Below are 115,343 nucleotides of genomic sequence, written 5' to 3'. Positions count from 1 at the left end.
CGTAAGATGGCTGTAAAGCAGTCACCTTGGGTTCAGGATTTTGCAGTGATTTTAATTTAATTACAAAAGAACATACTAGAATCAAAACCATATCAACCGCAGGTTACAGACCTATTCGTATTATGTTTTATTACCCCAATAGACAACAGGCTATAAGAGTTCAGCAAACTTTAGAAACCCTTTATAAGGGAATTGGTGGTGAATATCACTATGGAGAGAGTGCCTGGAATTATGTTAATGAAAGAACGGGTATAGATTTAAGGGCTATTTTCTAAAGATAGATTGAAAACCCCGATTAAGTCTGGGTCTTTGTTACTGAAAAAAGGTCGAAACGCTTACCTGAATCTTGATGAAGAAGTATTAAATATTATTTCAAGTTTAGATATTATTCCTGTCCAAAGAAATCAAGGAATAGATGCTATTTTAAAACAGAATTATCGAGGTAAACCTGTCCCAATTCGGGTACAGCGTCAGGGAGAAAGCTTACACAAAGCACTGAATTTATTGCATAAAGCATCTCAAGCTAAAGGAGCTTTGAAATCGATTTTAGTTAAAACCTCTGATGATCTTTTTGAGCTTGAAGTAACAGATATTCCCAATCATGTCATGATTAGAGAAGCTCCTGCTTATACGGTTCACAAGGTACTATCTTAGATGAATTAAATTAATTCTTGGGTTTAAAACTCAACTTTATCATAAATATCAGCTATAACTATTTCAAACGGAATCGAGTTAAGCACTAGGTTTTCATTGCTATTATTATACTCCACAAATATCCAGTGTTTATGATCGGTTTTATAATAATGTTCAATATGAATTGTATATTGATCTATGAGGAGATATTCTTGAAAAGTAGGAAGAGTACGATAGGCTGCAAATTTTTCGTCTTTGTCGTAGTTTCGGGTTGATGCTGATAATACTTCTGCAATGATTAACGGATTTGTAATCGTGTCTTTTCTGCCTTCTTGGAGTTGAATTTCACCCTGAATAACCATAATATCAGGATAGGTATAGAGGGGTTTTTCGGGAATCCAAAGCCGTTGATCGGTAACAAATACGCGATAGGGTTGACGCTTGAGGGAAAAATTTAGTGTTCCACTCAAATTAAGAGCAATTTGATTATGATTGGGAGTTCCACCGGTCATGGGTCTAATTTCACCGTTAATATATTCATGGCGTTCTGAGGAATTCACCTCAAAATCGAGATAGTCTTCAAGGGTATAGATTTGTTTGACTTCAACTTGTAAGATCATGATCCTTTCCTTACCCTAAAATAGAATTTTAACCTATTCATAGATTAGCAAAAATTTATCACTTATGTTTCAAGCAACCCGGCGACGGTTAGCAATTTGGTATACCGCAGTTACCGCTATTTTATTATTATTATTTGCGAGTGGGTTTTATTTCTATGTGCGAAATACCTTAATTGAACGCATTGATGATACTTTAAATCACGTTGTAGAAGTGGTTGAACGTTCCCTTGTTATTGAACCCGTTTCTACCCCTCCAGCAATGTCTCCTGCGGTTTTAGCAGGTCAATTTCAAGTTAATGTTGAAGCGAGTTTTAGAAATAATTCTAATACCGTTGAAGATGATCATATTGATCTTGAGTGGTTTAGTCCGACGGGGGAATTATTATGGTCTACCTTTTCTCAAGCTTTAGATATTCCCTTGCATCCTAATCGAAGTGGGGAAACCGTTCATATTTCAGAACAATTGAACCCTTCAGAAATGATTTTAAGACAAGTCACAGACCGGGTAGAAATTGGACGGCAAGTATTAGGCTATTTACGAGTCAGTCATCCTTGGTTTGAAGTTACAAAACCCATTCGTCAGTTAATATTGGATTTAACAATCGGAACAATTTCAATGGTGATTGGTGTGGCTGCAATTGGCTGGTTTTTATCCGGTTTAGCAATAGAACCTGTACGAGATTCTTATCAACGATTAAAACAATTTACCGCCGATGCGTCCCACGAATTAAGAAATCCAATTGCGATGATTCAAACCAATGTGCAGGCTGCTTTAGCCGAACCCAATTTATCCAGTTCTGAACAACAACAATTGCAAGTTATTGAACGAATTACTCGCCGTTTAGGTCGGTTAGTAGATGATTTATTATTTTTAGCTAGACAGGATAGCGGTATTGTTAAACCCCAATTTGTTTCCCTTCCTTTGGATGGGCTATTAATGGAGGTTATAGAGGAACAAAAAGCGATCGTAACACAACAAAAAATCCATCTTTCCTTAAATTTTATTGAAGATTCTGAGGATATTATTGCCAATTCCAATAGTCATCCTATCACCGAAACTGAACCCTTTACTTTACAAGGAGATTGGGATCAATTGGTGCGATTATTTACGAATTTAGTCAGTAATGCTGTCCAGTATACTCCGGCTGGTGGTGAAATTAAAATAGAATTAAAACAGATTCCTAAAATTAAACGACAACCTACATTAGGAAAAGTAACAGAATCTTGGGAAAAAAATCATTCTCTCTTGAAATTTGAAGCCTTACAAGTTATAATTAAAGATACAGGAATTGGAATTCCTCCTGAAGCCTTACCCCATCTTTTTGATCGGTTTTATCGCGTTGATCCCTCTCGGACTCATCGTAATAGTGGAGGGTCGGGTTTAGGTTTAGCGATCGCCCAAGCAATAGTAGAAAATCATCACGGTCAAATTTCTTTAGAAAGCCAAATTAATCAAGGAACAACCGTTACAGTTACTTTACCTCTACATCCGAGCGGGTTATAAGCGATTACAAATTTAATTTTCTATCCCCCCTTGACACTCCAGTAAAGAGGAGACTTTAGAATAACATCAACAACAGTGTAGGGTGTGTCAGCAAAGTCAACACACTCCCTGAACTCATAATGGAGTTTAAATCATGAAAACAAGCTATTTCCAATTAAAGGGAATGGGATGCGCCGCCTGCGCCAATACCATAGAAACAGCGATTCAAAATGTTGATGGGGTTGCGGTTTGTCACGTTAATTTTGGTGCTGAACAAGCCACCGTTGAATTTGATCCCAAGCAAACCAATATTGAGCAAATTCAACAGGCGGTTATCGATGCGGGATATAGTGCCAAACCGATAGAAGATACAACCTCCCATCTCCAAGATCGTGAAAAAGAAAACCGAGAAATTGAACAAAAATTAACCCGAAAAGTCGCAATTAGTGCCATTATCAGTGTGTTTTTAGTTATCGGAGGATTACCGATGATGACGGGTTTAAATTTACCTTGGATTCCCACCTGGATGCACAATCCTGGGTTACAATTAATCCTGACAACACCGATTTTATTTTGGTCAGGTCAAGCCTTTTTCTTAGGAGCTTGGAAAGGCTTAAAACGTCATCAAGCTGATATGAATACTTTAATAGCAGTGGGAACAGGGGCTGCTTATTTGTATTCTATTTTTGTCACTTTCTTCCCGCAATTATTTTTAAATCAAGGCTTATCGGCAGATGTTTATTATGAATCGGCTGCTGTGATTATTACCTTAATTTTACTCGGTCAATTACTTGAACATCGCGCCAGAGGAAAAACATCCGATGCAATTAAAAAATTAATGGGATTACAAGCAAAAACTGCTCGTGTGATTCGGTCTGGAGAAGAAATTGATATTCCCATTGAAGCGGTGAATGTTGGTGATATTATTCGAGTCCGTCCCGGTGAAAAAATTCCCGTTGATGGTGAATTAATTGAAGGGAATTCTACGGTTGATGAATCGATGGTAACGGGAGAAAGTATTCCCGTTGAAAAACATCCAGAGGATGAAGTGATTGGGGCTACGATTAATAAAACCGGAAGCTTTAAATTTCGAGCTTCACGGGTGGGAAAAGATACCGTATTAGCCCAAATTGTGCAGTTAGTTCAACAAGCGCAAGGGTCAAAAGCACCGATTCAAAAATTAGCAGATCAAGTAACGAGTTGGTTTGTTCCAGTTGTAATTGCCATTGCGATCGCTACTTTTATTCTCTGGTTTAATTTGACTGGAAATCTGACTCTCGCCATTACAACAACCGTCGGCGTTTTAATTATTGCTTGTCCCTGTGCATTGGGATTAGCAACACCCACTTCTGTAATGGTAGGAACTGGTTTAGGGGCTGAACATGGTATTTTAATTAAAGGTGCTAATAGTTTAGAATTAGCCCATAAAATCCAAACCATTGTATTAGATAAAACCGGAACCATTACCGCCGGAAAACCCACTGTTACCCAGTATGTAACCGTAGGTGGAATCAACAATGATCATGAATTAAAATTATTACGATTAGTCGCAGCGATTGAACAACAATCTGAACATCCGTTAGCAGAGGCGATTGTTCAATATGCTAAAACACAAGGGGTGACTTTTCCCTTACCTGAAATTCGCAATTTCCAAGCTTTAGCAGGAATGGGAGTCCAAGGGTATATTTCAGATCGATTTGTACAAATTGGAACGTCTCGCTGGATGGAAGAATTAGAAATTGAAACTGAACCTTTACAACAGTATCAAACAAGTTGGGAGTCTGAAGGAAAAACCACCGCTTGGATAGCCATTGATGGAGAAATAGAAGGATTAGTTGCGATTTCCGATGCGGTGAAACTAACCTCAAAAACGGCTATTCAAGCCTTACAAAAAATGGGTTTAGAGGTGGTGATGTTAACCGGAGATAATCAAAAAACCGCCGAAGTGATCGCTGCTGAAGTGGGAATTCAACGGGTGTTTGCAGAAGTTCGTCCTGACCAAAAAGCGAATATGATTAAATCCCTGCAAACTGAACGCAAAGGACGGAAAAAACAGCCTTCAATTGTAGCCATGGTGGGGGATGGAATTAATGATGCTCCGGCTTTAGCTCAAGCGGATGTAGGAATTGCCATTGGGACAGGAACAGATGTGGCGATCGCAGCTAGTGATATTACCTTAATTTCAGGGGATTTAATGGGTTTAGTCACCGCCATTAAATTAAGTAAAGCTACCTTGAATAATATTCGCCAAAATCTGTTTTTTGCCTTTATTTATAACTCAGCCGGAATTCCAATTGCAGCCGGAATTCTTTATCCCTTAACAGGTTGGTTATTAAATCCCATTATTGCAGGAGGAGCGATGGCAATGAGTTCAATTTCTGTTGTTACCAATGCTTTACGTTTACGTCAGTTTAAACTGAATTAAACTCGGTAACAATATGATTTTAATCATAAATAATTATGAATAAAAAACACAAAACAAGATTACAATTTAGCGGGATTTTGCTATCAATTTTAATAGCTAATTCTGCTCCCCTTCGAGCAATGGAATCCCATTCCGAACCCTCTAACAATCAATTTCGGACAATTGAACAGTCCTTATCAACAAAAATGGTAGTTACTGCGGGGGGGTTAGCCTTAATTGGGTTAGAATTGTGGTGGTTTTTATTGAGTAAACCCAAAGCCAAAAAAGCAACAATCAATCAGAATATTCAAGAATTAGAGATTAAGGAGAAATCTTGAAACCCGTTAAAACGTTAGAATTCCTGATCTGGCTAGTCTAAATGATTTGTGATTAAAACCTGTAGGGGTTGGGAGACCCAACCCAGACACCAAGAGGGTTGGGTCTCCTAACCCCTACGATAACCCTCTTCTGTCAGTCTCCGAGGAGTAAAATTAGAAAATAAACCAGATGGGTAGCTAGAAGGGGGATAGGGTAATGGATGTAGAATTACAGATGATCAAACATTTAGCCCGAGATGCACAACCAACAGTTTCAGTGATTGATGAATATTGTCAAGGTTATAAAGACCTATTCCCAGAAGTGAGAAGTTACGAATGTTTTAAATACTTACATCTAGGAATTATCTCACCAATTCCGAGAAAATCTTTACCGGAAATTGCTAAAATAGTAGGAATTAGGTCGCCACAATCACTGCATCATTTCTTAGCCAATTCGCCTTGGTCAGCAAGGGAATTAAAGGAAAGAAGATTAGCCCGAACTCTAAAAGCATTGAAAGGAGAGAAGATTATAGTAATAATTGATGAGACAGGAGATAGGAGAAAGGGAAAAAAAACCGACTATATAGCTAGACAATACTTGGGAAGTGTGGGCAAAACAGATCGGGGAATAGTATCAGTTAATGCTTACGGTGTTTATAAAAATATAACCTTTCCTTTAGTGTTTAGAGTATTTAAACCCAAAGGAACATTAAAAGAAGGAGATGTCTACAAAACTAAGATTGAAATCGCATCAGAAATTCTAACAGAATTGGTTGATTGGGGATTTCAGATTGAATTGGTATTAGCAGATAGCCTTTATGGTGAAAGTAGTTCGTTTATCAGTACATTAGATCAATTTCAAATTCCTTGGGTACTAGCAATAAGAAGTAATCATGGAGTCTGGATGTCAAGCGAGCAGAAAGTTAGAGCCAACAAATGGTGTAAATTTGAGAGGATTTTTAGCAATCAAGAATCAGAAACCAGATATATTAGAGAAATCATATTTGGGAAAAGAAGTACAAGAACCTATTGGGAAATTACCACAGATCCAGAAACGATGCCAGAAACATCAACTTCGTTTGTCATGACAAATTTAACAGAGAAGAGAAGCCAGATGAAAAAGACATTAGGTAATTTATACGGGTTAAGAACATGGGTGGAATATGGATTTCGACAATGTAAACAAGAACTGGGTTGGACTGATTATCGGTTGACGGATTTTCCCGATATAGAAAAATGGTGGGAAATCATTTTCTGTGTGTATTTAATGATTAGTTTCAACTCCGAAGTTTTCCGGTCTTTAAGTCAAGGCAGTCCCCGAGAATCTGAGAGCAAAAAAAACACCACCGATTGCTCAACTCATCAACAATGGAATCACAAAGAGGGATGGAAAAATGTTTTAAATAATCTGCGTTTAATAATTCAGCCTACTATTATATTGTGGTTGATTGTCCCGTGGCTAGATATTTTTCCCGACCGCCATTTATTAGTGGGTTTTCATAAATTAATTGAGAATATTAATCAATTTCAATCTTATTTTCCCAATGGATAACTCTACTTTTTATTACTTGTTGATTTCGGAGAGTGACAGAAGAGGGATAAAATATGATTTCAGCCGATGATTTTTCTGAGTCTTGCAAATGCCGCCTAGACATCCGATGCTGTATGGGTTTAAAATGGGAGGCTTCCCTACTCGCTAGGGGAATTATTGGAAACAGCCAACACAACTTAGTTTAAGTCTTCTATTAATGCAGTAATTGAAGGGAAACAATCAATAACTGTTGACAAAAAACTAGATTTATGATAATACAAACTGGGGGGGATGCCTCTACCGCATAGAAATAACGTCCCTAGCTTGACGCTCTAGTAGTGAAAGCACCTTAACCCGTAGCCGAAAGGTTACAAAATTGTGTAACGTAGCTACCTAGAAATAAGTAGCCAACACAAATTAGTCGAAGTCTTCTATTAATGCGGAATCGAAGGAGGCTTCGACTCCACCTCCCGCCGCAAACAGAAATTAAAAAATCAGAGCCTTCTGTAGTTGCTAAAAGCTCTAACTCTTTAACCTCTGGAAAACTCCAAAGAAAAACTTTTAAAACTTAAATTTCTGCAACAAAATCTAGTTACAAAAAGTTGCGATTAAAAAGCACAAAAAAAGCCCCATCGTTGGAGCTAAATATGAGGGTTTTTATCCCCTGCAAAAACTTTGACTCTGAAAAATTTTATTAGAATAAATTAGAATAAAAAAATACCCCTGCCATCTTCCACGAATTGCAGGGGTAAAAACGTTACTTATTTTTTGTGATTTGAGAGTAAATTTTTAGAGAATTAATTGCCTAAATTATTGCTGGCGTAAGCATCTAAACTATAGGCAGGAATGCGGACGCTGTAGTCGGTTTCTTGACCTGTAACGGACTGAGCGATTTGCTCAAAGGAGTTGGAATTCCAGTTCCGTTCGTGAATGGGTTTGGTTTGTTCACCCCGGAAGTAAGCTTGAGTCCCAATTACAACAGCCGCAACCCAACCCACAATGAATAAAGAAATTAAAACGGTAAACATAACTTTTCTCCTAACCTGCTTTAGCTTGCTTTCTATGTAAACGATTGTAACAGACAGTTAAAAAATATTGCAATAACTTGACAGATTTTTTTTGGTGTGTTTACCGTACCTGGTTAGGGGGGTGGGGAGGAGAAGGGGAGAAGGGGAGAAGGGGAGAAGGGGAGAAGGGGAGAAGGGGAGAAGGGGAGAAGGGGAGAAGGGGAGAAGGGGGAGTATCCTGGCTTCCTAGCAACAAACTGTCAACCATCAACCGCCAACTAAAACCAGAAATTAAGGAAGAATTAAGAAAATAGTGATAAGCATTTCTGCTAGATTTGATATACACCAGTGATGTCTTGTACAGGCAGAGTTGATTAGAAATTTCTAAGCCTGATCGAATAAAGGATATTTTTTGACAAGTTCCCTTTAGAATAATAAATAGGTAATTATGCAGAGATTGGAAGCTAATATGACGCAAAGCGATTCTCGCACTCCTGTTTCACTCTCAGAACGAGAACTGCAAGTTGTGGAGTTAGTTGCGAGTGGATTAACAAATCAAGAAATTGCGGAGAAACTAGAAATTAGTAAACGTACAGTTGATAATCATATCAGTAACATTCTCACAAAAACTGCAACGGATAACCGAGTGGCTTTAGTCCGTTGGGCGTTGCAATGGGGAAAGGTTTGTCTGGATCATATTAACTGCTGTCCTCTACCGCTAATTCCCACTGACGATGAAACGGAAGCTATCATTTCTTCTTCAGTAGAATAGCGAAACAATAGGTTAATGTTGAATGCAAACAGTTAAACAGAAACAACGGCTTCGCTATCAAGTTCGCTGTCGGACACTTCCTTTAACGGTGTATCGAGAAGTGGCTGCACATTTGCGTCAGGTCGAAGGAGTGAACACGGGGTTAATTCCGACAAGCATTAGTCCTGATGAAATACTGCCAGAATTTGATTACACTCAAAGTCAGGTTGGCAGTTTATGGATCGAATATGATGACACTCATGATTCGGCAACTCGTCAACAGATTGATCAAATTTTGGCGTATTATAACGATCGTTATGGAACCTGGGAGATAATCGATCCGCCACAGGAGTAACGATTAATTAAGAAACTAATGGAACTGATTAAAGCATTACGAGGAACACGAGATATCCTGCCTGATGAAATTGGATACTGGCAATGGCTGGAGTCTGTTGCCAGAGATATTTTATTGAAGGCAAATTATCAAGAAATTCGCACCCCAATTTTTGAACAAACGGCTTTATTTGAACGGGGTATTGGGGAAGCGACGGATGTGGTCGGCAAAGAAATGTATACGTTTGTTGACCGGGGTGAACGTTCAATTACTTTGCGTCCAGAGGGAACGGCGGGCGTGGTTCGCAGCTTTATTGAAAACAAACTCCACGCGACCGGAGGAGTGCAACGGTTATGGTATACCGGGCCGATGTTTCGCTATGAACGACCCCAAGCCGGACGTCAACGACAGTTTCATCAAATTGGGGTTGAAGTGTTAGGAAGTCGGGATGCGAGGGCTGATGTTGAAGTGATTGCGATCGCGACTAATATATTACAAAAGTTAGGATTAAAAAATTTAAACCTCAACTTAAATTCTGTCGGAAATTCAACGGATCGTCAAGTTTATCGTCAAGCTTTAGTGGATTATTTAACTCAATATAAAGATGAATTAGATCCAGATTCTCAAGATCGTTTATCTCGAAATCCCTTAAGAATTTTAGATAGTAAAGATCAACGGACGCAGGAAATTGTTCAAGATGCTCCGAGTATTTTAGAGTATTTAGGAGACGATTCTCGCGCTCATTTTGAACAGGTTCAACAGTTATTAACGGCGTTAGAAATTCCTTACAGTTTGAACCCTCGATTAGTGCGCGGTTTAGATTATTATACCCATACGGCGTTTGAGATTATTTCTGATGATTTAGGGGCTCAAGCAACGGTTTGTGGCGGCGGTCGTTATGATGGTTTAGTGCAAGAATTAGGGGGGCCAGAAACTCCGGCGGTGGGTTGGGCAATTGGGTTAGAACGGTTAGTGATTTTGTTACAACAGTTGAATTCTCTTTCGGGTTCTAGCTTAGATTTTTATATGGTTTCTAGGGGCAATTTAGCTGAATCTCAAGCGTTAATTTTAGCTCAAAAATTACGTCAAAATGGCTTCAGTGTGGAGTTAGATTTAAGTGGAAGTGCCTTTGGTAAACAATTTAAACGGGCAGATCGCAGTGGTGCTGTGGCTTGTTTAGTATTAGGAGATGCAGAAGCAGAACAGCAAACAATTAAGTTAAAATGGTTAAAAACAGGGGAAGAAATCACAATTAATCAATCAGATTTATTCGATAAAATTGATCAATTTCGGGAACACATTAAAACCCTAAAAACCCCTTAATCTCTCGTTCCAATGCTCTGCATTGGAATGCTATCAAGAGGCTCTGCCTCATTAATTCTAATAATTAGAAGTGATAGTGTGTGTTTAAGAGGTGTTTAACAGGCAAGATGCCTGTTCCACTTCCACATCCACTTCTAGCAGGATTTTAACCTCCAGCGGCAAAGGTTGCCATAATAATAATTGATAGAGCTAAACCGGGGAACAACAGAATCAATAACATAAAAAGATCGTGAGTATTCATAGTAATAAAGGGTCTAAATTAACTTGCCGATAGCATAACATAAATTTCCTAAAAAGTGGCTCGAATTTAAAAAATATTTTAAAATGATAGAGTTTAAAGCATTTATCCTCATCATTCTTACCATGACAATTGCTGTTGACCAAATTTTCAATGTTGCGAACCTGTTTGTGCTTCCCTTTTGGGCGTTAATGATTATTTTACCGAACTGGGGAGTGACCCGAAAAGTCATGGAGTCCTATCTTCCCTTTGTGTTGTTAGCGGGAGTTTATTTATATCTGTTTATTAGCAGTATTAACCCTGAGAATGCAGCAGCATTATCCAATCCAAAATTATCAGATATTGCCCATTTCTTCGCTGATGAAAATGCCGCAGCAACGGGATGGATTCACTTTTTAGTGATGGATTTATTTGTCGGACGTTGGATTTATTGGGATGGACAAAAAACGGGAATTTGGACAAGTCATTCCTTAGCGTTTTGTTTATTTGCGGGGCCGTTTGGATTATTATCTCATATTCTAACCAATTGGATTAGTAAGCTGTTTTTTTCTCAACCCCAGTCTGAAATTAATCCAGTATCAAATTCTTAGATACCGAGAAACCGGGTTTCTGCCTTAATCTTTGCTGCATAATAGAAAGATAGTAGAAGAAACCCGGTTTCTGAGTCCCTACTGTTCCTCGCCCAACCCCTACCTCAATACACCTAAAATTTTTGGATTAATTTACCAATTTTATCAAAGAACCACCGCAGAATTTATTAATCGGAGATTAACCCATGACACGCGGATTACCAGAAGATACAAAAATCGGTTTTTGGGGCAAAATTAAAAGAGGGTTAGAATCTATATTCCTACCTCATAAATACATAGCAGATACCCAAGAACTAAGTACAAGAATAATAGTAGATAATCAAGTTAAAATGGAGGAAAAACGACAACAAATTAAGTTAGCAGAGCTAAAATTACAATATATTCAAAATCAAGAAAATCGAGACTTTCAAGCCCAACAAGCGGAACTGAATCATCAACGACAAAAGGAACTCCAAGAATATATCCAAAGTGTTAACTTAGCCATTCACAAAAGCAATATTGAGTTTCAACGCTGGCGTTTTGAACAGGAAAAAAGCCTGGAAACTGAATTAGCTCAATATAACCGAGAAACTCAATTAGCCATCGCTGAATATCAACGGGAAACAGCGATAAAAGTTGCCCATAACCAAGCAGAAGTTCAGAAAAATTTTGCGAATTGGCCTTTGACTTTACCTCCTGCACAAATTTTAGAATCCTACAGTCATAATAGTTTAATTCCTTTGCGAGTTTTTATCGCGCCACCTAAAGTTAAATTTGAACATTTTGTTGAAAAAAATCAAAATTTCCCCGATATTGAATTAACCTTAAATCAACAATTGCGTGATTTTTTTGACTACTATTCTCAACAGGGAAGACCGATAGAATTTTTAGCAGGAGCTTGGGAAAGTAAACGCTTTCATAGTGAAGCGAGTATTAAAGCTTTATTTGGGATCTTAAAATCAGAACCGACCTTAATATTAGAGTCGGAATTTGATGGCGGTTATCTCAATTTTAGAACCGCCTATTGGACAATAGGACAACCTAAATATTCCTATCAAACCATTATTGCTCGTTTATCCTATCGGGAGATTTTGTATAATTCTGCTAAAACTCGCGCCTTGACTTGGAAGAATACAAAAGATAAACTGATTGCATTAGGAAAAACCCAAGCTGAGATTGAAAAACGGGGCGGGGATAATGAAATTAATCTCAAGATTTGGGAAGAAGAACAAAGTTTGCGAGAAGCGGGAATTGAGGATAATGAGTTAGAAATTCACTATAAAATTAATCGCAAACATTTTGAAGATTTGTATCAGTTTTTAATTACTTGTCATTGTTTAGTTGCAGGTTGGATAGCTGATACCCATCATCTATTTTTACATGATTTAACACCCTTATTGCCACAACTCCTCCCAGATTTAACTCAAAATATTCCTGAAGGAGAGGTTACAGATGAAGTGGTGGGGGTTGTGATTTCCGGTTATGAACAAATTTATCAAGCTTTAGCCGTTGAACGTTCCCACTGGGTTCCTGAATTAATATTAAAATTAGCCCAAGGTTTAGTCAATTTTCCGAATCAATCTTGGGCGAAAACACAATTGTTGAATTCTGTTGAATATTGGTTGAAGTTAAGAAACTCGGTTTCTCAAAGAAACCGGGTTTCTGAAGAATCTGAGTTATGGGATGCTGTTAATTCTGTTGTAACCGCTCAGGATTTAGATTATATTGAAAATGTGAATAACTTGTTAGCAATATTGGGAGAAACCCACCGGGTTAATATTGTTCAAACCTGTTATAAACGGGGACAAAACCATTGTCAAAAGGGAGAATATTCTACCGCAATTGATGATTTTACCCAAGTGTTGTTACTAGAAACTAATTCCCCCGATGCCAATTATAATCGCGGATTAGCGTATAGTAAATTAGGGCAATATCAATCGGCGATAGAAGATTATAACCAAAGCTTGCAATTGAATCCGAATTATGCTGAAGCTTACAATAATCGCGGTAATGCTTATTATAAATTAGGAGAATATGAAAAAGCGATCACAGATTATAATTCCTGTCTCGCCCTCAATCCTAATTTACCCGGAGTTGCCCATAATCGAGATGTTGTTCAAGGGGTTTGGGATGAAAAATGCCGTCAGGAACAGATGGAAACGGAAATAAAACGTCAGGAAGAAGAAGAAAAACACCTTCAAGAAAGAGAATTTAAATTTGATGTGATTACGGTTAACGTACTAGGAAAGGAAACCAAACTAGAACACTGTCGGGCTGAATTTTTCAAAGAAGATTTAGGCAATAATATCAGCTTAGAAATGGTATCCATTCCTGGGGGAACTTTTATGATGGGTTCACCAGAAGATGACACTGAAAAACCCATACATCCCGTTAATATTGCTGCCTTTTCTATGGCAAAATATCCCATTACTCAAGCTCAATGGCAAGCCATTATGGGGAATAATCCTTCTAGTTTTAAAGGCGCAAATCGACCTGTTGAATGTGTAACCTGGTACCAAGCGCAAGAATTTTGTCAGCGACTTTCCCAAAAAACAGGCAAAACCTATCGTTTACCGTCTGAGGCAGAATGGGAATATGCTTGTCGGGCGGGAACAACAACACCTTTCCATTTTGGCGAAACAATTACAGTCGATTTAGCGAATTACGACGCGAAATATAGGTACGCTTCTGCACCAACAGGAACCTATCGTCAACAAACCACCGATGTCGGTAGTTTTCCCCCGAATGCCTTTGGATTATACGATATGCACGGTAACGTTTGGGAATGGTGCGCTGACCCTTGGCATGAAAATTATAATGGCGCGCCCACTGATGGTAGCGTTTGGGAGTCGGGCGCAAATACTCAATACCGGGTATTACGCGGAGGTTCATGGTACACCCATCCCAGGGAGTGTCGCAGTGCCAATCGCTGTGGGAAGAAGCCGACTGAGCGGCTCAGGAACTTTGGTTTTCGCGTTGTTTCCCTTCCTCCTGCGTGGATTCTGTAACCCTTTGACCGAGAAACCGGGTTTCTGCCGTTATCTTTACTGCATCAAAAGATAGCTGAAGAAACCTGGTTTCTGAGCCGCCATAGTTGTATCGAGAAACCGGGTTTCTACCTTAATCTTTCCTGCATAATAGAAAGATAGCTGAAAAAATCCGGTTTCTGAATCTACAATTTTAAGGTCAAAATATGGCAGTTGAATATGATTTAGTAGTGATTGGTGGGGGTTCTGGGGGTTTAGTTGTTGCCAGTGCAGCAGCACAATTGAAAGCCAAAGTTGCCTTAGTCGAACGCGATCGCTTAGGGGGGGATTGTTTATGGTTTGGCTGTGTTCCCAGTAAGTCTTTAATTCACGCTTCACGGGTTGCTTATGAAGTTAAAAATGCAGCTAAATTTGGCATTTATACCGACAATTATAACATTAATTTTGCTCAAGCTGCAAGTCATGTTCAACAGGTTATTTCTACCATACAACCCCATGATTCTCCAGAACGATTTGAATCTTTAGGGGTTGAAGTCATTTTTGGAGGAGGTCAATTTTTAGACAAAAAAACCTTTAGTATTAATGGACGAAAACTAACCGCTAGAGCTTTTGTCATTGCAACGGGTTCGCGTCCAGCTATTCCTAATATTCCAGGGTTAACTGAAGCTGGTTTTCTGACGAATGAACAGGTATTTTCTGTGCAAAATTGTCCTGAATCTTTAGCCGTTATGGGAGGAGGGCCTATTGGTTGTGAACTCGGACAAGCTTTTTCTCGGTTAGGGTCAAAGGTGACAATTTTATCGAGTCGGAATCAAATTTTACCGAAAGAAGATCCTGAAGCAGCACAGGTGGTTCAAGAGCAATTGTTATCCGAAGATATTGTGATTTTAAATCATACCAAAGCAGAACGAGTTGAAATTGAAAATGGCAAAAAGAAAATTATTGCTGGAAACCATAACATTTTAGCTGATGAAATTTTAGTTTCGGTGGGGCGAGTTCCCAATATTGAATCCTTGAATTTAGAAGCAGCAGGTGTTACAATTAGTCAATCAGGAATTAAAGTTAATCATAAACTGCAAACAACCAATCCGTGTATTTACGCTTGCGGAGATGTGATTGGTGGGTATCAATTTACTCATGTTGCGAGTTATGAAGCAGTTGTGGTGTTAACAAATACCCTATTTTTTCCCATTAGTAAAGTAAACTATCGAGTTATACCTTGGGCTACTTTTACTGATCCTGAATTAGCAAGAGTGGGGTTAACAGAACAGCAAGCAAAAGAAGAATATGGAGAGAATGTTTATGTTTTAAAACAACCCTTTGTAAGTGTTGATCGCGCCCTAGCCGAAGCAAAACCCCAGGGATTTGCTAAAATTATTACTAAAGGCAATGGAGAAATTTTGGGTGCTCATCTCGTGGGTTCATCGGCTGGAGAGTTAATTCATGAAATTGTTTTAGCGATGTCCCATCGACTTAAGGTTTCTGCCTTGACAGGAATTCATATTTATCCTACCTTATCAGAAGTTAATAGTAAGGCTGCCTTATTATTGAAAAAACAACAATATGCGAATAATTCTTGGCAACAAACCTTTTTAGAGCGGTTTTTTAATTGGAGGCGATCGCTGTAATCAAAGCTTATGAAAATTCTCACTTTTAATATTCGTTATGATAAACCAGATCTGGGTAATAATGACTGGAAATTTCGTCGTTATGCGATCGCAAAATTGATTCAAAACCATGACCCAGATATCATTGCAACTCAGGAAGGAAAAGCGCATCAACTCCTAGATTTACATCGATAAATTTTAAGTAAAGGAATCTAACTCAACACCCAGAATAACTCATGAGCCAATATCTTCAGACTCGAAAACTTTCCCTAGTAGACTATGGGAGCCGTAAGGCGGTCAAAGTGGGTGCCTATCGTCCCAGTCCCCTAAATGATCAACAAAAGAAATATAGCACTCACCGTTTTGCTCAAAAAGAACTACCCATTCGGGTGGATTTACGACATTATTTAACGGATGTAGAAGATCAAGGAGAGGTAGGAAGTTGTACCGCTAATGCGATGGCGGGAGCTTATGAATATTTGGCGAAACGAACGTTAGGAGAAGCGGGAGATGTGAGCCGATTATTCATTTATTATAATGCGCGATCGCTTGATGATGAAGTGGATCAAGATGCTGGAACAACCATTTTAAATTGTATTAAAGTCTTACAGGAATGGGGTACTTGTCCTGAGCCTATTTGGCCCTATGATCCCGATGCTGTTTTCGATGAACCTCATCAAGAAGCTTATGATGCAGCTTACAATTTTCGGTTAATGGAAGCGGAAAGAATTCCGGTTGATTTATATGCGATGAAACATTGTTTAGCGGAGGGATATCCCTTTGCTTTTGGTTTGCCTTTATTTGCATCTTTTATGCGCGAAGGAAATAAGGGAATTCCGATGCCTAAACCGGAACAAGAAGATTATATTGGCGGTCATGCAATGTTATGTGTCGGCTATTCTGACCCCTATCAAGTCTTTGTAGTTCGCAATTCTTGGGGAACAGATTGGGGGGATAATGGTTATTGTTATATTCCCTATGAATATTTAGCAAATCCTGCATTTAATGATGGGGATTGTTGGACAGTAAAAAGCGTTACGGATCTCGATTTTAGTGAAGGAGTTTGGTTTGATGATGAAGGAGAAATTATAGAAGATTCGGAGGAATACGAAGAAGAAGAATATGATGAGGATGAGGAATATGATGAAGATGAGGAATATGATGAAGAAGAATAATGTCTTAGAATCAATCTATATATAGGTTGAATATCAAGATTAAAAAGGTTATTTTTTTGTTGATAAAGGGTTAGTGGTGCGTACTTTAGGCTTACGCACCCTAATTTTAATGTTTTATTCTTAATAATCCTTGGGTGGGACTGAATAAAAAGGCTAATACAAATAACCCAAATGTTACTAATACAATAGCAGGGCCGGAAGGGAGATTATAAAAGTAACTTAAGTACATTCCGCTAATACTGGAAATTACCCCAATAATGACACCGAATATCATCACGAGATGGAGACGTTCGACTAATAAATAAGCTGTAGCGGCGGGAGTAATTAATAAGGATAAAACTAAGATGACTCCAACCGCTTTTAAACTGGCAACAATGGTTAAGGCAATTAATCCCATTAATCCTAAATTGAGCAGGTTAACTGGTAAACCTGTGGCTTCAGCACCCAAGGGATCGAAGGTATAAAACAGCAGTTCTTTATAGATTAAGGTAACAACCGCCAGAATAATAATCGCAATAATAAAGGTATCTCTAACATCCTCTCCCGTCACTCCTAGAATATTGCCAAATAAAAAATGATTGAGATCTATTTTATTATCTTTTTGAACTAACGTAATTAAGGTTATTCCCAAGGCAAAAAACGCTGAAAATACGATTCCCATCGCCGCATCTTCTTTAATACGGGAATAGGTTCTAATAATATTCATACAAATGGTACTCAAAATTCCAGCAATAAAAGCTCCGACAAAAATATTAGCATTGAGGATAAAAGCGATCGCTAAACCAGGCAAAACAGAATGACTAATAGCATCTCCTAATAAGGCTAATCGCTGCACCATTAAATAGCTACCGACAACAGCGCAAATAATTCCGACTAAAATAGCAATCGTCAGCGATCGCTGCATAAAACTATATTGTAAAGGTTCAATTAACAAATTGATCATGTGATTTCAACTCAAAAAATTGTAGGGTGCGTAAGCGCAACGCACGCACCAAATTTTATAAAATATTTATAGCGCGTAGCACGATAAAACCGGGAACGAGAGGTTAAGCCACTTTTTCAGAAAAGAAAAATACCCTACCCCCATAGGCTTGTTGTAAATAATCTTCTTTTAAAACCTGTTGACGATTTCCCGTCGCAATTATTTCTTGATTCAACAAGATTAAATCATCAAAATTAACAATAGATTCCCCTAAATCATGATTAATCACAATCACAATTTTACCCGATGCTGCTAACTCTCGAAATAAACTAAAAATTATGGCTTCTGTTTTTTGATCTATCCCAACAAACGGTTCATCAAAACAAAAAATTTCCGCTTCCTGCGCCAAAGATCTCGCTAAAAAAACACGCTGTTGTTGACCCCCCGACAGTTGACCAATGGGGCGATTTTTGTACTCAACCATTCCCACCCGTTCTAACGCCTGAGTTGCAATGCGACGACTCACCCCGGAAAAAGGACGTAACCACCCCGTTTTCCGTACTCTCCCCATCATCACAATATCCCAAACCGTTGCTGGATAGTCCCAATCAATTTGCGATCGCTGGGGAACATAAGCCACTCGTTGGCGTTGCTGACTCAGGGGTTTTCCGCCATACACCACCGAACCCGTCCCCATTGGAACTAAACCCAACATGGCCTTCATCAACGTACTTTTTCCTGCGCCATTAGGGCCAATAATGCCCGTTAGTCGTCCGGGTTGAATGTCCAAACTGATATCTCGAAGTGCTTCCACCCCTCGATAGTTGACGCTGAGGTGATGGACACTGAGAGACTGGTGCAGAGGATGGGGGAATTTTAGACTGTTCATAGCCGTTTGATCCATTGTTATCTGTATTTTATGGAGTGGTTTCCCCATTGACTTCCTGATCACGGAAGAATTTGAGGGGCTACTTTAGGAGGATTATTCTTCTAGTCTACTGCAAAAATGAAAAAATTATGAAATAATTAATGAAAAAATTATGAAAATAGCTGACCGAATGATGAAAATAATCACTCATAAGCCTGTATCTGTAGGATTTTTCAGTGTTTTACTGGGAATAATTTTAAGTGGATTAAGTAGTTGTACTCAATCAATAACCGAAAATTCTGTGAATCAGGATCAACCGAAAGTCGTATCTACCAGTACCATTATTGCGGATTTAACAGAACAGATTGGCGGGGATGAAATTGACCATCAAGGGATTTTACAACCGGGCGCAGATCCCCATGTTTATGAACCTGTACCCCAAGATAGTATTGCTTTAGAAAAAGCAGATTTAATTCTTTATAATGGCTATAATTTAGAACCAGGTTTAATTAAATTAATGAAAGCTGCATCCACCTCTGGAAAAAAAGTAGCAGTGGGAGAAGTGATTAAACCTTTGGATTTTCAATATAAAGGACAAACACAACCCGATCCTCACGTTTGGGGAACCGCTAAAAACGCTATTTTAATGGTTAATAAGATTAGGGATGAGTTAACTATTTTATCCCCTAAAGATAAAAGTATTTTTAATAAAAATTCAGCGAAACTAATTCAAGAGCTAACACAGTTAGATCGTTGGATTCAACAACAAATAGCAACCATTCCTCCTCAAAATCGCAAATTAGTCACAACCCATGATGCGTTTCAATATTATGCTCACGCCTATGGCTTAGAGGTAATGGGGACATTAATTGGGATTAGTACAGAAGAACAACCGAGCGCAAAAACTGTTAAAAATTTATCCGATTCAATTCAAAAAACAGGAGTTCCGGCTATTTTTGCAGAAACCACCATTAACCCTAAATTAATTACAACCGTTGCAGAAGAATCAGGTGTTAAATTAGCACCAGAGCAATTATATTCGGATTCGATTGGTGCTCCAGGGGGTGAGGGAGATACTTATGTTAAAATGTTAGTTAAGAATACAAAAACGATTGTTGAAGCATTAGGAGGAAAATATACCCCTTTTAATCCTAATTAACTTGATATAATAGCGTCATATTAGATGCTTTAACTAACGCCTAAAACTCAGTTTAAAAAGAGAAAAATTTTGATAGAAAATATGTATTCTAAGCTAACATCAGGACTATCAGGGTTTTCTATTAGGGGTCAGGCCAAAAGTTAGAACTCATGATTTGTTCTACAGAAAAAGGACAAACTTCAGGAAACTGATCATCGGGTAAATCGGTTTCTGCGATCGCTAAATCCCTCGCTTCTGACCAGCTTTCATTCAAGGCTTCTTCTAAACGGGATTTCAAACCAGGATTTCGCCTTAACAGTTTAGCAATAGCAGTGCGTTGAACACGGATGGTCGCACGCCAACTGTTTGTCTGTTTCCAATACTGAACCTGCCATTTCAGTAAATGAGCAATTAACTGTATGAAGCGAGATTCAAGTTGGTCATAATGGCGATTTCCCAAGTCTTCTAACTCCTCAATGAGATGAGCTAAATCTAGTTGCTCAAATTTCCCTTCCCGTAGAAGGTTAGATTGCTGGTAAACCCAGCTATAGAAGTCCTGTTCGTAAAGGGTTATACTCATGGGATATACTCGAACAGAGGATTAATATTTTGTTGATCATAGATTAACATAAGGAATTAGGGGATGCGATGGGCTTCGCCCAGCCAAAGGCGATCGCTAATCAAGGTTAAGCATTTAGAGACAGAGAAAAAAATATGGAAAATTTAGTTAAACATCAACTTCAAGACTTGTATCAAACCGACGATTATTTATGGTTACAAAAAACCATTGAAATATTAAAAATAAAAAATTTTAACAATTTAGATTTAGACAGTTTAATTGAGGAGTTAGAAAGTTTGGGAAGAAGCGAATTTAACAAAGTTAGAAGTCTTTTAAGGCAGATTATTATTCATTTACTTTTGTTGGAATACTGGGAGCAAGAGTATGAGCAAAACTATCGGCATTGGCAAGCAAAAATTATTGCGTTTAGAGATGATTTAAGTCATGAATTAACGACGACATTAAAAAACAAGCTAATTCCAGAATTAGACTCTATCTATCAGGTTGCTGTGAGTTTAGTTAGTAAAAAAACAGGTTTATCTCAAAGTCTATTTCCGACTGTTTGTCCTTATTTATTTGAACAATTATTAGAAGATAATTGGTATCCCCCAAATAATTTAAACCGTATTAATTAACAGAAGTTTTCATGCCTAGAGTTAGTGTTATTATTCTAACGTATAATTTTGATCGCTTTCTTCGGTGAAGCGTTTGTATGTTAACATAAAGCAAGGGATTCTCTGTCTAAGTCTGGGCGGGGATTGTTTCGAGGTCTAACTCGCATGGGAGAAAGAGGGGACTTTATGCAGTCAATAAGGGGTATTTTTAAAGATGGGGTAGTTCATCCCAGTGAACAAGTTTCTTATGGCGAATTTCACCCAGTTATTATCATATTCTTGGATACACCGACAACTGCTACAACAGTAGGTGTATCATCGGATGAATCTGAATCTGGGTGGGACAGGTTGTTATCGGTTATAGAAGATTGTCAAATGGAAACGGGAATACCTGATTTAGCAGATCAACACGATCATTATTTGTATGGTACACCTAAGCACGATGATCAAGGGACATAAAGTTTTTGTGGATACATCGGCTTGGATAGCTTTGATTAATCAGAGTGATCATCTCGCGGCTCAATCTGAACAAATTCTGTTGAAACTTAAGCAACAGAAGATTACTTTAGTGACAACAGAGTTTGTTTTGTTAGAAGTAGCTGATGCTTTATGCAGTACGAATTTGCGCCAGAAAACTTATGCTTATATTAATGGGATTAAAAAGGCGACCGATGTGATTCAAGTTATCCCTTTAGATCCAAATTTGTTGGATAAAGGTTGGGCGATTTACCATCAGTATTCTGACAAAGATTGGGGGCTAACGGATTGTATTAGTTTTGTTGTGATGAGGCAAGAAGGTATTACTGATGCGTTTACATCTGATCGACATTTTGAGCAAGCTGGATTTACTAAATTAATGGTGACTTAGGGCTAATTTGGATAGCCTGTTGATCAGCTAATAGTGGCTTGATTTAGTCAGCTACATCTTCCTAAATCTACTTTGGTCAGGGGGGGTTTATCTTTTGGGGCGATCGCATTTATCAGAAAATTTTGAACAATTATTAGAGAATAACTGGTATCCCATAAATAATTTAAACCGTATTAATTAACAGCAATTTTAATGGCTAGAGTGAGTGTAATTATTCCGACTTATAATTGCGATCGCTTTCTTACTGAAGCGATTGATAGTGTTTTAATGCAGACCTATCAAGATTATGAAATTATTGTTATTGATGATGGTTCAACGGATGAAACTCGTCAAGTTTTAGAACCTTACAAACATAAAATCAGATATTTTTATCAAGATAATCAAGGTTCGGCTGTCGCTCGTAATTTGGGAATTAAAGAAGCTAAGGGTGAATTGATTGCCTTTTTAGATGCGGATGATTTTTGGATTGTACCAGAAAAGCTGGCAGAACAAGTTAATTGTTTTGAGCAACAACCGAGTCTGGGTAGTGTGCATACAGGCTGGCAAATTGTTGATGCAGGAGGTGATAAAATTATTGATGTGGAACCTTGGCGTGAGATTCCTGATCTGAATTTGGAAAGTTGGTTAATGTACAAACCTGTAAAAACCAGTGGAATGATAATCCGACAAAACTGGTTACAACAGGCGGGGGGGTTTGATGGGGAGTTGCGCCAGTCCCATGATGTTGATTTGGTGTTGCGTTTAGCGTTAATAGGATGTGAAGCAGCTTGGTGGCGACGGGTGGCGGTGGGCTATCGCAGGTATGGGGGGAACACGACTAGAAACACCCAAACTCAAGCTGAATGTCTGCTGAATGTGTTAAATAAATTTTTTGCTCATGGGGATTTACCCGAACCTATTCAAAAAATAGAGTCGCAAGTGCATTATCATACTTTAGTGTGGATTGCTTGGTATCAGTATGAGCAAGGATTTTATGACGAGATGGCTCGATTTCTCAACAGGTCTTTAGAATATAGTCCCTACTACAAAATGGAAACGATTTCAGACTGGGTAGAGCAGTTTAAAAAATTCTCTGTTCAGAATGGCTTGAGTTTGGATATTTGTTTGTTGACGGATTTACCGAATTGGCAGCAACTAATTATGAACATGATGATAGACTGATGGCCATAAGGGAATCTTAAATGATGTGGATATTTTGAATTGGAATCTGTCAATGATTTAGGATGAAATTGTAGAACGATATTTAGTACAAGCGAGGTAGATAAAGCTAAATGGAAAACTACGAACGTTATCAATCTTTGGTGAAAGAGGCGTGGCAACATTATTGTCAAGGCGATCATGCTGGGATGGCTAGGTCATTAGAACAATCTTTGCAGTACACACCCTATTTCAGAGCGGAAACCATATCGGATTGGATCAATAAATTTCAAGATTTTAATATAAAACAACACAATAATATTAGTCAGGTCTGTCATCTTATAGACTCCGAACAATTCAGATCATTGTTAAATAAAATTCTAAATAATGAAACCGTGTTGATCCCATCCTTTAATCAGACAATTCATCCTCAGAGAAATAATTTTTTAGAACAAGAAATATTACGATATGCAGATGATTTTGGTTTAAATCCCAAAAATAAAAAGTTTCCCCAATATTTATTAAAGACATTATCGGGTTTGGGAGATTTAGAAAAGGCTGCTTTGGTTGGCAACTACTTCAGTGTTTATTCTATACCAGTTTTAAAACACCCAAATCAATTTTTGACAAGTCTCATAGAAAAAGTGAGATTAAGTTTCAACGAAAAACATAAAGATAATCTAACAGATTTAGATGCTGAATTGTTTTTTATAAAACAAGTGACATTACAAAACAATTGGATAAAACAAAAGGTTTATCAATTATTGGAAAGCGATCAACATCAAAACATCCCGATTTTGCAACTTTTTTTTAGATTAACTTCTGATTGCTTTTTTGCTCAAAAGTTAGCTTATTTTTATCGAAAGCAAGGGGGATTAATATCTCCTTTAGAGCTTTTAAAGCATATTGAAAAAAGCACGGGTGTCAAAGACAAAATATCCGCCCATATTGAAGGAGACATTGAGCTTTTGAAAAACGGTTTTCCTTTGTCAAACCTTGACTTTAATTTTCCGTGTAACCATTATCGATTACAAAATCAAGTTCCAAGAATATTATATGTTATTCATAATTCACTCCCCTATAAATCAGTGGGATATGCAACCCGTAGCCATGCTATAGCTCAAAGTTTAATTAAACAAGGAGTTCAGATTAGTGCTATCACTCGTTTGGGTTTTCCAAAAGATGAGATGGATTTTGATCAAATTCCTATTTATGATGAAATTGATCAAGTCACGTATCATCGCTTACCAACCTCTACTTTTTTTTACAATAAAATTCCCTTGCCTGAATACTTATCAAAGTACACTGAAGCTCTTTTCAATTATTCTCTTAACGACCGTCCCAATATCATACATTCAGCCTCTAATTTTATTAATGGAATAGCAGGGAACCATACTGCTAAACTTTTAGGGATTCCCAGTATTTATGAAATTCGAGGGTTATGGGAAATTACACGATCTTCTAAAGAACCCGACTTTGACAATTCTGATTCATTTAATATGATGAAAAGAATGGAAGTAGAAGCTGGAATGACCGCTACAGTAGTAATAACGCTTACTGAAGCCTTAAAAACAGAAATGGTAGAACGTGGTATTCCCCGTGATAAAATCACAGTGATCTCTAATGGTGCTGACCCACAGAGGTTTAAGCCTTTAGAACGAGACCGAGATTTAGAAGCTTTTTTGGAGTATCAAAATAAAGTAGTAATTGGCTATATTGGCTCAGTCCTGCAATACGAAGGAATAGAATATATTTTACAAGCATCTGCCCTTCTAAAGGCTAAAGGATTAAATAATTTCGCTGTCTTGATTGTAGGAGATGGGGATTACCTGGAGACGGTTAAATTGTTATGTAACCAATTAAATCTACAGGATATCGTCAATTTTACGGGAAGAGTATCCCATCAAGAAGTTGAAAGATATTATAGTTTAGTTGACATTACTGCCTACCCACGTAAAGGTCAACTGGTTTGTGAAATGGTATCACCTCTAAAACCTTTTGAAGCGATGAGCATGGAAAAGTGCGTCGTATCTTCTGATGTGGCAGCTTTAAAAGAAATTGTCAATGATGGTGTAACAGGGTTATTGCATAAGAAAGATGATGTTGAAGATTTAGCTAGAATATTTGAGATTTTGATTGAGAATGATTCTCTGCGTCTTCAACTCGGAAAAGCAGCTAGGAATTGGATAAAATCTGAAAAAGATTGGCAAATTCTAGGGAAAAAGTTTATAGAAATATACCAAAGCTTAAGCAATTGAAAAAAAGTTATTGCAAGTATTAAAATCTAGTCAACACTATAGTTTAATTCTAAAGGTTGATTTTCTTGACGATTGAGTGTCAAGGTATGACGGCCATCGTCATCTTGCCAACGAAACCGGGCATTTCGACCTGTAACATTAACATTAGACCAAGCCGGGTCTGGAATCAAATCAGAGGAAAAACTAAATAGTGACGCAAGTACACCAGTAGTTTCTCCTGTTTGTTCATAACAACAAGCAGGACTGGGTAAAATTTCGCGCTCCGCAGGGGAAAACCAGCCCTGCATAGGCTCGGAGGTTTCACCACAATAGATGCGTGAAGGTGTCATATGATCAAGTAGAGGTTTCAAAAGCAGTAATTCTCCATTCTCAGGTAATTCAATAAGATAGCCATTGTCATCGAGCTTCACTTCTAAGGACGGAGCAAAATGAAACCATTGCCGGATATGCTGTGGTTTTTTGGATGTGTCACAATACCAGTCAAACACTATTAACCAATTTCCTGGCTTGAATATTAACACTCGACATCGCTTGATGCTACGGAAATGTTTGCATACTGTTTCTAGGGCAATTACCCCAGAAGCATCTTCTACATAGCGACCTAATGCACTACTATATGGCTTTACACCCTTGCGCGGATAATTCTTGCCATCAAACTCTAGTGTGTTATGAGCACGAGTTGATTCACAATAAACACGATTTTTATCGGAATACCAGTGACCATCCTGCCATAACTCAGAATTGACCTCTGTTCTTCCTATATAGCCGTAGCGACCAGCATCTATTAGAATGCTATTACCTCTATCCGACCAGATGAAACTTAAGTCATCAGCTTGTTTATGGGTACGGGAATGAAAAGCAGCAATTTGGGCTAAATAGCTACTTTTGGAAAAATCATTGGGTATTCTTTCGGAGCTTTGACGCACTATGAAATAGCCTCCTTCAGGAAAGACAGCAATACGGGCAGAGGGAGGTGTTCCCGTTTTTCCGGCACTCACCACATAGCGCATTTCTGGTGTCCGCCACCGCCATTCAGCTTCCGTAGGTTCGCACAGCAAAGACTCACAGTCAGAATCACCAAAGTTTGCAAGATTACCGTTAGGTAGTACAAACCATGAAAGGGCAATCTCAATCTTTTTGATAAAAGCAAGAGTTTCGGCATCATTAATCACACCTGAATCTACCATAACTTTGAGAGTTTCATAAACCTCTCGAAAATAATAGGGTGAATGTTCAAGATGAATTCCGTCGCTGGCAAATTGCTTCTTAAGCATTAACTTCAATCGTTCTGTACCCTGCTCTAGTGCCTGTTTCATCAATGGTGATTCTTGAACCCAGAGGCGTCCCATCTGAATTTGTCCGGCAATTTGGAAAAAACCATGATTGTTGTGAAAAAGAATATTGGCATCGTTGGACAAATAGGTATGATGCAACATCAGCGAGAGCCATAGTATTTCCCGCGCTTGTGAGTCGAGTAGTCCTGACTGTGTACCTGCGTCAATGATGTGAGCCAAACGAGCGGCACGTATTCCTACTGCCATATCGTACCAAGCAAAAGGAGAGATATCTGTGTTTGCGGCGGTGTTTGAATGTTTATCTACCCAATCTACAGCGATTCGGATTGCAGGCTTCAAGAACCTAGTGTCATGGGTTTGATCGTAGCCATTAAGAAGACTTTCTAGCATATCCCATGAATGGATATGAAAATTCCAAGAACGCTGCTGTTCATTTTTGAGCTTCCAAGGTATTTCATCATCTAACTTGATGACACCATAGCCGCCTCTACCATTCCACCCGTTATTTAAAACCTCATTCGCTTCTTGAATCCAGTCAATTTGTCCAAAATAATTCATGAGAAGTTCACCTAAGATTCAAACACCTTAATATTCCTTTGTTGAGCTTCTGCTAATTTTAGTTTTTGTATTTGTATCAATATAGAGCCTTGCTGATCTTTCCAGGCTACTTGTCCCGCACTCAGACTCCGATTAAACCGTGTCATTTTTTGATCAACTTCTAATGTTTTGCCAAAAACGAATAAAGTTACAAAGGATGTTGGCTGATTTGAATATTGGTGAAAATGAAAACAACTGGTAGGAATCAGACTGTTAGCTTGATCAGATAACCAACCTAGTAAATCAGGTTCTTCCTGACCCCGCACAACAAAACTTAAAGTTGCTGTTTTAATTAAACTGGTGACACATAAATCGAGGGAAGTAAGAGATTCACTACCGGGATGATGAGCAATAATTGTGTCATCTTGCTTGAAAACATTCCATTCCGAGGCAAAGTGAAAATACTGGCGGTAATCATGGAAAGTTCCTGATCGATCGTAAAGCCAATCAAGGACAAGTAAAAATCGCCCTGGCCCCATGATCAGCAAACGATTATGGCGTATTCTCCTAAAATGGGTAGCCTCACAGTAGGTAACAGCACAACCATCCTCCTCAGCCGCATATAATAAAGCTGAACCAAAGGGCTTTACTTTTCTTGGAAAACTCTTGCCGTCTATCTCAACTGTATTGTGAGCACGAGTTGTTTCGCAATAAATACGCTTTGGATCAGAATACCAAAAACCTTGATTGAAAAGGTCAGAACCTCTTTCAGTACGACCGGCATAAGCATAACGGCCTGGATCAATTAGAATATCACGATTTTTGTCGTACCAGATAAAAGAGAGGTGGTCTGCTTGTTTGTGAACACGAGAATGGAAACAGGCAGTCTGAGCTAGATAGGAACTGTTAGCAAATTCTGGTTGCACGTTAGGAGCAAAAAGACGAGCGAAAGCATAGCCAGCAGAATAAAAAGCAGAAACCCCAGCTTCAGGGTAACAGCCTATCTGACCTTTCGATGTAATAGCTTGCAAACCAGAATTTTGATATCGTCGAGCCAGCCTTTCTATCCGAACCATTCCTCCAGAGTCCGTATCTCCCAAAGTGGTGATATAATAGTTAGGCTTGATCATCCACGTCAACACCTTTTCCATCGCTTCAATACACTCAGAAATTGCTGGATTTGTGATCAGATTTGTCTGCCTTGCACCAATCAAACTACCGAGAATCATGTAATGGTATCCAGGTGAGTGTTCTTTGTGAACATTGTCAATAGTAAAATGTTCAGAAATCAATTGAGAAAGTCTATCAGTTGCTAAGGTAAAATAGCAGCTTGAGTCTTCATCTATGTCAGCAAATCGTTTGGCGGCAGCAAGTTGACCTAAAGCCTGATAAAGACCATGATTGGAGTGAACTTTAAAAAAATTGTCGATAGACAGGAGGCGATGGTGGAATTGTAGACTATGGTAAAGAATTTCCACTGTTTCATCAGTATAACTAGAATCACGACAAACTGTATCCAAAATGTAAGCTAGTCGGTAGATACGTTGCCCAACAGCCATATCATACCAAGCGAAACTCTCTGATTCTGTTATCTCCTTTTCCAACAGCGATGCAGGATCGAGGTCAATAACGGGAATTTGAAAAGTATTGATCCAGTCTAGGGCATAATCAAAGGATGCCTTAAAATAGCGTTTACAACGCACCCGATCATCTCCAGTACAACTGCCTTTGAGTAAAAAAGACAGAGGTTCCCAAGCGTGCAAATGAAATTTAAATGAACGGTCAAATTTTCTCCAAGGCAAAGGAGGTGCTAGGGTAGGGAGGTGGTGTCCGTGGCGTTCCCAACCGTTATCCAACATTAGATCAAGACTTTTATGAAAATCTAGCGCATAATGTTTCGGCGAAGTATCTAACTCGTCAAATGTGACTTGGGGACGCTGAACTACAAGGGTACGAAAGTTTTTTGGCTCAAAGCTCGCAGGACACCTCATTGAAATTTAACTTGCCATTTCAAGCAACGTATACCATCCTCGAATACATCAAAATGGCTTCTATAGATAAAAAAGCACCCATTATAGGCAACTTTACTACCACGAGAGTAGGTAAAGCCTGTAGCTACGTTTCGCCAGTTTTCCAATTCCATCAGTTTAACCAGACGGAAGCTTTTCTTGAACAAAAGGAACACTTGTGGGCGGAGACCAAGGGAGGCTTGTTTTGCTTCAGTAAAAATGATCCAACCGGGACCAACATCCACAAACTTGCGAATAGGATGACCAATAATACCCAGTTCCCGAGGCATAAGGGGCGAGGTTTTTGGGGAAATATAAATGCGCGACCCTGTGCGTTCAGGCAGAGGAAGAGTTTCACTCAAGGCATGCAATGAGCCAAGATAATCATCAGCCCCCCAAATAATGCTATCTTTCTCAATAATTGCATCAGTATAGCGATGACATTTTAATTTCTCGGTCATTATAGGAAGGCAGATATCTGGATCTAGGTTAGTCACTTCTATCCAGTTATCACCGTTGTCCTCCGTTCTCCAAACACGTGATTCATGAACCATATCACCACTGCTAGCCCACCAAGTTCCGGGCAAGAAATGATCTGGGATGACAGTATGGAAATGTCTAATATCTAAAGGACTAAACTCAAGAACTTTATGCCAGCTGATACCGTCATCTGTTGAGCGCCATATTGCGTTAGGACGTAAACTTTTTATGTATTCTTGTTGCTTCTCTTTAAAATCAGGTCGATAGCGTTCAGAGTTGGTATAATACTCAGCAAACATAATGGCTCCGCCAGATTCTCCGATGGATGCCGACCCATGCCATGAAGCTTTCCCCGCACTAGCACTACCAATATACTCCCAGTTGTGATCAAAGAGTAACAAGGCTGCGTGCTTGTCAGGGTCCGTGACGGGATCATTCGTCCCTTGCCAGCCTAGACTTTGCAGAATATGACGACCAGTCGAGGTAGTGAAGCAATTCCACCAGCGGTAGTCTTCAAACCCTTTCGTTTGGATAGTTCTCCAGGACTCGCCCAAATCATCAGAAACGCACAAACTGCCTGTGCCACAAAGCACAACTGTTTTTGAAGGAGAACCAGTTGCCGAGTCTATTATATGTTCGGCGAAGTCCATTCCTGTCAAACTATCGGTAAGTTCTGGCAGAGAAATAGTGATATCTAGGAGTCGGTAACCACTCTCTTCAGGCAGGGGGATTGAATAACAGACAGGGGGATGAGAGAGGTTTATAGGATTTGTCTTGGATAAGGATTTCGTCGTGGTATCTGTCCCTGCTTTAATTCCTAAGAACCAGTCAATCTTCTCACCAGATTGCTTATCTACGATCTCGACCAGTTCAGGTTCCAGACCAGCACGTTTGATGGCATCAAGAAACCAGGAGCGACCTACATTGATCGAAGGCATATCCGCAGCATCTGGGATGTAAGCAAAATAGTCGGGACGTTTTTTAATAATTGATGTTGTTTTTGGCGGAGAATCTGGATCAGCACTTAGCCTGTAAGGAGCAATGTGCGTGAAAAACACCCCTCCAGGTTTAAGCACCCGTGCGATTTCACCCAGAGCTACCTCATGTTCCTCAAAATAATCGAAAACTAAACAGCCAAAAACGCCATCAAAACTAGCATTCCCATACCGTGATAAATCACGCATATCCACGCCTTCTTCATGATCTTGGCGATATTTACCATACAGTGAAACTGACTGGAGACGACCATATATGGCTGGAATTAGAACACGTTCCTCAGCACCATTCATGGCAAATCCTAACAAAATTCTATTTTCTGCCTGACTTCCAGACGGGAAGATTTGCAAAAGTCGCTCACCTAACTTTACTATGGTACGTGTTCTTGGTCTGGAGTGACAGTTTGGGCAACCAGTTTCATTTTTCGCCAAAGAAGATAGGTCAGCACCACAGATATCGCAGAATACAGGATCTGCTTCCTCTTGGTAGTCTGTCTCAAGAGTCGAGTCAGTTAAAACTGGTGAACCCGGTTTATGTCCAACAAACCATTCCACCGTTTCGCCACTTTCCTCACTGCAAAACTCAAAATGCTCAGGCTCAAATCCCACTTCTGCTAAAGCATTTAACAACCAAGTCCGACCAACTTTTATGCTAGGCAAACGGGTATTTTCTGGCAACCCATAGACAAGAGGATCGCATAAATAGGCAATATTGGGTGGGTTAGTTCCTTCTACAATTCGCTGACGTTTCAAATAAAATAAAGCCATCCCCCCTTGACGTAATATACGAAATGTATTAGCAATGGTGTCACTAAAGTTTTCCAGAAAGTCGAGAACGCCAAAACTCAGAACAACATCAACATTTTCCGATTCATAATCAGATAATTCAGCAGCCTTGATTGCTAACTCTGGGTTAGCTAGGTCTTTCCAAGATGTTAAAACTGGTGCAAGGATTTCTTTAAAATCTTTGGTGAGGGTTTTGTGTGCCGTATTTAGTGGTGTGTGAGGGAGTAAACGAGCTTGGTTGCGGGGAAGCTTAAGTTTCTGAGAAACTACATCACGCATTAATTGATCGAAACTAGCATCAATAACTGATACTGGCATTTCCGCTTTTGGTGTAGCTGTTTTTGCTGGTTCCGCGATCGTCGATAGAGAAGGCGATATTGCTTGAAAATTATTTGTCTCCATGATGATATGTTTTTTATTAAGTAAGGGTTTACACATATTAATAAGAGTCACCTGATTAGTGATCGGGTCAGTGGCAGCATAGCGACTAACGGTGAATCGTTTGGTCAAGGCATAAAAGTAATCATCTTCACCCAAAATACGAAAGCTACCAACTCTGTATTTTTCAAAAGCCTCTTGTCCATACCATCCTGTGATGTTCTCCTCTTTCTCAATTTCCCTAGTAGGTGACCCCGCCGTTAGCATTTCAACGGAAAAGAAAACACCGTTGGGTGCTAATATCCGTGCAATTTCATCTAAGGCAGCTTCCATATCATAAACATTCGGCATTATGTAACTAGCAAATACACAAATTTGAGAGCCAGACTCAATCCGAGGCATACAACAAACATCCGCTATAATATCAGGTCTGGAGTCAGGACGTATGTCTATACTTGTTTTTCCTGCAATTCCACGGGACTTTAAAAACTGTAACTCAGAAATGGAAGGACTAAAGATTAACAAATGCTTGTTAGCAAAGTCAAATTCTTGATGGATAATTTGGTCATAAGCAATGGCAAAACAGCGTTGGCGTTCTACCGAACCACAATCAGGACAACGACGACCATTCATTTCCACAAAACGTGCTTTCCCTGCTCCACAAATGGGGCAACACTCATTTAAAAGATTCGGTACGACTATGGGGCTATAAGGAGCTATTACCCCTTGTTTACTTGAGAGATTTATGGTTGATGTTTCCTTTAGATTTAGAATTGGAGGTGGATCAAAGTTTTTGAAATCCAGCGTTTCATCCAAAGCTAACTTTTCCTCTGAATGTAGATGAACTAAGTCCGATGCTGTGATAACTTCAATTTTGTCTTTTATACTGTCCAAGAATTCGGCAAATCTGTTAGCATCTTCTGGAACTGATTCTGTAAAATATTTTCGGTCAGTCAATTTTAAAAATGACCATGAGTGCATGACAAGTACAGCTACAGCATCTTCTCCACGCTCAGAATAGAATATATCCAAATACTCAATCATCGCATCGACGTTAGTGAAGTAGCCGGAGTTAAAATTAAAATCAAAAAAATAATTAAGATTGCGATACCCAGCCACGCAAGAGACTGGTATTTCAAGACAGCCTGATGACCAAAGAAACTGTTTGCTTGGTGATAGTGTGACTGGTTGCGTCGCACGAGAAATATTAAGACTAGAATCAAGTATTACTCCATGTTCAAACATCGCCTTTAGTAAGGCATTATTATAACGATAGCCACCACCACGGAATGCCACAGCTTTACTGCCAGTTACAATCTGATGTTGCTCACAGAGAAAATCTAAAGTAACACGAGCCAAAACATCATCCACTTTATTTAGAAGAAATTCTGGTTTAATATTATGCTTGCTCCAGAAAGATTGATCAAAAAAATTGAGATGAGCATGTAATTGCAAATCATGTCCCCGGCGATGGATTTCCCGCCCTACATCTAGTAGTGCCTCCCCATAAATATCTTTCTCACAATAATCTAAGAACATTGTGAGTTTGACACCATGTTGGTCGGCAATATCCATCATTTCGCTAATCCCCAAGCGTCCCTCTGGATAGTCTCCCCAAATCAAGCAATTCAAGGGATCTCGTTCAGCCCGTAGTGGTTGCGCTTCCACTAGGATAGGATTGTTTTTTATCTAAAACATCTGTTAAAAAAAGGCTTCGCAAAAACTTAATCGTATTAGGGACAACCCATCCTACCGAAGCCGGATAGGAAGGGACAATTAAACTAGAGGCTTGTAGATAAGAAACTTGATCACTTTCTATGATTTTATCAGCCGGAATTCCAATTTTTTCTAAGGTTTCTCGTTGAAAGCGTTGTTGATTTGAATTAATTAAAAACCCATCTATTGTGTTTAAATCAATGCCATTTTCTTGTAAAATTTTAATTCGGGGTAAAATATCAACCATCCAATGAAAATAGACATTTCCCGATAGTCCTGATAAAACAGCAACACGACCTTGAATTACCTTTAGGGGTGGAAGCTCATCTAATGAAAAAACCTGATGTTGACTCCAATCATAATTTTTACATCCGGGTAAAGGAGTCGGATAAAATTGAGACAATTCGGGAATTAATTCATTGTCTGAATTGAAAATTGCGATCGCATTACAGACATTCCACCAACTGGTTTTAGGAGCCACCCAAGCTCGTCCTTCAGGAATGAGCGTTACAGTAGAATTAAGATAGTTTTCTAGTAAATTTGCTGGAGAAAAATACTGTTCAATTCCGGGTGCGATTAACTGAGGTTTAAACTGTTGACGAAGTTGTTTTAAACAAGATTGACAGTCTAATCCTTGACATTTAGGTTTATTTTTTTCAGGAAATTTTACAGATTTAGGGAGTTTTAATTGATAGCGATCTTTGGCGAACGTTAAAATTAATTTTTTTTGATCAACTTGCTGCTGTTTTTCTAAAACCTCACTAACTTTTTGATAAAGTTCTGTATTATTTGGTTGTTGGGATAAAGCTTTATGATATTGCAAAGCAGCCCTATTAAAATGCCATTGTTTAGCTAAACAATTCCCCCAGTAAATATAAGCTTCAGTTAATTGGCGTTCAATCTCAATTGCTTGTTTATAATAACGTTCTGCACTGGGATAATTGCCATATTCCACTAAAACTCGACCTAAATATAAATAGGTTTGAGCTAAATATTTTTGGACAAGAGAAGCTTGAGGTATTGATTGTTGTAATAATATTTTTAAAAATCGACCACTAGCAGCCGTCGCTTGATCCATTATATCTTCACTGTTGAACCTTTCTGCCCACTGACAATAAGCTGTTATCCAAGATTGTTCTAAAGCTACAATTTTTTGCAGATAACTGATTGCTTCTGCGAGGTTATTTTGAGCTATTAATACAGTTGCACATTGACTGTGAAGCGAAATAGAATCCGGTTGAATCTTTAACCCTTCTTGTAAATATTGCAGAGCTACCGAAAACAAATTGTGCTGATAAAAAATTCGCCCTAAGTTTTCATAAGCTTTAACGAAACTGGGTTTAAACTTAACCGCTTGCAAATAATTTGAGATCGCTGCATCTATATTTCCATTTTTTAAATAAGCTTCACCTAAATTATTATAAATTTCTGCTTGTTCAGAGTTTAAATTAAGGGCTTGCTTAAAAAGTTCAATAGCTTGAGAATATTCCTCAATTTCTATCCATAAACATCCTAAATTATTATAAGCTCTGATGAGTTGAGGTGCAAGTTCAATTGTTTTTTGATAACTTTTAATGGCTGATTCAATTAAACTTTTATTTTGATAAACCACTCCTAAATTATAGTAAGCTTCAGCATAATTAGGCTTTTGTAAAATTGCTTGTTGATAGCAGTGAATAGCTTGTGATAAATTTTGCTGTTGTTCAAAAATAATCCCTAAATTATAATAAACTTCAGGCCACTGAGGACAAATTTGAAGTGCTTGCTGATAATAGGAAATAGCTTCGTTCAGTTCTCCTTGACTTTGTGATAACAAAGCTTTTTCAACGAGATCTCTTTCTCCAGAATTTTTCATTGCGATGAAATAGCCAAACTATTGAGAGAAGATACAAACCCTTTTATCCTCAACAACGAGAACAGCATCTTGACACTCCCACCCCTACGCTACGCGCTTAGGGAGCGGGTAAGGTTCGAGTGTCATCACTCTCCCCTCCCCTAAGAACCGTACATGATGGTTATCCCAATCATACGGCTCAAGCCTTGCTTCAAGCCTTGGACTTGGATGAGGAATTACGCGATCGCATTTAACAACAGCTTAAACGCTATGGGAAGACTGGGGAAGTAGTGTATGCGATCGCTACATTTCCAGAGATTACAAAACCGATGACTGAACCGTTGCCCCCTGAGTATCCAGTTGCAGAACTTTAACCTGTGGGTGAACACCTGCTTGTTGCCAAGCTTGGGTCATCGCTTCTGCAACCCCATCGGCAGAGGTCTCGTCCGTTAACGCCAATAACGTTGGCCCAGCACCACTAATCACTAATTCACAAGCACCCCCATTCAACGCAGCAGCACGAACTTGATCAAAGCCTCGAATTAACGCTTGTCGATAGGGTTGGTGAATTTTATCCTGTAGTGCAACCCTTAACCATTCAGGGTTTCCGGTTTCTAAGCCCCGAATTAATAGCCCCAAATGGGCTGTATTAAAAATAGCATCTCCCCGACTATAGGTTTGGGGTAAAACGCTTCGGGCTTCTGCCGTTGAGAGTTCAAAATCGGGAATTGCCAGAACGGGTACAATCTTACAATGCCAAGGAATTTCGCAAATTTCCCACCCTGGACTGTTTTCCCCTCTGGAGACGGATAATTGACAATTTCCCAATAACGCCGGAACCACATTATCCGGGTGCCCTTCCATTTCAACGGCCAGTTGCAGGATATCCATTGGGCTCAAAGGATTTCCGGCTAACGCATTACCCCCCACCAGTCCCCCAACAATAGCCGTAGCCGAACTTCCTAAACCCCTTGCTAAAGGAACCCCTAAATCAATCTTAATTTGAACGGGAGGGGGGGTTTGACCCAGATGTTGATAAAGCTTCACAAAGCCTTGATAAGCCAAGTTACTTTCATCCGTTTGCACTCCTGCCGCTTCTGTGCCGTGAACCGTAATGCGAAGCGTCTGGTTTGTGGAGGTTTCTAGGGGGGAAAATTGCAGGGTATTGTATAAGGTTAGGGCGGCTCCAATACAATCGAATCCTGGCCCTAAGTTGGCGGTGGTTGCCGGAACGGTGACAGTAAACGTGCTAGGCATTTTATCGATCTAAAATAACAAATAGGCAACTTGTGATCTTAGCCGACAATGCCTCCTCATCGTTAGAGATCAACGATTTTCCGGGGGTTCATCAGGAGATTGCCCAATTCCTAGGCTTTTTTTTGATGAGCGTAATTTTTTCCAAAGATGTTTGATTTGTTGATAAGCTTCCTCTGAGGTTACTTTTCCGTTTGTTTCCAGTCCACAAATATAGTTGACTCGCTGGGCAAATTCCTGCAAGTTGGAATTAAAAACCAACTTCTCAGGCGTAAATTCTCCGTGGTAGCGACTGCGCGGAAACAGGAAATCATCACGTTCTGACATAGCTATCTCCCAAAGAATAGGACTGTGGGGTTGAGATGGACGGACAATGAGCCATTGACCACCACTGAGAGGATAAAACGGGTTAAGGACGAGTTGATATTTTATTGGGCAAAACCCTTATTATACTTAGCATAACTTAATATTGAATGAATTCTAAGATTTAATTTTAGATTTAATTTTAACGAAATTGCATAGAATCCTGAATCCCAGGACACTCAAAAATTAAAGCCTAGCAACTCATCAGCTAGGCTTGTTCTGTATGGGTATTTTTAACAATTAGTGGCACTCACAGCCGGGATGACCACAACAGGAACTGCCTTCGGGATGACCATTAGCACAGGCATCACAGCAATAATATTTTCCTTCCTTAAGCACCGCATCGGTCAGGGAGACAATGCACAGACAGGATGAACAAGCGCATTTCATTTGAGTCACAGTTGTCATCAGGCTCTCCTTGGGGGAAGTGAATTTATATAATATATATGAACATATATTCAGGTGTTTGTCAAGAGCAACGAAAACTGTAGATTTCCCCTAAAATGAAGATGGAATAGACCCACTCAGAATTTATGCGGAATGCAATCTGAATCTGATCAAAGTCAAGTAGCCGTTCAACACCGGGAACAAATTGAAACACCCAACTGTGATTTACACCCGATTATTGATATTGAGCAGATTAATCCTTTAAAACATCAAGGTTTACATCTGGAAAAAGCCCAACGGATGGCAGAATTTTTCAGTCTTTTGGGGGATGCCAATCGGTTACGGTTATTATCAATCTTGGCAAAACAGGAACTCTGCGTTTGCGATTTAGCCCAAATTTTAGAGATGAGTGAATCCGCCGTTTCTCATCAATTGCGCGTCTTGAGAACAATGCGACTTGTCAGTTATCAAAAACAAGGCCGTAAAGTTTATTATCGCCTACAAGATCACCATGTTCTCGAACTCTACCAAGCCGTTGCTGAACATCTCGATGAGGAGTAAGAGCCTTCCTGCTTCCCGGCTCAACAGAAAAACTGCCGATCTTCTGGATCAGCAGTTGATTGGATAAGCTCCTTTTATTTTTGTAGAATCCCAAGTCTATAGACTCAAAACTCATATTTTTGCTCCCGTGTCACCCAATCAGATCATCGGGAATGGGCAACGTCCCCATTCAACAGTCCACAGGTTATGATCAAGATATTCACATTTCTTAATCTTTCTTAACTTAATCCTGATGGCTTCAACAAGCATCGAGAAACTCCAGCAATTCTTTCAGAAGACCCTATTTTTTGACAATGAGCCCACCCCAGAACTGATCGCCATTTTACTGGTGTACTTTGTCCAAGGAATCTTAGGACTGGCTCGTTTAGCAGTGAGTTTTTTCCTCAAGGATGAATTGGCGATGAGTCCAGTGGAAGTCTCGGTTTTACTGGGAATTGTCCCCCTGCCTTGGGTTATAAAACCTTTATTTGGGTTCATTTCCGACGGTTTACCCATTTTTGGCTATCGTCGTCGGCCCTATTTAATTCTATCGGGACTATTAGGAGCCTCATCCTGGGTGGCCCTGGCTACAATTGTGCATACTCCCTGGGTGGCTGCGGGTGTAATTATATTAAGTTCCCTTTCTGTGGCAATTAGCGATGTGATTGTTGATTCTTTGGTTGTGGAACGAGCGCGTCATGAATCTATTAGTCATATCGGGTCTTTACAATCAGCCTGTTGGGGATCAATGGCAATAGGAGGATTAATTACAGCTTATTTAAGCGGTTTTCTGTTAGAAAAATTTAACCCCCAAACAATATTTCTCATGACCGCTACTTTTCCCTTAATTGTTTCCTTAGTCACCGGATTGATTACAGAAGAAGTGATACCGGAAAACTTAAACGGGAAAAGAATCAAATCTCAACTCAAAAATTTGCGTCAAGCCCTAACACAAAAATCAATTTGGTTGCCTACAGCCTTTATTTTTGTTTTGCAATCAACACCAACGGCTGATGCTGCTTTTTTCTTTTTTACGACGAATGAATTAGGATTTCAACCGGAATTTTTAGGGCGAGTTCGTTTAGTGACCAGTTTTGCTTCTTTGGTGGGAGTTTGGTTATTTCAACGCTTTCTTAAGTCGGTTTCCTTTCGGAACATCTTCTTCTGGTCAACCCTGATCTCAACGGTATTAGGGATGACCATGTTGTTATTAGTGACCCATACTAATCGTGCTTTAGGGATTGATGATCATTGGTTTAGTTTAGGAGATAGTTTGATTTTGGCTGTCATGGGACAAATTGCCTATATGCCTGTTTTAGTATTATCAGCCCGTTTATGTCCCCCTGGGGTAGAAGCCACGTTATTTGCCTTATTAATGTCTGTTTCCAATTTAGCCGTATTAATTTCTTATCAATTGGGGGCTTTACTGACCCATTGGTTTGGAATTACTGAAACCAACTTTAACCAATTATGGCTCTTGGTAATTGTAACCAATCTTAGCACCTTATTACCACTTCTTTTTATTCATTGGTTGCCCGATAATAATGCAGAAATGGAACCTTTAAGTCTTAACCTTGCCCCCTCTGAACGGGAACAATTAACTGTCAACCTTTAACCTGATTATCTCAAATGCAGAATCTGATTTCTACCTCTTTAAATTCCTCTGACTCCTTATCCTACGATCTCCAAGCTTGGCAAAAAGGTTATCTGTCTCAACCGAATGAATATGATTACTGGATTGATGATATTGAGGGAGAAATTCCTCCCGAATTAGAAGGAACCCTTTATCGCAATGGCCCCGGTTTATTAGAGATTAATGGACAAGCTTTTCGTCATCCTTTTGATGGGGATGGCATGATATCTGCGATTCGTTTTACCAACGGTCGCGCCCATTATTGTAATCGATTTGTGCGAACCCAAGGTTATGTAGAAGAACAAAAAGCAGGAAAAATTCTCTATCGGGGTGTTTTTGGAACCCAAAAACCGGGGGGATGGTTGGCAAATTTTATGGATTTACGAATTAAAAATATTGCCAATACTCAAGTCATTTATTGGGCGGGAAAACTCTTGGCGTTGTGGGAAGCGGCTCAACCGTATCGACTTGATCCGCATACCTTAGAAACTATAGGAATTGATGATTTAGATGGGATTTTAGAACCCGGAGATGGGTTTGCGGCTCATGTTAGGATTGATCCAAATTGTGAAGAAAATGGCGGTGAACCGTGTTTAGTCAATTTTTCGATTAAACCGAAATTATCCACCCTGATTACAATTTATGAAATTTCTAGTCAAGGAAAGTTACTGAAAAAACAGGTTCATTCTGTTCCAGGATTTGCCTTTATTCACGATTTTGCCATGACTCCAAATTATTGTATTTTCTTCCAAAATCCAGTAAAATTTAATCCCATTCCCTATTTATTGGGATTCTCAGGAGCAGGGGAATGTATTAAATTTGAACCCAAAGAACCGACTAAAATTATTGTGATTCCCCGTAATTCGGGCAAAATTAAATATTTTGAAACCTCATCGGGTTTTGTATTCCATCACGCCAATGCTTATGAAGATCAAGATAGAATTATTGTAGATTCTATCTGTTATGAATCCCTCCCCGAAGTTCGCCCCAATGACGATTATCGAGAAACGGATTTTTCTCGTTTAGATCCGGGACAACTCTGGCGTTTTTCTTTAGATTTAACTACTGAAAAAGTAGAGAGGGAGAGAATTGAATCTCGCTGTTGTGAATTTCCAGCTTTACATCCGAATTTAATGGGTAGACCTTACCGTTATTTATATTTAGGAGCCGCCCATTCTCCTCAAGGAAATGCACCATTACAAGCAATTCTCAAACTAGATTTAAACACCCAGCAGCGTCAATTGTGGAGCGCTGCACCGGAAGGATTTGTGAGTGAACCTGTATTTGTTCCGCGTAAAAATGCGATCGCAGAAGATGATGGATGGCTATTAACGGTGGTCTATGATTCCCATCACCATCGTTCAGATATTGTGATTTTGGATAGTCGAGACTTGACTCAAGGAGTGATTGCCCGATTACACTTAAAACATCATATTCCTTACGGTTTACACGGCACTTTTGTAACCCCTTAAGGGAGGAATAATTGTTAAATTTTATAACTTTTAGGTTCTACGTTCTCCTGACCCAGAAAGAGGCGTAGAATTTTTTTATAGGGACTAACCTTGACAAGAGACTGCGGTAAAAGGATGCTTGGCTCAAGCAGAAGATTGGGAAGCGTTGTTATACTTGTCAACAGAGGAATAAATCTGGTATACTTTTTCTCAAAAGTTAATTAATCATTAAATTCTATCACTGGATCTTGGATAAAAATTGATTAGTTAACTTTTTTAGGAAGAGTTTTTATAAAAAAAATTAATAATTTACTTGTTATTAAATTTATTTTTTCTTAAAAATAGAACTTATTTATAAACGTTAATTTTTTGTTTAACTTAGACGTTGTAATCTGCCTTTCAAAAATCGAGACTAAGACAACTTTTTAAACACATCTAAAACACAAGCGTAGCTCATCAATTCCTGAAGAGTGAGCAGATGTGTTAGGCTAAATAACAACTGAATGAGCAGACTCTTAAGCGAGGCAGTACGATGAAATTTAGCATCGTGATTACAACCTATAATCGAATAACTTTACTGAAACGGGCAATTGATTGTGCATTAAATCAAACTGTGCCGTGTGAAGTGGTTGTTGCTGATGATTGTTCAACGGATGGTACTGAAGAGTATGTTCGAGAATTATCGGCATCCTTAAAAACCAAAGAGGATTATCGACTGGTTTATCATCGCAACCTTACTAATCAAGGTCATTCAGCCACGATGAACGCAGGAGTTGCTGTAGCGTCTGGAGAGTGGATTAAACCCGTAGATGATGATGATTATTTAGCAACAGATTGTATTGAAGAAATGATTCAGGCAATTAGTGCCTATCAAATTCATAAAAGTCAAACGTCTACATCCCAAGTTGTGATTTGTTCGTGTCAAGCTGCCCAAGTTGATCCCAGCGAAAAAGAACTTAGTCGAACTCGAATTATTGGCCCTGGAAAAGTATTTTATATTCCCCAAGAAGACATTCATTATGGAATGCTTCTCGAGCAAATTCCCTTTGGAACGCCCATTCAAGTCGCCTATCGCAAAGACGCATTTATTCACTCCGGGGGATGGGATTCCAGTTTAGATGCTAACTGTGATGATATTGATTCTTGGATTAGAATTTCTCAATTTGGCGATGCCATTTTTATTAATAAATGTTTAGCTTATCGAACAATATGGCCCGGAGCTTATAATCAAAAGATTTCTTTAGAAAAACGACTGGATACAAATATATTAATCAAAGAAAAACTTTATCAACTGGTTCAGAGAGAACATAAAATCCATCTTCCTACTCTTCAAGATATCCGTAATTATCTCAAATTACATTGGAGTATTGTCGCCCTCAAAAAAGCTAAAATAGTGAATGCCTTTTCTTTGTCATCAGCCTCTATTTTATCTCCCAAAGCTTGGAAATTGTTACTGTCTTCCATTTTAAATCGAAAACAGCAATGGTTAAAAATCAAACAATTATTTATGCTCAACAAAGAACCCAAACCTTTAATAAAAAAAATAATTTTGATTGAATAATTTTATGAAATATATTTTGAAAATAGCTCAAACTTTACTGCTAACATACTATGCCTACATGGTTGAATATCGAGCCGAACTATTTTTATGGGCATTGTCTGGTTCCTTGCCTTTTATTTTAATGGGAATTTGGATTAAAGCCTCCCAAACCCAAAATATTGAACTGAGTGAACTTGAATTTGCTCGATATTTTTTAGCCGCCTTTATTGTTAGACAAGCTAATGTTGTTTGGGTCATTTGGGAATTTGAAAAAGAAGTCGTTCAAGGGAAACTATCCCCTCGATTATTACAGCCCATTGATCCCGTATGGCATCATTTTCTCAGCCATATTGCGGAACGATTTGCTCGTCTTCCCTTTATTGCAGGGCTAATTCTTTTATTTTTTGCCCTTTATCCTCAATCCTTTTGGATACCCAGTTTAGGACAAAGCTTATTATTTTTATTAATCTTAATCCTGGCTTTTATGCTGCGATTTATTATTCAATATACCTTGGCTTTATTTTCCTTTTGGACAGAACGAGCGAGTGCTATTGAACAAATTTGGTCTTTACCTTATTTATTTCTATCAGGAATCATTGCGCCTTTAGAAGTGTTTCCGCCCTTGATTCGGGAACTGACCTTATGGACTCCCTTTCCCTATCTGGTTTATTTTCCAGCTTCTATTATTGTAGGATTTCCCGTTGATATAGTTCGAGGTTTATTGATGATATTCTTGTGGGGAACCTTATTTTTTATCATCAATCGTTGGTTATGGAAACAAGGACTAAAACAATATTCAGGAATGGGGGCCTAAAAGTAGTGAGTCCTTCAGGACTCTGTTTCTAAGAAAAAGCCCTAAAGGGCTTACTACGATTTAATCGGTTTTATTAATATAATGAAATGCATCTTAAATCAATCATCAGGACTAGATCAACATGAGACTCCTTCATACGATGTTACGGGTCGGAAACTTAGACCGCTCTCTCAAGTTTTACTGCGATATTTTAGGAATGAAACTGCTGCGTCAAAAAGACTATCCAGGGGGTGAATTTACGTTAGCTTTTGTGGGTTATGGTGATGAATCCGAGCAGAGCGTGATTGAGTTAACCTATAATTGGGGGGTAGAACAGTATGAAATCGGCACAGGTTATGGTCATATCGCCCTGGGTGTCGATGATATTTACCGAACTTGTGAACAAATTAGATCCGCAGGGGGTAAAATTACTCGTGAACCTGGCCCCATGAAACACGGAACAACAGTTATCGCCTTTGTGGAAGATCCCGATGGTTATAAAATTGAACTGATTCAGTTAGGAACTCAGGGGTCTAATTCTGAAAAAGAAACTGCTGTTACTGCTTCGACAGCATCTTAATTAAACCCGCCTTAACCTTCCCCTTATTCAGGGGAGGGACAGAATTTTTAAAGTAAATTTTTGTTGAGGAGATTTCATCAGGATTGATCAATCATTAATCTACAACATGAATTAATCCTCGCCGAAGGCGTTCAAAGACTTGATCAATATAGGAATGTTCTTCTAAGCTTAAGTCGTTTTTGGAGAGTAATAACGACATCAGGACTCGTTGGTCACTTCGGGTGATTTTGCGCGAAGAAAAAATTTGATTCACCAATCCTTCGATACTAACTGTGGATTCACTCACCAACATGGGTATCACCTACACGCAGCTGATCTTGGTTCTTATTATTCCTTCAATTCCCCTCTTTGGCAGTGACGCAAAAACCCCTATAGGTGTGATCAAATTCACAGTTTAACTGTGATTCTTATCAATACTGCTAACTCCTAACTTCTAGTCAGCAGATAGCAAAAACCCTGAAAATATTTTATGATAGCGACAACGCCCTTTTTTGCCATCTGTCCTATGAAACAGAGAATGATAGCTGGTGTTGCTTTGTTAGTGGTACTGAGTCCTCTAACTCCAGCAAAAGCAGAAAATTTAGAAGAAACTCAAAAACTTCTCGCCACAAAACAATGTCAGAACTGTGATCTCAGTGGTGCGGGTTTGGTACTGGCTAATTTAGTCGGTGCTAATCTCAATGGAGCCAACCTGGTAGGTGCTAATCTCAGTCGCTCAAACCTAACAGGGGCAGATCTGCGAGGGGCTAACTTGACTGGAGCGAGTTTATTTGGGGCTAACTTAACGGGTGCCAATCTCACAGGGGCTATTCTTAATGGAACAGATTTAAGAAGTTCCTATCTCACTAATGCGATTTTAGATCCTAAAAGTCTCAACAATGCTCAGTTAGTGGGTGTGGTCGGGCTTCCTGCCAATAGTGGCAGTGCTGAGGACTTTTACCGTTTAGGGGTGACGGAAGCCAAGTCAGGTCATTATGTCAATGCCATTGATTTTTATAATCAAGCCTTAAGACTCGATCCCAATTTAGCGGCAGCCTATTTTGGTCGAAGTATGGCACGGGCAGATTTAGGAGATTTAGTCGGGGCAATTGGAGATGCAAAACAAGCTCAACAATTGTATAAAACCTTAAATTCTCCAGAGGGAGAACAAATTTCACTCCAGTTAGTAGAAACCTTGGAATACCGACAAAATCCTGACACGAATAAACCCAGGGGTGGATTTTTGGGGATGTTAGAAACAGCCGCACCGATGTTATTAAGATTATTGTTCTAACTCAACTGAGTTTCAATCAAACAATCTGCTATATCATGGTTTTCAGGCCGTTGAAGAGGGAGTAAATCGATGAGCGATCGCAAAAATAAATCCTTATGGAATTCTATCACTCAAAAAGCAGGGGGTTTGAAAGACAGTGTAAGTCAAACCGCAGCAAATACCAGTAAATCTTTAACGGAAAAAGCCACAGAAGCCGCCAAACAGTCCGTATCAAATCTAGGAGAAACGATTAGCCATAAAGCGACGGAAGCGGGAAAAACTATTAGAGAGACGGCAGCCCATTCTGTAGAATCGACGTGGAAAAAAGGTCAAGATTGGGTGGATCATTTGGGTTCAGAATCAGAAGAACCGTTAAACCCGAATCCTAATGCACCGGATTGGAGCTTAGATGAACTTTATCATATTTTTATTTCCTATCAAACGGCTTATCAAGGAGGCAATCAAACCGTTACCTTAAAAAGTGGAAAAACCTATACCGTTAGAATTCCTCCCAACCGCACAGAAGGCGCTAATTTACGAATGAAAGGATGTGGAGTCCAAGGTAATGATGCGTTTTTGGTGCTGCATACCTTTTATAATTCTGAAGTCAATTTAGATCGGCAGATCAATCGTTTAATGAATCAAGTTCCGTTGTATGAACAAACTAAAATTAGGTGTTTAGAAGCTTATAACCGTCTAAATAATGTGCAAGCTACTCAAGATTTTACCGCTTTAGATTTATTAGATTATTTAGTTCTGACCTCTAAACTTTATTCGGATATGGGTCAACGCTATATTATTGCTAGTCATCATTCCCGGTCTTTGGGTTTAGAACAGTGCTTAGAAAAGGCATTAGAAACATCGAATTTAGATTTAGATGAGAGAATGCGATTAAAAGGAACCTATCAGTATGTTCGTTCTGGGGAAGCGGTTCCTGATTTAGAGGCGTTAACAAAAATTGATGCGATTATTCTCAATTCATCCTTGAAAGCAGACTTAAAAAAATACTATTTACGCGCTAGTGTAACCTCCAGGGTTTTAGCCTTGGATATTCTGATTATTAATGCCATTTATAATCAATCCCAGTTATCAGAGTCTGATCAAAAAAGATACGCTAAAACCTATATTCAACTTCGAGAAGGGCAAAATGTTATCGATGTGTTAACCTTAGTTGCCTTAGATGAATGGATGATGAAGGCTGAAATTCCAGCGATTGGGAAAGTGATTTATCAATTAATTCGTAAACCGGATTCCCCCTTAAAGAATGAGTTTGATAGTGATGACTATTTAGAAGGCTTTAAAATCATTCAAGCCACCCTAAAATCTATCTTGGAAAATACTCAAGATTATCCCGCAACGGGGATTCAACAGATTGATATTGCTGAAGTTAAAATTGAACGATTAGCAGAAAAATCTTATAATTCTGTGTCGCGAGGAGGATTAGGATTATTATCAGGAAATGTAATGATTAAAGGTGCAGTTCCTTTAGTAGAAATGACGGCTAGGGTGGCGATTGCTCAAGTCGCACAAGGGTCAACCCCTGATAAAATTAAATTGGGAATTCCGGCGGTTTCTGAAACCGGAAATCAGTCTACAGCAATCGGAAATAATTGGATGGCGGTGGGTTCCTTTGGAGAAGATGAAAAACCCATTCATCATTTATTTGGCGCAGCATTTTATCGTACAATTATGGATGAGATAGATGGGGTGAGTGGTTTGGCTGAACCTGCGAATAATAAACCAATTCATCAAGGTTTAGGACTGTTAAAACTTTTAAAAGGACAACCAGATAAGCAACGAGTCATCAAAGATTTAGAAACTCAAATGTATCGTTAAACCGGATTAGGGTAGAATAGAAGGGTTAAAAGATGAAATCGGAATTATCTTATGTCTTCGGAAGCTAATACAACGACAGGCGCAGATGCAATTGATGTGGCGATCGCTAAAGGAATTGATTTTGATGGTACACCGATTCCTCCCCTGAAACTGGATCTCTACAATAAAGTAATGGGATTAGAAGCCGGACGTCAACGCAGTGGTGTTAGCAATACGATGCGGTCTCGAATTGTTCGCATTGGGGCTAAACATATTGCTCAAGATGAACTGAATCAACTCTTAATTGATGCGGGATTTCAAGGGTTAAAAGATAAAGAAATCCTATTTTATTACGGCGGTAAATAATAGGGAACCACAAAGACATGAAGAAGAGCATCTTTATAACGGAATATTAAAATTTTCGGGTTTACTAGGACACTTTGACCCTGATTTGATCAGTAAATGGGGGTGAAGCGTCCTATTCCCCAAAAGCGGGTAAAAATATGTCGTTTTTATTAAAACCCTTATGACATCACCTCCAAAATTTGATTGGATTACTTTTATTGCTCGATTTGGCTGTGGTTTTATTATTGGTGGATTTTTGTCTGCGTTGCGGTTTCCTCAATCTTTTCTGATGGCTTTTGTAATCGGTGGACTCCTCTGTGGCGTTTTAGCTTGGCTTTTAGGCGATCGCTTCTGGACATCCCGTTGGTGGTGGTAGTATTAGACACTAAACAAGAATTCACCCCTGAAAAATCAGCTATTTATTTTTCCCATAAAAGTGCGATCGCAAATCGAACTAATTCCCCCATTAACGAAACCCGTTCCGATGGATTTGCAGTTTGTTCCCAACGAAATAGATTTTCTTTAAACAAAGGTTCCTGTTGTGCACGTTGAACAATTCCTTGAATAATCACTTGATGTTGAATTTCTTCGAGTTCTACCCCATTTTTAGTTAAAAAATCTAATAATCTTTGCACGCTAACGACAAATTTTTCAGGTTCTTGCGATCGCAAAATCGATTGAATTTGACGAGAAATTTCTTGAGATAAAGCTTGATGGTTATGATGTTCGGCTACTGGGGGAGGAGGTAAGGCAGGTTCAGGAATCTCTTGCAAATCTAGGGAGGCATTAAAAATAGGAATTTCTAAATTTAAGAGTCCCAAAATATCAGATCGCTTCTGTAAAATATTCTTTTTCATCGATAGATAGGACGTTAAAATTTGTTCGGCTAACAATTTCGTATTCACTAAATGATTAGCTTTTACTTGCAAGAAAAACTGATCAGGTTGGGATTCAAAGCCTTGAATCATTAATTGTAGTTCATAACTTTCCTGTTCAACTTTAACTAACGTATAAACTAAGGCTTCCCAATTCGGATATTCCATAAATTCTACTGTAATTAAATGGCTATCTTCCGAAGGTTCATTGGCTAATTCTCCCGGTAAAAAATCTCGATCACTCGGATAACGATTTTTGGGTTTTTTACTGGTATAATCAAATTGAGTATAGACATAATCACACTCTACCTTAGTCAATTCAACGTCTAATTTTTCCCAATTATGAATACAACACCCGGTTAATTTAGCGCCTTCTAAATTGGTTCTAATTAAATGGCTTTCAATTAATAAAGCATCGCGTAAATCGGCTTCACTTAAAATAGTATCGCTTAAATAAGACCCGCTTAAATCTGCCTTGCGTAGGTTGGCTCCTCTTAAATTAGCCTCGCTTAAATTTGCCCATAAAAGATAAACTTCTTCTAAATTTGTCCGTAATAAATACGCTTTCTTAAAACTAGCTTTTAATAAATAAGCACCGGTTAAATTTCCTCGGCTTAAATCCGCACTATCGAGAATGGCTTCTGTTAAATCAGCCCCGGTTAAAATCACTCGGTGCATATCGGCTCCGGTTAAATTCGCCGAGCGTAACGTAGACCCATTTAAGTCAGCTTCGGTTAAATTGGCTTGAGTGAGAATAGCATCTTTTAAATTTGCACCAATTAATCTTGATTCTCGCAAATTCGTTCCCGTTAAATTCGCAGCAATTAAACTCGCACGAGTTAAATTCGCCTCCATTAATTCTGCACCCATTAATAAAGCATGATTTAACTTGGCTTGCTCTAAATTAATTTGATCTAATTTTGCACCCGTTAAATCCGTATTACTTAAATCCGCTTCTGTCAAAATCGCCCAATTCAAATCCGCTTGTTTCAACGTTGCAAATCGCAAATCTGCTTTAGTGAGATTAGCACCACTCAAATTACTTTGATTGAAATTACTGCGCGTTAATACCGCATTGCGTAAATCAGCCCGACGAAAACACGCCCCCACTAACTGAGCTTGGTTTAACACCGCCCAACTGAGGTTTACGCCTGTTAGGTTCGCGCCCGTGAGGTCAATCTCTTGCAAATTGACACCACTTAAATTTGCCCCACTTAAGTTAATATAGGTAAAATTGCGCTCTCCCGCTTGATACCGATCTAAAAGTTCTTGTCTGTTCATGGCAGAGCTTGAGAAGACGCTAAAAAGGGTTCGTTGGTCTATGCTGAATCATACACCTTGGTTTGTTCTCTACAAGGGGGGGTGTTCCCTCACGACCCCGAACCCACATTTTTTTCTAAACCCCTAGACAGACCCAAAATGATCTGTTAGTATATTTAATTGTCGCTCCTGGAGAGGTGGCTGAGCGGTCGAAAGCGGCAGATTGCTAATCTGTTGTACGGCAGGTAACTCCGTACCGAGGGTTCGAATCCCTCCCTCTCCGTTAATCAACCCATCAATTTAATGAGGATAGAGCCAATCTTGAATTTTTTGGGTTAACCACGCGCATTCCTCCGCCACAAACATTTCACCAATGCGATAGGTTTGGGATGTGGTGCGAATGACAATCTCATATTTAGATCGCTTTTTCTCCATAAAAACGCCAATAATATCGGATAGAGAGGCTGATAATAAACGATATTGAATTCCCCTGGATTTTCGCAGGATTCTAAACTGGGTGTGATCAAATTCAACCCAGGTTTTTTCATCAGTTAAAAAGAATATCCACAGGAAGCCAGAAAAAAATAGGAGTGAACACAAAAACCAAAATAACAGGGGATTACTCAAAAACATCGGTATACAAATTGATAAGAAGAAACCAAAACCGAAATAAACAATGAGCAAATGAGAACACCCGATTTCCAGGTTAAATAGTTTTCCAAATCCTTTAGGCGGTAAGTAAATCTTTAAATGCTCTGGGGTGTAATCAACATTAATCGTACTATAAAACGGTTGATTCAGTTTTTTAATTAAAGCCCGTTGGGGAGTCAAATTTTGATTGTTTTGCGGACGAATTTTGCCCGCTTTTAACAACTCTAAAGCTTCCCGTGAGGTTTGTAAGCGTTTTTCTAAAGAAATTTCGGTTATTTGTTCAATCCAGTGAACAAAATTCGGATTTAAACTAATTCGATCTTGAAAGTGAATTCGAGCCTCTTTTTGAGGTAAATCCGCCGGGAAAGTATTCGTTAATAAATGAATTAATGTGGCTCCTAACGCATATAAATCCGATGCGGCTACCGCCCGACCCCAAAATTGTTCTAAGGGTGCATAACCACTGGTTCCGACAACAGTAAACGTTACGCCTGTAACACTGGCTTGGGCTTGTACGGCTCCAAAATCGACTAAATAAATTTGTTCTGAATCATCTAAAATTAAATTACTCGGTTTAATATCTCGATGTAAAACCGGAGGACTTAATTCATGCAAATAAATTAAGATTTTTAAGATATCCTTAGCAATTTTTTTAACTTGAGATTCCGTAAACCGATGTCCTTGATCTAATAAATCTTGTAACGATGAACCGGGAATATAATCTTGGACTAATCCAAACCAAGGTAAACCACCCCCAACACTTTGATCGAGGGAAAAATAATCTCGATAATGAGGAATTCGAGGATGATTTAAAGCTTGTAAAACCTGCGCTTCTCGTTCAAACAGTTTTAATTCTTCCCACGCCATTTGCGGACTAAAGGCTAACAGCTTGATAATGACTTTTTCTTGAGTTTGCCGATCTATTGCCAGCCAAGTTTGACGTCCGGTGGCGGTACGTCCACATTGGGATTGTAGTTGATAGCGGTCTTGGATAATTTGTCCTGAGTTTAACATATTCAACTCAAAATGAAGCGATCGCATACTCTTTAGGGTAACACGGGATCACGGAATGTCAAAGAAAAGCCAACAATTCCTTTAACTAACTTGTTTTAATCTAGGTTGAGAACAAGCTTGACTTTACAATTGTTCCAAGCCGTGAGTCATTAATCTTGGTTAATCTTCCATTTCTGGTTAAAATATGTGGGATTTTAATACAGCAAAATCACCGTTGCTGTCGTTTCCCATAATCAATACACCTCCAAGATGAAACAGGTTCAGACAGTTGTAGTGCAATGTCTTGTTGCGATCACAATCGGTTGTTTAGGATGGTATTCTACATCGCCATCGGTACGCATCGAAGCTGCGCCCCCCCAAAAGCCAACTTCCCCCTCAACCCCTCGCCCACCGCAACCCGTCATTGAACCCCAACCGGAAGTGCTACGCAATAAACATCGAATTGTGGTTGTTGGGGATAGTATTACCCAAAGTGGAGGACAATATGGCGGTTATGTCTGGTTGCTACAACGCTATTTAAATTTTTTGTATCCTCAACAACCCGTTGAAATAATTAGTTCTGGGATTTCTGGTAATACTTCAACCCAACTGTCGGAACGATTTAAACGAGATGTTTTAGATCAAAAACCCGATTTGATTACCATTAATATTGGAGTTAATGATGTCTTGCAAAGTTTCCAAACTCCAACACCAGCCAGACCGAATATTCCTACACCTCAAGAATATCGCCAAAATTTAACGGCAATGGTACAGGTTGCAACTGCTAAAGGAATTCCTGTTTTATTGCTATCCCCCACCATTATTTATGAAGATCTCAGCAGTCGAGAAAATCAACGAATTGCAGAATATATTGCTGTAATGCGGGAAGTCGCTCTGCAATATCGCTGTCAATTTATTGACTTAAATTTTCCCTTTCGTCATGTGATTATCACCTATCAGCGTTATGGGGGACAGGGACAAAATCTATTAACTCGTGATGGGATTCATCCTAATATTGCAGGTCATCAAATTATCGCCTATACCATTCTGAAAGGGTGGGGTGTTCCTGAACCTAAAATTCAAAGCTTAAAACTCAATGATTAATTTAATCCTGATTGTTCAAATCATCGACTGGGAATTACCCCTAGGAGATCACTCCCATCAGGGGTGATCACCCGTTTGTCATGACAGATGAATGAGTTTCTTAACGCTTTACAAGAGCGGTAGAATTTCGGTTTTATCCTGATTTCAACCTATATTTCCACAAAAGATCAGTGAGTTGTCAATCACGAACTGTCAACCCTGAAACCTTTCCTTCTGGGGAATCTGGATCTTCTTTGAGAATTGTTAATTTTTGTAGAGGAGTACCCAATTATGCTAATCTACAGAATAATCATTAACGTCTGAAATTTTTATCAAGTCAGGAGTAGTCTAACCCCCTGTAACCTCGGTCGAGTTATTGCCATCGTCATTTGTTTTTCTCACAGTCTAAATTTATAGCATCAATTACTGAATATGAAATTACAAGACATCCTAGGAACAGAACAACGTTATGATATTAAAGCGATCTCAACTGATGAGGAATTAACTCGTCAAATTCAAGTTATATTAATTAATTTGACTTTGCTTGATCCTCCAGCAGATGGCAAATTTGGCCCTAAATCAACAGCGGCTCTCCATCGATTTCAAACCTTAATGGAATGCGGAGAACCGGGATTTTTAGGATTAAAAACCGCCAAAAAATTAATTGAAACCAAGCGAGAAGACATTTCTACTGATGTTCTCATTCTTAAAATTACAAAAGAAACTATTTTAAAACTTAGACCTGTTGCTTCCTCTCAACTGAGTGATACAGAAAAGCAAGGAGTGAAAGCAGGTCAAGAATTTAAACTCCTCGCCTACGAACCTTTACGGGGTCATATTCGAGTCGCATTTCGGGCTGATGAATTTGGAGAACAATCTGTTTGGTATGTCTTTGATCAACACGCCGAAATTTATCAAGGGAAAAATTTAGTTTGTCCTAAACCTCGTCCTCAAAGTATCAAACTGGCTAACTTTCCCTATCGTTCTCAATTGGATAACTATTATAATCCCACAGGTTCCTGTAACGTCACTTCTATTGCTATGTGTTTGCAATATTTAGGAGTTCGTCGGCGTACCAGTGGCGGTCAATTTGAAGATGAACTTTATGAATATGCCTTACAAAAAGGTTATAGTCGCTGGAGTCCCTATGATTTAGCTAAAATTGTTAAAGATTATGGGGCAAAAGATTACTTTGCAGAACGGGCGACAATGGAGGAATTACAAGATTGGTTAGCCGATGGCAAACCTGCGGTGATTCATGGTTATTTTACCTCCTTTGGTCATGTTATGCCAGTGGTTGGTTATGACGAACAAGGCTTACTGGTACATGACCCCTATGGAGAATGGTTTTCATCAGGATATCGTACCGATTTAAGTGGGGCTTATTTGCGGTATTCCTACCCTTTAATCCGTCGAGTTTGTATGCCTGATGGAGATTTTTGGGTGCATTTTATTACCACTTAATTGACCCAATTTAAGGGATCAGAAATCGGGTTTATTATGTTATCTTTCTGTTAGTAGCAAAGGTTAATGCAGAAACCCGGTTTCTTGGAGGTGTGTACAAGCTGAACAATTTACTGTTATGATTGAGTTAAGATCTCATCATTCCCAGACTTTACCATGAGTCAATGTCTTAACCCTGATTGCCTGCACTCTAACCCAAAAACGACTAATTTTTGTCAAAAATGTGGATCTAAGTTACTTTTAAAAGAACGATATCGAGGGTTAAAAATATTAGGACAAGGGGGATTTGGCAGAACGTTTCAAGCGGTGGATGAAGATAAACCGTCTCAACCCTATTGTGTAATTAAACAGTTTTTTCCTCAAGCACAAGGAACGAATAATCAAGAAAAAGCTGAGGAACTGTTTAAACGAGAAGCGATACAATTAGAACAGTTAGGCAAACATCCCCAAATTCCTGAATTATTCGCCTATTTTAGTCAAGATCACCGTCAATATAGCACTTCCAAATGAGTTATAATAAATGTAAGGTTAGCAATAATCCCCCAAAGCTGGCAACGGAAAATGAATATAATCGACGAAATAGACGATTTTATCAATCAGACAAAAGATCCTAGAGAAATTAAAAGAGCGATCGCTGTCAAACTCAAATTACAAGGTAAAGCCTACCGGGAAATTCAAGACTTATTACAAGTTTCTCAAGGATTTATTAGCCAATGGAAAAATCGGGTGCTTGTGGAAGGAGTAGACAGTTTAAAACTTCAATATAAAGGAAGGAAAGGTTATCTAAGCCCTGAAGACAAACAGAAAATTATTGAAGAATTAAGGGAAAGAGATTGGTTAAGATTGTCTGATTTACAAGTTTTGTTAGAAAGGGAGTATGGAGTCGTGTTTCAATCCCATCAAAGTTATTATAGCTTGCTGGAAGAGGCTCGCATCAGTTGGAAAAAAAGCCAAAAAAAGAATCCGGCTAAAAATGAGCAGTTAGTCCAAGAGAAAAAGGAAGAAATTGAAAAAAAGTTAGCGAGTTGGAAAGAGGAAATAGGGGCGGGAAAGCTGACAGTGTTTATGATTGATGAATGTCATCTTCTTTGGGGAGATATTTTAGGGTATGTTTGGGGAAGGACGGATCGAAGAATAGAAATTCCCATCAAAAATCAAAAAGAAAGGCAAACTTATTATGGAGCTTTAGATTACCAAACGAAAGAATTTATTATCAAAGGTTATGCGGCGGGCAATACAGAAAATACCGTAGACTTTCTCCAGTATTTACAACAGCAAAATCCGGGGAAAAGGTTGGCTATAGTCTGGGACAATGCCACTTATCATTGTTCTCAAAACTTTCGAGATTACTTAACTCAAGTTAATCAAAATTTATCGGAAGAAGAATGGCGGATTACTTGTGTAAATTTTGCTCCTAATGCGCCGGAGCAAAATCCGGTTGAAGATATTTGGTTACAAACCAAAAATTTCGTGAGAAAATTCTATCATTTATGCCCATCTTTTAAAGTAGTTAAGTGGCTATTTGAGTTTTTTGCTCAGGGGCAAATTTTTGATTTTCCCAAGCTTTTTATGTACGGGATTTTGCCACAACCTATTTAGGATTGCTATATCTGGTTCAAGAATATATTGAAGGACAAAACTTAAATCAAGAATTGTCTGAAACAGGAGCTTTTTCAGAAGATAAAATTATTAAATTATTAGAAAATGTCTTACCTATTTTAACCTTTATTCATCAACAACAGGTGATTCATCGGGATATTAAACCGGAAAATATTATTAGAAGAAAGAGTGATCATAAATTCGTTTTAGTGGATTTTGGAGCCGCCAAAGCAGCGACTAGAACGGCGTTAGCAGTGACAGGAACGGTCATTGGTTCTGCGGGATATGTCGCATTTTGAAAGCCGGAAAGTTGAAAGAAGCTGATCGAGAAACGGCTAATAAAATGTTAGAAGTAGCAGGAAGAACTCATGAGGGATGGTTAGATACAAACTCAATTAATAATTTCCCCTCTGAGGATTTACGCACCATTAATCAGTTATGGGTAAAATACAGTATGTCCCACTTTGGCTTTAGTGTCCAGAAGAAAATCTGGCTAGAAGTTGGGGGTAAGGTTGACTATGAGACAGAGAAAAAGTTAGGCGATCGCGTTGGATGGAGAAAGAACAGTAGTTGGATGAACTATGATCATCTAACCTTTTCATTCCAAGCTCCCGTAGGCCACCTCCCTCGTGTATTTACGTCTGGTTGGGGCGGAGGTAAGGGTGGTGTTCTTGCGTTGCTTCTCTCACGTCAAGAACTGTAAGCTGTAATCTCTAACAATTTCAGCCCTTTATCAAGTCGAGTTTTTGGGGTTCTGTTTGACCCAATTTTCGATATAAAAGGGAACGGTCAATAGGAATTAAGATGAAAGTAAAAGATAGAGAAATTACTCAATGAAACGTTATGCCATTATCATTGAAAAAGCCGAAAGTAACTATTGTGCTTATGTTCCAGATTTGCCGGGATGTGTTGCAACAGGTTACACAATAGAAGAAGTTGAAAAAGAAATTAAAGAAGCAATTATTTTTCATCTGGAAGGATTAGAAATCGAAGGTTTACCCATCCCTGAACCTACGTCAATATCTGAATATGTTGAAGTTTAATTTAAAAACAATGTAGAGGATTCCCAATGTAATATTTCTGGTGGTTCAGAAACCGGGTTTCTTATGCCATCTTTCTATTAGCAACAAAGGTTAAGACAGAAACCCGGTTTCTAGGAGGTGCTGGTGGGGTTCAGGAACCGGATTTCCTATGTTCGATCATGATGTAGATTTAAAATGCGATCGCAAAAAACATCTCCACACCCCAAACCTTGGTAAATCTTAATTCTGCGTCTAAAATAGAGATTAACCGTTTTTGTAAACAATATGAATTCGATTATTCTCAATAATCTTAACCCTGTTATTTTTGAAAAAATCCAGAGTTTAGCGCAAAAGCATAACCGCAGTTTAGAGGATGAAATCAAAGCTATTCTCGCTCGAACAGTGGAAGCAGAAATAACCGATCAAGTTTCTAAAAGGGCTAATTTTCGCTCCCAACTTGCAACAGCACGTCAAAAACATGGCAATCAGACCTTTAGTGATAGTGTAGAATTGCTAAGAGAGGATAGAAATCGTTGAGTAAATTCGTTGTTGATGCCAATGTCGCTATCAAATGGGTCTTGCCTGAGATTCATTCTGAAATTGCCCAACGTCTCTTGGATGATACCTATGAATTATTAGTCCCTGATTTCTTTTTTTCGGAAATTGGTAACATTTTATGGAAACGAGTCCGACGAGGAGAAACAACTTTAGAACTGGCTCAAACTGATTTAACTGTTCTGATGACAGGGGATTTACAAATCTATCCCTCACAGTCTTTAATGCCAACGGCTTTAGAAATTGCTGTTAGAGTTGACCAAGCTGTTTATGATTGCGTTTATCTCTCCTTAGCTGTTATGAATCAATGCCAGATGGTAACAGCAGATGAAAGGTTTTATAATGCTATTGCTAGAGATGTTCTATCCCCCTATCTTTGTTGGATAGAAAATTTACTGTAAAGCAATATGGGGGTCAGAAACCAGAAACCGGGTTTCTTAATCAATCTTTCTATTAATAGCAAAGCTTAACGCAGAAACCCGGTTTCTCAATTAACCAACTTGTACGACGCCGTATTTACTGGTTAATTTGTCTAATTGATTCACTAACAAACTCAGGAACAGTCCGACGTCGGTAACAACGCCAATAGACTCCACAGAACCACGATCGCTGAGTTTGGTGACAACCGCCGGGTTAATATCCACACACACCATCTTCACCCCGGAAGGCGTCATATTGCCAACCCCAATGGAATGTAACATTGAGGATAGCATCAGAATCATATCTGCACCCCGTAACAGTTCCGCATAATGCTCTTGAGCTTTAATTAAGTCCATTTGCGTATCCGGTAACGGGCCATCATCCCGAATCGAACCTGCTAAGGAGAAGGGAATGTTATTTTTCACACATTCGTACATAATTCCACTCTTAACGACTCCCTGTTCAACGGCGGCGGCAATACTTCCGCAACGACGAACACTGTTAATCACTTTAAGGTGATGACGATGACCTCCTTTAACAGCGACACCTTGTTTCATATCCACACCAAGGGAGGTTCCCATAATCGATTGTTCCATATCGTGAACGGCGATCGCATTTCCCCCTAATAAAGCCTGCACATAGCCTTCGCGGATGAGATGGGATAAATGTTGTGCCCCTCCGGTATGAATCACAACTGGGCCAGCCGTCACCACGACTTTACCGCCGCGATCGCGAATTTGGCGCAGTTCCCAAGCCACTTGTTCCACAATTAACTCAACCCGGCGTTCACTGGAAACTCCAGCAGACATAAAGCTGAATTCCTGGGGTGCATTGCGGGGTTCGCGAGATTCAGTTTTGCGGATCGTCCGTAGACCGACGACATCCACCACCACTCGTTCACCGAGTTTTAAATCCCGTAGAATCTTACATTGAGCGACAAGACCGTTGGGGGTTTCGGAAATGGCGATCGCACCGTCCATGCGTTGATTTTGAACCGTTAGCCATTGTCCATCTACCCGAACTTCAGTCGGATAAATGGTGGACACATAGAAATCATCGGGGCCAACACCATCTTGTTCGACGGGTTGTAAGCGAGCATCTCGTTGATCTTCGTCCAGGGAAACAACGCCAATATCAATTAATTGACTAATAATTTCTTCCATCACCTCATGGGAAGGAGCAGATATTTTAATCTCTGCTTTCGAGGTGCTTTGTCGTTGTTCTCCTAAGTTAAAGTTCAGGACTTGGAAACTTCCGCCGCCTTCGATGACTAAATCTAAAGCACGGTTAATTAAGCCTGCATCTAATAAATGTCCTTCCATCAGGACGGTGCGGCTTTCAATATTGATAACAGCATGACGATCAATAATAATCGGTTCTGTCACCCGCAGGGTTAAACATTTGGCGGCTCCTCCTGCTTTTAAAAACTCTGTTAAGGGAGTTTCGAGAACGGTAAAACCAGCTTCTTGCAGTCGAGCTTTTAAGTTGTCGCTGGCTTTATTCATAATCACCGTCTGATTAATATTGACGGTATTACAAGCAAAGTTAATGGCGTCGGGTTCTTCAACAATAATCCGTTTTTCTGGGGGAACTCGCAATTCAATTAAGCGATTTGAATAGGAATCAAAGGCGGGAGGATAATACATTAAATACCCACCTGTTAACGGACAAAAACAGGTATCGAGATGATAAAACCGTTCATCCATTAACCGCAGGGATAGCACTTCAATATCCAGCCATTCTGCAATTAAGGGATGAGAATCAAGTTCAGACCGGAAGCCATATCCTGCCCATAAATAACGTCCTTCCCGGTCAAATAAAGCATCTCCAGCACCTTCAAAGGGGAGGTCTTTCGGAAGTTCATGAACGGTAAATCCTTGGCTTTCAAACCAAGTTTTAAAATAGGGTTCTTCCCCTTGACGTTCTTTATGATAAAAACGGCTGAGAACGACGGTTTTATCGAGCACTAACCCAGCGTTGGCGGTAAACACCATATCCGGCCAACCTTTAGCGGGGGTTACTAAGTCAACAATGGCGTTTTCTTTGATAAGATGGTACAAACTTTGCCATTGTTCTCTGGCTCGATCAAAGGACGATTTGTGGATATTGCCCTCCATCCAAGGATTAATTACATAGTCCACGTCATAGTGGTCTGGAGGACACATCAGGAAACGAATTGAATCTGTCATTTTAGTTAGAATAGGGTAGACGCTACAGGTTGCTACCGATAAGAGATTGGAGTCACTACAAAATCCCACTTCTAAGGTTGAGAAGGGGGAGTTAGGTCTATAAAAAGCCAATTTTTAATTATATCACTGGGATGTGGACACACGGGGTAATTAAATGTTAGGAAAACCTGACATTAGTTCATGAATCTGATGGAGTTCTTTTTAATGGGGTTTGAAAAAAAATGGTTGTATTTTCCTAAGCCTGTAGTAAAATAAAATTTTATACCGCTACCTACAAGTTTTTTGATCCAAGCATAACTCAACGCTTAGAGGTTGGGGACAGTTTTGCACACCTAGTTAAATCTAAATAAGATGAAATACAATCAATTAAGGAAAGAATTCATTACTGGAGAGTTTTTTGTGGTGTGTTCAAAGTTTTGTCTAAGCTTTAACACATCTTCCAAAGGGATCAGGCTCTATGACGAATCTTTAAGAAGTAATAAATCATGGATGGGAGAAATCTCTGCCCCCCTTCCGACCGTCAAAAAAGACGGAGATATAATTCAATTGATCAAAAAAGAAGATTACGGAGAGATAATTTTAGTGCTATCCTCTGGTGAGGAGGTTGCAATTTCTTGTGACTTCGGTGAAAATTCCTCCTCTGAAAATGAAGAACTAATCTGGACAGCTAATTTGTATGATGAGGATGCTTTGTGGCTAAAAAATAACCACAAGGCGAACAAAATGACAATAGAAAACATCAGCCTTTGGATAATGGCTACTTACGAGGAGAGTGGCTTAAAAACACTCCGACAAACACGAGCATATCACTGGATTGTCGGGGAGAACAAAAATAAGGAGTTAGAAACAGCCTTAATAACTTTCTCTCCAGAAAGTATACCCCTAAAAAATATAATAGGTAAAGCAATTTACATCGCCCGGTACAAAACATCCCTAGAATTTTCCTTTGATATAGGGACGTTTGCTGTAGGTCACTACAAAGTCCCTATAATAGAGGAAAAACCAGGGGAACAATTCCCAGAATACTTTTTGGGTTCTGGCATTACTACCACACCCCCATCGGGGATTGTAAAGCAGCTAAAAGAGATGGTGGATGAAGCCACAAAAAAAAACAAAAAGAATATCTCCATTGAGTTAAAAGATGGAGTAATTCAAATAGATAAGAATGTCCTTATCCCCGTCAGATTTAGCTTTTTGAGTTTTCAGGGATCACTTTCATTGAAACCAATAAAAGCTTTCGTAAATGATTTCCTATCTAGTAGTGAGAATACATATTTTAACTTTCCTGCAGAACTAAATGGGGTGTCGGAAATAGGGAAAAAATTACCAGAATACGTCATAGTCAGTGTCACTTCTGGTGAAGATGAATTTGCTTGTAATCTTTTTTTGCTCCCCTGCTCAATAAAAATGCCATTCGTAATGGTCAATGAAAACCCCAATTCTAGGGATGCCAAAAGAACGGCAGAACAAATGGAAAACACTGCTAAAAAAGCAGTTGAAGTATTAGATGAGATCGCATTTAAGATCGCGTCTGATCCTAGCTCTTATGGGGACATCACTCCTGAATTCATTCAAGAGAAAAAGAAAGAAATAGAGACGATCGCGAAAGTGGTTACACCTCTAAAGCGTGATAATTTGCTAAATTCCCGCAGAAAGCGGTTACTCCTCCAAGCCCATGACGGGTTGGGTCGGATCTTCGAGATCATCTATGAAATAGAAACTTATGCGTTATCATCGGGAATCTTATTAGATTTTTTTGATGAACCAGTTTCCCTGACAAAAACAAAAATTGAAGCAGAAGTTAAGGAAGATATTAATAAATTAGGTCAGTTTTTTGCAGATTTTGTCAAAGCCATTCAAGATCCAACTACTGAACATATTAAATGGACACTAGAACAAATCCAAAAAACCTTAGAAGCCTTAGAAGAAAGCCTTAAAGTGTCAAGTCAAAAGGTTAATAATGCAACTCAAGAAATTACCAATATCCTTAATGGAATCACTCAAACATCAGAACAATTTGTTAAACAATTCCTGCAACAAATCATTAACTATTGGAATGAATATTGGAAAGAAAGGATTTTAGAATGTATTTTGAGTGTTCGTTTAGCGGAAGAAGCACTTACTATTGTTAGTCAAACCAAAAAAAATCATTCAATTTTTGCAAGCAGCCAAATAGCTCAACATCTCATCAATGAGAAAGTTTTGTATTCTTTTTTCATTGCAGGTATGGCTAGTGCAGTCCCAGGAGTTTCCCTAGTTGTAGACTTAGGTGGAACAACACCATTATTAATTCAAATGGTTTATGAAATTGCTTGTGCTTATGAGCAAAATATTAAATCGCCAGAATCAAGACAGGAGATCCTAGCCATTTTAGGTTTAACTTTGACAACAGATAATTTACCAAAAATTGGTTTAGGGTTTTTACTTAAGCATACTCCAATTCCAAGTTTTGCAATTAGCGGCATCATTAATGCAACCTTATTTTTAGCGGTAGGATATGCGGCTTGTCAATATTATGAAGTAAAAGTAAGTGGTAAAGATCCTCTTTCACAAGAAATTTATCAAGAGTTAATTGCTGAGGTTAATAGCTATGTTTCTCAATTAATTACAGAAGGTAAGAAAGTTCAAGAAATAGTCAATAAAGCAATTGCTGTAAAAGACAAGTTACCATCTGTAACTTAGAAAGAATTGAGGTTAATTTTTTGATGTTGATAAAATTAACCTCAATTTTAGTTTGTTGCCCTGAAATAAATTTCGGGCTAAAAGCTAAAACTATCTAAAGATAGTTAAAATTCAAAAAACAACCCGTTTTAACGGGTTTAAGCTCTGAGCCGGAAATTGATTTCACGGCTCTATTTGGATGGAAAAGGTTGAGTGAACCCGCCCCTAAGTCAGAAACTATCTAATCCTTGTCTTGATAATCTGGTTCTAAACCCAAAATTGTAGTCCCATAACAATGATGTTCTTTTTGATTATTCACATAAGCTTTAGCATCTTCCAATTGTTTCCCTCCTAATGTCAAAACCCCATATCCATGTTGCCAACTAAACCCTAACCCCGAAGTTGAAGGGGTATGATTCAAATGATAAGCACTACTCCCTTTAATGGTTTTGACAAATTCAGAAACCGATAATTTTGGAGGGATAGAAACCACAAGATGAATGTGATCTTCCACACCTCCAATTGCATGAACAATACATCCTAAATAATCGGCTTTACCAATAATATAACCATAAAGCTCTGATTCTCGATCAGCCGTTATCAAAGGTTGTCGATTTTTTGTTGCCCAAACTAAGTGATAATAGGTACGCCAAAATGCCATATTAAATCCATCAAGACCCTCTTCCTAGAATACAATTAACTTTTAGATCGGTAAACTTGAATTAATTCCGCAGCAATACTAATCGCAATTTCTTCAGGCGTTAAAGCACCAATATCTAATCCAATAGGAGAATGAATTGGCTGGAGTTGATGAGAATAAATCCCACAATTTTGTAAAGCTTTATAGACAACTTTGATTCGTTTTTGGCTGCCAATCATGCCAATATATTGATACGGTAAATTAATATTTAAAATACTTTTTAAAGCTTCAATATCATATTCATAACCTCTTGTTACTAAAGCAATATATAAGTTTTTTGGGGACGTTAATTGTTGTAAAACGGTTGCAATATTTTGATTAAAAATCAAGGAATTGGGGGGAAATCGTTCAGGAGAGGTAAATTCAGGACGAGAATCTTGGATAATGATTTTAAAACCCATAAAATCAGCAATTTTAGCTAACTTTTCTCCGATATGACCTGCTCCAATAATGAGTAAGGTAGGAGGGGGTTGTAGGGTTTCTATAAAAATTTGATCCGAGGCAGGGATAGGATGTTCAGATGTGAGTAAATAGGGGAAAGCAGCATCAAAAGAAGTCACTAACATAATCGATTTTCCCGCTTGCAATAAAGATAGAATATTCTCAGCTAAAGCGATCGCTTTTTCTCCTGACCATCGTTCTAATAAAACTTGCATTAACCCCCCACAAACTCCCTGGGTTTCTCGTTGTGGTGCGCCGGATAAATCGATATCAACCCATTGTTTTTCTCCAGTTTTTAAAACCTCTCTGGCTTGCTGAATAACTTTTGCTTCTCCAGCACCCCCCCCAACAGTATTAAACGTGCGACCATCCTCACAAATGATCATTTTTGCCCCCAGTTCTCTAGGGACTGAACCGATAACACGGGTTACGGTTGCAACGACCGCAGCATTTTCATATAAAACCTGAATGAGTTGTTGATAAAATTGAATAATCATGAAGTTAGAAAGGCAAGTAATGACAAGGGTATATTAGAATAAATGACTGATTAAATTGCTCAAGGTTCCGAGGAGTTTACTAACTTTAATTGTACCTGTTCAATAGCATTTAAAATAGCTTCTGGTGTAGCTGGAGACGCTAATAAAATAAAATCTCGATTACCAAAAGCGGCAATTGCATCTCGAATTCCTTCTCTGACCGATATTGCTAACATAAAAGGGGGTTCTCCAACGGCTTTACTACCATAAATTACTCCATCCTGGGCTGCCCGTTTTAATAAATGAACGTTGAAATTTTTAGGAATTTCTTTAATAGTGGGTATTTTATAGGTACTGGGGGCAAAAGTTTTCAATCTTCCTTGTTCATCCCAAACTAATTCTTCCATCGTTAACCATCCCATTCCTTGCACAAAACCCCCCTCTATTTGCCCAATATCAATTAAAGGATTTAACGATTCTCCCACATCCTGTACAATATCCACTTGACGCAGTTTAAACGTTCCCGTAAACCCATCAATTTCTACCTCACTGACAGCCGCCCCATAAGCATAATAATAAAAAGGTCTACCCTTGCCCAGTTTAGGATCATAATCAATATTTGGGGTACGATAATAGCCCGTTGCCGATAAACTCACTCGTTGATTATAAGCTTGTTTAACTACTTCATCAAAGGCTATTTTATAACGGGGATAACTTTGACAATAAATCCAATCTTCCTCAAAAATTAAATCTTGAGGTTCATCAAGATTTAATACTTTTGCAGCGACTTCTGCTAATCGTTGTTTTAGGATTTCACAGGCATTTTTAACCGCTTGACCGTTCAAATCTGAACCACTAGAAGCCGCCGTTGCTGAGGTATTGGGAACTTTATCCGTACTGGTGGGCATGATTCTAAATCGTTTAATATTCACCCCTAAAGCTTGTGATGCAACTTGTAACATTTTCGTTTGTAAACCCTGCCCCATTTCTGTGCCGCCATGATTGAGTTGAATACTGCCATCCTGGTAAATTAATATTAAAGCTCCCGCCTGATTATATTCGGTTTTAGTAAAAGAAATCCCAAATTTAACCGGAGTCATCGCTAACCCTCGTTTTTGATAATCATGATTTTGATTAAATTGTTCAATTTCTAGTTTTCGAGATTCAAAATTTGATTTTTGTTTGACTTCTTCCCAAACTCGTACAATTCGATTATCAACAATTTCTTGACCGTAATGGGTGGTATTAGTTTCCCCTTCTCCGTGATAAAAATTACGTTCTCGGATGGTTTCAGGCGGTAAACTTAATTTACGCGCAATTTTATCGATAATCTGTTCAATAATTGCCATCCCCTGTGGCCCCCCAAATCCCCGAAAAGCTGTATTAGAAACTTTATTCGTTTTTACCACTTGTCCCCGAACTTCCAAGTTAGGAATATAATAACAATTATCAATATGAAACATTGCCCGTTGCATGATGGGAAAGGATAAATCGACACTCCAACCGCCATCGGAATATAAATCAATATCTAAGGCTAAAAGTTGACCGTCTGAGTTAAATCCAACTTGATATTGGGCTAAAAAAGGATGTCGTTTTCCGGTGGTAATCATATCTTGATCTCGTTTGAGTCGAACTCTCGCCGGACATCCGGTTTTTTTAGCTGCTAAAGCGGCAATAGCTGCGATGGGGTTCGCTTGGGTTTCTTTCCCTCCAAACCCTCCTCCCATCCTTAAACAAGTGACAACAATTTGATTACGAGGAATCCCTAAAACTTCTGAAATAATGGCTTGAGTTTCGCTGGGATGTTGAGTAGAAGAATAAACTTGATAACCGTCTTCAAGATTAGGAATTACCCAAGCAACTTGTGTTTCTAAATAAAAATGATCTTGACCTTGTATTTCAATATTCCCCGTTAAAATAAAATCAGATTTTTGTAAAGCAGTTGTGAGGTTTCCTCGACGCATTATATTTGTATCGCCATGAACGCTATTATTTAGGATAGCATCTTGAATCGTTAAAATTGGGGTTAAGACTTCATAGTCAATTTTAATCATTTCTGCTGCTTTTTGGGCTGCAATTTCTGTTTCTGCAACGACCCAAACCACAGGTTGACCCCAATAGTTAACTTCATCATGGGGTAATAAAACCTCATCATGCTTAATAGTTCCCGTGTTATTGATTCCAGGGATATCATCAGCCGTTAAAAGGGTAACAAACCCCGGAATATGATTCAGATTTGCAGTATCAATTTTTAATATTTTTGCTTTAGCATAGGAAGATAAAACTGGCCATAAATATAACATTCCGCTTGGGAGTCGTTGGTCATCGGTATAAATTGCTTTTCCACTAACATGATTAATGGCACTTTCATGGGATTTGGATTTAGGATTGTCTTTCATAATTTTATAGCAAGGTAATGGGAGAAAATTCGATAAAGAATTTTTCAAATAAATTAGCAACTAATTGTTTACGGTAATCTGCGCTTCCTCGCAAATCAGTTAAAGGGTTAAAGGTATCTTTTAATAAAATTTTAGCATTTTGAATTGTTGCATAATTCCAAGGTTTTCCAATCAGCATTGTTTCAATATTAATCGCTCGAATCGGAATGGCTGCAACTCCACCATAGGCAAGTCTGGTATGAATAATCGTATTATTGATATCTAAATCAATGGTAAAAGCGGCGGAAACAATACTAATATCATCGGTTCCCCGTTTTCCAATTTTATACGATTGACTCAAACGATGAACAACATTAGCAGTTATGTTTTTAGGAATAATAATAGAAACAATCACTTCTTGGGATTGTAATTCCGTTTGACGATACCCTTTAAAAAAATCAGCAATGGCAATTATCCGTTCTCCCCTTAAACTCGCTAACCGCAATTTTGCATCTAAAGATAATAAAACAGGAGCTAAATCTCCAATAGGAGAAGCGGTTGCTAAATTACCTCCAATTGTAGCCCGGTTACGAATTTGTCGAGCCGCAAACCAAGATAACATTTCATCTAAACTAGGGTATATTCCCTTTAAGTTTTCTTCAATCTGGCTTAGAGGAATTGCAGCCCCAATTTCTACATAATCTGAAGTTTGTTTAAGTTCCAGAAGTTCTGCAACAGATTCTAAAGAAATTAAAGTCGGAAACTCTTGATAATGATGGCTCATTTCTAAGCCTAAATCCGTTGCTCCTGCGACTAATTTAGCATGGGGATACTGTTGTAAAAGCTCTAAAACTTCAGAGAGTTGAAGCGGACGGAAAAACTGCTGATGAGGAGTGATATAATGGACAGAATTAACCGATAAATCAATTTGTGTTAATCGTTCACTAAATTGATCACAAGGATGGGTATGATTAACGAGTTCTGCGGCTCGACGAATAGGTAAATAACCCGTACATCGACATAAATTTCCTTCTAAAGATTCATCATTAACCTCACCTTTGTAGTACGCCGTAAACAAACTCATAATAAAACCCGGAGTACAATAACCGCATTGGGAACCCCCCAAACTCACCATCGCCGCCTGTACCGGATGCAGACCGTCTTTCCCAACCCCTTCAACAGTAATAATTTCCCGTCCCGCCATCGCAGCCAAGGGAATTAAACAGCTATTCATCGCTAGATATTGGGGTTGTCCATTCGACCCCTGACCCACAACCGCCACTGTACAAGCTCCACAGTCCCCATCCCCGCACCCCTCCTTCGTCCCCACCCGTCCACTGCGGCGCAAGTATTCCAGCAAGGTTAGGGTCGGGGAAAGGTCTTGAATCAAAACCTTTTCACCATTAATCGTGAGGCTGAAGGTGTTGTTTTGCATAGGCTGTAGGTTTTAAGGGTTGGGATTTCCGATTATTCCCATCTCTGCACAATTATCTATATTTGTCAAGATCTTCTCCAGAATGACTGTGACCAAAATTTTTTCAATCCCCCCTTGACAGCAGTGTGTTACAAATGTAATGCATTAATTAGGAATCAAAAATATCTAAAAAAACGAATTTTTAGCTGGGATGGAGGTGAGCGAGTTTGAAATTAGCTGAAGCCTTGATTTTACGAGGGGATTCTCAGAAAAAAATAGCGCAATTAAGACAACGGTTATCCCTAATTGCAAAAGTACAGGAAGGGGAACAACCGGCGGAAAACCCCGAAGATTTATTAGCGGAATTAGAATTAATAACGACTGAATTGGTAACTTTAATTAAACAAATTAATCGAACCAACTCAACTACGCCCTTCCAAGAAGGAACCTTAGCCGATGCGTTAGCAGAACGCGATATATTAATGTTGAAGCGAAGTAGCTATGAAAATTTAGTTCAAGAAGCCGCTATTCGACAAGATCGATATAGTCGTTCTGAAGTGCGCTTTATCAGTACCATTGATATTGCTGCAATTCAGCGACAGTTTTTATTACCCGTCATAAATTATTCGGGTTGACGGTTAATTATTAATCAAAATTCTATCGCCTAAACCTAAGCCAGACAAAAATCTGTCCGCTATTTCCCTAGAGAGTCCTCTTGCTCCGTTAAGATAGTCACAGTATCAAAATAGAATCCTCTAATTTTAGGGATTCCTTTCAACGTTGTTGATTAACTAACATGGCTGTCTATGATTAATCCTACTGACTGGCGTTCTCTGTATTCTTCTCTACACTGTTTTCCTGAAATTTGGCCAATTTTGGATCAAAATGTCGGTCAAATTATTGCGCTACATGACCCTCACGGGAAACCAGAAGTTCGCCTAACCTATTCGCAAGTGTGGCAACAAATTCAACAATTTGCCACCGGCTTACAAACCCTGGGAATAGAAGCCACAACGGAAGCTTTACCTGTACGGATCGCTTTATTCTCCGATGATAGCCCCCGGTGGATGATTGCAGATCAAGGAATCCTCACGGCTGGGGCGGCAGATGTGGTACGAGGAGCAACAGCCGATCCCTTAGAATTAGCTTATATTCTTAAAGATAGTGGCAGTACAGGCTTAGTGGTAGAAAACTTTGCCTTGTTGAAAAAATTGCGTCCCCAAATTGAAGATCTACCGATTCAATTCGTAATTTTACTGTCTGATGAAACCCCCAATTCCCGTGATTTACCCACCATTCCCGTTTTAAATTTTAACCAACTGATGGAAAAAGGGAAAAATACCCCCCTTAAACCCATACAGTATCATCCTGATACCTTAGCCACACTCCTTTATACTTCAGGAACCACTGGAAAACCGAAAGGAGTAATGTTAACCCATGAAAATTTACTGCATCAAATTAATGCGATTCCTGATGTCATTCACCCCGACCCAGGTGAAATCTTCCTCAGTATTCTTCCCACTTGGCATACCTTGGGACGCACCGGACAATATTTTTGCTTATCCCAAGGATGCACCGTTGTTTATACAAGTATTCGTTATTTTAAGCAAGACTTAAAGCAATTTCAACCCCATTATATGGTCAGTGTTCCCCGAATTTGGGAATCAATTTATGAAAGTGCACAAAAACAATTTCGAGAACAACCTGCCCTTCGACAAAAAATTGTTAATTTCTTGTTTTCCATCAGTGAAAGATATATTTTAGCTTGTCGCCTTGTTCAAGGATTAACCTTAAATTTAGATTCTCCTTCAACTTCTGAAAAATTCCTCGCCCAGTTACAAACCTGGATATTAGCGCCGATTCATTATTTAGGCGATCGCTTAGTGTATCAAAAAGTTCGAGAAGCCACAGGGGGACAACTGAAATTTGCCATTAGTGGCGGGGGTTCCCTAGCCATGCACTTAGAAAATTTCTATGAAATTGTCGGAATTAATTTATTAGTTGGCTATGGTTTAACAGAAACCGCCCCGGTGTTAAGTGCCCGTCGAGAATGGCATAATTTACGCGGGTCATCGGGTAAACCTATTCCCCAAACAGAACTGTGCATCGTTGACCCCGAAACCCGTCAAATCTTGCCCTGGGGTCAAAAGGGGTTAGTATTAGCCAGGGGGCCACAGGTAATGACAGGATATTTTGAAAATCCCCAAGCCACAGCCAAAGCCATTGATGGTGATGGCTGGTTTGATACCGGAGATTTAGGTTGGTTATCCCCGGACAACGACTTAGTATTAACGGGTCGGGCGAAAGATACAATTGTTTTAACCAATGGTGAAAATATTGAACCCCAAGCCATTGAAGATGCTTGTTTACGCAGTCCTTATATTGATCAAATCATGTTAGTCGGTCAAGATCAAAAATGCTTAGGGGCTTTAATTGTTCCGAATTTAGATGCTTTAAAACAATGGGCAATTCACCAAAATTTAACCTTAAAATCTTCCGAAGCATCCCTGAACCCAACTCAGGAAATTACCTTAGACAGTCCTGCGGTTCAAAGCTTGTTTCGAGAAGAACTCAACCGCGAAGTTAAAAACCGTCCCAGTTATCGCATTGATGATCGTATTGGCCCGTTTCAGCTACTTTCAGAACCCTTCTCTATGGAAAATGGGATGTTAACCCAAACCTTGAAGGTTAAGCGCCCCGTTGTAATGGAACGCTACCGCGATATGATTAACAAAATGTATGAAACCGTCACCCGTTAGCAGTCAAAGGTGAATAAGAACTTGTCAACTGAGGATAGCCGTCACCATCTTTGCATATCCTTGTGGGATGCAGTCGATGTACGGTTGTGTACGGGGGGCGTGCGCGTCCCCCTACAGGTTACGGGTGACGGAGGACTGACAACGGACAAACAGAATAACTTATGGACAATCTCAGACAATTACTGTTAAAACGACCGATCAACGTGAAAGCGGTGGTCACACCCCGTTGGAAGGAAGAAGCTCAACAGCAACTTCAAGTCCAAATTAATCAAATTGATAGTCAGTTGCAACAGTTAGAAATGCAAGGACAACGGATGATTGCAGAAATTAAACGCCAAAGTCTGCAACCCCTTGGCCCCGATGCCCTGCAACAAGTAGAAGAGATACAAGTTCAGGTGAATGAACGTAAAAGTCAACTCTTAGATCAGAAAAATCAAAACTTGCAACAACTCCAACAAGTTCAAACGTTGGAACTCGAACAAGAAGTGAGTCAAGGACAAATTGAAAGCATCTTTACCGTTGTAGAAGGCGACAATTTGATCACTAAAATGCAAGTCGAAATTCTCTTACGAGATGGTCTCATTGAAGAAATTCGCGGAGACATTTAAGGGGGGTTGACGGTTGAGGGTTGACCGTTAATAGTTGGCTGTTGACGGCTTTACACTGAGCGTTCGACGCTCGCTCAAGCCGAAGTCTTGCGATGTCCTGAGCTTGCGAAGGGTCGAAGTTTTGACGCTTAACAGTCAACGCTTATTGATCACGTTTGAACTTTTATTTTTTTTAGCGCTTATGGCAATTCACGAAGTTTTTATGCCTGCCCTTAGTTCAACGATGACGGAGGGTAAAATCGTTTCTTGGCAAAAATCCCCCGGTGATAAGGTGGAAAAAGGGGAAACCGTTCTGATCGTTGAGTCAGATAAAGCCGATATGGATGTGGAATCCTTTTATGAAGGATATCTAGCGACCATTATTGTTCCGGCCGGAGAAGCGGCCCCTGTGGGTAATACCATTGCGTTGATCGCAGAAACCCAAGCTGAAATTGAACAGGCGAAACAAAAAGCTTCTTCTCAGAGTGCGACAACATCCGCCCCAGCACCCGTGGCTCAAGCCGTTGCAGCCAGTTCACAGGCAACCACTGCAACAGTTGCAGCCGCACCCCCGACAACCTCTCGCAATGGCAGAATTGTTGCTTCTCCTCGCGCCCGGAAATTAGCTAAAGAACTCAATATTGATTTAGCCAGATTAAGCGGAAGTGGCCCCCATGGTCGCATCGTCGCCGAAGATGTGCAAGCCGCTTCTGGAGGTTCAACTTCAACCCCAACGGTTCAACCGTCTATCCCTGCTCCTACCGTTAGCAAGCCTGTTGCTCCGGTTTCAGCCCCAGCACCCGCCACTGTGACCCTGGGTGAAGTGGCCCCCATGAACACCCTGCAAAATGCCGTTGTCAGAAATATGACGGCGAGTTTATCGGTTCCGGTGTTCCGGGTGGGATATACCATCACAACGGATGCTTTGGATCAGCTTTATAAACAACTGAAATCCAAAGGCGTCACCATGACCGCACTATTAGCAAAAGCGGTGGCACTGGCGTTACAAAAACATCCGATTGTCAATGCCAGTTATGTCGAAAATGGGATTCAATATCATCAGGGTATTAATATTGCGATCGCTGTGGCAATGCCCGATGGCGGTTTAATTACTCCGGTGTTAAAAAATGCCGATCAAGTTGATATTTATTCCTTGTCTCGCACTTGGCAAGATTTAGTCGAACGGTCTAGGGCAAAACAGTTACAACCGGATGAATACAGCAGTGGCACCTTCACTCTGTCTAATTTAGGAATGTTTGGTGTAGATCGCTTTGATGCCATTCTCCCTCAAGGTCAAGGTTCAATTTTGGCGGTGGGTGCGTCTCGTCCCCAATTAGTGGTTTCTGCCGATGGTTCAATGGCTGTTAAACGCCAAATGCAAGTTAATATTACTTGTGATCATCGCATTATTTATGGGGCAGATGCAGCCGCATTCCTGCAAAGTTTGGCAAAATTAATTGAAACCGATGTTCAATCTTTGACGATGTAATACAGTCATCAGTTATCAGTTATCAGTGAAAGAGTTAACAGTTAATAGTTTTAAACTGTTAACTTAAGCTTCTTCAAAAATGATCACGGATTCCGGTTGACTATTGACGGTTGACTGATTATTATTAGCTAATCAATGTTGACTGATAACTGATAACTGATAACTGATTTATGAAAGCTATTATCATGACCGAAGTTGGGGAACCGAATGTTTTACAACTTCAAGACGTACCCGATCCTAAAATTCAATCTGAAACCGAAATTTTAGTTCGTTTAAAAGCGGCGGGAATTAATCCCATTGATACAAAATTACGCAGTCGGGGGACTTTTTACCCGGATCAAATGCCCTCAATTTTAGGCTGTGATGGGGCGGGAATTATCGAGGCTGTGGGTTCTGAGGTCGAAAAATTTCAAGTCGGAGATGCGGTTTATTTTTGTCAGGGGGGACTAGGTGAACAGTCTGGAAATTATGCAGAATTAATCGTTGTTGATGAAAAGTTTGCAACGCTTAAACCCCAAAGTTTGAGTTTTATTGAAGCGGCTGCATCTCCTTTAGTTTTAATTACCGCTTGGGAAGCGTTGTATGATCGAGGACGATTACAACCAGGACAAAAAGTATTAATTCATGCAGGTGCTGGCGGTGTGGGTCATGTGGCTATTCAATTAGCAAAATTACAAGGAGCAGAGGTAGCAACAACCGTTGGTTCTGATGAAAATATAGATTTTGTGAAACAATTAGGGGCTGATTTTGTTATTAATTATAAACAAACAGATTTTGTTGAAAACGTGTTAGAATGGACGCAGGGAGAAGGAGTTGATTTAGCTTTTGATACCGTTGGTAAAGAGGTGTTTTATCAAACGGTTTTTGCGATTAAAAATTATGGGGATTTAGTCACCATTTTAGAACCTGATCCGAAGTTTGGAACCTTCAAGGATGCTCGGTTAAAAAATTTACGCATTAGTTTAGAATTAATGTTAACTCCAATGTTACAATCTCGCATGGATGATCAATTGGATCAAACAAAAATATTACAACAATGCGCTCGGTTAATGGATGAAGGGAAGTTAAAAATTGTTGTGAATCAAACTTTTCCTTTAGCAGAAGCAGCCGAAGCTCATCAACAATTAGAAGCGGGAGGAATGAAAGGAAAATTAGTCTTAACAATGTAATATGAAATAACGCGCCATTAACCCACGTAGAGACGCGCCATGGCGCGTCTCTACAGGGAAAAAATACTTAAAGGATGGAAGATTAGATGAGATAATACAAATATTAGTAACTCTCGCTTACCCCTCATGACCTCACAGGAACGGACAGAAAATAATCATCAAGAATTAGTCGGTTTTATTTAGAGTATTGCTGACAAACTGCGTGGCCCTTATCGTCCGCCTCAATATCGGCGAGTGATGTTACCTTTGATTGTATTGCGGCGTTTAGATGCGGTCTTAGAACCTACAAAACAAGCGGTTTTAGAGGCGAAAAAAAAATATGAGGTGACCTTACAGGGGGAGGCGTTTGAAAAAGCGATCGCTAAGGTTGCTATTGCAGAAAATCGTCAACAACCGTTATATAATTTAAGTAAATATCCCTCTTCTGTCAGTCTCCGAAATCAACAAGTCATAAAAAGTAGAGTTATCCATTCGGAAAATAAGATTGAAATTGATTAATATTCTGAATTAATTTATGAAAACCACGCAATAAATAACGGTCAGGAAAAATATCTAGCCACGGGACAATCAACCACAATATAATAGTAGGCTGAATTATTAAACGCAGATTATTTAAAACATTTTTCCATCCCTCTTTATGATTCCATTGTCGGTGATTCGAGCAATCTGCGGTGTTTTTTTTGCTCTCAGATTCTCGGGGAATACCTTGACTTAAAGACCGGAAAACTTCGGAGTTGAAACTAATCATTAAATACACACAGAAAATGATTTCCCACCATTTTTCTATATCTTGAAAATCCGTCAACCGATAATCAGTCCAACCCAGTTCTTGTTTACATTGTCGAAATCCATATTCCACCCATGTTCTTAACCCGTATAAATTACCTAATGTCTTTTTAAGCTGGCTTCTGTTCTCTGTTAAATTTGTCATCACAAACGAAGTTGAGGCTTCTGGCATCGTTTCTGGATCTGTGGTAATTTCCCAATAGACATCTCCGAAAATCTCCAAATGCCCTCTATCGCTACTTTTGGAATCTCTAGCACTCCTGTGCCGGCTTCTCCAAAAGTAACGGATTCATAGGCTTTTTCAGTCACATTAATAATAACTAATGAATTTTATCTCTGATATGCAATCATTTCTCAAAAGAATTCTGGGCAATTCTTAGATGGTAATACAATCGCTCCTATTCGCCATCTTATTAATCCACATACTGTCAAGATTATTGCTTCATAATTTTGCCTCTTTAACCGAAATCTTTCTGAAGCAACTCGATAAATTTTTATCAGTCTTATTAAATGTTCGACTACAATCCTTTGTTTAGCTTTTAATCGATTTTCTTCTTGCTTTTCAGCCGATATCTCTTGATTCCTCGGTTTCTTATGTGGTGTATTAATTGCTGTTTCTCCTACATAAGCTTTATCCCCTCTGTATTTTTGATTATTCCCCAATTCCTGGCTTCTTTCTCTCCACAATTTCAGATCACTTGTTGCTCCGGTATAACCCACAGCTACATCCACTATTTCTTTTCCATTTGGCATGACAATGACTTGATTTTTAAAGGTATGTGTCTTTTTCTTTCCTGAGTAATATTTTTTCTGCTCTTCATTGTCTGTTGGTCTTTCCCTGGGCTGTTCATAGCTATCTACTACTAACTCAAATTCCACCAGAATTTTTTCTACCCACTCCCAATCACTCTCGTTTTTTTTTACTTGCTCTAGCAAACTCGCTGGTAGTAATTCTCTCAAGATTTTTATCCAGTTATGGAAAATATCATTCGCTGTTGATTCACTGACTTCAAACTGTAACCCTAACATTTGAAATGTGGGCATTTGATGCAGATAAATTAGAGTCAGTAAGATTTGTTCCTCCACAGATAATTTCTGCCGACGACCCCCACCTGCTTTAATCAACCTGATTTTAGTTTTTTCTTTTTCCTGTCGTTTTTCTTCTTCTAATAACTCCGCAGCTTGAATGAGTTCTATCATCTGTTCATATTCCATCCCTAATAGCCTTTTTGCTTGCTGGGGATTCTTGTCCAGATAGTCTCTTAATTTACTCATCTCTAATCCGGGGTAAAATTTAATTTTATCATCTTTTTACCCCTCCTTTTTTCTATTTTGGAGATGTCTAATAGGTTCTCGGACTTCTTTTCCCAAATATGATTTCTCTAATATATCTAGTTTCTGATTCTTTGTTTCATCAATTATTACTATAATCTTCTCTTCTTTCAATCCTTTTAGAGTTCGAGCTAATCTTCTTTCCTTTAATTCCCTTGCTGACCAAGGCGAATTGGCTAAAAAATGATGGAGTGATTGTGGCGATCTAATTCCTACTATTTTAGCAATTTCCGGTAAAGATTTTCTCGGAATTGGTGAGATGATTCCTAGATGTAAGTATTTAAAACATTCGTAACTTCTAACTTCTGGGAATAGGTCTTTATAACCTTGGCAATATTCATCAATCACGGAAACTGTTGGTTGTGCATCTCGGGCTAAATGTTTGAGCATCTGTAATTCTACATCCATTACCCTATCTCCCTTCTAGCTACCCATCTGGTTTATTTTCTAATTTTACTCCTCGGAGACTGACAGAAGAGGGATATATCTTATCGATTTGTCGCTTGGCTCCAAGAGAATCATGATGTATTTGCTCTACATCTAAGCAATTTGGGGCTTGTTTGGGCTTGAACTTTGTTCAAATCCCGTTAATAAAAAGGCTTGTTCAATTTGCCAGCGATTTCGGTACAACTCACAAACTTGTTGAGCCGATAATTCCTCTGGATCTAAGACATTGGTTAAATAGCGATACCAAGTTTTTCCCCATAAGACTGAGACTAATCGCACGGGGTGATGACATTGGTTAGAACGATTCTATCCACAGCATTCCTTCTTCCGTTAGAATTCTTAACAGTTCTCGCAATCCAGCTATTCTTCTATACACTAAGCCAATAACTACTGCCATCATCACCGGTAAATTTAATACTCGCGAACGCAGTTTTTTTTCCTGAATTCCTCGGCTTTCCTTTAACGGTTTAAAATTTTCGGGTGTTAGTAGTCTATACAGTTCTTTTTCTAGCACTTCTAATGGTGGCCCTGCCATTTGACTTTGATGCCTTAAATCCGCATTTCTCAAAATTCTCCCTGTTGTTTTACTCATCTGATTTCTTTCCCCCTTCCACTAACACTGACCTTGGCGATCGCCCCTTTAAACTAACACCTACAGTTGCCACGTTGCCAGGGCGACTACTCATCGCCCTCTTCAACTCCCATTAGTCGTTGCGATCGCCTTTCCTTAAGTTGACACCAATGGGCGCGCCTCGCCCCTACGGGGGATAATTTAATCATTAACAATCTTACTCTGATCATTCTGAATCAGGCAACTGTTCTAACTCTTCAGCAATTAAAGTTTGTAAATCTTCGCCACAATGGGTTTGCAGATGAATTATTGATGCTAATAACTCTGCTAAACTATCCATTTTTTAACTATAGCTTAATAAGTTTCCTGTCTGAATTTTATCTAAAACCTGAATAACGGTTTGACATTCTTCTTCGAGTTCTGCTATCAAATTTTGTCAGTTTTAACTTTTAATAAAAGATGTGCGATCGCTAATATACATAATGGTTTCCTCATCGGTTTATCGTTAAATATGAAGGGTGCAGAATAGTGCAATTAAACTGCTTGGTTTTGCGCTGTTGCTGCACTAATGATTTTACCTAGCGTGGTTTCAGAGTTTAAGAGAAACCCGCTATGCGACAGAAATCAATAGGCATTTCCTATGCCATTATCGCTCCGTTATTCTTTGGTGTACTACCCTTATGTTGGCGGTATGTACCCCTCCCAACACTGCTTTTAATTCTTGATCGCTGCTTATTCACCTTTGCCATTGTAGGAGTGATTTTATTCATCACAGGTCAATGGGAAACAGTTTGCAACTTTGGCTTAAAAGTTATTGCAAAAGTGGCTATATCTGCCTTTTGTTTAGCGTTACATTTAGGCTTTTTTATGGGTGCGATCGCTCTAGGACATCAAGTAGAAGCCGCCATCGGAATGTTCCTCGCTCCCGCAGCAACAGCCGTTTTATCAACAATTTTATTAGGAGAAAAGCTTAACACAATTAAACGGCTTTGTGTTGGAATTTCGGTATTTTCAGCGATTATTTTCTTCTATGAAGCTCAAGAAATCCCTCATTTTGCTGTCTTCATTTCGTTAACTTGGGGGCTGTATTTATGTGAACGCAAACACGCTTTAAAAATGGTCAGTAACCCCCTCGCCTACAGTTGGCTGGAACAAAGCTTAATTGCAGGGGTTTTAATTGTAATTGTAATTTTCAATAGCGTTTTTCCGGCTAATGTTCAACCCTTAACTGCTGTTAATTCCAGTGCTTTCTTAGTATTGGCTGGCGGATGTACCTTAGCAACCATCGCTAGTTTTTTACAATCAAAAGCCTCTCAAATGATTGACTGTTCCCAGGTGGGGATGTTAGGGGTACTTTCTCCCGTTGTGCAGTTTATTGTTGCGGTACTCGTCGATCAAAAACCCGTCAGCTTGTTACAACTAACTGCCATCATGCTGTTATTAATTGCCGTTGTCTTATACAACTGTCCTCCCCTCAAAAACCCAACATTATCAAAAGCAAACTAATTGAAGCAGAAACCGGGTTTCTGAATGAAAACTCTTGATTTTCACAACAAACCCTAAACAAGAAACTCGGTTTCTTGAAGCTCTTGAAAAATCATCTAAATAGGAGTTAATATTATGTCCTGTCCTCAAGTCGGTTGCAAGCTCAGAAAAACGTCCGAAAACCAAGCGGTTTGTTTAAAAAATGGTTGTGTGTTTAGATTAGAAAAACAGCAAACTGTTGATCATGGAGAGGGGATTTTATGGTTTTTATTAATTGCTGTGTTTGTGTTTATTATTGTAGTCGGTAGAGGATAATTTGGAAAAATCAATGATTAACAATGAGGTGGGTGCGCTGCGCTTACCCACCCGACGAGATTACCAACCAAAAGCTGAATAAAATTGGCTATCTTCAGGGGTTGATTCTGATGAATTTTCAGCATCAGGATTAACCCTAATTTCCGTACAAAATGTTGAGGTATTAAACCCACCAAATCGTTTAACGGCGCTGGTTCGCATCCGCACATGTGAACCAACAAACCAAAAGCGTTCAATGGAACTCATGGTTTCATATTCAGTAATTAAAATTAAGGCATCATCTTCATCCATTTCAAACTCACCCGCAACGGGCATAATTTCTGCATAACCCCGTTCTCGCAACATTTTGCCTTTACGGGGATTTTCAGCATCAGGAACAATAGCAAACACCGTTGATCCTTTGTGGTTTTCGTCTTCCTTATCCCAAGCCATTTCCCCCGCCCAGGTGACATAAGCACCCCCGGCGGCTAAACTGGGGTCAACTTCGTGCATCTGACAAATTTCGATGACTCTAGGATCGCCTGCATCTAAGCTGGTGACTTGAATATCAGAAAATCCTTTTTCAGCTTGTCTAAAGGCTAAATGGTGAGTGGTTCGTTGCGATCGCCAGGTTCCCGCACTCTTGTGAAAAAATTCCATTGCATCCATCACAGTTAAAATCCCTTTCTTGACTGATGTTTCAAGGTTTCACCCTTTATCATAGAGCGATTCTGAGTTAGTTGTGAATTTTTGCAACAGAGATTAGTTTCAAAATGTGCATTGTGGACAGTTTGTCAAGCTGTTGTTACGATAATTTACATTTAGTGTGATACAGGTCAACTTAGTCAGTCCGAATCTTCGTGATTTGTACAACTCAGTCAGAGGAGTGAATATGAAAACGCCTGCAAACCTCAGTCTTGAACAACAATTCAAGTTACAAGTTCTAAAAGAACAAGTCAAAACCTTAAATTTAGAAGAAGCCCAAGATTATTTAATAGAACTGTTATGCCAAAGTATGGTTAAAGATAATCTCCTGCGTCAATGGATTAAAAACCCTTAATCAGTTATCAGTTATCAGTTATCAGTTATCAGTGGAGAGTTAGCAGTTAATCGTTTATAGCCATAAGTTTAGTCGTTTTATCAGTTATCAGTTATCAGTTATCAGTCATCAGTCATCAGTGGAGAGTTAGCAGTTAATCGTTTATAGCCATAAGTTTAATCGTTTGTAGTTCATCGTCAATGATTTTTGGCTGAAAACTATAAGCCATAAACTCCAGACTAACAACTGATAACTGATAACTGATAACTGATAACTGATTATCCAAACCGACCACTAACGTATTGTTGAGTGGCTTCTTCTTTGGGATTTTGGAAAATGGTTTGGGTGTCATCATATTCCACTAAATAGCCAAAGCGTTTTCCACCTTCTATGGCTTTGGCGTTAAAAAATGCCGTCATATCTGCAACTCGTGTGGCTTGCTGCATATTGTGAGTAACAATAATAATGGTGTAATTTTGTTTGAGTTCGTGAAGTAAATCTTCAACGGCTAAAGTAGAAATTGGGTCTAAAGAAGCACAGGGTTCATCCATTAACACAACATCAGGATTAATGGCGATCGCCCTTGCAATACAAAGTCGTTGTTGCTGACCGCCAGATAAAGCAAAACCACTTTGATTGAGTTTATCTTTCACTTCATCCCATAACACAGCTTGACGCAGCGATTTTTCGACAATATCATCTAATTCCGCTTTATTTTTAGCTAATCCATTCACCCGAACCCCATAGGCAATATTATCATAAATTGATTTGGGGAAAGGATTGGGTTTTTGAAACACCATTCCGATGCGACGACGAACTTCTACCGGATCAACATTAGGGGCATATAGATTTTGATTATGATAAAATATATTCCCCTTTAATCGAAATCCTTGAATTAAATCATTGAGACGATTAAAACAGCGTAAAATCGTACTCTTTCCACAACCTGAAGGCCCAATAAAAGCCGTGACTCTATTTTTAGGAATTTCTAAACAAACGCCCCGAACAGCCTTGAAATCACCATAATAGATATCAATATTTTCAGTTTGGATGACCGTTTCCATTTCTACCGAGGCATACTGATGAAAATCGTACATGAGATTAACTCCTTAAAGGATACAATAATTAAAAAATCCACATCAAAATTAAGTATTTTCATCAATTCATACAAAATTCTGATGACCGTCTAATTACAGGTTAAAGTTACCCCAAATCGAGTAACCTAGCCATTATCATTTCGGGTTTAAAGCTTAGACTTAAAACTGTTTTTGACGAGTCGCAAATCGGGCAATTACGCTCGTTAATAACACTAAAGCCACCAATACCAGGGATGCTGCCCAAGCAAACTCCTGTAAAACTTTATCAAACCCTCTAGCAAATTCATAAACTAAATAGGCGAGGGAGGGAAGGGTCGGAGACAAAGGGCCTTTAGGCCAGTTATTGGTATAAACAACGGTAAATAATAGGGGTGCAGTTTCTCCAGCAGCCCTGGCAACAGCTAACGTTACCCCGGTTAAAATGGCGGGTAAGGCGGCAGGAAGAACTACTTGTAATGCTGTTTGATAATTAGAAGCCCCCACCCCAACGGATGCCCAACGAATCTCTTGGGGAACAATTTGTAGAGCTTCATCGGTGGTGCGAATAATCGTAGGTAACATCAAAATCGAGAGAGCAATCGCACCCGCCAGCACAGAAAACGTTCCCATTTTTAACACAATAAAACTGTAAGCAAACACCCCCGCAATAATTGAAGGAACACCACTCAAAACATTTGTAATAAATCGAATCCAACGCACAAATTGACCATTTTTGCCAAATTCCGAAAGAAAAATTGCAGCTAAAACCCCAAAGGGAATAGCAACTATAGTAGCAATTGCCACCACTTGTATTGTGCCAAGAATAGCACTGGCAATGCCTCCGGTTGTTTGACCCGCAACGGGGGGAAGCTTGGTAAATAAATCTAAATTTAAACGTCCAGCCCCCTTAACTAAAACATAAAACAAAACTGCAAAAAGCGGAATCAAGGTGATTAAAATACAAGCTGTTGCAATCCCGGTCATTAAAAATTCAAAAATGTCACGGGAACTTTTAGAATTGCGAATTAAACTGAAACCTTGACTTCCAGCATAGTTTGTTTTTTGGGAAAGATTTGACATAAAAGAATACTCAATGTTTTCAGCTAATTAGATTATTGAAAAACGAATTTTGAGAATTTTTAAGATTTAATGGATTCCTCAATTAACTTCCATCCACTGCCATCTCCATTATTGGTATTTAGCCTTAACTTGATTAACAATCCACTCCGCAGCAATATTAACCAATAAGGTGAGAGCAAATAAAACTAATCCAGCATACATCAGAGCCGAAACTTGTAAACCAGAGGCTTCTGGGAATTGATTTGCCATCAAAGAAGCAATGGTATTCCCTGGAGCAAAAAGGGAAATTTTCAGATTATTCGAGTTTCCAATAATCATCGTGGCTGCCATGGTTTCTCCCATTGCCCGCCCTAGACCTAACATAATTCCCCCCACAATTCCAGAAAAAGCGGCAGGAATTAAAACTCGAAAGATTGTGACCCAACGAGTTGCTCCTAACCCCAAGGAAGCTTGACGTAAATCCGGCGGTAAACTCGCTAATGAATCCCTGGCAATGGCGGTAATAATCGGCAGAATCATAATCGCTAAAATTACCCCTGCCGGAAACATTCCAGGGCCAGCTGGAGGGGTACTAAATAACGGTATCCAGCCGAAATTTTGATACAGAAACATTTGAAAAGGTCTTAAAAATGGAATTAAGACAAAAATACCCCAAAGACCATAAACCACACTGGGAATCGCCGCTAACAATTCCACCAAAAACGTTAAAGCGGTACGAATTGAAAGGGGAATAAAATCCTCACTTAAGAAAATCGCAGTTCCTAACCCCAAAGGAACAGCAAATACCAAAGCAATCAATGAACTCACCAGCGTCCCATAAATCATAGGAAACGCACCATATTGATTGTTAACCGGGTTCCAAGAACTACTGAATAAAAATTCTAATCCAAACTCTTGAATAGCTGGGATCGCTTGTTGAGCGATGGGAAAACCCAGTAATAGTAAGACTAAAATAACGCCCCAAGCCATCAGCCGTGTTAGCCAGACAAATCCTTGATCTAGCACTTTTTCTACAGGGGAACGAGATTGAGGAATTCCTGTTACATTTTGATTCGGTAAGACCATACAAGATTAATTATACATCATAAAATCGGCACCCGACACCCGACACCTGATAACTGATAACTGATAACTGATAACTGAAATTACTCAACTTTAATCGTAAAGTCTGGGCTAATTTGATCGGCTTTTTCTGCAACTTTTTTAACAACGGCTGGAGGTAAAGGCACATATCCTAGTTCAGGACTAATTTTTTGGCCTTCAGTTAATCCATATTGAATCATAGCTTCAACAGACTTGGCAACTTCAGGATTATCATATTTTTGATAAGCCAGTATCCAAGAATAAGTCACAATCGGATAGGAATCGGCTCCTTCAGGATTGGTAATAAAAGCGCGTAAATCTTCCGGTAATTCGACAGACTCCAGGGTTTTTGCAGCAGCCGCATCGGTCGGTTTGATGAAATTTCCGGCTTTGTTTTGCAAATCGGCCATCTTCAAGTTAGCACTTTTGGCATAACCATATTCAATATAACCAATCGCACCGGGAGCTTGATTAATTTGAGCCGTTACCCCATCGTTGCCCTTGGCTCCAATTCCCACAGGCCATTGAACGGTTTTACCTTCTCCCACACTATTTTTCCACTCTTCGCTCATGGCACTTAAGTTTTTAGTGAAAACCCCGGTTGTTCCACTACCATCAGACCGATAAACGACTTGGATGGGTAAATCTGGAAGGGTAATACCCGGATTATCTGTAGCGAGTGCTGGGTCATTCCAGTTGGTGATTTTACCCGAAAAGATATCGACTAGATTTTGTTGAGATAATTTTAATTCAGCTAAATCAGGGACATTATAAGCTAATACAATACTTCCGGCCGTCATCGGTAGCATTAAAACCCCGTTAGTGACTTTGGCAATTTCATCATCTTTCATGGCAACATCACTAGCGCCAAACTGAACTAATCCCTGGACAAATCGTTCTACCCCAGCACCACTTCCCACAGCTTGATAATCAATTTGTAGGTTTTTGGTTCCCGCACCAATATCACTAAACCAGCGTTGATATAGAGGGGCCGGGAATGTAGCCCCTGCACCCACTAAGTTAACGGGTTTTTCTAAACTAATTAATTGAACCGCACCAGAAGTTGTATTGGGGGCTGTGGTGTTGGTAGCGGTTGGGGTTCCCTCTGTACCTGTTGTTGGACTTGGAGCCTGGGTTGTGGGGGTATTACTTCCGCCACAGGCAGCTAAACTCAAACTTAGGGCTAACGCTGAACATTTAGCCACAAACTGACGAGAGGGATTAAGAGAATTCAGACGGAATAGCATAAAAAAAAATCAATGTTTTGTTAGAGCCGCTACCGTAGAGAATACCGTCTCTATAACAAATTCAGGTAAAGGAAAGGTTAAGGATTCCAGAAGACCGGAAACCTTGATGATGAGGCTAGACATCAAGGAGCAGGTTTTCAATCCCAATCTTTGATAAGATAACTCAGGAGACACAGAGGATGGGTAACTTTCGGGACAAGGGGACAAGAAGACAGGGATAAAAATCACCGAAACTCCTCAACCGTTAAGCGTAAACCATCAACCGTCAACACTTCGGCAAGCTACTTCGACTGCGCTCAGTACAAGTCAGTGCAAAGCCGTCAACCGTCAACATCCTTGGATAACTGGCAATTCCAGCATGATCAATGTAGTTTCAGTACGACCCGCCCTCAACCGTTCGTCTTCCGACAGTAATTCTGTGTTGGAAGTTCCTCAGCATTGGAACACCCTAGAAGACTTGCAAACGTGGCTGCATTATTTAGTTGAAGGGATTATATCAGGCGATCGCATCAGTCGAGAAGCAGCCCTCGCCCTGAGTGATCTCGAAGATCAAGACCAAATTTTATTACTGTGTCAAGCTGCGGATCAAGTTCGTCAAGCCTGCTGCGGGAATACCGTTGACCTGTGTAGTATTGTTAATATTAAATCTGGGAACTGTTCGGAAAACTGTGGTTTTTGTTCCCAATCTGCCCATCATCCGGGTGAAGCGTCTCCGATTTATGGGTTAAAGTCTGCTGATGAAATTTTAGATCATGCTAAAGCCGCAGAAGCAGCCGGAGCTAAACGGTTTTGTTTAGTTTCTCAGGGACGAGGAATTAAATATAATAGTCCGAAATCTACGGAATTTGAACAAATCTTAGCAACGGTTCACCGGATTATTCAGGAAACCAATGTTAAACCCTGTTGTGCGTTAGGGGAATTAACCTTAGACCAAGCTCAAGCTTTAGCCGAAGCAGGTGTTACTCGCTATAACCATAATTTAGAAGCTTCAAAAGCCTTTTATCCCCAAGTCGTCACCACCCATACTTGGGAAGATCGGGTACAAACCGTTAAAAACTTAAAAGCCGCAGGAATTCAAGCTTGTACAGGTGGCATTATTGGCATGGGAGAAACTTGGGAAGATCGGATCGATTTAGCGTTCTCGTTACGCGAGTTAGAGGTGGAGTCCGTTCCCATTAATTTATTAAACCCCCGTTCGGGAACCCCGCTCTCAGAACAATCTAAACTTGACCCCTATGAAGCGTTAAAAGCGATCGCTATTTTTCGTTTAATTCTTCCTCAGCAAATTCTCCGCTATGCGGGAGGACGGGAGGCCATCATGGGAGAACTGCAAGGTTTAGGCTTACAATCGGGAATTAACGCCATGTTAATTGGCAATTACCTAACAACCTTGGGTCAACCCCCTGAACAGGATCAAGCGATGTTAGCATCCTTGGGACTCGTCGGCGGTGAAGCTCCTGTTCCTGGTTTCTCCTAAAGGCTAATATTTCTCTGTTGTGACTCCTGCACTTGAGTTTCTCTGGGCGATTATCGGTGTTTTATTAACGATTGGTGGCACTTTTTTAGAAGCGTTTGTCACCGATCCCTCTTGGCTTTGGCAACAACAAAATGTTGAAGTTCACTCTTTAGGAGTAACCTATCAAATTGGGGCGGTTTTACTTGTGGGTTGTCTGGGAGGAAAAAATGCTGCCGCCATGTCCCAAATTGCTTATCTAGCTTTAGGATTAACGGTATTACCCGTTTTTTCAGAAGGAGGCGGACTAGATTATTTTAAACAGCCTACCTTTGGATATCTATTAGGCTTTATTCCGGGGGGATGGATTTGTGGTTTTTTAGCCTTTAAAGCGTTACCAAAATTAGAGTTATTAGGGTTTAGTTGTTTGTGTGGATTGTTGACGGTTCATGGTATGGGGATAATGTATTTAACTCTAAGTCACCTCATTAATGGAGCCTCAACCCAAGGAATTCTTCTGACAGAAGCCTTTGAAAAATATTCCCTTCAACCCTTACCTGGACAATTAGCAGTTAGCTGTGCGGTAGCTGTTTTATCTTATATTTTAAGGGGATTAATGTTTTATTAAAGTTAACTAATAACTGAGTACGGGCGGAGTAACCCAAAGTCCGTCAACTTAAGTTCCCCGCGCCCGGAAATAAATTTCGGGCTAAAAGCCCAAACCCGTTAAAACGGGTTAAGAAAGATAGGTATTGAGTAATCTTGAGTCATCTAAAGATGACTTGATCTCTTAGCCCGAAATGCAAGTTCAGGGCGTCGGAGGCTTAAGTTGACGGACTTTGGGAGTAACCCCGCCCCTACAACTGATAACTGATAACTGATAACTGATAACTGATAACTGATAACTGATGATGCAATTTCAGAAAAATTCTAATTTTTGGATCGTGGCAATTGCGAGTTTGATTTTAGATCACCTGACTAAATTCTGGGTGGTAAGAAATTTTGAACTCGGAGAAACTTTACCCCTTTGGCCGGATGTTTTTCACTTAACTTATGTTACTAATACCGGAGCAGCCTTTAGCTTGTTTAGTAATGGAGGTGTTGCTTGGTTACGATGGTTATCATTGCTGGTTAGTCTTGGATTAATGGCAATGGCTTGGTTTGGCCCCCGTTTCAATCGTTGGGAACAAGTGGGATATGGTTTAATATTAGGGGGTGCATTAGGGAATGGAATTGATCGCTTTATATCCGGTCATGTTGTAGATTTTATCGATTTTCGACTGATTCATTTCGCCGTGTTCAATTTGGCAGATGTTTCGATTAATATTGGAATCTGGTGTTTAATTATTGCAATTTTCAGAATTAAAACCTGAGTCCTGAAATCAGAAGGTACAATGAATACAGCCCAATGCCACTCTGAGTGCTGAAAATGTCCACAACCAAGCCCCCTCAGAAACCCCAAACTCTCCTGAACACAATCACACAGGTTGTCCAGACACTTCACGCCAAAGTTAATTTTTCGCGGCTGCTCCTCAAGCCCAACGCTAAAGTCCCCGAATTGCGGGTACACCATGCGGATACCGATAAACCGGAAGTTTATCCTTTATTGGGTGATCGCTATGTGGTGGGGCGTTCTTCCCGAACCTGCGATATTGTGGTACGGAACCCCTTGGTGAGTCAAATTCATGTCAGTGTTGTCCGAAATGCTAAAGGAACAAGCTTACTACCCAGTCGTCCTGGGTTTATGATTCAGGATGAAGACTCCACAAACGGTTTGTATTGGGGAAAGCGAAAGATCAAGAATCTGCCGTTACGACATGGGGATAGTTTAACTTTAGGGCCACCTGAACTCGCCTCCGTTGCCCGTGTTGAATATAATGATCCTCCGGCTTGGTATGTGCAAACGATCCGTTATGGCTTTTATGGATTTTGCGGCATTAGTGCTGTGGTGGGAGCGGTAGTACTCTTTGAGTGGCAGAAATTTCAAGTTGACCCCCTACCGGAAACCGTAACCGGGCCTGTGATTATTCATGCAGCCGATGGTCGTCCCCTACGAGAAGCGAATACCATTGCCCATTTGGAAACGGATCGGTTAGGAGATTTTGGCCCCTATTTACCTAAAGCTGTTGTTGCATCCGAGGATAGTCGCTTTTACTGGCATTTGGGAATTGATCCCCTAGGAACGTTACGGGCTTTATTAACGAATGTGCGGGGTGGAGAAATTCGAGAAGGAGGAAGTACCCTTTCTCAACAGTTAGCCCGGAGTTTATACCGGGATTATGTAGGTACAGAAGATTCGGCTGGACGCAAATTTCGAGAAGCGGTTGTTGCCTTAAAATTAGAAGCGGTTTATGGTAAAAATCAGCTACTTAAAACTTATTTGAATCGGGTTTATTTAGGAATTAATTTATATGGGTTTGAAGATGCGGCTCGATTTTATTTTAATAAATCAGCAAAAGATTTAACGCTTTCCGAAGCCGCAACATTAGTCGGAATATTACCCGCCCCCAATAGTTTTAATCCGATTCAAAATTATCAATTAGCAGTACAATACCGCGATCGCGTCATTAGTCGAATGTTAGAAAAGGGGATGGTGAGTGAAGAGGAAGCGGATCGCGCTCGTCGTTCTCGGATTGAAATTAATCCCAAAGCCAAAGAATTTTTAGAAAGTACCATTGCCCCCTATTTTTATGATTATGTTTTTGTTGAATTGGAGAAATTATTAGGGGAACAGTTAGCTCGTGAAGGTAATTTTATTGTAGAAACAGCCTTAGATATTCCCACTCAAACCATTGCAGAATCTTCTCTAAAACGTGCAATTCAGACGACCGGATCAGGGAATGGATTTTCTCAAGGCGGTTTAGTAACGTTAGATTCTAATACCGGAGAAATTTTAGCAATGGCGGGGGGAAAAGATTATAAAGAAAGTCAATTTAATCGTGTTACTCAAGCTCAACGTCAACCGGGATCAACGTTTAAATTATTTACCTATTTAGCCGCTTTAGCTCAAGGTATTCCTCCTGGTCAAACCTATTCCTGTGAACCCTTAACCTGGAAAGGACAAAGTTATCAAGGATGTGAACGCAGTGGCGGTGATCTTGATATGTATCGGGGGTTAGCATTATCAGAAAATGTAATTGCTTTGAGAATTGCTCAAGATATTGGATTAGATCGGGTGATTGACATAGCAAAACGTTTAGGAATTCAATCTAAACTTGATCCGGTTCCGGGTTTAGTTCTCGGTCAAAGTGAAGTGAATCTATTAGAATTAACGGGAGCTTATAGCACCGTTGCGAATGAAGGATTATATCATTCTCCTCATGCCATTAAACGGATTTTAGATAGTAGTGATTGTACGGATATTAATGATCCTAATACCTGTCGGGTGATTTATGCTTATGATCGAGAAAATCCAACGGTTCCTTCTGTTTTGTCTCCTTCTGTGGCTGAAACCATGACCACTTTATTACAAGGAGTTATTCGTCGGGGAACGGGTCAAAGTGCCTATATTGGGTTAGGAGAAGCGGGTAAAACTGGAACAACAAATGATAACGTTGATTTGTGGTTTATTGGTTATCTTCCAGATTCTAAATTAACAACGGGAGTATGGTTAGGTAATGATGATAATTCTCCTACTAATGGAACCAGTGGGAATGCGGCTCAATTATGGCGAGATTATATGGGTCAAATTGCTCGATAATTGTTGATCATAGGGAACAGGGAACAGGGAACAGGGAACACTTCGACAGGCTCAGTGCTTCGCAGGGAATAGGGAATAGAGGGGAAAAGAAAATAGGGAACAGGGAATAGAGGAGAATTATACAAAAAATCATGATTCTCCTAATTCAAAAATCTGTTCAGCCGTTAAATTTAATTCAGGGAATATAGCAGATTGGATGAGATCATTTTCTCGAAATAAATTAACCATATATTCACCATCAATCATTTGATAAACTGAAATAGTGGGTTGTTTGGGATTACCAATATAACGCCGACCTCCTAACCCTAAATAATCAACAATCCAATATTCTTGAATTCCTAATTTTTCATATTCTGATAATTTTAATAAATAATCATCTTGCCAATTCGTACTCACAACTTCAACAACTAACGGTAATGTTTCTCCTTGAGTAATCGTTGAACGTTTTTTCCATATAGGTTCTTGATCTAAAGAATTTTTATTGATCACAGTCACATCTGGACTATAACCTGAATTGTCGGAATCAATGGGTTTAATAATACATTGTCGAGGAATCAAATAAGGGAATTGTAAACGCCGAATTTCTAAGGTCAACTCAGCCGCAATTTCTCCTGCAATTTGTTCATGAGTTCCTGTCGGCTGCATTTCTTTAACAACTCCTCTATGTAATTCATAACGTCCAGAACCATCAGGAACCCAGTTCAAAAATTCCTCTAAGGTCATTAATTGAGCTTCCGATTCTGATTCTAATAAAGTTTGTGTCATAGCTGTTAATAGTTTTAATTAAAAATTATACACAGATAATAGTATAACAATGAAATTAGGGATATAAATATAGGCATCGCTTCCTAGAAACTCCTAGAAACCTGCTTTCTTCAAGAAACCCGGTTTCTGTTTAGACTAAAATAGACTTAAGCTGGTTGGACTTGATCATCTATGAGTTATTGCCTAAATCCCCAATGTCCTCAACCCCAAAATACCCCAGAGGCTAAATTTTGTTTAACCTGTGGGGCAAAATTATTATTACGAGAACGGTATCGCGCCATTAAAGTGATTGGTCATGGGGGGTTTGGCAAAACATTTTTAGCCATCGATGGAGATAAACCCTCCCGTCCTCCCTGTGTAATTAAACAATTTCGCCCCCAAATGCAGGGAAATTCTCAAAAAGCCATAGAATTATTTCATCGAGAAGCAGAACGATTAGATGAGTTAGGAAAACATCCCCAAATTCCTGAATTATTAGCCCATTTTGAACAAGATAGTCATCAATATTTAGTTCAAGAATTTATTAATGGGCCGAATTTAGAAGAAGAACTTTTGCGCCAAGGAGTTTTTAATGAAACTCAAATTCGTCAAGTTTTAAATGATTTACTCCCGGTTTTACAATTTATTCATCATCATAGAGTTATTCACCGAGATATTAAACCCGCTAATATTATTCTCAGAGAAACTTCTCAACACCAAGGTCAGTTAGTCTTAGTAGATTTTGGTGCCGCAAAAGTGGTTACTGATACTGAAGTGGCGATGATGGGAACTGTAATTGGTAGCCCTGAATATGTTGCCCCAGAACAAACCAGAGGACAAGCAATTTATGCCAGTGATATTTATAGTTTGGGGGTAACTTGTATTTATTTAATGACGGCAATTTCACCCTTTGATTTATATGATATTCATGAAGATCGTTGGATTTGGCGAGATTATTTAAAACACCATTCTGTTAGTTCAGAATTAGGAAAAATTCTGGATAAAATGTTGGCTGTATTACCCAGTCAACGTTATGATTCTGCATTCAAAGTCTTAAAAGATTTATATCCCGGTGGCATACCTGTTGCGATCGCCCGCCATTTACAGCCCCCGCCTTTACCTCCCCCACTGCCAACCGTTAGAACTCCGATTTCATCACCATCCCAGACCTTACCCCCCCGCACCATCCAACAACCGACCCCCCCACAAAAACAGCGTGTTCAACCCTTGCGATCGCCTTCCTGGCGTTGTGTTCATACCCTCACAGGTCATCGTAACGCTATCACCGGAGTTGCGTTTAGTCCCGATGGGGAGACATTAGCCAGTGGGAGTCAGGATCAGACCCTTGAAATTTGGCGGCTGGAGTCGGGTAAACGGTGGTATACCTTGGTGGGTCATAGTAACTGGATCACAAGTATTGGTTTTAGTCCCGATGGTAAGACCTTAGCCAGTGGGAGTCGAGATCAAACCATTGAAATTTGGGATATGACCAAGGGGAAACGGTGGTATACCCTCACGGGTCATCAAGATGGGGTGGAAGCGGTGGCGTTTAGTCCCAATGGTCAATTATTAGCGAGTGGAAGTCGGGATAAAACCATTGAAATTTGGAATATGAATAAGGGAAAACGGGGGTTTACCTTAACAGGTCATCAAGATCGAGTTTATAGTGTGGCGTTTAGTTCGGATAGTCAAAAGTTAGCAAGTGGGAGTCGAGATCAAACCGTAAAAATTTGGGATTTAAAGACAGCAAAGGAAGTCCAAACCTTAACGGGTCATGGTGACTGGGTGAGAAGTGTGGCGTTTAGTTTAGATGGTCAATTCTTGGCTTCAGCATCAAAAAATGGGATGATTAAAATCTGGATAAATCAACAGGAAAAATGGGTATTATTAAGAACATTAAGAGTAGATGATCAAGAGATATTTAGTATCGTTTTTAGTCCTAATTATCAGATATTAGTGAGTGGAGGAGGACAGGGATTATTAGATATTTGGGATGTGCAGAAAGGGATATTATTAGAAACCCTTAAAGCCCATGACAGTGATATTTTTACAGTGGCGTTTAGTGGGGATGGTCAATGGTTAGCAACGGGCAGTTATGACCGGACAGTCAAATTGTGGAAACCATCAACTTGATCCTTCTAAGTAGATATAATTAAACTATAAATCTAATAAACGAGTCACAACAATGGCAACAGGTATACCCGGTAAAACTAAATACAAAAACTTTACAAATAGCAGCCAACTTTCATTTCGCTTAGAATATGAGGGAAAAGTTAGTCTTGAAGAAATTTTAGATAGTCCTTCGGCAAAATTAAGTTGTGTTGTCAGAGTAGATAAACCGATTAATAACAAACTCATTTATGGAGAAAATTTTAGAGTTTTAAGAAATTTATCAGAGCATTCTGATGTGGCTGGAAAAATTGGATTAATTTATATTGATCCACCCTATGCAACTGGATTAGGGTTTGAGTCAAGGCAACAAGCTTATGCTTATCAAGATTTTAGGGAAGGTGTAGATTATTTAGAATTTATTCGTCAACGCTTAGTTTTACTAAGAGAACTGTTAGCCAATCATGGCTCAATCTATGTTCACCTTGATCAAAATATGGCTTTTCCCGTTAAAATATTAATGGATGAAATTTTCGGATCTAAAAATTTCCGTAATTGGATTACTCGCAAAAAATGTAATCCCAAAAATTATACTCGAAATCAATATGGAAATATTTCAGATTATATTCTTTTCTATACAAAAACTGATGATTATGTCTGGAATCAACCTTTTGAATCGTGGACAGATGATAAAGTAATTAAAGAATATCAATATATTGAAGAAGAAACAGGAAGACGTTATAAAAAAGTTCCAATTCATGCACCTGGAGAAAGGAAAGGAGCAACAGGTCAACCTTGGCGGGGGATGCTTCCACCTCCGGGTAAACATTGGCAATATACCCCTGAAACCTTAGAAGAAATGGATAAACGAGGTGAAATTTACTGGTCGTCAACTGGAAATCCTAGACGAAAAGTTTACCTTGATCAAAGTAAAGGAATCGGTGTTCAAGATATTTGGCTGGATTTCAAGGATGCTCATAACCAGAATATTAAAATTACAGGCTATCCTACAGAAAAAAATCCTGAGCTTCTCCAACGAATTATTATGGCTTCTTCTAACCCTGGAGATCTAATCTTAGATGCTTTTGTTGGCAGTGGAACTACCGTTGCTGTCGCAGAAGAATTACAACGACAATGGATTGGAATAGATAACTCTCTGTTAGCAATAGAAACAACAATTTATCGTTTAGTTAAAGGAACTCAAGCTATGGGAGATTTTACCAAGAGAAATGGAAGTTTACCTAAACAGGAACCTTTAATCAATACAAATAGAATTCTAAAAAGTGGTTTAGAGGTATATCTTGAGATGGAATCTGAGCTTGATCAGGTTGCAGAAAGCCAGATTGAAGATTGGAACAATTTACTTAATTTTCAAGCCAATCTTTGGTAAACCTTTCATCCAACATTTTTAAAGTACAGACCATCACTCGCCCTTTTCCATAGTCTTCAATAATATTGGGAATTCTTTTCTTAACTTTTAACATTTCAACAGAAGTATCTGGAGATACATACTTACGAAAAACTCGTAATAATTGTGTTCTAGACGGATTAGGAATTTCAGTAATCCTCAATAGTAAATCAGCCGAAGTGTTAGCAATATTGACCAAATTTGCAAACTGCTCTATAACACTCCCATAAATCATTTTGGCTTCATCCAAATAATCTGGATAAAATTCTGAATCTATGAAAGTGATATATTGAGAATTTCTAGTCTTGTATTCAGCAAACGAAGCCAAAGCTAATCTCCTCTAAACAAGAGTCGCACGCTATTAACGTGCAACTCAACATCTTCTGCTAGAACTGAACTATGAGGTTGTTTTTTTACGGGTCGTTGAGGATTTTTTAGCCGTGGTTTTGGTGGTTTTAGCGGTTGATTTCGAGGCGGTTTTTGTCGTTTTAGACTTACTTCGAGAACTCGAACTTGAACCCGCTTTTGCTGCTAATAATTCCAAACCTTGGGCTAATGTAAAGGCTTCTACAGCCGAATCTTTTGGTAAAGAGGCATTGACTTTTCCGTGTTTTACATAGGGCCCATAACGACCATCATAAATATTCACGGGTTCGCCATCTTCCGGGTGAGTTCCTAACTCGCGTAACGGTGGAATTTCTTTTTTCCCCCGTCCTCCCCGTCCACTGGTTTTCGGTTGAGCTAATAATTCTAAAGCTCGTTCTAAACTAATGGTTAACACATCATCTGGGGCTTTAATTGAGCGATAATCTTTACCTTCTTTCCCCTGGTCATGAACCACATAAGGCCCAAACGGCCCCAAGGCGGCTTTAATTTTTGCCCCGGTTTCGGGATGGGTTCCTAACAGTCTGGGTAATGCCAATAACCCTAACGCCATGTCCATGGTGACGCTTTCCTTATCAACCCCTTTGGGGAGAGAAACCCGTTTTGGTTTTTTATTATCTTCCGACTCTAACCCCAACTGAATATAGGGGCCATAGGGGCCAATTAACACATAAATGGCTGTTCCGGTTTGCGGGTCAGTGCCTAATTGTTCTGGGCCTTCGGCTTTTTGTCCGACTAATTCCCGAATCACATCAGGGGTTAAGTCCGCCGGGGTTAAATCTTGGGGAATGGAGGCGGTGATCATTTCTTCACCTTTCCCCGCTTCAATATAGGGGCCAAACTTCCCGATACAAACGCGATATTGAATCGGATCATCTTCATCCCCTAACTGTTCTAATTCAATTGTCCGGGCAATTTTGGTATCAATTTTACTTTCCTGGTCTTTAACTTGATGTTCGAGTCCGGTTTCTCCTAAATAGAATTTTTGTAAATAAGGAAGCCAAGGCGCTTCTCCGGCGGCAATATCATCCAGAGTATCCTCCATACGGGCGGTAAACCGGATATCCACCAAATCGGGGAAATATTTCTCTAATAAATTAGTAACTGCAAAAGCCGTAAAGGTGGGAATCAGGGCATTATTTTTTAACTGTACATAGCCCCGGTCAATAATTGTCCCGATGACGCTGGCGTAGGTACTGGGGCGACCAATGCCTTCACTTTCTAAGGTTTTGACTAAGGAAGCTTCCGTAAACCGGGCGGGGGGTTGGGTTTCGTGTCCCACCACATCCAAGGCTTTACAATTGGGATGGTCGCCCACCTTCAGAGACGGTAATAAGACCTCTTGGTCTTCCAAGGCGGCTTCTGGGTCATCAGAGCCCTCAACGTAAGCCCGGAGAAACCCCGGAAAATCGATGCGTTTCCCGGTACTGCGGAACCCGGCATCCTCAACTTTTAACTCAACGGTAATATTGGTTTGACGGGAATCAGCCATCTGAGAGGCAACGGTACGCTTCCAGATTAAATCATAGAGGCTGAGTTCGGCTCCACTGAGATCGGTTTCTTGGGGCGTGCGGAAATGATTTCCCGCCGGACGGATTGCTTCGTGGGCTTCCTGGGCGCCTTTAGATTTGGTCGTATATTGACGAGGTTTAGGACTGAGGTAGTTTTTCCCATATTTCTGTTCCACACATTCCCGCGCTGCGGTGATTGCTTGCTCCGATAAATGTACTGAATCCGTTCTCATATAAGTAATATAACCCCGTTCATACAAACTTTGGGCAATTTGCATGGTTTGACGGGCACTTAACCGCAGTTTCCGGTTGGACTCTTGCTGCAATGTGGAGGTTGTAAACGGAGGTAACGGTTTGCGGGTAACGGCTTTTTCTTCCAGATTAGTGACTGTCCAGGGTTTACCAGAGATTCGTTGTTTTAAAGCTTCTGCTTGGGCTTCATCGAGTAAAACCACATTCCGACCTTGAGCAATTTTTCCAGTGGTTTCATCAAAATCGCTTCCGGTAGCTACCTTTACCCCCCCAAGGCTGACGAGTTTAGACTCAAATTGACTTTGGGTGTGTTCCAGAAGCGCTTTTAAATCCCAATATCCTCCAGACCGAAACGCCCGACGTTCTCGTTCTCGACTGACGAGCAACCGCACCGCCACCGATTGTACCCGTCCGGCGGATAATCCCCGCGCAATTTTTTTCCACAGCAGGGGGGAAAGCGTATATCCATAGAGGCGGTCAAGAATGCGGCGGGTTTCTTGGGCGTGAACCAATTGTTCATCAACAGTACGACAATTTCTCAGCGCTTCACGAATGGCCTCTTGGGTAATTTCGTGAAACACCATGCGTTTAATTGGAACTTTGGGTTGCAGAATTTGAAGTAAATGCCAACTAATACTTTCTCCCTCTCGGTCTTCGTCAGTGGCGAGGACAAGTTCATCCGCTTGCTTGAGGGCGGCTTTGAGTTCTTTAACGATTTTTTGCTTATCTTTGGGGATAACGTAAATGGGTTCAAAGTTGGATTCTACATTGACCCCCAGTTGCGCCCACTTCTCCGTCTTATACTCTTCAGGAATTTCTTCCGCCGAGGGAGGGAGGTCACGAACATGACCCATTGACGCTTCCACCCGATAACTGGACGGGAGGAAGTTGCGAATGGTACGCGCTTTAGTGGGAGATTCAACGATGACTAAGGTTGACATGGCGCCTTCTTCGGATAGCAGCGAACTGGGACAAATGCAAGAAAAGGGACGGTTAACTGCTAGGAGTGAACAGCCCTTTAGCTCTATGCTATCTTGCAAAGTTCATTTAATTACGACCCATTCTGTAATCAAGCATGATAGCACCCCGATTTGACAACATTGATCAGGGTGTTTACAGAATTTTAAATTTTTAAGACCAACTTTCCCTCACGGAGGAGATTCCGGGTAAGAAATCTCGTCTTTGAGTCCAGACAAGTTAATGTAGATTTGGGAAGTGGCTGTTTCTGAATGGGAGTCGGATCTATTTTTTTTTGAGAGGTCGGCTAATGACCAAGTTAAACTTAAGATCGCTAGTTTAGCGATCGCATCTAATTGTTGATCTTGAGATTTTGTGATCGGATTGGTTTTCGGATCAGAATTATTAGTATTCATAGAAGTAAATTGTATAGAACCTATCCCAATTATTCTTGATCCGGCTTGACATTTCCGTAATGTTTGTCAATTTTTCTTGTGATAATTCTTACAAATTTCTGTGACTCATCTCACAGTTATTTCGGCTCGTTACTAAATTCTGAAAATTAAATCCAGGACTGAAACCACATCCGCATTTTCCACTCTCCAGGAGACAAAGGTAAACCTAAATATAAAGGCATCCAATACAAAAAACCGAATAAAACTAGAAAGATAACCGTACCTCCCAGCCACCGAAATTGAGGTTTATGGCTATATAACCAGCGTTCTAACCACCAAGCTAAAGCCATACAACTAAAAACAAACCCCGTCATGTAATGGTAAATAAATAAACAACGGCTTACTTCCACCCAAGGTAATAAATTAGCCAACCAATTCAGGGTGAGAAATGTTGTTAACCACAGTTCCGGTGTTGGGGGAAATTGAAAAGAGGATTGAGGTTTTAACTGGGGAAAATGAACGGATACCTCCCTCCAAATTCGTTGAATTAACATTCCTATTAATAAGAGACTCCCTAAGGTTGATAACCACCATAAAAACGGATTTCCCATGGCATGAACGGCATAAATCAGGGGGAGTTGCTCAGGATGATTTAAGGGTAAAATTGGATTAGGGGATGTTGTGGCTTCAATTTTGGTGAAAAAATAAGCGACGGGTCGTAACATTAAAAGCCAACTGTACCATTTAGAACAGTAGGGATGCACTTTTTCCCCATCTCCTAAGTTTTGATGATAAGCCCAGATTTTAGTTTGAAGTCCCCAAAAACCCGGAGTCGGATTTTGTTGTAAATGGGGAAGCCAAGCAATAATATAAACTAGAATAGGAATCAGAATTAAAGTTACTCCGCTCAAAATTGGGGTGAGTTGATTCAGGTTTTGTAAGGGGGATTTAAAAGAACTTTCTGTCAGTTTATTGTCTGATTTTTCGCTAATTTTTTGAACGATAAAACCTGCGATAACTATTCCATAAATTCCGACTAAAAATCCTAAACCATTCCATTTAGTTGCGATAGAAAGTCCTAATCCTATTCCAGCTAAACTCATCCAAAACCAACGGTTTAACCCTTTTTTTTGTAAGGCAATTAGAAAGAAAAGTTGTCCTAATAATCCAAAAAATACAATATAAATATTACTCAAAGCATAGCGAGATTCAACAATAAATAATCCATCAATTGCCATTAAAAAAGTAGCAATTAAGGTATAACTACGACGGTGAGTAAGTTGATAAGCGATCGCTCCGACCATTAAGGGAATAAACGAACCAAATAACGCATTAAACCAGCGATAACTCCAGGTTGAGAGGGTAGAACCTGTTAACTGATTAACGGTTTCTTGTCCAAAGGGCAGTTTAGAACCTAGCCAAATTCCTATGGCGATTAAATATTGGCTGACGGGAGGATGGGAATTAAAAAAAGGAGTTTGGGTTAAATAATTATTGCCAAATTTAGCATAATACACTTCATCAAAGACTAAGGTATTAAATCGGCTTAAACCCCAAAATCTGAGGAGGATAGACCCGATAAATATTGTGATCATTGCCAAGGTAAACCCGGAGACTTGGACTGGAGCTCGAGAGGTGGGGTGAGTCATCGCTGTTCATAGTAAGTGCTAAGGGAACTTAAACAAATTTTAATGCTAAATCAGGCTTAAACTCAACTGATAATCTGCAAATATTTCCCTGTTATTGTAAAGCCAATTACTCTAATCATTGTTATTGCTGTTTTCATTAACCACTGGCATGAATCCCCCTTTCTTTTAACTTCTGCATAAAAAATTCTTCTAAGGTTAATCGCGCTAAATTCAAACTAAACAGTTGAGCATCCATTTCTTTTAATACTTTCAAAAATACTTCGGGATCAGCTTTGAGATGTCCTTCCCAATAGTCTTGATCGACTTCTAAATCCGATATCCAATTTTTTAGACTATTCACATCCCCCCCTTTTCCTTTAACAGCGTAGGTTTGAGTTGTTCCTAATAAATTATCCAGAGACCCCATGCTAATCAGTTCTCCTTCTGCTAAAATTGCAATGCGATCGCAAACTTTCTCCACATCGGATAAAACATGACTATTGAAAAAAATGGTTTTATTCTGTGCTTTTAACGATAAAATAATTTCCCGAATTTGATAACGTCCCATTGGGTCGAGTCCTGACATCGGTTCATCTAAAAATACCACTTCAGGATCATTAATTAACGCTTGCGCCATGCCTACCCGTTGTAACATTCCCTTAGAATATTGACGCATTTGCTTTTTAATGGCGGCGGATTTTGCTAATCCGACTAAATCTAATAATTGGGGAATGCGTTGACGTTGGATTGATTTGGGAATTTGAAAGAGTCCGGCGGCAAATTCTAAAAATTCCCATCCTGTGAGATGATCATAAAAATAAGGATTTTCGGGTAAATATCCCACTCGTTGTTTAACTAAGCGATCGCCAATGGGTTTCCCTAATAATAATCCTGAACCTGATGTCGGACGTACAATTCCTAATAAGGTTTTTAATAAGGTGGTTTTCCCCGCACCATTTTGTCCTAATAAGCCAAAGGTTTCCCCAGCCTGAATTGTTAAAGTACAGTTTTTTAAGGATTCAATCTTTTGATTCATCCAAAAACCTGTACGATAAAATTTCCCTAAGTTCTGGGTTTTTACCACAGGGTTTAAAGGAAGAATTGAAGCGGAATTTTTAACTTCGATAGCCGAATCCATAAGCGTCACGGATGAATAGGAATGTTTAGGCGATAATATTCTATTTTAATACAACAATTCATCGCTATATTCAACCCCCCATTCAAAGCAATTTCAGCCGCTTGAGCATCAAAAATCCCACTTTGCGCCCAAACGGTTTTTGCTTGAACGGCGATCGCTTCTTCGACAATTTCCGCTAAATATTCAGAACGGCGAAACACATTGACAATATCAATCGGTTCAGGAATTGCTGTTAAATTCGGGTAACAGGATTGACCGTCAATTCCTGTAAAAGCCGGATTAACGGGGTAAACCCGATAACCCACGTTTCGTAAAAATTGCCCCACTTGATAACTCGCGCGCTCCGGTTTATTGGAATATCCCACAAGAGCAATTACTCTCCCTTGGGTCAGAACCTCGCGCATTGCTGTATCGTCTTGATTGAGATTAATAGACATATTTAAAATAAATTAGGGGTCATTGTATTGTACCTAATGGTCTAATGTGCAAAACAACATACATTTGACAAAACCTTTAAAAAAAGGATTGCTCACCTTCAAGAAATAGCCAATTATCAAAAAGAATTTGTTTCCACAGGGAATTATGCCAGAGCACAATAGCACTTTAATTCATGATTAAATCCTGAGATTGCATTCAGTTTAAAGACATTAAGCAACGGTATATCATTACACTTTTATGATCAATTTAGCTTTTTTAAAACAGCGAGGATTACGCCTTTTAATGGGGCGAAAAACCTATCAAGAGTTATGTGAAAAACAATAAACTCTTTATGCAGGTCACAGTTCAATTTCTTCCCGTGCCATCTACTTACCAGGAGAACTTGATAAAGTAACAGGTGTTCCCGAAAAAACAACTTATGCAAAGGAATTGCAACGAATACAAGGGGGAATAACTGAACACGCAGCAACAATAGCTTATAAGTTGAGAGATGTACAAATCCACAATGGATATATTTATAAAGAAGCGATGAAAGTTCCTTTGACTAAAACAAAAGAATCGTGGTTTAATCACGGTGAAACAGAGTATATTCCTGAAGCCGCACTCGCTTGCACGTTTTGTGGAAATCGTTACTTTGGTCATTGGATGACCGATGATGTTGTCTTGAATTTGGCAGCGAAACAATTAGCAACAGCCGTTAGAACGTCTCAGAAACTGAGCTCTAATCAAATCGAATATAGCCATCTTTTTGAGATCAATTCTACTCCTGTTACCCAAGCTAAATTTAACGAATTGATCATGATTCAAGATTATGCCCAAAATCAATTTAAACGAGAACGATATGAATATATTCGATCTAAAATTCAGCCTCTAGGTTCGTCGTCCGTGAGTCCAGGTGTGATGTTATTACGGGGAAAGTCAGGCATTCAGCGCTCTCTCTGTAATGAGGCTGAAGTTGCTGAATTTTTGAGAAGTCAAGGCTTTACTATTATTGACCCCGAAAAAACACCCGCGCGGGAAATTATACGTCAATCTCTAGGAACTAAAATTATTGTTGGAGTTGAAGGAAGTCAATTAGCCAATGGATTATTTACCGTTGTCCAAGATGGTGTTCTATTGACGTTACAACCCCCTTATCGATTTAATAATGTCTACAAAGGTCGAGTAGATTGCTTAGGAATTAAATATGCGTTTGTTGTGGGTACACAGGTTGATAATGGATTTGAAATTAGTATAGAAAACTTGGCAAGAACCCTGGATTTAATTGATTCACAACTGATCTAAGCAATCAGCAACGAGATTTTTAAACTGGGTTTGGGGTGATAATTACTGAACTTTAAATTGATTTTCTACACCCCAGACACATTTTTACCGACCGTATAATTGATTTAATTTCAACAATTGATCACTTAATTCCTGAGTCAATAATTCCGAACTTTCATAACGCCAACGCCAATTTCCAGCATTATCACGGGGATCATTCATGCGGGCACTATGTCCTAAACTTAGGATATCCTGGAGGGGAATAATAGCTAAACTGGCAACGGAACTTAACGCTAAACGAATCATTAACCAGTTAATATTTGTGATTTCGTCGGGGGAAGAATACCCTAAATATTCAGCAAAATATTGTTTTTCTTTTGCACCTGCTGTTTCCCACCAACCGATGGCTGTATCATTATCATGGGTTCCCGTATAAACTAAACAATTTTGAATATAATTATGGGGAAGATGTACACTATTTGCATCTCCTCCAAAGCCAAATTGTAAGATTTTCATCCCTGGAAAATCATAATGATCTCGCAATTGTTCAACTTCCGGGGTAATAATTCCTAAATCTTCCGCTAAAACGGGTAAATTTCCCAGTTCTTGTTTAAGTAAATCAAAAAATTCATAACCGGGTGCTTTAATCCATTCTCCTTTCATCGCATTTTGTTCACCCGCCGGAACACGCCAATAGGCTTCAAAGGCGCGAAAATGATCAATCCGCACATAATCTACATATTCTAATGTTGTTTTAAATCGTTGAATCCACCACGCAAATTTTGTTTTTTGCATCGCATCCCAATTATAAATCGGATTCCCCCAAAGTTGTCCAGTTTCACTAAAAAAATCGGGGGGAACTCCGGCAATATAAGTGGGTTCTAAGGTGTGCGGGTTGAGTTGAAATAGTTCAGAATTTGCCCAAACATCAACGCTATTATGGCAAACATAAATGGAAATATCGCCAATAATTTTAATTCCTTGTTCATTGGCATAATGTCGCAGATCTTCCCATTGCTTAAAAAACAAAAATTGCAGAAATTTTTGATATAATATCGTTTCTTTTAATTCCTCAGTCTTAGCTTTTAAGGTATCAGAATTTCGATGGGCTAAGGCAGGTTCCCAATAATTCCAAGCTTTGCTTTCGTGGGCTTCTAATAAAGCCATAAATAAGGCATAATCATTTAACCAAGCTGAATGTTTTTGGCAAAATGTTTCAAATTCAGTATTATGTTGTTCATCTAATTGCTTTTTAAAGCGAGTGTAAGCTTTTTGAAGATATAAAGCTTTATGGGGAACAACGGTTTCATAATTAACTTTATTTGCAACTTTTTCTTCTAACTCTAAAGGGACAATTTCTTGAGGTTCTAATAATCCTTCCTGGACTAATCTTTCTAAATTAATCATTAAAGGATTTCCGGCAAACGTGCTATAATTCATAATATAAGGAGAATGTTCTTCTGCCGTTGGCCCTAAAGGTAAAATTTGCCAAAATTTATAACCACTACGCTTTAAAAAATCAATAAATTCATAAGCCGATTTTCCAAGGTCTCCAATGCCATGTTGACTGGGAAAAGAGGTAGGATGAAGTAAAATTCCACTAGAACGTTGAAATAACATCACAATATTTTACTAATATTTCATTGGATAAAAATAGCATAAATTTAAACCTATAACATCTTTCTAACGATAGGGAATCGCTGAACTGGGAATAGAAGGAAGTTTCCTTTTCTTATAGACAGGTGTGATGGTACATCTTAAGCCCAAAATGGGCTATTCTGGATATTTACTTAAAGTTCCAGTTGCTGATTTCGGGAATTGATATGATTGAATCAGTAGTCTCTCAACTAACAACGATAGCAGCATCCCCTTTAGGACACGGTAAAATCAATGATCAAATTTCTTAATCTTTTCCATACCTTTTTATTAACAACTGGTTTGAGTATCGGGAGTCTTATTTTATCTTTATCCTCGGTTCAAGCTCAAGACGCAGTTGATATTCCCGTTATTCAAGGAACTCCCGCCCAAACCTATACCCCAGGTGCTTGGCAACCTGTCGCTAGAGTTAATCCTAATCAACCAGTCACTGTAACTATTACCAATGAAACCGGATATAACTTAGAAACGGGATTAACGACGGGGCAGACTAACACTCAAATTCCTCCCGGTGGGAGTTATACCATCAATAATGTTCCCAAAAATTCTAATATTGTGATTAATTCTATCGCCAGGGCTGCCGTCCTTGACTATCGGATTGATGTACAGGATAATGTTGTTAATGTGACTGTAAAAACGGCTGCTGGTGTTGCCGGAGATAATGCGATTAATATCCAAGATACAGGCGCAATTTATATTTATTAATCGCTATTTTTTAAACTGTAGAGTTTGGGACATAACTGAACCTTGATGTTTAATGTTCGTTCAAAACACCTCAACTCTATCTAAAGAATTCATTCACTAGGATGAGGGGAAAATATAGGATTTTAGGCATACTATAGCCAAGCTGACTCAATAAACCCTTTGCCAAATGCCAATATGAAACGTCTACATTATATCGGGATACTGGCAATAGTGATGATCGCCTTATCAATATTGCCCGGTATTGTTTATCGAATCTTTTTTTCCTCTAAATCTACCATTCCCGCACAGGTTGATACACCCCATCATGCTGTTTCTCCCCAAGTTTTATGGCATCAGTAACTTGATTTTCACGGGGAGGTTGCAAACTTAACCGTCTTCAATCAGTTGACGATGGTACCCTTATTCGATATGAATATTAAATAAGAACCCATCAGGATGAGGACTTTTATTCTGCTGGGGTTAAGGATTTAACTGTTTTAGGAAATAGAAATGCGAATTTTAATCATGGGTGGAACCCGATTTATTGGGGTTTATTTAACGAAACTTTTAGTTGAACAAGGGCATGATGTTGTTTTATTTAATCGAGGGAAAAAACCTGCACCCATTGAAGGAATTCAACAAATTCATGGTGATCGCACTGATGCTGCCCAAATTCAAGACAAATTATCCCATGAAGAATTTGATGCTATTTTTGATAATAACGGACGAGAACTTAGCGATACAAAACCTTTAGCAGATTTATTCAAAAATCGGGTGAAACATTTTGTGTATATGAGTTCGGCGGGTGTTTATTTAAAATCCGATCAAATGCCTCATATTGAAGGGGATGCTACTGATCCCAAAAGTCGTCATTTAGGCAAATACGAAACCGAGAGTTATTTACAAGCTCAAAATTTACCTTGGACATCCATTCGCCCCACCTATATTTATGGGCCATTAAATTATAATCCCTTAGAATCTTGGTTTTTTGATCGCATTGTTAAAGATCGTCCTATTCCAATTCCTGGGAATGGATTTCATATTACCCAGTTAGGTCATGTGAAAGATTTAGCAACAGCAATGGCGGCGGTTTTAGGCAATGAAAAAGCAATTGGTCAGGTGTATAATGTTTCTGGAGAACGTTATGTTACCTTTGATGGTTTAGCGAAAGCTTGTGCTGTGGCTGCGGGTAAATCCTTAGATTCTCTGCAACTGATTCATTATGATCCTAAACAGTTTGATTTTGGCAAACGTAAAGCGTTCCCGATGCGTGTACAACACTTTTTTGCGGATGTTCATAAAGCCATGCAGGATTTAAACTGGAAACCTGAATTTGATTTAATTTCTGGTTTAAAAGATTCGTTTCAAAATGATTATTTAGCCCGAAAACTCGACCAAGCAGATGTTGATTTTTCAACGGATGATGAGATTATTCAAGCACTACAATGAGAAACCGGGTTTTTGCATAACTCTTGATTGGAAACCAAAAGGTTAGAAGAAAAACCAGGTTTCTGAACCCTAACTAGAATAAGAAACCGGGTTTTTGTAGACAGCTTGGTGAAAAACCAAAAGGTTAGAAGAAAAACCCGGTTTCTGAGTCCTTGGTTTCTGATAACCTTAAAGCTTTTGCTCTTGATACAGTTGTTTAAACAAACGTTGCTGTTGATTATGATCAACAATGGGTTGGGGATAACCGCAGGATTTGCGATCGCGGGGCGATATTTTTCCAGTCACTAATTGGTCTGTTTCTAAAGATCTTAATTCGGGCAACCATTGACGAATATATTCCGCTTCAGAATCGAATTTTTGGGCTTGACTAGCCGGGTTAAAAATCCTTAACGGTTTTGGATCCATTCCACTCGAAGCACTCCATTGCCATCCACCATTATTAGACGCTAAATCCCCATCAATTAAGGTTTGCATAAAATATTTTTCTCCCCATTGCCAATTAATAATTAAATCCTTGGTTAAAAAACTAGCAACGATCATTCGACAACGGTTGTGCATCCAGCCAATTTCCTGAAGTTGTCGCATTGCAGCATCAACAATGGGATATCCCGTTTTTCCCTCACACCACGCTTGAAAATACTGTTCATTATTATGCCAAGGAAAGCTTTTAAAAGGTTCTCGATAGGAGCCTAATTCTAATTCAGGAAAATGATATAAAGCGTGTTGATAAAATTCCCGCCAAGCCAGTTCCTGTTGCCAAGATTGAATCTGATTTCGGGTTTCATCACTGCGACAATTTTCCATCGCTTCTATCGTTTTTTGCCAAATACTTCTAATACTAATTACCCCAAATTTTAACGCCGCACTCAGTTGAGACGTGCCATCAATAGCCGGAAAATTTCGCTGTTCATCATATTCATAAAGAGCGCGATCACAAAATTCCTCTAAACGTTCTTGAGCAGCGATTTCTCCAGGTTCTAAAATTAAAAAATTATCCCAAATAAAGCCTAATTCTTGGGCAGAAGGTACAGGAATAACCCCGATATTTTTGGCTAATTCTTGTTCAGTTTCCGTTAAACCAATTAACGGTTTAGAGAATAGGGGTTGCGGTTTTGCTTTAGGTTTAAGATTCCAATTTCTCCAAAAGGGAGTATAAACTTTATAAGGTTCTTGGGATTGGGTTAAAATTTGATTAGGAGCATGAAGTAACTGATCCCAAGTTGTTTCTGTTCTAATTCCAATAGACTTTAAAGCTTCTGAAACGCTGCGATCGCGGTTTCTAGCAAAGGGTTCAATATCTAAATTAAAATAAACCGCTTTAGCCTTTAATTCTCTGGCTAATTTCGGAATAATTTCTTGAGGTTCTCCCTGTAAAATTAATAATTGACTACCCAGTTTTTTATATTCTTCTTGGAGAAATTGCAAACAGCCGATCATGTAAGTGACTCGAACCGGAGCAATATCATCCCGCTTTAAAAGATTAGGATCTAAACAGAATAAACCAATCACTTTAGAACTGGATTCACAAGCCTTTATTAAGCCTAAATTATCCTGTATTCTCAGATCTCGGCGATGCCAAAATAAAATTAAATCTTCCGACATAGAATTAGATTTCGGTATAGAAACTGATTCTATTTTAACCGAAATCTATCTATATTATTCAGATTTAAGATTAATTTTTGAGATGGGGTTTAGCTAAGAGAAAACTAGAAATGGTTTTAGCATCCACAGGTTCACCGTCTAAAATTGCTTTTTCCAGTTCTTCAGGTGTCATTAATAGCGTATCAATATCTTCATCATCATCTTGTTCTGGGGGCGTTTCTAACTGCTCTAAATCTTGGGCTAAAAACACATAAATAATTTCATCGGAATAACCCGGTGCTAATATAAATTGTCCTAATTTTTGCCAGCGATGAGCACGATATCCGGTTTCTTCTTCGATTTCTCGTTTAACAGTTTCAGCCGGATCTTCATCCGGTTCAACGGTTCCTGCGGGGAATTCTAAAGTGCGTCCTTCTACTGCAAATCGATATTGTTTAACTAAGACTAATTTTCCTTCAGATGTGACAGGAATCACTAACGCTCCACCCGGATGACGAATACATTCCCAATTTCCTTCTACCCCATTGGGAAGGCGTAAATGATTAACATCAAAATTAAATTTTCGTCCTCGATAAAACAGACGATTTTCTAAAATAGTTGGCGGTTCAGATCCGGGTTTTGTCATGATTTTCAAGCAGGTATAAAACAGGATAATCAAAGTTTTTTAACGTCCGAACAATCAACGGTTTCTAACAGTTGAATGATGGTTTTTCCGGTGACAGGATCAACCCAATTCGGTGCTATTTCCGCTAGAGGAACTAAGACAAATGCTCGTTCTCTCATACGAGGATGGGGAATTTCTAACACTGGGGTTTCCCAGATTAAATCATCAAACAAAAGTAAATCTAGGTCAAGGGTTCTTGGCCCCCAACGTTCCCGACGGATGCGTCCGAGTTGGTTTTCAACGGTTAATAGGGTTTCTAAGAGATGCTCCGGTTTGAGTTGAACTTCCAGAATAGCACAACCATTAATATAATCCGGCTGCGGTGGCCCAATCGGGGCGGTTTGATACCAACTTGAACAGGATTTGACTTGAATATCAGGATGATTATTGAGGATAGCTAATGCAACTTCAACATTTTTTTTAGAGTTTCCTAAATTACTTCCTAATGCGATCGCAACGGATGAAACTTTCATTTTATTGTTATTAATAAATCAAGGTTTAATATTGAAACTATGGTGCTACGCTTTAGGGAACAGGGAACAGTAAGAAGCGCCAAAAGCCTTGAAATAAATTTCAGGCTAAAAGCTCAAACCCGTTAAAACGGGTTAAGAAAGACCAGAGTTTAGTCATCTTTAGATGCCGATCGCTTTTAGCCCGAACTTCAGTTCAGGGCATTAATTATTTAAGTTGACACCAATGGGTCTCCCCGCCCTTAAACCTGAAATTTATTTCAAAGTGATTCTGGCTTAATGAACAAAATGACGAATTCCTGTGAATACCATCACTAATCCTAATTCATTTGCGGCATTAATTGAATCTTGATCTCGCAGACTCCCACCCGGTTGTACAATGGCTGTAATTCCTGCTGCGGCTGCGGTGCGAACGGAATCATCAAAGGGGAAAAAGGCATCACTTCCTAAAACGGCTCCCTGAGCATTTTCTCCCGCTTGTTTAAGCGCAATTTCAACGGAGCCAACACGGTTCATTTGTCCGGCTCCAACTCCCAAGGTTGTTTGATTTTTAGTGACAACAATGGCATTCGATTTAACGTGTTTAACTACTTTCCAAGCAAACATTAATTCTGCCAATTCTTCAGGGGTGGGTTGCTTTTCTGTTACCACTTTCCAGTCCGTTGATTGTTCCACGACATCATCGGCACTTTGAACTAAAAATCCTCCTGCAATCTGTTTAATAATTTCCTTTGGCCTTTGAGTAGAATCGGGTAAAATTAACACGCGCAGGTTTGATTTTTTCTTGAGAATTTGAGCCGCTTCCTCATCACAACCCGGAGCAACAATACATTCTAAAAAGGTTTTGCTTAATGCCTTTGCGGTCTGTGAATCAATGTTCTGATTTAAGGCAACAATTCCCCCAAAGGCTGAAATTGAATCTGCATTAAAGGCTTTTTCATAGGCTGTAACTAACGTATCTGCAATGGCAACTCCACAGGGATTGGTATGTTTTAAAATCGCGGCTGCTGGTTGATCAGGAAACTCACAAATAATTCGTCTGGCTGCTTCTAAATCCACTAAATTATTATAACTTAACGGTTTACCTTGCAAAATTTGACCCGATGTCCAACCCGTCGGTTGAGTTCCGGTTTGATACCAAGCTGCTGCTTGATGGGGATTTTCACCATACCGTAAGGATTGAATTTGAGTTCCGGCTAACACAAAATTTTGGGGTAAAGGGGAATCTTCGCTAAGTTCTTGTTGTTCTAAATAAGCCGCGATCGCTCGATCATAAGCTCCTGTATGTTGAAAGGCTTTTAAAGCGCAATGTTGACGAAATTCAAAAGAAATTTCTCCATTTTTTGTCTGAAATTCTTCTAAATAACTTCCATATTGTTCAGGGTTACATAATACCGTTAAATGGGCATAATTTTTAGCGGATGCTCGCAATAAAGTGGGGCCACCAATATCAATATTTTCAATGGCTTCTGCTAAAGTTACATCGGGTTTAGCAATGGTTTGTTCAAAGGGATAAAGATTGACGACGACTAAATCAATGGGACGAATCTCATGGGTTTCTAATTCAGTCACATCTTGAGGCACATCTCGCCGTGCTAAAATTCCCCCATGAATACGGGGATGGAGGGTTTTTACTCGTCCCCCTAAAATTTCAGGAAATCCCGTATAATCGGAGACTTTTGTAACGGGAAGTCCCGCTTCTTTTAAAGCCATTGCTGTACCGCCACTACTAATTAAATCAAATCCTAATTCTTCAACCAGACTTTTGGCAAACTCAATCAGTCCGCGTTTGTCAGATACACTCAATAAAGCTAAACGCGCCATTCAGAAAAACTCCCAAACTCAAAAAATCAACAGTTTACTATTGTGACACTTCAAGCTCAATTTCTCTTTGCTGTTTCATGATTCCTTCAGACAGAGACGTGATCGTTTTTAACTCAATGACGACCCCGACACCACCCATCTCAAGAACCCAACTCGTAATCAGGGGATGTTTTAAGCGCAGCAACCCGCTAGAATATATATATGTGTGCGAGACGTTCCTGTCAAAGTCTAGGGATAACACCCAAAACGTAAACAGGGAGATAGGTTCAGACAATTGGTTAAAGGATACCAATCCAACAATAAATCCAATTAAGCCTATCTTAACTTTGAAAATGTGACCTTAAAGGAAGGTCAATCTCGGAGTCAATGGTACGGATTACCAAACCTAAAAGTACGGTAGCCAAACCAAAGAGATTCAGCAATTCCCACAGCACAAGACTGATTATCAAAGTGTTGAAGCTGGGAATAACGGGAAATCGGATATAAGTCAGATATCTAAGAATTTCTCTAGCCAATTGCCCAAGAATAACGAAAGTGAACATCTGGCTTGAACCGTCGTCAATATTAAGCAGCGAAAGTGACTTGATTACGTTACGTTCAAAAGAACAAGGGGAAAAGATAGAAAGCTCAATTGTCTTTCTATAAAAGGTAAGGTTTTGCATATAACACTTATCCAGACTCCCAAAATACCCCGGCGGAAAGGATGATTCTAAAGGCAATAATCCCATTTTCAAGGAACGTTAAAACCCCTCATCTACTCCTACAGAGGTCGAACACTGTTAGGCAGCCACAAATCTAAGGCAAATGTTGTGAGGGCGAAAGATGGAACTCAGAAGCCAAAGCCTAAATGTAATGTTTAGGATACGCTGATAGATTCCGGTTTAGTTGTTAGGTAAGGTTTCAATTAGCAGTAAAAACGGTGAAAACGAGTATAACCAAGACTACGGCTGCATGGAATACTATCAATTGGGCGAAAGTCCAACGGGTAGTATTTAAGCTGCAAAAGAGAATTTACCAGGCATCATTATCGGGACAGAATGCAAAAGCTCGAAAGCTTCAGAAACTTCTAGTCAAGTCATATTATGCCAAACTTATAGCGATTAGAAAGGTAACTCAGGATAATCAAGGGAAGAAAACAGCCGGGGTAGATGGAATAAAATCAATCACACCCAAACAACGGTTAGAACTTGCCAACAACTTGAGTAAATACCAAAAAGCAAAACCACTCCGTAGGAAATGGATACCCAAACCCAACGGGGAAAAACGCCCACTAGGTATACCAACTATAAACGATAGAGTAAGGCAAGCCTTGGTTAAATTGGCACTAGAACCTCAATGGGAAGCCAGATTTGAGGGTGAAAGCTACGGGTTTAGACCCGGACGGTCAGCCCATGATGCCATGTCACGAATCTTCCAAAGCATCCACAAAGGAGAATACTATATTCTCGATGCTGACATCTCAAAGTGTTTTGACCAGATTAATCATGAATACCTACTGTCCAAAATTGATTGTCCATCAACAATAAAAGCTCAAATCAAACAATGGTTAAAAGCTGGAGTGATGGATAACGACATATTTGAAGCAACGGTGACAGGCACACCGCAAGGTGGTGTCATCAGTCCTCTACTCGCTAACATCGCATTGGATGGAATGATAAAACTTGTAGAGCAAATATCCCCTAAAAAGAAAGGACGCTCTCAAGCAACAGTCATCAGATATGCCGATGATTTCGTTGTGATAAGCCCACAACTTGAAATTATTCAACAGTGCCAAATTGTCATCGAAGAATGGCTAAAACCCATCGGGTTAGAACTGAAACCAGCTAAAACTCGTATATGTCATACACTGAGAGAAATCGAAGCAAAAGACGAAAAGGTAAAACCAGGATTCGACTTTCTAGGTTGGAATTTCCGACAATATCCAGTTGGTAAACACCATGCTAGGAAAACTGGAGGATACAACTCAAAAGTATTAGGATTCAAAACCCTAATAAAACCTAGCAAGAAGGCAATTAAAGCTCACGCGGATAAAGTGAAAGAAGTGATTAAAACCCACAAAACTGCACCTCAATACGCATTAATCAAACACCTAAATCTGGTCATTAGAGGATGGTGTAACTACCATTCCAAAGTTGTTTCCAAAGAAACATTCTCCTCTTTAGACCATATAACATGGCAAAGATTAAGAGCATGGACAGTCAGTAGATGCGGTAAAGCCAGTTACAAGAAACTGAAAAATTACTTCAGAAAAAACGGTAATAGTGCATGGAGTTTTGAAACCAAAGATGGCTTTAGATTACTTACCCATGCAGAAACACCTATCACCCGTCATGTAACTGTAAGACCTGACGCATCACCTTATGACGGAAACTGGACATATTGGAGTACAAGAAAAGGTACATCCTTTGATGTACCTAAAAGAGTAACAACTTTGCTCAAAAAGCAAAAAGGCAAATGTAACTTCTGTGAACAATATTTTACTCCAGAAGATATTGTAGAAATCGATCATATTCATCCCACAATTTTAGGCGGGAAAAACGAATATAAGAACCTACAATTACTACATCGCCATTGTCACGATATTAAAACGGCTACTGATGGGTCTTACAACTCAATCATAAACCGGATGTTCTGATGATAACAGTCAACTAGACTAGGAGCCGTGTGCGGTGAAAGTCGCAAGCACGGTTCTGAATGGGAGGTGAGGGTTGTAAAGCCCTCATCGACCCCTAATTCCCTCAGTTAGTTCGCTTAATCATGGCGGCAGCTAGAATGCCTACTGCTTTAAGCGATGGGAGCCTATAAAATGGGAGTATAGATACTATCAAATTCACAAAATATAAAAAAATGCAAAGAAACTCTCGAAAATGGGTAGATTTGAGGTAACAATTGGTCACTAACCTTGGTGTAGCCTACGTAGTCTGAGTTGAACTTAAATTTCAAAAGCTGAAAGTATAAAGGATATGACTACAGTCATGATTGTCGATGATAGCATCTCCCTCCGAGAGATGATTGCAGATATGTTGCGTAAAAGTGGCGTGGAGGTAATCTCAGCGGGAGATGGGATGGAAGCCTTAGAAAAAATTGAACAAGTCAAGCATCTGGATTTGGTGGTGTTAGATATTGTCATGCCGAATATGAATGGCTATGAACTTTGCCGCCATATTAAAAAACACCCCAAAACCCAGAATGTCCCTGTAGTAATGTGTTCGAGTAAAAGCGAGGAATTTGATCGCTATTGGGGAATTAAACAGGGGGCTGATGCTTATATCTCAAAACCCTTCCATCCCCAAGAACTCATGAGTACAATCAAACAACTTCTACGCAAGTAAGCCGTTATACTCAACACTGACTGTTGAGAGGGGCTGTGGGCCTTACCCGGTCACAACCCCGTCAAAAACCCTGGCTAGAGGAAATGGAGCCAAATTGCGGTAAAAAAAGATGGGGTAGTATTCGTGAAAAAGCCCCATCAAGTCAAAAAGAGTCCTCAATTTTACCAGTTCTATTTGGAACCTAAAGCGGTGACTACAGATTGGGTAAATACGGTTGCAAGGCGTCTTTAGTAACCGCAATATTACAAGCTAACGCAATTTGTTCTTTTTCAATAATGCCAACAACTTGACGGGGCTGTTCACGAGTCACAACAGGTAACTGGGGTAAATCCCGCGCAGCCATGCGTTCTAAAGCCGCTTTTACAGGTTCATCTTCATAGGCGCAAAGGATTTCGGTTGTACAAACAGCCTTTAATTTTTGCTGTCCTAATGCTAAAGATTCCTCCTGATTTGTCGCTTGAAAAATTGAGCGACGAATATCCGTAACCGTTACTAATCCAGCTAATTGAGAGGTTTCATCTAAGATTAAAGCCGTATGACAATTAAGATGTACCATCACCGAACCTGCCTCTAAAATAGGCATTGAACAAGGAAGAGTTAAATAAGATTGACCCATCACTTCAGAAATCCGAATCGTTTGTAAGACTTCTAACTCATTGGGACGTTCTAAATAAACCCCCATTTGTTGTAAATTTAATCCTGAATCTGATTGATTAGATTGCACCACATCGACAATTAAAACACTCACGCCCACCGCCACCATTAACGGTAAAATAATTAAATAATTTTGCGTCATTTCAAATAACAATAAAATCGCCGTTAATGGCGCTCGCACACTTGCCGCTAATACCGCCGCCATTCCCACCATTGCATAAGCTGCTGGGGGTGCAATATCGGGTAAAAAAGGGTGTAATAAACCCGCTAAGGCTTGCCCATAAGTCGCGCCTAATGTTGCTCCAATAAACATCGCTGGCGCAAAAATTCCCCCGACTAATCCACTCCCTAAACTGACAGAAGTGGCAATGATTTTAAGAATTAATAAAATCATTAATAAATCTAAAGAAAATTGCCCTTCCTCTAATAAAGCTTGAATGGTTCCATAACCAGGCCCTAGAATATGGGGAAATTGAATCGCAATCATCCCGACAAATAATCCCCCTAACATCGGATGAAAGGTGCGAGGAATTTTAGTTAAAAATAGGAAAGCTGGAATTTCGCCTCGAAAACAACGTTGAGCAAATTTAATCGCTTGGGTATAAGCTAAGGAAACAAAACTAGCTAAACACCCTAATCCTAAATAAAGTAATAATTCCCAATTGCTTCGGACTTCATAAAGGGGAGGAGAAAAGGCTGGATGATCACCCAAAACAATCCGAGCAACCACCGAAGAAACCACAGAAGCTAATAATACTAAACCGACACCTGAAGCCGCAAAACTTGTGCCTAAAATCACTTCTAAGGCAAAGAAAACTCCCGCAATCGGTGCATTAAATCCCGCAGCTAATCCGGCGGCGGCTCCGGCTCCTAATAATAACCGATAACGTTCTTTTGAAACTTGAAAAATTTGCCCTAAAATTGCCCCTAAATTCGCCCCTACTTCTACACTCGGCCCTTCCGGCCCCAAGGAAGCTCCTGAACCTAACGAAATCGCCGCAGCTAATAGTTTAATAAAAGGTCTTAAGGGGGAAATAATTTGGATTCTTTGGGTATTAATTAAGGAAGAAATGCCCTCGCCAAAAAATTCTTGATAACGACAGCGAATTAACCCCACAATTAAGCCGCCAAGAGGTGGAATTAACGCGATTGTCCATAAACCAAAGGGCACCATTAACCCCATAAAATCTTCTAGGGTTAACCGTTGAAATAGTTCCACTAATTTATGGAACATGACCATAACTAATCCCGTTCCCCCGCCAATTAAGAGGGCAAACATTAAAATTAAAAATTGCGGGGGGGGCTGTAAACGGTTTAAGAGGCTGGTTAGGCGGTCAGAAACAGAGACAGAGGCGAGTTCAGTTTGCTGCGGGAGGACGCCCTCATTATTGGGCAGAGTAGTCGTCATTGATAGACCCACAATTATAATAATCTTTATAAAATTTAAAACAAGTTCTAACGTTTGGGAGCATTAAAACCCAAAGAGGGTACTCATCCATAAAGGACAGGGACTCCAAATTTCATCGATTGGATACCCAAGACCATACAGAAAGGACATTCGCTACGGCGTCCGACCTGATGCTGATACCCGTCTTAGGCTTCTAATCTTAACTGTTCCAACTTCATGACTCATCACCCGTTTGAGGTGAAGGAAAAATCAAACACTCCTCTTCCTTC

Annotated in this window: 97 protein-coding genes, 1 tRNA gene and 6 pseudogenes; 62 read left to right on the top strand and 42 right to left on the bottom strand. The window is 39.4% G+C overall.

Annotated elements, in window-relative coordinates; translation table 11 throughout:
• Positions 1-26: 26 nt before the first annotated feature.
• Positions 27-275: an ApaLI family restriction endonuclease gene (locus NMK36_RS23155; RefSeq protein WP_083579916.1), complete on the top strand. Its 249-nt coding sequence runs from the start codon at positions 27-29 to the stop codon at positions 273-275.
• A 7-nt stretch (positions 276-282) separates the two neighbouring features.
• Positions 283-654 carry a hypothetical protein gene (locus NMK36_RS23150; protein ID WP_072718281.1) on the top strand — a complete coding sequence of 124 codons (372 nt, stop codon included), beginning with the start codon at positions 283-285 and terminating at the stop codon, positions 652-654.
• Positions 655-677: 23 nt separating this feature from the next.
• Here NMK36_RS23150 and NMK36_RS23145 read toward each other — a convergent pair whose 3' ends face one another.
• The gene (locus NMK36_RS23145) at positions 678-1,253 is read right to left on the bottom strand and encodes a Uma2 family endonuclease (RefSeq protein WP_072718282.1); all 576 of its coding nucleotides are present in this window, start codon (positions 1,251-1,253) and stop codon (positions 678-680) included.
• A 64-nt stretch (positions 1,254-1,317) separates the two neighbouring features.
• Between NMK36_RS23145 and NMK36_RS23140 the strand changes: the two genes are divergently transcribed.
• From NMK36_RS23140 to NMK36_RS23125, 4 genes are all read left to right on the top strand, one after another.
• Positions 1,318-2,757, top strand: coding sequence for a sensor histidine kinase (locus NMK36_RS23140; protein WP_254174716.1), 1,440 nt, complete (start codon positions 1,318-1,320; stop codon positions 2,755-2,757).
• 133 nt (positions 2,758-2,890) lie between these two features.
• Positions 2,891-5,161 carry a heavy metal translocating P-type ATPase gene (locus NMK36_RS23135; protein WP_254174715.1) on the top strand — a complete coding sequence of 757 codons (2,271 nt, stop codon included), beginning with the start codon at positions 2,891-2,893 and terminating at the stop codon, positions 5,159-5,161.
• 35 nt (positions 5,162-5,196) lie between these two features.
• Positions 5,197-5,478 carry a hypothetical protein gene (locus NMK36_RS23130; RefSeq protein WP_072718285.1) on the top strand — a complete coding sequence of 94 codons (282 nt, stop codon included), beginning with the start codon at positions 5,197-5,199 and terminating at the stop codon, positions 5,476-5,478.
• Positions 5,479-5,674: 196 nt separating this feature from the next.
• Positions 5,675-7,009: an IS701 family transposase gene (locus NMK36_RS23125; protein ID WP_072718077.1), complete on the top strand. Its 1,335-nt coding sequence runs from the start codon at positions 5,675-5,677 to the stop codon at positions 7,007-7,009.
• Positions 7,010-7,785: 776 nt separating this feature from the next.
• Here NMK36_RS23125 and NMK36_RS23120 read toward each other — a convergent pair.
• Complete coding sequence (locus NMK36_RS23120; protein WP_072718286.1) at positions 7,786-8,016, bottom strand: photosystem II protein, Psb35-related; 231 nt, start codon at positions 8,014-8,016, stop codon at positions 7,786-7,788.
• A 448-nt stretch (positions 8,017-8,464) separates the two neighbouring features.
• On the opposite strand from NMK36_RS23120, the gene NMK36_RS23115 reads away from it, so the two are divergent.
• From NMK36_RS23115 to NMK36_RS23075, 8 genes are all read left to right on the top strand, one after another.
• Positions 8,465-8,767: a helix-turn-helix domain-containing protein gene (locus NMK36_RS23115; RefSeq protein WP_072718287.1), complete on the top strand. Its 303-nt coding sequence runs from the start codon at positions 8,465-8,467 to the stop codon at positions 8,765-8,767.
• Between the two features lie 22 nt (positions 8,768-8,789).
• Positions 8,790-9,101, top strand: coding sequence for a hypothetical protein (locus NMK36_RS23110; protein WP_072718288.1), 312 nt, complete (start codon positions 8,790-8,792; stop codon positions 9,099-9,101).
• An 18-nt stretch (positions 9,102-9,119) separates the two neighbouring features.
• Positions 9,120-10,403 (top strand): histidine--tRNA ligase, encoded by a 1,284-nt coding sequence (gene hisS / locus NMK36_RS23105; RefSeq protein ID WP_254174714.1) that lies wholly within the window; start codon positions 9,120-9,122, stop codon positions 10,401-10,403.
• Positions 10,404-10,766: 363 nt separating this feature from the next.
• Positions 10,767-11,231 carry an ABA4-like family protein gene (locus NMK36_RS23100; RefSeq protein ID WP_254174713.1) on the top strand — a complete coding sequence of 155 codons (465 nt, stop codon included), beginning with the start codon at positions 10,767-10,769 and terminating at the stop codon, positions 11,229-11,231.
• 185 nt (positions 11,232-11,416) lie between these two features.
• A complete protein-coding gene (locus tag NMK36_RS23095) occupies positions 11,417-14,218 on the top strand; it encodes an SUMF1/EgtB/PvdO family nonheme iron enzyme (protein WP_438822833.1) in 2,802 nt (933 codons plus the stop codon).
• A gap of 185 nt (positions 14,219-14,403) precedes the next feature.
• Positions 14,404-15,825, top strand: a complete 1,422-nt coding sequence (locus tag NMK36_RS23085) for a dihydrolipoyl dehydrogenase family protein (RefSeq protein WP_072718292.1) — start codon at positions 14,404-14,406, stop codon at positions 15,823-15,825.
• A 9-nt stretch (positions 15,826-15,834) separates the two neighbouring features.
• Complete coding sequence (locus NMK36_RS23080; protein ID WP_186440310.1) at positions 15,835-15,999, top strand: endonuclease/exonuclease/phosphatase family protein; 165 nt, start codon at positions 15,835-15,837, stop codon at positions 15,997-15,999.
• Between the two features lie 41 nt (positions 16,000-16,040).
• Entirely contained in the window at positions 16,041-16,979 is a 939-nt protein-coding gene (locus NMK36_RS23075; protein ID WP_072718293.1) for a C1 family peptidase, read from the top strand.
• 106 nt (positions 16,980-17,085) lie between these two features.
• On the opposite strand, the gene NMK36_RS23070 is transcribed toward NMK36_RS23075, so the two are convergent.
• A complete protein-coding gene (locus NMK36_RS23070; RefSeq protein WP_254174712.1) occupies positions 17,086-17,922 on the bottom strand; it encodes a metal ABC transporter permease in 837 nt (278 codons plus the stop codon).
• 103 nt (positions 17,923-18,025) lie between these two features.
• On the bottom strand, positions 18,026-18,790 hold the full coding sequence (locus tag NMK36_RS23065; protein WP_254174711.1) for a metal ABC transporter ATP-binding protein: 765 nt from the start codon (positions 18,788-18,790) through the stop codon (positions 18,026-18,028).
• 151 nt (positions 18,791-18,941) lie between these two features.
• On the opposite strand from NMK36_RS23065, the gene NMK36_RS23060 reads away from it, so the two are divergent.
• Complete coding sequence (locus NMK36_RS23060; RefSeq protein ID WP_367400267.1) at positions 18,942-19,928, top strand: metal ABC transporter substrate-binding protein; 987 nt, start codon at positions 18,942-18,944, stop codon at positions 19,926-19,928.
• Positions 19,929-20,049: 121 nt separating this feature from the next.
• Here NMK36_RS23060 and NMK36_RS23055 read toward each other — a convergent pair whose 3' ends face one another.
• The gene (locus tag NMK36_RS23055; protein ID WP_254174710.1) at positions 20,050-20,487 is read right to left on the bottom strand and encodes a DUF29 domain-containing protein; all 438 of its coding nucleotides are present in this window, start codon (positions 20,485-20,487) and stop codon (positions 20,050-20,052) included.
• A gap of 134 nt (positions 20,488-20,621) precedes the next feature.
• Between NMK36_RS23055 and NMK36_RS23050 the strand changes: the two genes are divergently transcribed.
• The 5 genes from NMK36_RS23050 (at position 20,622) to NMK36_RS23030 (ending at position 25,343) form a co-directional block, all read left to right on the top strand.
• Entirely contained in the window at positions 20,622-21,101 is a 480-nt protein-coding gene (locus tag NMK36_RS23050) for a DUF29 domain-containing protein (protein WP_254174709.1), read from the top strand.
• Positions 21,102-21,266: 165 nt separating this feature from the next.
• Positions 21,267-21,539: a hypothetical protein gene (locus NMK36_RS23045; protein WP_072718718.1), complete on the top strand. Its 273-nt coding sequence runs from the start codon at positions 21,267-21,269 to the stop codon at positions 21,537-21,539.
• Positions 21,505-21,948, top strand: coding sequence for a type II toxin-antitoxin system VapC family toxin (locus NMK36_RS23040; RefSeq protein WP_245824197.1), 444 nt, complete (start codon positions 21,505-21,507; stop codon positions 21,946-21,948). Before NMK36_RS23045 ends, NMK36_RS23040 begins: the two co-directional genes overlap by 35 nt.
• Before the next feature lie 192 nt (positions 21,949-22,140).
• The gene (locus NMK36_RS23035) at positions 22,141-23,109 is read left to right on the top strand and encodes a glycosyltransferase family 2 protein (protein WP_254174708.1); all 969 of its coding nucleotides are present in this window, start codon (positions 22,141-22,143) and stop codon (positions 23,107-23,109) included.
• A gap of 110 nt (positions 23,110-23,219) precedes the next feature.
• Positions 23,220-25,343 (top strand): glycosyltransferase, encoded by a 2,124-nt coding sequence (locus NMK36_RS23030; RefSeq protein ID WP_254174707.1) that lies wholly within the window; start codon positions 23,220-23,222, stop codon positions 25,341-25,343.
• Between the two features lie 26 nt (positions 25,344-25,369).
• Here the strand turns inward: NMK36_RS23030 and NMK36_RS23025 are convergent, their stop codons facing one another.
• The 7 genes from NMK36_RS23025 to NMK36_RS22995 form a co-directional block, all read right to left on the bottom strand.
• Positions 25,370-27,196, bottom strand: a complete 1,827-nt coding sequence (locus NMK36_RS23025) for a heparinase II/III family protein (RefSeq protein WP_254174706.1) — start codon at positions 27,194-27,196, stop codon at positions 25,370-25,372.
• Between the two features lie 11 nt (positions 27,197-27,207).
• Positions 27,208-29,034 (bottom strand): heparinase II/III domain-containing protein, encoded by a 1,827-nt coding sequence (locus NMK36_RS23020; RefSeq protein WP_254174705.1) that lies wholly within the window; start codon positions 29,032-29,034, stop codon positions 27,208-27,210.
• 128 nt (positions 29,035-29,162) lie between these two features.
• Positions 29,163-33,491 carry a methyltransferase domain-containing protein gene (locus NMK36_RS23015; RefSeq protein ID WP_254174704.1) on the bottom strand — a complete coding sequence of 1,443 codons (4,329 nt, stop codon included), beginning with the start codon at positions 33,489-33,491 and terminating at the stop codon, positions 29,163-29,165.
• Positions 33,466-35,394, bottom strand: a complete 1,929-nt coding sequence (locus NMK36_RS23010) for a tetratricopeptide repeat protein (protein ID WP_254174703.1) — start codon at positions 35,392-35,394, stop codon at positions 33,466-33,468. The genes NMK36_RS23015 and NMK36_RS23010 overlap by 26 nt, the downstream gene beginning before the upstream one ends.
• A 297-nt stretch (positions 35,395-35,691) precedes the next feature.
• A complete protein-coding gene (thrB, locus tag NMK36_RS23005; protein WP_072718316.1) occupies positions 35,692-36,630 on the bottom strand; it encodes a homoserine kinase in 939 nt (312 codons plus the stop codon).
• A 69-nt stretch (positions 36,631-36,699) separates the two neighbouring features.
• On the bottom strand, positions 36,700-36,954 hold the full coding sequence (locus NMK36_RS23000) for a DUF7219 family protein (RefSeq protein WP_072718317.1): 255 nt from the start codon (positions 36,952-36,954) through the stop codon (positions 36,700-36,702).
• 276 nt (positions 36,955-37,230) lie between these two features.
• Positions 37,231-37,398, bottom strand: coding sequence for a metallothionein (locus NMK36_RS22995; protein ID WP_254174702.1), 168 nt, complete (start codon positions 37,396-37,398; stop codon positions 37,231-37,233).
• 132 nt (positions 37,399-37,530) lie between these two features.
• Between NMK36_RS22995 and NMK36_RS22990 the strand changes: the two genes are divergently transcribed.
• The 6 genes from NMK36_RS22990 to gloA all read left to right on the top strand — a co-directional run bounded on the left by NMK36_RS22990 (position 37,531) and on the right by gloA (position 43,914).
• Positions 37,531-37,938 (top strand): ArsR/SmtB family transcription factor, encoded by a 408-nt coding sequence (locus tag NMK36_RS22990; protein ID WP_254174701.1) that lies wholly within the window; start codon positions 37,531-37,533, stop codon positions 37,936-37,938.
• 226 nt (positions 37,939-38,164) lie between these two features.
• Positions 38,165-39,532 carry a folate/biopterin family MFS transporter gene (locus NMK36_RS22985; protein WP_254175224.1) on the top strand — a complete coding sequence of 456 codons (1,368 nt, stop codon included), beginning with the start codon at positions 38,165-38,167 and terminating at the stop codon, positions 39,530-39,532.
• A 14-nt stretch (positions 39,533-39,546) separates the two neighbouring features.
• Positions 39,547-41,022, top strand: coding sequence for a carotenoid oxygenase family protein (locus NMK36_RS22980; RefSeq protein WP_254174700.1), 1,476 nt, complete (start codon positions 39,547-39,549; stop codon positions 41,020-41,022).
• A gap of 511 nt (positions 41,023-41,533) precedes the next feature.
• Positions 41,534-42,562, top strand: coding sequence for a glycosyltransferase family 2 protein (locus NMK36_RS22975; protein ID WP_072718320.1), 1,029 nt, complete (start codon positions 41,534-41,536; stop codon positions 42,560-42,562).
• Positions 42,563-42,566: 4 nt separating this feature from the next.
• Positions 42,567-43,355, top strand: a complete 789-nt coding sequence (locus NMK36_RS22970) for an ABC transporter permease (RefSeq protein ID WP_072718321.1) — start codon at positions 42,567-42,569, stop codon at positions 43,353-43,355.
• A 121-nt stretch (positions 43,356-43,476) separates the two neighbouring features.
• Positions 43,477-43,914, top strand: coding sequence for a lactoylglutathione lyase (gene gloA, locus NMK36_RS22965; protein ID WP_072718322.1), 438 nt, complete (start codon positions 43,477-43,479; stop codon positions 43,912-43,914).
• A gap of 94 nt (positions 43,915-44,008) precedes the next feature.
• Here gloA and NMK36_RS22960 read toward each other — a convergent pair whose 3' ends face one another.
• On the bottom strand, positions 44,009-44,206 hold the full coding sequence (locus NMK36_RS22960) for a hypothetical protein (protein WP_072718323.1): 198 nt from the start codon (positions 44,204-44,206) through the stop codon (positions 44,009-44,011).
• A 213-nt stretch (positions 44,207-44,419) separates the two neighbouring features.
• Between NMK36_RS22960 and NMK36_RS22955 the strand changes: the two genes are divergently transcribed.
• The 4 genes from NMK36_RS22955 to NMK36_RS22940 all read left to right on the top strand — a co-directional run bounded on the left by NMK36_RS22955 (position 44,420) and on the right by NMK36_RS22940 (position 47,702).
• Complete coding sequence (locus NMK36_RS22955; protein WP_072718721.1) at positions 44,420-45,187, top strand: pentapeptide repeat-containing protein; 768 nt, start codon at positions 44,420-44,422, stop codon at positions 45,185-45,187.
• A gap of 69 nt (positions 45,188-45,256) precedes the next feature.
• Positions 45,257-47,002 carry a hypothetical protein gene (locus NMK36_RS22950; protein ID WP_072718324.1) on the top strand — a complete coding sequence of 582 codons (1,746 nt, stop codon included), beginning with the start codon at positions 45,257-45,259 and terminating at the stop codon, positions 47,000-47,002.
• Positions 47,003-47,053: 51 nt separating this feature from the next.
• Positions 47,054-47,347 carry a small RNA NsiR4-regulated ssr1528 family protein gene (locus tag NMK36_RS22945; RefSeq protein ID WP_072718325.1) on the top strand — a complete coding sequence of 98 codons (294 nt, stop codon included), beginning with the start codon at positions 47,054-47,056 and terminating at the stop codon, positions 47,345-47,347.
• Between the two features lie 160 nt (positions 47,348-47,507).
• Complete coding sequence (locus tag NMK36_RS22940) at positions 47,508-47,702, top strand: hypothetical protein (protein ID WP_072718326.1); 195 nt, start codon at positions 47,508-47,510, stop codon at positions 47,700-47,702.
• A gap of 43 nt (positions 47,703-47,745) precedes the next feature.
• On the opposite strand, the gene NMK36_RS22935 is transcribed toward NMK36_RS22940, so the two are convergent.
• Positions 47,746-49,482 (bottom strand): pentapeptide repeat-containing protein, encoded by a 1,737-nt coding sequence (locus tag NMK36_RS22935; RefSeq protein ID WP_072718327.1) that lies wholly within the window; start codon positions 49,480-49,482, stop codon positions 47,746-47,748.
• A 170-nt stretch (positions 49,483-49,652) separates the two neighbouring features.
• Between NMK36_RS22935 and NMK36_RS22930 the strand changes: the two genes are divergently transcribed.
• A tRNA-Ser gene (locus NMK36_RS22930) sits at positions 49,653-49,744 on the top strand.
• A 17-nt stretch (positions 49,745-49,761) separates the two neighbouring features.
• Here the strand turns inward: NMK36_RS22930 and NMK36_RS22925 are convergent.
• Positions 49,762-51,126 (bottom strand): serine/threonine protein kinase, encoded by a 1,365-nt coding sequence (locus NMK36_RS22925; protein ID WP_254174699.1) that lies wholly within the window; start codon positions 51,124-51,126, stop codon positions 49,762-49,764.
• Positions 51,127-51,375: 249 nt separating this feature from the next.
• Between NMK36_RS22925 and NMK36_RS22920 the strand changes: the two genes are divergently transcribed.
• The 9 genes and pseudogenes from NMK36_RS22920 to NMK36_RS22880 all read left to right on the top strand — a co-directional run bounded on the left by NMK36_RS22920 (position 51,376) and on the right by NMK36_RS22880 (position 57,229).
• Positions 51,376-52,209 carry an SGNH/GDSL hydrolase family protein gene (locus tag NMK36_RS22920; RefSeq protein ID WP_083579923.1) on the top strand — a complete coding sequence of 278 codons (834 nt, stop codon included), beginning with the start codon at positions 51,376-51,378 and terminating at the stop codon, positions 52,207-52,209.
• Positions 52,210-52,620: 411 nt separating this feature from the next.
• Positions 52,621-53,652 carry a C39 family peptidase gene (locus tag NMK36_RS22915; RefSeq protein ID WP_254174698.1) on the top strand — a complete coding sequence of 344 codons (1,032 nt, stop codon included), beginning with the start codon at positions 52,621-52,623 and terminating at the stop codon, positions 53,650-53,652.
• Between the two features lie 156 nt (positions 53,653-53,808).
• Positions 53,809-54,147: pseudogene (locus tag NMK36_RS22910) on the top strand (4-Cys prefix domain-containing protein); the annotation flags it as partial.
• 66 nt (positions 54,148-54,213) lie between these two features.
• A complete protein-coding gene (locus NMK36_RS22905; protein WP_072718165.1) occupies positions 54,214-55,251 on the top strand; it encodes an IS630 family transposase in 1,038 nt (345 codons plus the stop codon).
• Positions 55,252-55,259: 8 nt separating this feature from the next.
• Positions 55,260-55,544, top strand: a pseudogene (locus tag NMK36_RS22900) (protein kinase domain-containing protein); the annotation flags it as partial.
• A gap of 17 nt (positions 55,545-55,561) precedes the next feature.
• A complete protein-coding gene (locus tag NMK36_RS22895; RefSeq protein ID WP_254174697.1) occupies positions 55,562-55,954 on the top strand; it encodes a GUN4 domain-containing protein in 393 nt (130 codons plus the stop codon).
• A 130-nt stretch (positions 55,955-56,084) separates the two neighbouring features.
• A complete protein-coding gene (locus NMK36_RS22890; RefSeq protein ID WP_072718330.1) occupies positions 56,085-56,294 on the top strand; it encodes a type II toxin-antitoxin system HicB family antitoxin in 210 nt (69 codons plus the stop codon).
• Between the two features lie 264 nt (positions 56,295-56,558).
• A complete protein-coding gene (locus tag NMK36_RS22885; protein WP_254174696.1) occupies positions 56,559-56,810 on the top strand; it encodes a hypothetical protein in 252 nt (83 codons plus the stop codon).
• Positions 56,807-57,229 carry a type II toxin-antitoxin system VapC family toxin gene (locus NMK36_RS22880; protein ID WP_254174695.1) on the top strand — a complete coding sequence of 141 codons (423 nt, stop codon included), beginning with the start codon at positions 56,807-56,809 and terminating at the stop codon, positions 57,227-57,229. The genes NMK36_RS22885 and NMK36_RS22880 overlap by 4 nt, the downstream gene beginning before the upstream one ends.
• A gap of 90 nt (positions 57,230-57,319) precedes the next feature.
• Here NMK36_RS22880 and argZ read toward each other — a convergent pair whose 3' ends face one another.
• Positions 57,320-59,437: a TIGR00300 family protein gene (gene argZ / locus NMK36_RS22875; RefSeq protein ID WP_254174694.1), complete on the bottom strand. Its 2,118-nt coding sequence runs from the start codon at positions 59,435-59,437 to the stop codon at positions 57,320-57,322.
• 351 nt (positions 59,438-59,788) lie between these two features.
• On the opposite strand from argZ, the gene NMK36_RS22870 reads away from it, so the two are divergent.
• Positions 59,789-62,119 (top strand): EcsC family protein, encoded by a 2,331-nt coding sequence (locus NMK36_RS22870; RefSeq protein ID WP_254174693.1) that lies wholly within the window; start codon positions 59,789-59,791, stop codon positions 62,117-62,119.
• A gap of 220 nt (positions 62,120-62,339) precedes the next feature.
• Here NMK36_RS22870 and tnpA read toward each other — a convergent pair whose 3' ends face one another.
• The 4 genes from tnpA to xdhA are packed head-to-tail and all read right to left on the bottom strand — an operon-like array spanning position 62,340 to position 67,528.
• Positions 62,340-62,759: an IS200/IS605 family transposase gene (tnpA, locus tag NMK36_RS22865; RefSeq protein ID WP_254174692.1), complete on the bottom strand. Its 420-nt coding sequence runs from the start codon at positions 62,757-62,759 to the stop codon at positions 62,340-62,342.
• A gap of 35 nt (positions 62,760-62,794) precedes the next feature.
• Positions 62,795-63,736 carry an XdhC family protein gene (locus tag NMK36_RS22860; RefSeq protein ID WP_254174691.1) on the bottom strand — a complete coding sequence of 314 codons (942 nt, stop codon included), beginning with the start codon at positions 63,734-63,736 and terminating at the stop codon, positions 62,795-62,797.
• Positions 63,737-63,795: 59 nt separating this feature from the next.
• Positions 63,796-66,114 carry a xanthine dehydrogenase molybdopterin binding subunit gene (xdhB, locus tag NMK36_RS22855; protein WP_254174690.1) on the bottom strand — a complete coding sequence of 773 codons (2,319 nt, stop codon included), beginning with the start codon at positions 66,112-66,114 and terminating at the stop codon, positions 63,796-63,798.
• A gap of 4 nt (positions 66,115-66,118) precedes the next feature.
• The gene (gene xdhA, locus NMK36_RS22850; protein WP_072718336.1) at positions 66,119-67,528 is read right to left on the bottom strand and encodes a xanthine dehydrogenase small subunit; all 1,410 of its coding nucleotides are present in this window, start codon (positions 67,526-67,528) and stop codon (positions 66,119-66,121) included.
• A gap of 206 nt (positions 67,529-67,734) precedes the next feature.
• Between xdhA and NMK36_RS22845 the strand changes: the two genes are divergently transcribed.
• The 6 genes from NMK36_RS22845 (at position 67,735) to NMK36_RS22820 (ending at position 74,009) form a co-directional block, all read left to right on the top strand.
• The gene (locus NMK36_RS22845; protein WP_072718337.1) at positions 67,735-68,142 is read left to right on the top strand and encodes a DIP1984 family protein; all 408 of its coding nucleotides are present in this window, start codon (positions 67,735-67,737) and stop codon (positions 68,140-68,142) included.
• 171 nt (positions 68,143-68,313) lie between these two features.
• The gene (locus NMK36_RS22840) at positions 68,314-70,266 is read left to right on the top strand and encodes an AMP-dependent synthetase/ligase (protein WP_072718338.1); all 1,953 of its coding nucleotides are present in this window, start codon (positions 68,314-68,316) and stop codon (positions 70,264-70,266) included.
• A 161-nt stretch (positions 70,267-70,427) separates the two neighbouring features.
• Positions 70,428-70,874, top strand: coding sequence for a YlqD family protein (locus tag NMK36_RS22835; RefSeq protein WP_072718339.1), 447 nt, complete (start codon positions 70,428-70,430; stop codon positions 70,872-70,874).
• A gap of 181 nt (positions 70,875-71,055) precedes the next feature.
• The gene (locus NMK36_RS22830; RefSeq protein WP_254174689.1) at positions 71,056-72,342 is read left to right on the top strand and encodes a dihydrolipoamide acetyltransferase family protein; all 1,287 of its coding nucleotides are present in this window, start codon (positions 71,056-71,058) and stop codon (positions 72,340-72,342) included.
• Between the two features lie 170 nt (positions 72,343-72,512).
• A complete protein-coding gene (locus NMK36_RS22825; protein WP_254174688.1) occupies positions 72,513-73,511 on the top strand; it encodes a zinc-dependent alcohol dehydrogenase family protein in 999 nt (332 codons plus the stop codon).
• Positions 73,512-73,748: 237 nt separating this feature from the next.
• Positions 73,749-74,009, top strand: a complete 261-nt coding sequence (locus NMK36_RS22820; protein WP_254175223.1) for a type I restriction-modification system subunit M N-terminal domain-containing protein — start codon at positions 73,749-73,751, stop codon at positions 74,007-74,009.
• Here NMK36_RS22820 and NMK36_RS22815 read toward each other — a convergent pair.
• The 4 genes and pseudogenes from NMK36_RS22815 to NMK36_RS22800 form a co-directional block, all read right to left on the bottom strand.
• A pseudogene (locus tag NMK36_RS22815) lies at positions 73,975-74,499 on the bottom strand (transposase); the annotation flags it as partial. The gene NMK36_RS22820 and the pseudogene NMK36_RS22815 sit on opposite strands and share 35 nt — an antisense overlap.
• A gap of 152 nt (positions 74,500-74,651) precedes the next feature.
• Positions 74,652-75,572 (bottom strand): transposase, encoded by a 921-nt coding sequence (locus NMK36_RS22810; protein WP_254172698.1) that lies wholly within the window; start codon positions 75,570-75,572, stop codon positions 74,652-74,654.
• Positions 75,573-75,662: 90 nt separating this feature from the next.
• A pseudogene (locus NMK36_RS22805) lies at positions 75,663-76,037 on the bottom strand (transposase); the annotation flags it as partial.
• Positions 76,038-76,214: 177 nt separating this feature from the next.
• A pseudogene (locus NMK36_RS22800) lies at positions 76,215-76,668 on the bottom strand (hypothetical protein); the annotation flags it as partial.
• Between the two features lie 591 nt (positions 76,669-77,259).
• On the opposite strand from NMK36_RS22800, the gene NMK36_RS22795 reads away from it, so the two are divergent.
• Both NMK36_RS22795 and NMK36_RS22790 read left to right on the top strand, forming a co-directional pair.
• Positions 77,260-78,153 (top strand): EamA family transporter, encoded by an 894-nt coding sequence (locus tag NMK36_RS22795; protein ID WP_072718345.1) that lies wholly within the window; start codon positions 77,260-77,262, stop codon positions 78,151-78,153.
• 114 nt (positions 78,154-78,267) lie between these two features.
• Complete coding sequence (locus NMK36_RS22790; RefSeq protein ID WP_072718346.1) at positions 78,268-78,447, top strand: hypothetical protein; 180 nt, start codon at positions 78,268-78,270, stop codon at positions 78,445-78,447.
• Between the two features lie 60 nt (positions 78,448-78,507).
• Here NMK36_RS22790 and NMK36_RS22785 read toward each other — a convergent pair whose 3' ends face one another.
• Positions 78,508-79,095: a phycobiliprotein lyase gene (locus tag NMK36_RS22785; protein ID WP_254175222.1), complete on the bottom strand. Its 588-nt coding sequence runs from the start codon at positions 79,093-79,095 to the stop codon at positions 78,508-78,510.
• Between the two features lie 223 nt (positions 79,096-79,318).
• Here NMK36_RS22785 and NMK36_RS22780 point away from each other — a divergent pair, with 223 nt between their 5' ends.
• Entirely contained in the window at positions 79,319-79,486 is a 168-nt protein-coding gene (locus NMK36_RS22780; protein WP_072718347.1) for an NblA/ycf18 family protein, read from the top strand.
• A 257-nt stretch (positions 79,487-79,743) separates the two neighbouring features.
• Here NMK36_RS22780 and pstB read toward each other — a convergent pair whose 3' ends face one another.
• The 4 genes from pstB to pstS form a co-directional block, all read right to left on the bottom strand.
• Positions 79,744-80,562 (bottom strand): phosphate ABC transporter ATP-binding protein PstB, encoded by an 819-nt coding sequence (pstB, locus tag NMK36_RS22775; protein WP_072718348.1) that lies wholly within the window; start codon positions 80,560-80,562, stop codon positions 79,744-79,746.
• Between the two features lie 159 nt (positions 80,563-80,721).
• Positions 80,722-81,621: a phosphate ABC transporter permease PstA gene (pstA, locus tag NMK36_RS22770; protein ID WP_072718349.1), complete on the bottom strand. Its 900-nt coding sequence runs from the start codon at positions 81,619-81,621 to the stop codon at positions 80,722-80,724.
• Positions 81,622-81,729: 108 nt separating this feature from the next.
• Positions 81,730-82,686: a phosphate ABC transporter permease subunit PstC gene (pstC, locus tag NMK36_RS22765; RefSeq protein ID WP_072718350.1), complete on the bottom strand. Its 957-nt coding sequence runs from the start codon at positions 82,684-82,686 to the stop codon at positions 81,730-81,732.
• 80 nt (positions 82,687-82,766) lie between these two features.
• Complete coding sequence (pstS, locus tag NMK36_RS22760) at positions 82,767-83,951, bottom strand: phosphate ABC transporter substrate-binding protein PstS (RefSeq protein ID WP_072718351.1); 1,185 nt, start codon at positions 83,949-83,951, stop codon at positions 82,767-82,769.
• Positions 83,952-84,309: 358 nt separating this feature from the next.
• Between pstS and bioB the strand changes: the two genes are divergently transcribed.
• The 4 genes from bioB to NMK36_RS22740 all read left to right on the top strand — a co-directional run bounded on the left by bioB (position 84,310) and on the right by NMK36_RS22740 (position 89,104).
• On the top strand, positions 84,310-85,428 hold the full coding sequence (bioB, locus tag NMK36_RS22755; RefSeq protein ID WP_083579927.1) for a biotin synthase BioB: 1,119 nt from the start codon (positions 84,310-84,312) through the stop codon (positions 85,426-85,428).
• Positions 85,429-85,447: 19 nt separating this feature from the next.
• A complete protein-coding gene (locus tag NMK36_RS22750; RefSeq protein ID WP_072718352.1) occupies positions 85,448-86,032 on the top strand; it encodes a biotin transporter BioY in 585 nt (194 codons plus the stop codon).
• A 283-nt stretch (positions 86,033-86,315) separates the two neighbouring features.
• Entirely contained in the window at positions 86,316-86,777 is a 462-nt protein-coding gene (lspA, locus tag NMK36_RS22745) for a signal peptidase II (protein WP_072718353.1), read from the top strand.
• A gap of 56 nt (positions 86,778-86,833) precedes the next feature.
• The gene (locus NMK36_RS22740) at positions 86,834-89,104 is read left to right on the top strand and encodes a transglycosylase domain-containing protein (protein WP_072718354.1); all 2,271 of its coding nucleotides are present in this window, start codon (positions 86,834-86,836) and stop codon (positions 89,102-89,104) included.
• 129 nt (positions 89,105-89,233) lie between these two features.
• Here NMK36_RS22740 and NMK36_RS22735 read toward each other — a convergent pair whose 3' ends face one another.
• The gene (locus NMK36_RS22735; RefSeq protein ID WP_072718355.1) at positions 89,234-89,869 is read right to left on the bottom strand and encodes a Uma2 family endonuclease; all 636 of its coding nucleotides are present in this window, start codon (positions 89,867-89,869) and stop codon (positions 89,234-89,236) included.
• Between the two features lie 171 nt (positions 89,870-90,040).
• Here NMK36_RS22735 and NMK36_RS22730 point away from each other — a divergent pair, with 171 nt between their 5' ends.
• Together NMK36_RS22730 and NMK36_RS22725 are read left to right on the top strand one after the other, a co-directional pair.
• Positions 90,041-91,981, top strand: a complete 1,941-nt coding sequence (locus NMK36_RS22730; protein ID WP_072718356.1) for a serine/threonine-protein kinase — start codon at positions 90,041-90,043, stop codon at positions 91,979-91,981.
• A gap of 52 nt (positions 91,982-92,033) precedes the next feature.
• Positions 92,034-93,347: a site-specific DNA-methyltransferase gene (locus NMK36_RS22725; RefSeq protein ID WP_072718357.1), complete on the top strand. Its 1,314-nt coding sequence runs from the start codon at positions 92,034-92,036 to the stop codon at positions 93,345-93,347.
• Here the strand turns inward: NMK36_RS22725 and NMK36_RS22720 are convergent.
• The 6 genes from NMK36_RS22720 to NMK36_RS22695 form a co-directional block, all read right to left on the bottom strand.
• Positions 93,322-93,693 (bottom strand): hypothetical protein, encoded by a 372-nt coding sequence (locus NMK36_RS22720; RefSeq protein ID WP_254174687.1) that lies wholly within the window; start codon positions 93,691-93,693, stop codon positions 93,322-93,324. The genes NMK36_RS22725 and NMK36_RS22720 overlap by 26 nt on opposite strands.
• 69 nt (positions 93,694-93,762) lie before the next feature.
• Positions 93,763-96,453 carry a type I DNA topoisomerase gene (gene topA, locus NMK36_RS22715; protein WP_254174686.1) on the bottom strand — a complete coding sequence of 897 codons (2,691 nt, stop codon included), beginning with the start codon at positions 96,451-96,453 and terminating at the stop codon, positions 93,763-93,765.
• Positions 96,454-96,660: 207 nt separating this feature from the next.
• Positions 96,661-96,885, bottom strand: coding sequence for a hypothetical protein (locus NMK36_RS22710; RefSeq protein ID WP_072718360.1), 225 nt, complete (start codon positions 96,883-96,885; stop codon positions 96,661-96,663).
• A gap of 146 nt (positions 96,886-97,031) precedes the next feature.
• On the bottom strand, positions 97,032-98,513 hold the full coding sequence (locus tag NMK36_RS22705) for a dolichyl-phosphate-mannose--protein mannosyltransferase (protein WP_254174685.1): 1,482 nt from the start codon (positions 98,511-98,513) through the stop codon (positions 97,032-97,034).
• Positions 98,514-98,649: 136 nt separating this feature from the next.
• On the bottom strand, positions 98,650-99,630 hold the full coding sequence (locus NMK36_RS22700) for an ABC transporter ATP-binding protein (protein ID WP_254174684.1): 981 nt from the start codon (positions 99,628-99,630) through the stop codon (positions 98,650-98,652).
• Positions 99,631-99,635: 5 nt separating this feature from the next.
• The gene (locus tag NMK36_RS22695) at positions 99,636-100,067 is read right to left on the bottom strand and encodes a CoA-binding protein (protein ID WP_072718363.1); all 432 of its coding nucleotides are present in this window, start codon (positions 100,065-100,067) and stop codon (positions 99,636-99,638) included.
• Between the two features lie 430 nt (positions 100,068-100,497).
• Here NMK36_RS22695 and NMK36_RS22690 point away from each other — a divergent pair, with 430 nt between their 5' ends.
• Positions 100,498-101,352: a glycosyltransferase 61 family protein gene (locus NMK36_RS22690; protein ID WP_222425214.1), complete on the top strand. Its 855-nt coding sequence runs from the start codon at positions 100,498-100,500 to the stop codon at positions 101,350-101,352.
• Between the two features lie 84 nt (positions 101,353-101,436).
• Here the strand turns inward: NMK36_RS22690 and malQ are convergent, their stop codons facing one another.
• The gene (malQ, locus tag NMK36_RS22685) at positions 101,437-102,951 is read right to left on the bottom strand and encodes a 4-alpha-glucanotransferase (protein WP_254175221.1); all 1,515 of its coding nucleotides are present in this window, start codon (positions 102,949-102,951) and stop codon (positions 101,437-101,439) included.
• 270 nt (positions 102,952-103,221) lie between these two features.
• Between malQ and NMK36_RS22680 the strand changes: the two genes are divergently transcribed.
• From NMK36_RS22680 to NMK36_RS22670, 3 genes are all read left to right on the top strand, one after another.
• Positions 103,222-103,692: a hypothetical protein gene (locus tag NMK36_RS22680; protein ID WP_254174683.1), complete on the top strand. Its 471-nt coding sequence runs from the start codon at positions 103,222-103,224 to the stop codon at positions 103,690-103,692.
• A 174-nt stretch (positions 103,693-103,866) separates the two neighbouring features.
• A complete protein-coding gene (locus NMK36_RS22675; protein WP_186440312.1) occupies positions 103,867-104,031 on the top strand; it encodes a hypothetical protein in 165 nt (54 codons plus the stop codon).
• Between the two features lie 150 nt (positions 104,032-104,181).
• On the top strand, positions 104,182-105,120 hold the full coding sequence (locus tag NMK36_RS22670) for an NAD-dependent epimerase/dehydratase family protein (protein WP_254174682.1): 939 nt from the start codon (positions 104,182-104,184) through the stop codon (positions 105,118-105,120).
• A 168-nt stretch (positions 105,121-105,288) separates the two neighbouring features.
• Here NMK36_RS22670 and NMK36_RS22665 read toward each other — a convergent pair whose 3' ends face one another.
• The 4 genes from NMK36_RS22665 to purH form a co-directional block, all read right to left on the bottom strand.
• Positions 105,289-106,722 carry an FAD-binding domain-containing protein gene (locus NMK36_RS22665; RefSeq protein WP_072718367.1) on the bottom strand — a complete coding sequence of 478 codons (1,434 nt, stop codon included), beginning with the start codon at positions 106,720-106,722 and terminating at the stop codon, positions 105,289-105,291.
• Between the two features lie 70 nt (positions 106,723-106,792).
• On the bottom strand, positions 106,793-107,347 hold the full coding sequence (locus NMK36_RS22660; protein ID WP_072718368.1) for an NUDIX hydrolase: 555 nt from the start codon (positions 107,345-107,347) through the stop codon (positions 106,793-106,795).
• A 29-nt stretch (positions 107,348-107,376) separates the two neighbouring features.
• The gene (folK, locus tag NMK36_RS22655) at positions 107,377-107,859 is read right to left on the bottom strand and encodes a 2-amino-4-hydroxy-6-hydroxymethyldihydropteridine diphosphokinase (protein ID WP_072718369.1); all 483 of its coding nucleotides are present in this window, start codon (positions 107,857-107,859) and stop codon (positions 107,377-107,379) included.
• Between the two features lie 273 nt (positions 107,860-108,132).
• Positions 108,133-109,680, bottom strand: a complete 1,548-nt coding sequence (gene purH / locus NMK36_RS22650) for a bifunctional phosphoribosylaminoimidazolecarboxamide formyltransferase/IMP cyclohydrolase (protein ID WP_254174681.1) — start codon at positions 109,678-109,680, stop codon at positions 108,133-108,135.
• A 919-nt stretch (positions 109,681-110,599) separates the two neighbouring features.
• Here purH and ltrA point away from each other — a divergent pair.
• Both ltrA and NMK36_RS22640 read left to right on the top strand, forming a co-directional pair.
• Positions 110,600-112,337, top strand: a pseudogene (gene ltrA / locus NMK36_RS22645) (group II intron reverse transcriptase/maturase).
• Between the two features lie 306 nt (positions 112,338-112,643).
• A complete protein-coding gene (locus NMK36_RS22640; RefSeq protein ID WP_072718373.1) occupies positions 112,644-113,012 on the top strand; it encodes a response regulator transcription factor in 369 nt (122 codons plus the stop codon).
• 193 nt (positions 113,013-113,205) lie between these two features.
• Here the strand turns inward: NMK36_RS22640 and NMK36_RS22635 are convergent, their stop codons facing one another.
• Positions 113,206-115,074 (bottom strand): chloride channel protein, encoded by a 1,869-nt coding sequence (locus NMK36_RS22635; RefSeq protein ID WP_072718374.1) that lies wholly within the window; start codon positions 115,072-115,074, stop codon positions 113,206-113,208.
• Between the last annotated feature and the right edge of the window lie 269 nt (positions 115,075-115,343).

It is taken from the genome of Planktothrix pseudagardhii, from assembly GCF_904830925.1.
Classification (GTDB): domain Bacteria; phylum Cyanobacteriota; class Cyanobacteriia; order Cyanobacteriales; family Microcoleaceae; genus Planktothrix; species Planktothrix tepida.
The sequence above is the reverse complement of the archived record's forward strand: the minus strand, read 5'-3'. Positions and strand labels throughout refer to the sequence as shown.

Excerpts from the sequence above, each read along its gene's own strand:
- NMK36_RS23145 (WP_072718282.1), bottom strand. The coding sequence starts at position 1,253 with ATGATCTTACAAGTTGAAGTCAAACAAATCTATACCCTTGAAGACTAT.
- NMK36_RS23140 (WP_254174716.1), top strand. The coding sequence starts at position 1,318 with ATGTTTCAAGCAACCCGGCGACGGTTAGCAATTTGGTATACCGCAGTT.
- NMK36_RS23135 (WP_254174715.1), top strand. The coding sequence starts at position 2,891 with ATGAAAACAAGCTATTTCCAATTAAAGGGAATGGGATGCGCCGCCTGC.
- NMK36_RS23130 (WP_072718285.1), top strand. The coding sequence starts at position 5,197 with ATGAATAAAAAACACAAAACAAGATTACAATTTAGCGGGATTTTGCTA.
- NMK36_RS23125 (WP_072718077.1), top strand. The coding sequence starts at position 5,675 with ATGGATGTAGAATTACAGATGATCAAACATTTAGCCCGAGATGCACAA.
- NMK36_RS23120 (WP_072718286.1), bottom strand. The coding sequence starts at position 8,016 with ATGTTTACCGTTTTAATTTCTTTATTCATTGTGGGTTGGGTTGCGGCT.
- NMK36_RS23115 (WP_072718287.1), top strand. The coding sequence starts at position 8,465 with ATGACGCAAAGCGATTCTCGCACTCCTGTTTCACTCTCAGAACGAGAA.
- NMK36_RS23110 (WP_072718288.1), top strand. The coding sequence starts at position 8,790 with ATGCAAACAGTTAAACAGAAACAACGGCTTCGCTATCAAGTTCGCTGT.
- hisS (WP_254174714.1), top strand. The coding sequence starts at position 9,120 with ATGGAACTGATTAAAGCATTACGAGGAACACGAGATATCCTGCCTGAT.
- NMK36_RS23100 (WP_254174713.1), top strand. The coding sequence starts at position 10,767 with ATGACAATTGCTGTTGACCAAATTTTCAATGTTGCGAACCTGTTTGTG.
- NMK36_RS23095 (WP_438822833.1), top strand. The coding sequence starts at position 11,417 with ATGACACGCGGATTACCAGAAGATACAAAAATCGGTTTTTGGGGCAAA.
- NMK36_RS23085 (WP_072718292.1), top strand. The coding sequence starts at position 14,404 with ATGGCAGTTGAATATGATTTAGTAGTGATTGGTGGGGGTTCTGGGGGT.
- NMK36_RS23080 (WP_186440310.1), top strand. The coding sequence starts at position 15,835 with ATGAAAATTCTCACTTTTAATATTCGTTATGATAAACCAGATCTGGGT.
- NMK36_RS23075 (WP_072718293.1), top strand. The coding sequence starts at position 16,041 with ATGAGCCAATATCTTCAGACTCGAAAACTTTCCCTAGTAGACTATGGG.
- NMK36_RS23070 (WP_254174712.1), bottom strand. The coding sequence starts at position 17,922 with ATGATCAATTTGTTAATTGAACCTTTACAATATAGTTTTATGCAGCGA.
- NMK36_RS23065 (WP_254174711.1), bottom strand. The coding sequence starts at position 18,790 with ATGAACAGTCTAAAATTCCCCCATCCTCTGCACCAGTCTCTCAGTGTC.
- NMK36_RS23060 (WP_367400267.1), top strand. The coding sequence starts at position 18,942 with ATGAAAATAGCTGACCGAATGATGAAAATAATCACTCATAAGCCTGTA.
- NMK36_RS23055 (WP_254174710.1), bottom strand. The coding sequence starts at position 20,487 with ATGAGTATAACCCTTTACGAACAGGACTTCTATAGCTGGGTTTACCAG.
- NMK36_RS23050 (WP_254174709.1), top strand. The coding sequence starts at position 20,622 with ATGGAAAATTTAGTTAAACATCAACTTCAAGACTTGTATCAAACCGAC.
- NMK36_RS23045 (WP_072718718.1), top strand. The coding sequence starts at position 21,267 with ATGCAGTCAATAAGGGGTATTTTTAAAGATGGGGTAGTTCATCCCAGT.
- NMK36_RS23040 (WP_245824197.1), top strand. The coding sequence starts at position 21,505 with ATGGTACACCTAAGCACGATGATCAAGGGACATAAAGTTTTTGTGGAT.
- NMK36_RS23035 (WP_254174708.1), top strand. The coding sequence starts at position 22,141 with ATGGCTAGAGTGAGTGTAATTATTCCGACTTATAATTGCGATCGCTTT.
- NMK36_RS23030 (WP_254174707.1), top strand. The coding sequence starts at position 23,220 with ATGGAAAACTACGAACGTTATCAATCTTTGGTGAAAGAGGCGTGGCAA.
- NMK36_RS23025 (WP_254174706.1), bottom strand. The coding sequence starts at position 27,196 with ATGAATTATTTTGGACAAATTGACTGGATTCAAGAAGCGAATGAGGTT.
- NMK36_RS23020 (WP_254174705.1), bottom strand. The coding sequence starts at position 29,034 with ATGTTGGATAACGGTTGGGAACGCCACGGACACCACCTCCCTACCCTA.
- NMK36_RS23010 (WP_254174703.1), bottom strand. The coding sequence starts at position 35,394 with ATGAAAAATTCTGGAGAAAGAGATCTCGTTGAAAAAGCTTTGTTATCA.
- thrB (WP_072718316.1), bottom strand. The coding sequence starts at position 36,630 with ATGCCTAGCACGTTTACTGTCACCGTTCCGGCAACCACCGCCAACTTA.
- NMK36_RS23000 (WP_072718317.1), bottom strand. The coding sequence starts at position 36,954 with ATGTCAGAACGTGATGATTTCCTGTTTCCGCGCAGTCGCTACCACGGA.
- NMK36_RS22995 (WP_254174702.1), bottom strand. The coding sequence starts at position 37,398 with ATGACAACTGTGACTCAAATGAAATGCGCTTGTTCATCCTGTCTGTGC.
- NMK36_RS22990 (WP_254174701.1), top strand. The coding sequence starts at position 37,531 with ATGCAATCTGAATCTGATCAAAGTCAAGTAGCCGTTCAACACCGGGAA.
- NMK36_RS22980 (WP_254174700.1), top strand. The coding sequence starts at position 39,547 with ATGCAGAATCTGATTTCTACCTCTTTAAATTCCTCTGACTCCTTATCC.
- NMK36_RS22975 (WP_072718320.1), top strand. The coding sequence starts at position 41,534 with ATGAAATTTAGCATCGTGATTACAACCTATAATCGAATAACTTTACTG.
- NMK36_RS22970 (WP_072718321.1), top strand. The coding sequence starts at position 42,567 with ATGAAATATATTTTGAAAATAGCTCAAACTTTACTGCTAACATACTAT.
- gloA (WP_072718322.1), top strand. The coding sequence starts at position 43,477 with ATGAGACTCCTTCATACGATGTTACGGGTCGGAAACTTAGACCGCTCT.
- NMK36_RS22960 (WP_072718323.1), bottom strand. The coding sequence starts at position 44,206 with ATGTTGGTGAGTGAATCCACAGTTAGTATCGAAGGATTGGTGAATCAA.
- NMK36_RS22955 (WP_072718721.1), top strand. The coding sequence starts at position 44,420 with ATGAAACAGAGAATGATAGCTGGTGTTGCTTTGTTAGTGGTACTGAGT.
- NMK36_RS22950 (WP_072718324.1), top strand. The coding sequence starts at position 45,257 with ATGAGCGATCGCAAAAATAAATCCTTATGGAATTCTATCACTCAAAAA.
- NMK36_RS22945 (WP_072718325.1), top strand. The coding sequence starts at position 47,054 with ATGTCTTCGGAAGCTAATACAACGACAGGCGCAGATGCAATTGATGTG.
- NMK36_RS22940 (WP_072718326.1), top strand. The coding sequence starts at position 47,508 with ATGACATCACCTCCAAAATTTGATTGGATTACTTTTATTGCTCGATTT.
- NMK36_RS22935 (WP_072718327.1), bottom strand. The coding sequence starts at position 49,482 with ATGAACAGACAAGAACTTTTAGATCGGTATCAAGCGGGAGAGCGCAAT.
- NMK36_RS22925 (WP_254174699.1), bottom strand. The coding sequence starts at position 51,126 with ATGTTAAACTCAGGACAAATTATCCAAGACCGCTATCAACTACAATCC.
- NMK36_RS22920 (WP_083579923.1), top strand. The coding sequence starts at position 51,376 with ATGAAACAGGTTCAGACAGTTGTAGTGCAATGTCTTGTTGCGATCACA.
- NMK36_RS22915 (WP_254174698.1), top strand. The coding sequence starts at position 52,621 with ATGAAATTACAAGACATCCTAGGAACAGAACAACGTTATGATATTAAA.
- NMK36_RS22905 (WP_072718165.1), top strand. The coding sequence starts at position 54,214 with ATGAATATAATCGACGAAATAGACGATTTTATCAATCAGACAAAAGAT.
- NMK36_RS22890 (WP_072718330.1), top strand. The coding sequence starts at position 56,085 with ATGAAACGTTATGCCATTATCATTGAAAAAGCCGAAAGTAACTATTGT.
- NMK36_RS22885 (WP_254174696.1), top strand. The coding sequence starts at position 56,559 with ATGAATTCGATTATTCTCAATAATCTTAACCCTGTTATTTTTGAAAAA.
- argZ (WP_254174694.1), bottom strand. The coding sequence starts at position 59,437 with ATGACAGATTCAATTCGTTTCCTGATGTGTCCTCCAGACCACTATGAC.
- NMK36_RS22870 (WP_254174693.1), top strand. The coding sequence starts at position 59,789 with ATGAAATACAATCAATTAAGGAAAGAATTCATTACTGGAGAGTTTTTT.
- tnpA (WP_254174692.1), bottom strand. The coding sequence starts at position 62,759 with ATGGCATTTTGGCGTACCTATTATCACTTAGTTTGGGCAACAAAAAAT.
- NMK36_RS22860 (WP_254174691.1), bottom strand. The coding sequence starts at position 63,736 with ATGATTATTCAATTTTATCAACAACTCATTCAGGTTTTATATGAAAAT.
- xdhB (WP_254174690.1), bottom strand. The coding sequence starts at position 66,114 with ATGAAAGACAATCCTAAATCCAAATCCCATGAAAGTGCCATTAATCAT.
- xdhA (WP_072718336.1), bottom strand. The coding sequence starts at position 67,528 with ATGCAAAACAACACCTTCAGCCTCACGATTAATGGTGAAAAGGTTTTG.
- NMK36_RS22840 (WP_072718338.1), top strand. The coding sequence starts at position 68,314 with ATGATTAATCCTACTGACTGGCGTTCTCTGTATTCTTCTCTACACTGT.
- NMK36_RS22835 (WP_072718339.1), top strand. The coding sequence starts at position 70,428 with ATGGACAATCTCAGACAATTACTGTTAAAACGACCGATCAACGTGAAA.
- NMK36_RS22830 (WP_254174689.1), top strand. The coding sequence starts at position 71,056 with ATGGCAATTCACGAAGTTTTTATGCCTGCCCTTAGTTCAACGATGACG.
- NMK36_RS22825 (WP_254174688.1), top strand. The coding sequence starts at position 72,513 with ATGAAAGCTATTATCATGACCGAAGTTGGGGAACCGAATGTTTTACAA.
- NMK36_RS22820 (WP_254175223.1), top strand. The coding sequence starts at position 73,749 with ATGTTACCTTTGATTGTATTGCGGCGTTTAGATGCGGTCTTAGAACCT.
- NMK36_RS22810 (WP_254172698.1), bottom strand. The coding sequence starts at position 75,572 with ATGAGTAAATTAAGAGACTATCTGGACAAGAATCCCCAGCAAGCAAAA.
- NMK36_RS22795 (WP_072718345.1), top strand. The coding sequence starts at position 77,260 with ATGCGACAGAAATCAATAGGCATTTCCTATGCCATTATCGCTCCGTTA.
- NMK36_RS22790 (WP_072718346.1), top strand. The coding sequence starts at position 78,268 with ATGTCCTGTCCTCAAGTCGGTTGCAAGCTCAGAAAAACGTCCGAAAAC.
- NMK36_RS22785 (WP_254175222.1), bottom strand. The coding sequence starts at position 79,095 with ATGGATGCAATGGAATTTTTTCACAAGAGTGCGGGAACCTGGCGATCG.
- NMK36_RS22780 (WP_072718347.1), top strand. The coding sequence starts at position 79,319 with ATGAAAACGCCTGCAAACCTCAGTCTTGAACAACAATTCAAGTTACAA.
- pstB (WP_072718348.1), bottom strand. The coding sequence starts at position 80,562 with ATGTACGATTTTCATCAGTATGCCTCGGTAGAAATGGAAACGGTCATC.
- pstA (WP_072718349.1), bottom strand. The coding sequence starts at position 81,621 with ATGTCAAATCTTTCCCAAAAAACAAACTATGCTGGAAGTCAAGGTTTC.
- pstC (WP_072718350.1), bottom strand. The coding sequence starts at position 82,686 with ATGGTCTTACCGAATCAAAATGTAACAGGAATTCCTCAATCTCGTTCC.
- pstS (WP_072718351.1), bottom strand. The coding sequence starts at position 83,951 with ATGCTATTCCGTCTGAATTCTCTTAATCCCTCTCGTCAGTTTGTGGCT.
- bioB (WP_083579927.1), top strand. The coding sequence starts at position 84,310 with ATGATCAATGTAGTTTCAGTACGACCCGCCCTCAACCGTTCGTCTTCC.
- lspA (WP_072718353.1), top strand. The coding sequence starts at position 86,316 with ATGCAATTTCAGAAAAATTCTAATTTTTGGATCGTGGCAATTGCGAGT.
- NMK36_RS22740 (WP_072718354.1), top strand. The coding sequence starts at position 86,834 with ATGTCCACAACCAAGCCCCCTCAGAAACCCCAAACTCTCCTGAACACA.
- NMK36_RS22735 (WP_072718355.1), bottom strand. The coding sequence starts at position 89,869 with ATGACACAAACTTTATTAGAATCAGAATCGGAAGCTCAATTAATGACC.
- NMK36_RS22730 (WP_072718356.1), top strand. The coding sequence starts at position 90,041 with ATGAGTTATTGCCTAAATCCCCAATGTCCTCAACCCCAAAATACCCCA.
- NMK36_RS22725 (WP_072718357.1), top strand. The coding sequence starts at position 92,034 with ATGGCAACAGGTATACCCGGTAAAACTAAATACAAAAACTTTACAAAT.
- topA (WP_254174686.1), bottom strand. The coding sequence starts at position 96,453 with ATGTCAACCTTAGTCATCGTTGAATCTCCCACTAAAGCGCGTACCATT.
- NMK36_RS22710 (WP_072718360.1), bottom strand. The coding sequence starts at position 96,885 with ATGAATACTAATAATTCTGATCCGAAAACCAATCCGATCACAAAATCT.
- NMK36_RS22705 (WP_254174685.1), bottom strand. The coding sequence starts at position 98,513 with ATGACTCACCCCACCTCTCGAGCTCCAGTCCAAGTCTCCGGGTTTACC.
- NMK36_RS22700 (WP_254174684.1), bottom strand. The coding sequence starts at position 99,630 with ATGGATTCGGCTATCGAAGTTAAAAATTCCGCTTCAATTCTTCCTTTA.
- NMK36_RS22695 (WP_072718363.1), bottom strand. The coding sequence starts at position 100,067 with ATGTCTATTAATCTCAATCAAGACGATACAGCAATGCGCGAGGTTCTG.
- malQ (WP_254175221.1), bottom strand. The coding sequence starts at position 102,951 with ATGTTATTTCAACGTTCTAGTGGAATTTTACTTCATCCTACCTCTTTT.
- NMK36_RS22680 (WP_254174683.1), top strand. The coding sequence starts at position 103,222 with ATGATCAAATTTCTTAATCTTTTCCATACCTTTTTATTAACAACTGGT.
- NMK36_RS22675 (WP_186440312.1), top strand. The coding sequence starts at position 103,867 with ATGAAACGTCTACATTATATCGGGATACTGGCAATAGTGATGATCGCC.
- NMK36_RS22670 (WP_254174682.1), top strand. The coding sequence starts at position 104,182 with ATGCGAATTTTAATCATGGGTGGAACCCGATTTATTGGGGTTTATTTA.
- NMK36_RS22665 (WP_072718367.1), bottom strand. The coding sequence starts at position 106,722 with ATGTCGGAAGATTTAATTTTATTTTGGCATCGCCGAGATCTGAGAATA.
- NMK36_RS22660 (WP_072718368.1), bottom strand. The coding sequence starts at position 107,347 with ATGACAAAACCCGGATCTGAACCGCCAACTATTTTAGAAAATCGTCTG.
- folK (WP_072718369.1), bottom strand. The coding sequence starts at position 107,859 with ATGAAAGTTTCATCCGTTGCGATCGCATTAGGAAGTAATTTAGGAAAC.
- purH (WP_254174681.1), bottom strand. The coding sequence starts at position 109,680 with ATGGCGCGTTTAGCTTTATTGAGTGTATCTGACAAACGCGGACTGATT.
- NMK36_RS22640 (WP_072718373.1), top strand. The coding sequence starts at position 112,644 with ATGACTACAGTCATGATTGTCGATGATAGCATCTCCCTCCGAGAGATG.
- NMK36_RS22635 (WP_072718374.1), bottom strand. The coding sequence starts at position 115,074 with ATGACGACTACTCTGCCCAATAATGAGGGCGTCCTCCCGCAGCAAACT.